We start from the raw sequence: 85681 nt of genomic DNA, 5'->3' as shown, positions 1-85681 counted from the left end.
TATCATATTGAAGTGTAATACGCAATTATTATTCGAACATATTTTCGTTTTTATTGTATACCGGTTACGGCATTACTATCAAAGGATGAGAATTATTATACTATTTGCATTGTGCAGATATGCACACTCCTGCGCTTTCATCTCGGTAATTGAATTGCCGAGGATTCCCGCTTATTGTCCTAAAAATATTGATACCTCCTTCTCTTCGCCACCAAAAAGATAACTGACACCGTCACGGACATATATTCCGCCACGATAATTGCACCCCAGATTCCGTTCAGGCCCAGGAGCAGCGGCAGAATGATAACCGATGCACTTTCAAACACAAGAGTACGCAAAAATGCTATCAGCGCCGAGGTCAGTCCATCTCCCAGCGCCGTAAAAAAGGCGGAACTGAAAATGGAGAAACCGCAGAATAAGAACGAAACCGCATAAATGGAATACGCATGTACCGTCATGTCCAGAAGCCCGGCATCATATCCTACGAAAATAGCTGCCAACGGTGCCGCCATCACCTCGGACAGCAGCAGCATGCTCAGAGACGCCGCCGCGATCAGAAGCACACTGCGCTTTAGCAGGTTATTTAACTCCTTTTTATTTCCTGCGCCGTAGTGATAGCTGATAACTGGAGCTACGCCGGTCGCATAACCGATGAAAATCGCAAGGAAAATAAAATCCACATACATGATGGTTCCGTAAGCTGCGACTCCGTTTTCTCCCGCGTAGCGCATCAGCTGCGCGTTATACAGCATGCCGACAATGGACATGGAAATACTGCTCATCAATTCCGATACACCGTTGGTGCAGGCACGTCTGAGCGCTCCTCCATCCCACTTTGGTCTGCGAAGGCGCAGGCTGCTGCTGTTCTTCCGCAGGAAATAAACCAGCGGTATCGTTCCGCCTATGATCTGTCCCATCGCAGTCGCCATCGCCGCTCCGGCAATTCCCCAATGGAACACTCCCATGAACAGAACATCTCCCGTCATATTGAGCACACCCGAAATGATCGTTACAATCAGCCCCAGCTTCGGCTTCTCCGCCGTCACGGAAAGGCTGCCAAACGCATACTGCAGCATTAAAAACGGAAGCGCCACCAGAATGATCCGTCCATACCGGATGCAGTCCGCCAGCATCTCTCCCTTCGCGCCAAGAAAGGCAGCGATCTGCGGTAAAAACAGAATACTGATACCCGCAATTACCAGACCAGAAACAAAGGTCGCAGCGATCAGAAGGGAAAAAATCTCCTGCGCCTTCTCACGCCTGCCCTCGCCCATAATCCGGGCGATCAGGGCACTTCCACCCGTGCCGAACATAAATCCCATGGCACCTACGACCATCAGAAACGGCATAATGAAATTGACCGCCGCAAACGGCGTTTTTCCTACAAAATTCGATACAAAATATCCATCTACCACTCCGTAAATGGAGGTAAAAATCATCATTAAAATAGATGGAATTGTAAACCGGATCAATCTCCCAAAACCGAAATGATCCGATAACTGAATCCTCTGTTCCATAACATTCTCCTGTCAAATTTTTAAGTAATTCTGCCATTATATCACGATTCGCATCTTCGATGCTTACCGCTGCTGACGCAGCTATCGTGATCGCCATTCGCCGTTCGCCATAAATCTGCAAGCAGCTTTCTGGCTCACTTGCGCTCATTATATCATAATTCTTCACATCACAGAACATCACCTGCACCTCTTCTCCCTTGAGCCAAATAAATATTATTCCTACGGTTGATTTTTTCGGAATTATTCTGTATAATGAAAATAAATTTACAATTTAACGCGTTAAACCTCAACGCATTAAATTCAAAAAAGCACAACTTTCACATTAGGGAGGAACTATGTTATGAGCGAATACAAAAAATTAAACATGCCTCAGTCGCTTCTGCTTCTGCTCCTGATCATCGGAGCGGTTGCAGTCTGCATCCGGCTGAAAACGGGCGGACCGATGATTGGACTATTTATGAGCTGGATCATCATCTATCTGTTTTGTAAGGTATTACGCATAAATTATGAGCATGTTGTAAACGGCGCTTACGACGCGATCCGGGTTGTCGTTCCTACCCTGTGCCTACTCATGGCAATTGGCGTCATGATCGGTACCTGGCTGCAAAGCGGCACGATTGCAACCATCATTGTCGGCGGTTTAAAACTGATCAACCCGACCTGGCTGCTGCCTCTGACCCTGATTTTCTGTGCCGTATTAAGCCTTGTGACCGGAACCTCCTACGGTTCCGTCGGCAGTGCCGGTGTTGCCATGATGGCAATCGGCAACGCGATGGGCATCCATCCTGGCATGGTGGCAGGTGCTGTCATCTGCGGCGCGATGTTCGGTGACAAATTAAGCCCGCTTTCCGACACAACCAACCTGGCTCCAGCGGTTGCTGGTTCTAAATTAAACGACCACGTGCGTTCCATGCTCTGGACCACGCTTCCGACCTTTGTCATCAGCCTGGTTCTCTTTGTAATTCTTGGCATCAGCCAGACTTCAGGGAACTATGAAACTGGAAATCTTCTGACATACATCGATGCCCTGCAAGGTGAGTTTAAACTTGGCTTCATCACTCTGCTGCCAGCCATCGCAATCATTATTCTGCTTTTATGCAAAGTAAACGCGGTTGTCTCCCTTGGTCTTTCCGCCATCTGCGCCGGAGCTGTCTCTTTCTTCTATCAGGGCGCAACTTTGCAGAGTATCATCCGTGTTGCTTACAACGGATACAGTACCAGCATTGAGGAAGGTATTTTACAGACCATCTTAAACCGCGGCGGTATGAGCAGCATGCTTCAGTATGTGGCAATCATCTGCTTTGCAGTTGGTATGGGCGGTATGCTGGATCGCCTCGGCGTTCTCGGCAATCTCTTAAACGCCATCGTAAATCACATCAACAGCGATGGCAGCCTGATTGCAGCAAGCCTTTTAGTCGGCTATGTAACCAGCTTAATCAGCTGTTCCCAGCCGATGTCCCACGTCCTGACTGGAAATATGATGAAACCGCTGTTCAAATCCAGAAAAATCGCACCGGAAATCCTTTCCCGTACCCTTGAGGACGCAGGTACTTTATCCGGTCCGATGATTCCGTGGCACGGTTACTGTGTATACATGTCTGGAACCCTCGGCGTTGCCTGGTCAGTATTCTTCCCATACCTGTTCTTACTGTACTTAACACCTTTGTTCAGTATTTTCTATGGATTTACGGGAATCTCCATCCGGCATACAGACGACGCTCAAAATTAAACCTTTCACTTGATGAAAACAAAATGATCGAAACATATATGCAGCCTTTGACACGGTGTTTACCTGTGCAAAGGCTGAACACATCTAATTTGCCCGAACTATTTTCATGATTTCGCGCAAAATATATTACATATGAATTTAGGAGATGAATATTTATGATGGAAACAAAGCTTGTACTTCTCGGAACCGGCACCCCGAACGCCTGCCCGAATGCCAGCGGTCCTTCTTCCGCAGTTGTCGTAGGCGACCGCGCTTATCTTGTAGATTTTGGTCCTGGCGTTGTCCGTCAGGCGGCGAAAGCATACCAACAGGGAATTGATGCCCTGCGCCCGGACCGGCTGATGATCGCATTCTGCACACATCTGCACACCGACCACACGGCCGGCTATCCGGATCTCATTTTTACCCCGTGGGTGCTGGAACGCCCGAAGCCGCTGAAAGTATTCGGTCCAAAAGGCATCCAGAACATGACCGAACATATTTTAAAAGCATATGAGACGGACATCGACTTCCGTATCCACGGCTTTGAAAAAGCCAACGAAAATGGCTACAAAGTCGAAACTACCGATATCCAGCCTGGTATCATTTATCAGGATGACCGCGTGACGGTTGAGGCATTTCCAGTCAGCCACGGTACGCTTGAAAGCTACGGATTTAAGTTTACAACGCCGGATAAGGTGATCGTGATCAGCGGTGACACGGCTCCGCTTGAGATCGTGGCGCAGAAAGCGGAAGGCTGCGATATTCTCCTCCATGAGGTCGAGTACACCGCCGGACTCTCCGCCAGAGAGCCAAAATGGCAGAAATACCACCAGGAAGTTCACACTCTCAGCGTTGATCTGGCAAAGATTGCCGCCAAAGCGCACCCGCGGCTTCTGGTTACCTACCACCGTATCTATCACATGGAAATCCAGGACAACACCCGCGATGTCGAGGCTGAGATGGCGCGCAGAAACACCGCCATTTTGCAGGAAATCCGTGATGCCGGATATGAAGGTGCCGTTGTAAATGGACAGGATTTAGATGTATTCTAAGAAAAATTTAAGGGGCTGTGAAATAAGTCCCTAAACAAAATGGGGATGTAAAAACTCAATCGAATTTTTTTACATCCCCATTTCGTTTTATCTTCTACGCCAGCATCATCCGGTCATTATCAAATGCCTTCTTCTTTTTCTCCGCATAACAGTCTAAAAGGTCATTCACCCCCATTTTCGCTCTCTCCTCACCGCCCAGATCCAGGATGATCCGCCCTTCATCGAGCATGATCGTCCGATTTCCGGTCGTGAGCGCCTGCGACAGATTGTGGGTGATCATCAGCGTCGTCAGGTGGTTTTCCGACACAATCGACCGCGTGATCTCCATGACCTTATCCGCCGTCGCCGGGTCAAGCGCCGCTGTGTGCTCATCCAGAAGAAGGAGCTTTGGCATGACAAGCGTACACATGAGAAGCGTCACAACCTGTCTCTGACCACCTGACAGAAGCCCTACCTTCGTCTTCATACGGTTTTCCAGATCCATATGGTACTTCTCAAGCTCTGTCCGGAATAGATCCTTTTCCTGTTTGCGGACCGCACTTCGAAATGGCTTCCGATCCTTCCGGGTATATGCCAGCGCCAGATTTTCCTCGATCGTCAGATGCGGCGCCGTTCCTTTCATCGGATCCTGGAACACGCGCCCGATCTGGCGCGCCCTGCGGTGCTCCGACAGAAAAGTGATATCCTGACCATCCAGGAAAATCTGTCCCTGATCCAGCCAGTAATTGCCGCAGATCGCATTAAAAAGCGTCGATTTTCCCGCTCCGTTGGAACCGATGATCGTCACGAACTCCCCATCATCCAGATGCAGGTCCAGTCCGTTCAAAGCGTGGTGCTCGCTCGCCGTACCAGCGGAAAATACTTTGGTTGCCTGTTTTACATCTAACATAGTACATCTCCATCTTTTATCCCTGTTTGTAACTGCTTTCCAGGTTATTGTTCACACATATCTCTTTCTCTCGTCCGCTTCATCTTTAAAAGCCCCATCTGATAACGGATCGCCGGAAGCGCCAGCGCCGCCGCTACGATGCACGCTGATACCAGTTTTAACGCATATGCCGGAAAAATCTGGCTCTTGGTTGCCGCTGCGATGATATAACGGTAGATGATCGAACCGAAAATCGAGGAAAAAAATCCGATTTCCAGACCTCTTTTTCCAACAATCACCTCGCCAATGATGACCGATGCTAGGCCTACGACCAGCATACCGGAACCGGAGTTTACATCTGCAAATCCCTGATACTGGGCAATCAGACCGCCGCTGACCGCTACCAGTGCATTGCTGAATGCCAGCGCCGTGATTTTCATCGCGTCTACATTGATGGAGGACGCGCTCACCATCGCCTCATTATCGCCAGTCGCCCGGATGCAGAGTCCCAGATGCGTCCGGAAGAAAAGAATCAACAGCACCAGGCAGACTGCTGCTGCCGCGATCGCAATCACGAGTCTTGCCGCCTCTTTTGAAAGTCCCAGGCTTTCTGCCGCTTTAAATACGGTCGGAACATTGATGAGGGAAATATTCGGGCTGCTTCCCATCACAATCAGGTTGATGGTGTAAAGCCCGCACATTGTGAGTATGCCAGCTAATACCGCATGAATCCCCATCTTCGTCTGGAGTACGCCTGTCACACAGCCAGCCAGCGCCCCGGCCACAGCTGCTGCCACAATCCCGGCAACCGGATGCCCCGCCAGCGTGCAGACTGCCGAGGCTGCCAGTCCCAGCGTAAAACTCCCCTCCGCCGTCAGATCCGGAATATTTAAAATGCGGAATGTGACGTATATTCCAAGCGCCAGTATTCCATATAAAAATCCCAACTGCAGGGATCCGATCACCAGTGTCATGTGTGCTTCCTCCTATTTTCAAGTTCGTTTGTAATTACTCCGCAAATTTCCACAATCAATGAATGTGTGTACCAGCCAGACTGCTATATATCTTACTCCGCATCCTTTACAAAGGTTGCCTCTTTCTGCACCTCATCCGAGAATGTGATTTCCAGTGCATCGGCTGTATCCTGATTGATTACCATATTGGAAGCCGGTACCACAACAGCTGCAATATCCTCCATCGCAGTTCCATTTAAGTATTCCAGTGCCATATCTGCGGTCTGTGCGCCGATCTCGGTATCGCTGATCGCAATCGTTGCAAATGCACCGGAATCAACCATAACAGCGGAGCTTCCATATACCGGAATCTTCGCATCTCTTGCCACTTCCGTTACCATCGGCATTGCACTCTGGATGACACTGTCATTCGGTACGAAAATCGCGTCAACCTCGCCCGCTAAAGACTGTGCCGCCTGCTGTACTTCAGATGAGTTCGTAACAACCGCCTCTTTATAAGAAAGTCCCTGATCGTCTAAATATTTTTTTGCATTCTCCACGGTGCTGACGGAATTGATCTCGCTTGTATTATACAACATTCCGTAGGTCTTACAATCTGGTGTCAGCTTATCGCTCAGTGCGAAAATATCCTCAACCGGAATCGCATTGGAAGTACCGGTTGCATTCTTATCCGGCTTTTCCATATCGGTAATGACACCCGCGCCGACCGGATTGGAAACAGCGATAAAGAATACCGGAATATCCGTCTCCAGGTTTACCATCGCCTGGGTCGCCGGAGTCGCAATCGTTGCAATCAGGTCAACACCGCTGTCTGCCATCTCCTGGCAGATGGTATTCAGCGCTGCCGCATCGCCCTGTGCATTTTTGTAAACAATATCGACTTTACCACCTGTATATTTTTCAGTCAGCTCCTCCGAGAAACCATCGCGCATATCTGCAAATGCACCGTTATCAATCATCTGGATCACTCCAACCTTGATATCGCCCTTTGCCTCGCTGGCTGCTGTCTCCGATGCATCTCCATTTTCAGAAGCCGCCTCAGAATCCGCCGCTGCTGTCGTCTCTGCCGCATTCGAGCCGCCACAGCCTGCCATCGTCAGTGCCATTGCCGCTGCCATCGCTGCTGCTGTGCCTCTTTTTGCCATCATTCCAAATCCATTCATTTTTTTCATAATACTCTCCCTTTCCGCCATCCTGGCTCTTGCTGATTTTGATTCCCAACGAAATATAAAATCCCCGGCGCAGACAAACTCCTGCGCCGGGGACGAATAAACAAACATCGTGGTGCCACCCCTGTTCTCAGACCTTCAAACTTTATATATAAAAAGCAGATATTCTCACACAATGGAAAATATCTGCCATCCAGTCTGACTCATTCTACGGTACGGAAAACATAGACGTGATTGATAATGCGAAATCAGATATGCTCTCGATACCCTCCCCTTTAACGCAGAGCTACGGCTGCAGCTACTCGAATCACTCTTTCACCTCGCATCTCCCAAATCCATTCCATACAGCCCTTCATACCGGTTTCCACCAAGCCCGGCTCTCTGTGATGTACCTCTGTATGTACTCGTTTTGTTCATTGACTTTGTAGTGTCGTATTTAATTTTTTCATAGTTTACCACTATGTTTTTAAGTTGTCAACCCTATTTTCGAATTTTTCTTTATCATCGGCAAAATCGGGTTACTGTTCACAGGTAGGCACTTTTGGAACCGAAAGTGCCGTAAGAAAACGTGGTGGCAGCAGGAATTTGCCGTATTTAAATGCGAAGCCACGGCAAATTCCGTTACTGGGCACGTATGCGTGAACAGTAACAAAATCGGCTGCCCGCGCGTTGCTGTACGGCACTTACAGTTTCAAACGTGCCAATTTGCGAGGATATATTAGAACAATACTTCTCCGATAATCTCCACCGCATCGCTGATGCAGTCCGGACAGGCACGCAGCACATTTCCCGTTTCCACACCCTTCAAATCCCTACAGACCACGCTCTGGTTCTTCTCAAGGAAACGCGCGATGCACTCTCTGGCATCCTTATAAGAAACCGCCTTCGAATTCGCCAACTCCAGATCCCCGATACTATCCTTCAGCCCCGCCAGCACAGCCGCCGCCGAAATGGCCCCACAGGTACCATTCATGCCGCCCATGCCAAGACCAAGCCCCTCCGTCACCTTAAACAGCGCCACCTTGTCCAAATCCACCTTATCCGCAAACGCACACGCCACCGACTGGGCACAATTATACCCCATTGCATGAAACTGAGCCGCCTGCTGCTGACGCGCTGAAATCTCCTCTTTTGTCATACTGATACCTCCTAAAATTTTCTTAATCTGCTAAATTTTTTATATTGTACTATTTATGCCAATTATAACATACATTCCCACTTTTTAAACACCCCAAAAAGCATACAACATACAGCGCCAGAAGCCAAATGCCCTCCGTTGCATTTGCAGGAGTCTTGGTAACTCTTGGCTCGCAGAGATTTGTGTTAGAGTTCAAAATACACCTGTCTGAGCGAAGCGAGTTTGTATTTTGGACTCTGCTTTTAACAAATCTATGCAAGCCTAGTGTTACCGGCTCCGAAACCGCAACGGAGGGCATTTGGCTTCTGGCGCGTCACCTTGCCATTTTTATGCATTTCTATATATTTCTATTTCATCAGCGTAACCATAACCGCCTTCTGGGCATGCAACCGGTTTTCTGCCTCTTCAAAGATCTCTGACGCATGTTCTTCAAAGATCTTCTCGGTAATCTCCTGTCCACGGTAAGCCGGCAGACAGTGCATTACCATCGCCCCCGGTTTTGCCGCAGCCATCAGCTCGTCATTGATCTGATATCCCTGGAATGCCTGCTGGCGGATCTTCTTCTCTTCTTCCTGACCCATGGAAGTCCATGTATCTGTGATGACAACGTCTGCATTTTCCACTGCCTTGATCGGATCATTTACCAGTGTAAATGCGTCATTGCCAGCTGCGAAATCCAGCACTTCTTTCGCCGGACGGTAATTATCCGGAGTTGCGATAGATACCTGCATATCCGATTTCAGACCGCCTACGATCAGGGAGTTCGCCATGTTGTTGCCGTCGCCGATGTAACACATCTTGAGCCCTTTCAGTACGCCGTATTTCTCACGGATCGTCATCAGATCAGCCAGTACCTGGCACGGATGGCAGAAATCAGTCAGACCGTTGATGATCGGGATAGAACCGTATTTTGCCAGATCCTCCACTTCTTTCTGCTCGTAGGTACGGATCATGATGCCGTCCAGATAACGGGAGAGTACGCGTGCGGTATCCTGTACCGGCTCACCGCGTCCGATCTGTAAGTCGCGGGAGGAAAGGAACAGTGCCTGTCCGCCGAGCTGGAACATACCTGTCTCAAACGAAACTCTGGTACGGGTGGATGACTTCTGGAAAATCAGACCGATGGATTTGCCCTCCAGAAGACGATGTGAAATGTGATGTTTCCGCTCATATTTTAACTGATCTGCCAGATCCAGAATCGAGGTAATCTCCTCCGGTGTGCAGTCCAACAGCTTTAATAAATGCTTCATGTCTAAAATACCTCCCTCATAGCAGCGATTGCCTCGTCCATCTCCTCTTTCGTGATGACAAGCGGCGGAAGCAGACGGATCGCCTCTGTACCGGCTGTCAGGACCAGGACGCCTTTCTCCATCAACTGACTGACCATCGCAGCTCTCTCGTCTTTGTCCACTACGATGCCTAACATCAGTCCCATGCCACGAACGGTTTTTACCTTCGGAGAACCGATCGCTAAAATCTCCTTTTTCAGGTACTCGCCCTTTTCCTGAACCGATTTCAGGAATTCCGGCTTATTTACGATATCTAATACGGTATTGGCAGCCGCACAGCAGAGCGGATTGCCGCCGAAGGTTGTACCGTGCGTACCGGCGCCCAGTACATCCTGGCATTTCTTATCCGCCATGACAGCACCGATCGGAACACCGCCGCCGAGCCCCTTTGCCATACTGATGATGTTCGGCTGAACGCCGTACTGCTCATAGCAGAACAGGCTTCCGGTACGTCCGATGCCCGTCTGAACCTCGTCAATCAGAAGCAGGATGTCCTTCTCCTTGCAGATCTCGGCAGTTGCCTGTACAAATTCCTTATCAAGCGGAAGGACGCCGCCCTCGCCCTGAATCATCTCCATCATGACAGCGCAGGTCGTACCATCGATCTTGCACTTCATGTCTTCGATATCATTGGCTGCCGCATAATCAAATCCTTCCGTAAATGGGAAGAAATACTGATGAAACTTGTCCTGTCCGGTTGCCTTTAATGTCGTCACGGTACGTCCGTGGAAAGACTGTTTCAGCGTAATAATCTTATTTCTTCCCTCGCCGTATTTGTCAAAGGAATACTTTCTTGCCAGCTTGATCATACCCTCGTTGGCCTCCGCACCGGAGTTTGCAAAAAAGATTTTTCCCATTCCGGCTGCATCGACCAACTTCTTTGCTGCCTGCACCATAGGCTCGGTGTAATACAGGTTGCAGGCATGCATCAGCTTATGTGCCTGCTCCGATACCGCAGTCGTCAGCGCCTCGTTGTCATGGCCAAGACTGTTGACACCGATGCCAGAGGTCAGATCAATGTATTTCTTTCCGTCCGTATCCCACAGCGTCGCGCCTTTTCCGTGATCCAGCGCAATCGGGAAACGTCCGTATGTGTGCATAATATAAGTTTCTTCGCCCTGTTTGATTTCTTCAAATGTCATAAAAATCCTCCATGCATCTTTCAAACTTTGTTTACGAGAACATGGTTCCTACACCGTCATCGCTCAAAAGCTCGACCAGAATCGAGTGCGGCACACGACCATCCTGGATATTGGCACGTTCTACACCCTGGCGCACTGCCTCAACGCAGCAATCTACCTTCGGAATCATGCCGCCGGAGATCACGCCCTCTTTGATGAGTGCCGGAACCTCGGAAACTTTCAGTCTCGGAATCAATGTCGAATCGTCTTTCGGATCGCGCATCAGACCGCATACATCCGTCAGAAGAATCAGTTTTTTCGCTTTCAGTGCCACCGCCAGCTTCTCCGCTGCCGTATCTGCATTGATGTTATAGTTTGTCTCCTCGTCCATGCCTGCTGCCACGGAGGAAACAACCGGGATAAAGCCCTCATTTAAAACATCGAGAACGACTTTCTCATTGACTTCTTTAATATCTCCCACATAGCCGTATTCCGTTCCATCCGGATCGACTAACTGGATCGCCTTGAAGAGTCCGCCGTCCATGCCGCCCAGACCAACGGCATGTCCGCCTGCTTTCTCAAACAGGGAAACAAGGTTTTTGTTAACCTTGCCGCAGAGAATCATCTGGACAATATCCATCGTCTCGCGGTCTGTGTAGCGCAGACCTTTGACAAATTTAGACTCTTTTCCGGTTTTTTTGAGCATCTCCGAAATCTCCGGACCGCCGCCGTGTACCAGCACGACCTTGATTCCTACCAGATTTAAAAGGACGATATCCTCGATCACCGCCTGCTTTAAATCTTCATTAATCATGGCGTTTCCGCCGTATTTTACAACGATAATTTTACCTGCATATTCCTGAATATAAGGCAGTGCCTCTACCAGGACTTCTGCGCTCATTTTTGATCCTGTTTTCATCACGTCCGATAATCTCCATTAATCTTCACATAATCATAGGTCAAATCGCATCCCCAGCAGGTAGCTCTTCCGCTGCCTTCCTGAAGTGTTACATTGATCTCCACTTCATCCTGGCTTAAGATTTTCTTTGCCAGATCTTCATCAAAATCAAGTCCTCTGCCGTCCTCACAGACCGCAATGCTGCCCTCTTTGGAAGCAAACTCGACTAACACTTTCTCCGTGTTAAACTCAGCTCCGGAATAGCCCATCGCGCAGAGAACGCGTCCCCAGTTCGCATCGGAACCGAACATTGCTGCTTTGGTCAGGGAAGAACCGGCGATGGATTTTGCCAGTACCTCGGCTGTCTCCTCGTCCTTCGCTCCCTTCACGGTACAGGTCATCAGCTTGCTTGCGCCCTCGCCGTCTGCCGCAATCTTACGAGCCAGATCCTGCATGACTGCCTGCAATGCCTCGCAGAATGCCTCGTATGCCGGACCTTCTGCAGTAATCTCCGCATTGCCAGCCATACCATTTGCCAGAACGGTACACATATCGTTGGTGGAGGTATCGCCGTCAACGGTCACACGGTTGAAGGTACGTTTTACATTGAATAACAGCGCCTTGCGGATCATCTCGCTACTGACTGCACAATCGGTTGTGATGAAGCACAGCATCGTTCCCATATTCGGGTGGATCATGCCGGAACCTTTGCAGATACCGCCGATGTGGCAGGTTGTTCCATCTATATCAAATTCAACAGCGATCGTCTTCACTTTTGTATCGGTCGTCATGATCGCTTCTGCAGCTACCAGGGAGTTGTCATATTTCATCTCCATCTCGCCTGCATGAGCCTCGATCGCCTCAACCGGAAGCGTCTGACCGATGACGCCGGTCGATGCTACGATTACATTTTCCTCCGAAACGCCCAGCGCACGAGCGCCTGCCTTTGCCTGTCTTCTTGCATTCTCCATGCCAAACGGAGCGCACGCGTTCGCATTTCCGGAATTGACAATAACCGCCTGTGCCTTTCCGTCGGCCAGATGTTCCTTTGTCAGTAAAATCGGCGATGCCTTGACGCGGTTGGTCGTATAAACCGCCGATGCGTTGCAGACACAGTCCGAAAGGATCATCGCCAGATCCTTTTTTGTATGAGATTTGCGGATTCCGCAGCGCATCGCACCCGCTTTAAATCCTTTTGCAGCACAAACGCCGCCTTCGATTATCTTCATATGACATTCCTCCTGTCATTTTTAATGTACTCTCGGAATCTTTCTGTGCTTGATTTTGTGAGATGTTTTTTTGTCAGTTGTGCCCAAATTTCTGAGGCGTACGCGGTGCGTACGTTGATGAAATTCGGGTGCGGCTGGCGGAAAATCAGCCACAAAAGCAAGTGCAGAAAGACTCCGAGAGTACATTTTTATATAACTTCGCGTCTATAGTCCCCCGCAGCTATTTTATGGTTTTATCTCTCAACCCCAAAATATCTAAAAAAACCATCTGCCATTCTTTTATTATAGCACCTTTCTATAATGCCAGTCCAGTTGTCTCCTCAAATCCAAGCATCAGGTTCATGTTCTGAACGGCCGCGCCTGAAGCACCCTTTCCAAGATTATCAAAGAGCGCCGTCACCATGGTCTGTTCCCCGTGACCATTGACAATCAGCTCCAGACTGTCTCGGCCTGCCATATCTGCCGCCGCGATCATACCGTCATATCCAAACGGATGTACCTTAATGAGTTTCTGTCCGTCATACCAGCCAGCCAGCTTCTCATAGATATCTTCCGCGGTCGGCCCGCCGTTTAAGAGGCGGTTCTGAAGCTGGATCGTGACTGCCATTCCTTTATAGTAGTCATCCACGATCGGACTAAAGACCGGCGGATAATCAAGTCCGCAGACCTTCTGCATCTCCGGTAAATGCTTATGTTTCAGCGTCAGACCATAAATACGGGGTGCGAAATAGCTCTGCGGCTTCTCCGGCGATTCATACTCGGCAATCATCTTTTTGCCGCCGCCGGAATAGCCGGTCAGGGAAAAGACTGTCATCGGATAATCCTTCGGGATGATTCCCTGCGCCACCAGCGGATAAACAGAAGTGATAAATCCAGTTGCATGGCAGCCTGGATTCGCCACCCGGCTGGACGTTTTGATCGCCTCGCGGTGCTCCTTTGAAAGTTCTGCCATGCCGTACGCCCATCCTTTGGCTGTCCGGTGCGCGGTAGATGCATCAATGATGCGCGCCCCAGAACCTTCCGCCAGTGCAACTGCCTCAACCGCTGCCGCATCCGGCAGGCACAGGAATACGATATCCGCCGCATGAATCAGCTTTCTTCGCTCTTCCGTGTCCTTGCGCTTTGCCTCATCGATCAGAAGCAGCTCGATGTCCTCTCTTTTTGCCAGACGATCGTAAATCTGCAGCCCGGTTGTTCCTTCTTTTCCGTCTATATAAATCTTCGGTTTCGCCATTGTTCGTCCCCCGTTTCCTGTCCTACTCCTGAACCTTGTGTTCGCTCACAAACTTCTCAATCACCGAAATCTGGCGGGTTACTTCTTCCGGAGCCGGTCCGCCGATTACCTTACGTCCACGTACACAGGTCTTCAAATCAATCGCTTCATATACATCATTTTCAAAGACATCGGAATGTGTCTTGTACTCTTCCAGTGTCAGATCGGCTAAGGACTTGTCCTCGCGTACACACTGGGCTACCAGCTGTCCGACGGTCTTGTATGCGTCACGGAACGGCATTCCCTTCTTGGTCAGGTAATCTGCACAGTCCGTTGCGTTGATGAAGCCTTTCAGAGCCGCTTTCTTCATATTGTCTTTCAGGATCTGCATCGTGGAGAACATTGGAGTCAGCACGCGCAGGCACTGTTTTACGGTGTCAATCGCATCAAAGACTGCCTCTTTGTCTTCCTGCATATCCTTGTTGTATGCCAGCGGAATACCCTTTAACATGGTAAGAAGGGTAAACAGATCGCCGTACACGCGACCGGTCTTGCCGCGGACCAGCTCGCAGACATCCGGATTCTTCTTCTGCGGCATGATGGAGGAACCGGTTGAAAATGCGTCATCCAGCTCTACAAACTTGAACTCCCAGGAACACCAGGAAATAATCTCCTCAGAGAAACGGGACAGATGCATCATCAGAATGGATAACGCTGCCGTCAGCTCTACGCAGTAATCACGGTCGGAAACACCGTCTAAGGAGTTGTTGGTCACTCTGGCAAATCCAAGCTGCTGGCGTACAAAATCACGGTCGATCGGATAAGTCGTGGAAGCCAGCGCGCCGGATCCGAGCGGCATATCATCCATGCCCTCTAAGCAGTTTTCCAGACGGATTACATCACGGCGCATCATATTGGCATATGCCATCATATAATGTCCAAATGTAACTGGCTGTGCACGCTGCAGATGTGTATAACCCGGCATAACAGTTTCCAGATTGTTCTTTGCGCTCTCGCAGAGTGCTTCCATGAAATCGAGAATTTCCTTTTTGATCGCCACGATCTCTTTCTTCACGTAAAGACGCATATCCAGTGCAACCTGATCATTTCTGGATCTCGCCGTGTGAAGACGTTTTCCGGCATCGCCGATGCGCTCGGTCAGAATCTGCTCTACATTCATATGAATATCCTCATAATCCTGTGAGAAATGAATCTTACCTGCCTCAATATCCGCTAAGATACCTTTCAGTCCTTCGATAATCTTGTCTGATTCTTCCTTCGCAATGATGCCCTGCTTGCCCAGCATAGCCGCATGGGCCATGGAGCCTGTGATATCTTCCTTATAAAGACGACAGTCAAAGGAAATCGATGAGTTAAAATCATTTACCTCCAGATCTGTCTCTTTTCCGAATCGTCCTGCCCATAACTTTGCCATAAGTGTAAACTCCTTTTTATTCTCTGATTTAGAACCAATGCGACCATTGGAACCGGCAGATACCGGAAAACCAATGGTCACCATCGGCTGCGGGCTTGTCGCCTGCAGATTATTTATTATTTTCCTAAATTATTCTACGCTCGGAAAATGCTCGCCGGTCTTTGCTGCCAGAACTTCGTCGTTCAGGGCGCGAACCTTGATCGGAAGTCCGAACAGGTTGATGAATCCAGCGGAATCTGCCTGGTTGTAGCAGTCATCCTCATCAAATGTAGCCATGCCTGCAGAATACAGGGTGTATGGAGATGTAACAGATGCCGGAATGATGTTGCCCTTGTAAAGTTTCAGTTTTACATCACCGGTTACGGTCTCCTGTGTGGAATCAACAAACGCGCTCATTGCTTTGCGCAGCGGTGTGTACCACTGACCATTGTATACTAACTCAGCGAACTTGAGAGCCAGCTGCTGTTTGTAGTGCTGTGTCTCTTTGTCCAGAGTGATTTCTTCCAGTTTCTCATGAGCCTTGTAAAGGATAGCTCCGCCAGGAGTCTCATATACACCACGGCTCTTCATGCCAACCAGACGGTTCTCTACAATATCCAGAAGTCCGCAGCCGTTCTCACCGCCTACCTTGTTCAGAACCTCGATTACCTTCTCTGCATCCATCTCCTCGCCGTTTACACTGGTCGGAACACCTTTCTCGAAGTGGATGGTTACATAAGCAGCTTTATCCGGTGCATTCTCCGGAGATACGCCTAACTCAAGGAATCCAGGTTTGTTGATCGGAGCCTCGTTTGCCGGATCCTCCAGATCCAGACCCTCATGGGACAGATGCCACAGGTTCTTATCCTTGGAGTAGTTGGTCTCTTTCGTAATCTTTAACGGAATGTTGTGAGCCTCTGCGTACTCGATCTCTTTTTCACGGGAATTCAGTTCCCAGAAACGCCACGGAGCGATAACATCCATCTGCGGAGCAAATGCCTTGATAGCCAGTTCGAAACGAACCTGATCGTTTCCTTTACCGGTACAGCCGTGGCAGATAGCGTCTGCGCCCTCTTTCTTCGCAATTTCAACGATTCTCTTAGCGATAATCGGACGAGCGAAGGAAGTACCTAACAGGTAATGCTCATAAGTAGCGCCAGCCTTCATGGTCGGGATGATGTACTCATCTACGAACTCTTTCTTCAGATCCTCGATGTACAGCTTGGAAGCACCTGTCTTTAATGCCTTCTCTTCCAGACCATCCAGCTCCGCACCCTGACCTACGTCAGCGGAAACTGCGATAACCTCACAGCCATAGTTTTCTTTCAGCCACGGGATTAAAACCGATGTGTCCAGACCGCCTGAATATGCAAGAACAATTTTATTATATTTCTTAGCCATTTTTCATTTCCTCCAATCATTTGCCTGCGTGACGCTTTTTTCTTTGTCTGCCCGGTCAAACAAGACCGGCAGATTTATATGCCTCACGTGAAATTACCCAGATTATACCTCCTTGATCCTAATTATGCAATACTTTTTTTGCATTTTTATGAATAATTTTTGTATAAAAACGTGTTTTATGCATTTTTCATGTGTTTTATGCATAAAAATAACATTTACGGACTTCATTTATATGCTATGCTACATGATAGGTATAAGTATTATAAATAAGTGGTACTGTGTGTGTACAGTAACATGGTACTGCCCTTCCTGCATTCTAAAATATGCATCTTGATTTAAAATGTCAAAATTGCTATTATAATGTAAGAATAAAATGAAAGCATTCGAAAGGATAAAAACCATGACGATCAATGAAAAAGCACTCGAACTTCATGAAAAATGGAACGGCAAGCTCGATACCGTCTCCAAAGTACAGGTAAAAACCAGAGAGGATCTGGCTCTGGCATACACACCGGGCGTTGCAGAACCATGTAAGGTAATTGCAGAAGATCCGGAAGCTGCATACCGCTACACCATCAAGTCCAACACTGTAGCCGTTGTCTCCGACGGAAGCGCCGTTCTGGGACTTGGCAATATCGGACCGTTAGCAGCTATGCCGGTTATGGAAGGAAAAGCCGTTCTGTTTAAAGAGTTCGGCGGCATCAATGCATTCCCGATCTGCCTCGACACACAGGACACCGAGGAGATCATCGAGACAGTTGTCCGCATTGCCCCGGCATTCGGCGGTATCAACCTGGAGGACATCTCCGCACCGCGCTGCTTTGAGATCGAGGAACGTTTAAAGAAACTGTTAAACATTCCGGTTTTCCACGATGATCAGCACGGAACCGCCATCGTCGTACTGGCAGGTATCATCAACGCCCTGAAAGTAACCGGCAAGAAGAAGGAAGACTGCCGAGTTGTTGTCAACGGCGCCGGAAGCGCAGGCGTTGCCATCACCAAACTGCTCTTAAACTACGGATTCCCGCATATCACCATGTGTGATAAGACCGGTATGCTCTGCAAGGGCATGGAAGGGCTTAACTGGATGCAGGAAAAGATGGTCGAAGTTACCAACTTAGAGCACAAGACGGGCACACTTGCCGATGCATTAAAAGGCGCTGACATCTTCGTAGGCGTGTCTGCTCCGGGCATCGTTTCCCAGGAGATGGTTGCTTCCATGAATAAGGATTCCATTCTCTTCGCAATGGCAAACCCGGTTCCGGAGATCATGCCGGATCTGGCAAAAGCTGCTGGTGCAAGAGTCGTAGGAACCGGACGTTCCGATTTCCCGAACCAGGTCAACAACGTTCTCATCTTCCCAGGCATCTTCCGCGGCGCTCTGGAAGGACGTGCAACCGCTATCACCGAAGAAATGAAACTGGCTGCTGCCAACGCAATTGCTGCTCTGGTTGATGACAGCGAATTGAGCGACGAGAACATTCTTCCGGCAGCATTTGATCCGCGTGTAGCTGACGCTGTTTCCAAGGCTGTGAAGGAACACATTAAGAAATAAACGTAACAATTCAAGCGATTCTCGCATTTACCGTAAGAACCGCACAAAATTTACACAGTTACGAAATAATAATAAAGGAGTTTTTCCATGCTGGCTGAACCGATGACACTTTACAAACTGATGAATCTCTATATGCTGCACCAGGTCAATTTTCCGCTGACCAACGCGCAGCTCTCCAATTTTTTCCTGGATCGTGAGTACACCACGTATTTCACACTCCAGCAGGCCTTGAACGAGCTTCTGGATGCAGGTCTGGTAAAAAAGGAGACGATGCGGAACAGCTCCCGCTATGAGATCACTAAGGAGGGCGAGGAAACGCTGGAATTTTTCGGCAAAAACATCTCTCCTGCCATCGTCAGCGACATGGATGAATACCTGAAACAGAACCGCTTCCGCATGCGAAACGAGGTAGGACTGATCTCCGATTTCTATAAATCGACCAATCAGGACTACATCGTTCACTGCGAGGTGCGGGAAGGAAAAGCCGTTCTTGTCAATCTCGATATCTCCGTTCCGGATAAGGAGCAGGCGGAAATCATGTGCAATCACTGGAAGGATCGAAGCCAAGAGATTTATGCTTATGTGATGAAATCTTTGATGAGTGAGCATGGGGTGGAGAAAAAATAAAGACGATAAAAAATCGCATACGAGACGAAAAAGAGAGTCCTCCGCGTGATTGCAAAATCACACGGAGGACTCTCTTTTTCTGTTTAGTTTCAAGCAAAAAACAAGGTCTGCGTCTGACATTTTATGCCTTTTTGCAAACCTTGTCTTTTCTTTCCATTTATATTACTTTTTCTAGATCTATAACAACACCATAAAAAGCTCTATTACTCTACCGTAACACTCTTCGCCAGGTTTCTAGGCTTATCTACATCCAGTCCCTTCGATACACTTACATAATATCCCAGCAGCTGCAGCGGCACAACCGCTAAGCTCGGTGTGAAGTGCTCGTCAGTCTTCGGTATATAGACTGCGAAATCGACGGTGTCTTCAATATTGTAGTTGCCTGCAGTTGTGAGTCCCATGAGGTAGGCGCCGCGGCATTTTACTTCTACCATGTTGCTGATCATCTTCTCATACAGGGCTTCCTGGGTCAGGATGCTGACTACGAGGATACCATCCTCAATCAGGCTGATGGTTCCGTGTTTTAATTCTCCGGCTGCATACGCTTCGGAATGGATGTAGCTGATCTCTTTTAATTTCAGGCTACCTTCCATGCTGACTGCGTAGTCGATGCCGCGGCCGATGAAGAACACGTCTTTTGCATTGGCATATTTCGCTGCGAACCACTGGATGCGTTCTTTGTCATCTTCGAGCAGCTTCGCGATCTGATCCGGCAGTTCCTGCAGGGCTGCAAGGAGTTCTTCATATTTTTCTTCTGTGATCGTACCGCGCACATGGGCAAACTGCACGCCCAGAAGATATCCGGCAACCAGCTGTGTGCTATATGCCTTGGTGGTCGCCACCGCAATCTCCGGACCTGCCAATGTGTAGAAAATATGATCTGCCTCACGCGCAATCGTGGAACCTACTACATTGACAATCGCCATCGTAGGAACGCCCTGGCTCTTTGCCAGACGCAGGGCTGCCAGGCTGTCGGCTGTCTCGCCCGACTGGCTGATGATGATAACCAGACTGTTCTCTTCCAGAATCGGGTTCCGGTAACGGAACTCGGAAGCCAGCTCGACGCGGACCGGAATACGCGCCAGATCTTCGATCACATACTGCGCTGCCACGCCTGCATGGTAAGCAGAACCACACGCTACGATATAAATACGCTTTAACGAACGAATGACATCATCGGAAAGTCCCGCCTCGGTCAGGTCAATATGACCATCGCGAATGACTGAATTTAATGTATCCCGAACCGCACGCGGCTGTTCATGGATCTCCTTAATCATGAAATGCTCATAACCTCCCTTTTCAGCAGCTTCTGCATCCCACTCAATCGTCACAAGTTCTTTCTGAATCTCTTCCTGATCAATATTATAGAAAGTAACCTCTCCCTTATGTAAGCGTCCCAATTCCTGATTGCCGATATAGTATACCTTGCGGGTATATGGAAGCAGGGGCGGAACATCCGACGCGATAAAGGATTCACCCTCGCCTACTCCGATGATCATCGGGTTATCCTGACGGGCTACAAAGATCTCCTCCGGATAATCCTTAAACATAACCGCCAGTGCATACGTGCCACGGATACGCATCATCGCACGCGCCATCGCATCGAGCGGTCCCTCGTTGTATTTCTTATAATAATGATCGATCAGCTTTACAGCCACCTCTGTATCAGTATCTGAATAAAACGTATATCCATTTTTAATCAGTTTTTCGCGAATTTCCTGATAGTTTTCGATAATACCATTGTGAACCGCTACCACGCTGCGGTCATCCGTGCAGTGCGGATGTGCATTGTTCTCAGACGGCTCCCCGTGTGTCGCCCAGCGGGTATGACCGATACCGCAGTTGCCCCGCATTGCGCGTCCATTGTCTGTTTTCTCTGCCAGCGCGCGCAGACGTCCCTTCGCCTTTACAACCTCCGGTACACGTTCTCCGTCTCTGACTGCCAGACCTGCTGAATCGTATCCACGATATTCAAGCTTCTCCAGACCCGCTAATAAGATCGGAGCCGCCTGCTGGTCTCCTGTATATCCTACGATACCACACATACAATTATTCCTCCTTTTTCCAACCAGGCGAGCCGCTGCCATCATACCGCCTCAGACACTCCCGCCTTCGTATCTCTATCTCAAGAATATGATAAATCTATTGATTCTTCAAAATAGAATCTTCTATAAAATATGTCGTTTATCCCTAAATAGCGCCTGACCGGCACCTTCGATATAGACTTTCTTCTCAGTCATGTACATATTCTGTCTCATTATACCAAAAAAGAATCTTCTTGTCAGCATTTGCTGTAATATTTTCGTCAGTCATCATATAAACACATCTCTTTTCAAAACCATCCGCCATAAGCAGTCACATATTTCTTCTGCATATCTACCTGTAAAATAACGATTGTCCACGACAACTATTTTTTATACAGGAGGTTTCATCATGAAAAACGAAACAATGTACTTTAACGATCTTCTTTCCATCTGGCTGGAAAAGCAGAAACAGGCGCGAGCCCTGTCTACCTATGTGAAATACCGGCATCTGGCAGACCGTTATATCTCCCCTTATTTTAGAGCCATCCAGCTTTCAGAGGTCGATCTGCCTATGCTTCAGACATTCCGCAATTCCCTTTTATCCCCGGATTCCCTGCATCCGCTTGGGAACGGAACTATCCGCTGTATTCTTCTGCTCGTCAACTCCATTCTGCGTCTTTCCTATGAAACCGGGCAGACAAACGGCATTCTCTATCTCCCGCCCCGTCTTCCAAAAAAGCGCCCTGAAGTACCTGTTTTTACCCTTCAGGAACAGGAACAGCTCGAACACTATCTAACTGCCCATACAGGAATCTCCGAAGCCGTCATCTATCTGGGACTCTATACAGGGCTGCGGGTTGGAGAACTCTGCGCCCTGCGTTGGGAAAATATTCATTTTTCCGATCGCTATCTCCATGTCCGACACACGGTACAGCGCCTGACGCGCCTTGACACAACCCATAAATCAGAACTCATTTTATCCGGTCCCAAAAGCATCTCCTCCAACCGTTTGGTTCCCCTGCCCGCTTTCCTTCTGCCGATCCTACAGCCATATTCTCATCCGGAACACCCGGATTATTTTCTGCTGTCACAATCTGCCAGCTCCCCGATGGATCCGCGAACCTTCCAGAATCACTACCAGCGCATTCTATCACAAGCCGGACTGCGCTATCTGAATTTTCATGCAATCCGGCACACGTTTGCCACCCGCTGTATCACAAATGGCATGGATCCCAAAACGCTCAGCGAAATTCTGGGACACTCCGATTTGAAAGTCACGCTTGAATACTATTTTCATTCCTCTCTGGAATTCAAGAAAGAACAGATCGACCGCCTTACTGCTCTTTTTCCGGCCGTCCATACTTCTCTTCCAGATATGCCACATAATATGACGGATTAAAATCTTCCCCCGTCATATCGCGCAGGATCTGACGGCTGTCCTTCAATTTGCCATACTGGTGAATATTTTTCCGCAGATATTCGCGGATTTCTCCCAGGTTTCCAGCCTCCAGTAGTTTTTCTACCGGCAATTCCTTCTTCATCTGGTGATAAATCTGCGCGCCAAAGGCATTTCCTAATGCATAGGACGGAAAATAGCCGATCGATCCCTGTGACCAGTGAATATCCTGCAGTACGCCCTCCCGATCCGTGGACGGGCGTACTCCCAGGTATTCTTCATACTTATCATTCCAGATCTGCGGCAGTTTCTCCACCTCCAGATCCTCCTCAATCAGCATTTTCTCAATTTCATATCGCACCAGCACATGCAGCGGATAAGAAAGCTCATCCGCTTCCGTCCGGATCAGCCCCCGAACGGTTCTATTAACCGCCGCCAGAAAATCCTCCAGACTCGTCTCCGTCAGCGGGCTTCCAAACATCTGCGCCACTTTTCCATAAATCGGTTTCCAGAATGCATGGCTGCGCCCCACGATATTTTCAAAGAAACGGGACTGGCATTCATGCATTCCCATCGAAGTTCCCTGCCCCACCAGCGTCTGTGTCAGGTCATCCCGGATGCCAAATTCATAGATAGCATGTCCCGTCTCATGCAGCACGGAAAAAATCGAAGAATCAATCCGTTTCTGATAATGCGTCGTGATCCGTACATCATGATTGTGCAGATTCGTCGTAAACGGATGGGCGCTGAGTGCCAGTACTCCCCGGTCAAAATCAAAGCCCTCATACTCTGCTAGGAAACGCGCCGCCTCTGCCTGCGCCGCCTCCGGATAATCTGCGGATAAAAAGGCGTCCGGAACCGTCTTCGAGCGATCTGCCGATTCTTTCAAAAGCGGCACGATTTTCCCTTTCATCAGCTCAAAAAATGGATCTAACATCTCCATATTAAAACCTTTTTCGTAGGTATCCAGCATCACATCGTAAAGCTTCTGTCCCGGCTTTGCCCGGTACGCCGCAAATTTCTTCTGATAGGAAATAATCTCCTTCAAAACAGGGGCAAATGAAGCAAAATCATTTTTCTCTCGCGCACGCGTCCAGATTCCCGTCGCACGCGCCGTAAGTTCTGCATACGCACGGTATTCCTCCGGCGGAATGCAGGAAAGCCGCTCCTGCTCCTCGGCTGCTTCCCGGAGAATTGCCGACTGCACCTCATCAAATACGCCCGCATTCTCTTTTTCTGCCTTCTGGCAGACATCCAGCAGCTCCTTAAAACGCATTGACGCCAGAATCTCCTGATACTGCTCCGAAAGTGAACCTATCACCCGCGCGGTATGCTCCGCTGCACCCTTCGGCGCCAGCGTCTCATCATCCCACTCAAACAAAACCATCGACGTCTGAAGCGCCATCGCCCGCTCCAAAAGAGACTGCAGCTCCTCAAACTGTTTTTTTACATTCTGATTCTTCTGTTCTGTCTGTGCCATTTTCCTGCCTCCTGTCTTTTTTTCGTAATTCTATCATCCAAATTCTGTGTATTTTTAGGTTCCGCTGCACATATGCCTGCATTCTTTTGTAATATGAGCCATTTCCATCTTCATCATACCAGATTTTCTTTCTTCTGTTTCTTATATCTTTCTTATGATTTTTTACAGTTCACACATTGTGCAAACTGTAACAGGATTTTCTCATGATGCCTTATGTGACTTTCCAATCTTGCATAATCATGCAAAACGCGGTATACTAAAACCAGTTTAAATCATATGCATAAAGCTGGTTCCCGGCACACGGATATACGCCACGAATCAACTTCCATGCACACACCAGGACAGGAGGGATTGCAGATGATCGAAGCAACGAGCTGCGGCGGTGTGGTTATATTTCGGGGAAAATTACTCGTTCTTTACAAAAACTACCGGAACAAATACGAAGGCTGGGTTCTTCCCAAAGGAACCGTAGAACCGGGCGAAGACTTCAAGCAGACCGCCCTCCGGGAGGTTCATGAGGAGACTGGCGTCGCCGCCTCCATCATCAAGTACATTGGCAAAAGCCAGTACACCTTCAACACCCCTCAGGATACCATCGAAAAGACCGTGCACTGGTATCTGATGATGGCGGACAGCTACTACAGCAAGCCGCAGCGCGAAGAATACTTCGTCGATTCCGGCTACTACAAATTTTACGAAGCCTACCACCTTCTGAAATTTTCCAACGAAAAACAGATCCTGGAAAAAGCCTACAATGAATATCTGGATCTGAAAAAGGCAAATTTGTGGGGGAATCGGAAATACTTTTAATCACAAGAACAAAGAGGCTGTTGCAAAATCATTACCAAAAATAGATGATTGAGCGGCAGCTTCCATTTCTCTGCCCGCTAATCTGGGTTAAAATTCGCGGTTTTCCTGTTAAAAAAGGCTTTTCGGTAATTTCCTATGAAACAAAAAAACACCCCGTCCGCTGCACAAAGCCAACGAACAGGGTATTAAAAAGGGGAGGATAAGTATTCAAAAATTTCTCTTTTGTGATACTAACAGTATGACCCGTTTCTGTTATTCTATACATCAATCTCCAAATTTTTATACGCCTTTTATCTGCTTCCGAGTATCCGGTTTTCATATTATTTATCATACATACCTTTTTCCCTTGCTTTCTTCCTCTCTTTCCGTTACAATAGATACGTTTTGAGTTGTACTTTTTAATTTATTTTTACCTCTATGAAAAATACAACTCCAGCAAATCATTTTATGTACATTTTTATATTGATTTGAAACTTTTTATATCATAAACCTTGTACTTACCTCACAAAAAGGAGATTTACCTTATGAACAAGAAAAACATCTTAGTCGGACAGTCCGGCGGACCGACCGCGGTTATCAACGGGAGCCTTTACGGTGTTATCTGCGAAGGTGCGCGCCACAGCGATGCGGTTGGCTGCGTCTACGGTATGATCAATGGAATCGAGGGCTTTCTCGCGGATTCTTATATGAACCTTTCAGAAACACTCTCCGATGACGATCTGGAACTTCTTCGCCTGACTCCGGCGGCGTATCTGGGTTCCTGCCGTTTTAAACTCCCTGAGAACCTCTCCGACAGCTTCTACCGCGTCCTCTTTGAAAAACTGGAGCGGCTGGACATCGGCTATTTCTTTTACATCGGCGGCAACGACTCGATGGACACCGTCAGCAAGCTTTCCCGCTATGCGGCGCAGATCAAAAGCCCGATCCGCTTTATCGGCATTCCCAAGACGATCGACAACGATCTCGTCCTGACCGATCACACGCCGGGATACGGCAGCGCTGCCCGCTATGTCGCTGCATCCGTCCGTGAAATTGCGCTGGACGCCTCTGTCTATCAGCAGAAATCGGTCACCATCGTTGAGATCATGGGACGCCATGCCGGATGGCTGACGGCTGCCTCTGCCTTAGCACGCAAGGAAGCCGGTGACAATCCGCTCTTAATCTATCTGCCGGAAGCTCCATTTGAGCTGGCACAATTTAATGACGACTTAAAGAAAGCGTTTGAAAAGACAGCGAATGTCATCGTCTGCGTCTCCGAGGGCATCCGCGACCACGGCGGTCGTTTTATCTGCGAATATTCAACCGAAGCCCAGGTCGACACCTTCGGTCACAAAATGTTAGCCGGATGCGGAAAAATTCTGGAAAATTATGTCCGCAACCAGTTCGGCGTCAAGGTGCGCTCGGTCGAGCTCAACGTCAACCAGCGCTGCTCCGGTCTCACCGTTTCCGCTACTGATCTGAATGAGGCCGAGATGGCAGGCCGTTTCGGTGTCCAGGCAGCTCTGGACGGCCATACTGGGCAGATGGTGGCATTTGAGCGTGAGACTGATACAGCTGCTTCTGAACCTGTTCATGCAGCTGCTGCCGTTTCAAACGCTGCAGACTTAGGCGCAGCATCCGCTTCATGCGTAAAACATCGTAACACTGTATATAAAATTCATCCAGTTCTCAAGGATGTCAATCTGATCTGCAATCAGGAAAAGAAAGTACCTGCTGAGTGGATCACGAAAAACGGTACCGATGTCAGCGATGATTTCCTGGCTTACTCGCAGCCGCTGATCCAAGGGGACGTTTCCCATATTATGGAAAACGGACTTCCAAAATATTTGTACCGCAAATAGTCCGTCACACAGTATAACTGCTTCATCCTTGAAATCCATACAAGCAACAGAAAAAGAGACGCTTCTTTCATTTTACGAATGCGTCTCTTTTCTACTTAATAATACATAATACCTGAATTTTTTCTAATTTACCCCAATCACACACTCTTATCATTTGGGGAGGAATCCTGACCGTGCCCTTTCAGCGCAGCCATCTTCTAAATCTAATCTTCCTCACAATCCCGAATTTCAACCCCATCATAAAAGAACATCAGAATCTCTTCATAATTCTTGCCTTCGCGCGCCATCTCCTGTGCGCCGTTCTGGCTCATGCCGACTCCGTGACCGTAGCCGCCGCCCCAGATGGTAAATGTGCGGATGTCTTTTTCCTCATCCCTGGCAGTTTCATCCACCGAGAAAAAGGCACTCGGTAGCGTACTCCATCCTGTCAGTTCGGTTCCGTCATTTTTCTTATAAACGAGTGATTCCGAGCCGAGGACACTCCGGATCTGACTCTGACCTTTCAGTGTCTTGGTTCCCTCGCTTCCGACGATCTGCACCGTCTGGGCGATGCCACCCGTACCGCGGGAAGTCACAAAAATACCCTGAATCTCGCCGATGGTATCTACCTTCTGCTGCAGCTTCTTATTCGTGATCGTTGTTTTCCAGCGGTACATCGGGAACGAGGAATCATAATTCTGCTCACCCTGTCCCTGGATAAACTTGAGAAATGTGTCGTTGTCCGTCAAATCCGGAATCTTCTTCTTTTCCGTCAAACCGATCCCTTTCAGATACGGAACCTCGTCTTTGCTGGCGCCCCAGATCGTTCCATCGGTAGAATATCCGCAGGAAGTTGAAAAATAATACGTTTCCGCCGGGGTATCGTTGTAATATACAATCTTCCCGTCCGTCTCCTTGACTGCCAGATTCGTCCGCTCACTGCTCTCTGTATTATTGTACACCTGATAGTTCGTGCTGTCATCAACGTGTGCGCCGTAACGGCTGTATGCATTCGCCTTGATCTGCCGGTAGGCATACGTCCGTGCGCAAACTGCCTGCGCCTTGAGCGCCTCCAGCTCATAATTAGATGGCATCTCGCTCGGCACTACGCGTGTCAGGTAATCTTCGACGTCCAGCTCATTGATCAGAAGCAGCCCATCCGACTCCTCACTCAACTCGAAGCTGCCGAAATACGACGGCGTTCCCTGCGCCCGCTTGGTACTCAGGATGCGGATCTCCTTCTGCGGGTCTTCCAGCGTGATCGTCATGCGCCCTTCTTTCAGACGGTCATCGCCAGGACTCACGGACAATTTCGTTCCCGGGCTCAAAGTCTCCTCTGATTCGCCCCAGGTCACATGCATCGTGCTGTCCGACTGGAGTACCACCTTCGTGTGAAACAAGGAGGAATAATCATCATTCATGATCAGCACGCGGATGTTCGTCGCTGAAAAATCATGATTTAAGAGTGCTGCGCAAACCTTTTTGCCAGCCACGACAAATTTTCCCAGATCATAGCCGACCAGCACATCCCGCTTTTTCTGCTCCTTGACGACTCCATATGTTTTATATACTTTAAAATCATCGTCCAGTTTCAGCGTTCCGTACCCGTCAATCTCGATCGTATCATCCTTGACCGAAAGTACCTTTCCTTCGATCATATCTTCCTTGAGCGACAGCTTGCGGATCTTGCCCTTATCCAGCTCGACATCCGCCAGCACGCCATCGGTACGATCCTTGAGCTTTTCTTCCTCTGGAAATGTCCGGACGATCGTGCCAATATACACATCCATCCCACCCGATTCTCCCGGAACGATCCAGACATTCTTATATGTAACTTTTTCAGACTGTACGCCGCACAGCGTGATGATCGAACCATCACGCTCATAGACCTCGATCTTCCGATCGATGCAGGCATCCAGCGACACGCCCTCAAAATTCATCGTTCCCTGATCCGTATATGCCGTCCATGCCGCTGCTTCCTTCACATTTTTCGGTGTTCCATAAAGCACCAGCTTCTGTTTTTTGACCGCGTTTTCCGAATCTGCCTTTTTTAAGAATGACTCATAAAACCGCCACCATTCTTCCTTCGGCATTGCCTTTTTATATTTATTTTTAGATACATTCAGGGCGCTCGAAAGCCCTTTTGAAACGCGATCTGCCGCATATGCCGCTTCGCCATAGGTCAGTGCGCCCATCGCGTAGCTTTTACTTATCTTCTCGTCTCCCGGCTCCAGATAGCCTTCCTCAATCATATAGTCAATATATTTGGCATACCATTCATCCTGATCCGGCGTTCCAAAATGGCTTCCGTGTTCTCCCTGCGACGCAACGATGTCGTCCCGGTCTGCAAATGATAACGCCATAGCTTTCGATGCCATGGCGCGTGAAATATCATTATCCGAGTGATCCAAAAATACAATTGCAAAGAGCAGGAGTGCCAGAAAAGCCGGAATCGCCACTGCCCAGTAAACCAGCTTTTTAGGTTTCAGAGACTGTACTGCCTTTCGCGATCTGCCTGTTTTCTTTTCCATATTTCTCCAGCCGCCTTTATTTTTTAACTGTCCTTTCTCATTCACAGTCACTTTTTATTTAACTCCATAAACGTTCCTGTTTTCTCATCAATGTGGTCTAACTTCCGGTATTCGTCTGTCTCCATCGGCAATTTCCGAAGCCGCAGCGACCGGTGCACCGCGCGGGAGATCAAGTCATAAATAACCGCAAATGCCGGTACTGCGATAATCATGCCGACGAAACCAAAGAGTCCGCCAAAGAAGAGAATCGAAAACAGTACCCAGAAACTCGAAAGTCCTGTCGAATTGCCCAGGATCTTCGGTCCCAGAATATTGCCGTCAAACTGCTGCAGAAGCAGAATCCAGATGAGGAAATACACACACTGGAGCGGACTGACTAAGAATACCAGGAACGCTGCAGGTATCGCACCGATGAACGGTCCAAAAAAAGGTATCACATTCGTCACACCGATAATGACGCTCAAAAGCATCGGGAACGGCATATTTAAGATCGTCACACCGATGAAACAGATAATACCGATAATGAGGGAATCCACCAGCTTGCCGATGATGAAGCCGCCGAACATCTGATTGATAAACCGGAGCTCCTCGATTACCAGATTCGCCTGTCTTAGATTCAGGCAACCATAAACAATCTTCTTTCCCTGTGCTGCCAGTGTATCTTTGATATTTAGCAGATACACCATGACGATCAGACCGATCAGCCAGTTTTTGATAAATTCCAGGACACCCAGCACGCTGCTGGAAAGGCCTGTCACGATCTGTCCAATCCGGTGCATATCAATGTTGGTAAACGATTTCTCCGCCCAGTTCTGAAAAACTGCCAGATTATTTTCAAAACTGCTCAGAACCATATTTTCGATCTCCGGATTATTTTTCAAAATACGCTGAATCCATTCATACACATTCTGCACATACAGCGGAAATGAATCCTGAATGCCGATCAAACTCTCGATCAGCTGCGGGATCATAAGCTGGAACATCCCTACCACAAGCACAATAACCAGCCCCAGACAGGCTGCCGTCGCAAGCATCCGGGCTGCACCACGAACGTATTTGGAATTCTTAGTGACAGAGCCAAGGGTCTTTTCCACGATCCCTGCTACCCAGTTATATGCCGGGGCGGTCAGATACGTCAGCACCGCACCGCAGAGAATCGGCGCGAGGATTTTCACAACCTTGCGGGTGCCCGCCGACACCACATCCCAGTGTTGGATGCTGAACCAGAGCAGTATGCAGACCGCAATCACCGAAACTGCCGTCATCCCCATATAAATGTATTCTTTGAAATCTCTTTTTTCCATACTTATGTTCTTATCCGTTCCTCTTTTCTGATTTTACAATGTGCTTCTGGAAAATGTTACATTTTCTTTACACACTTTCTTTTACAGAGAAAGCAGCGATTGCTCGCTGCTTTTATCCTTTGTAACCCCAAAATGCCGGCTCTTACCATATTGACGCCTAGCGCTGCTAGGTGGGCAACCTCACTTAGATTTCTGTCTTCCACTCGAGAGGAGGCCTGACATCCATCTAAAAATATCGGAATCCCGTTAGTCAAAATGTAGGTTCAAAAAAAGCAAGAGTTGTCGAGCATCCCAGGAATTACAAATATTCTCTTTTGATACGGCTATTATACCGCAAGTCGGATGTTTTTTCAAGTTCCATTTTCTGATAATGCGGTCAGGTTGTTACTGTTCAGGTTATCCATCTCTCTATCTCTTTTAAGAAGCTCTTTTTTGTCTTTTATACTTCTCCCCACTTCATCAGGAAATCTCCCAGCTCTTCCACCGTCTCAATCTGGTAGTCTGCCCCATTTTCCGTAAATTCTTCCCGGGAACCATATCCATACAGCACTGCCGCACATGGGAGCTGATTTTCATGCGCCCCGATAATATCGTGTTTCCGGTCGCCCACCATGATAACCTTCGATTCCTCCGGTGTTGTTCCCAGACGGTCCAGCGTGTAGGCAATCACATCGCCTTTGCGAACCCGGATCTCCTCCATATCCGCCCCGCCAACCAGGGTAAAGTAGGAAAGCAGATCAAAATGCTCCAGAATCTGAATAGCAAACGGTTCCGGCTTTGAAGTTGCCACCGCCAGCGTAAGACCGGCATCCTTTAAACGTGTCAGCATCTCCCGAATTCCCGGATAAACTTTATTTTCAAACATTCCCTGTTTCGTAAAATATTCGTGGAAATAGCCGATCGCTTCGCGCGCCTGCGCTTCGCTGAATCCGTAATATTCTTTAAAACTGTCCGACAGCGGCGGTCCGATGAACGGACACAGTTTATCCAGATCCGGCTCATCGATCCCGTACGCCTGCAGCGCATGCTGGACAGACTTTGTGATGCCTTCCTTCGGATCTGTAAGGGTTCCGTCGAGGTCAAATAGTATGATATGGTTCATATGGTTCGTTCTCCTTATTGTAGTCCGCGGTGCATTACTCCGCAGCACACCAGCTTGAAAAAACTACGTTTTCATTGCTTACGACCATTCTAATACATTTTACGCAAAAAAGAAAGACAACTTTTCTCCAGCCATCTTTCTTTTCTGCGTTTCAGTTACTGTTCACGCATACGTGCCCAGCAACGGAATTTGCCGTGGCTTCGCATTTAAATACGGCAAATTTCTGCTGCCACCACGTTTTCTTACGGCACTTTCGGTTCCAAAAGTGCCTACCCGTGAACAGTAACGTGTTTCACTCTTTATTTGTAAAATTCATGTCCACCATGCTGCATGACATAGGTCAGCTTGCCATCGAACCAGCGTACATTGGAGGAAGCAGAGATTCCGCGGTTCATGAAGTACAGGGCGCCGCCCGAGTAATCCTCGCCTTCCAGTGCACGGTTGACGCAGTCAATTGTCTGCTGCGTTACCTTACAGCTGTTGATCGTTCCATCCAGTACCGGTGAGAACTGGGATGGTTCGTACACAACGGCTTTAACGCTGTTCGGGAATTTCTTGTTTTTCACCCGGTTGATGATTACATTTGCAACCAGTATCTTTCCCCTGTCGTCGCACACACCCGCCTCCGCCTGCACAATTTTCTGCAGAACACTGTAATCTTCATCGCTGTAAGAGATGACTGCGCGTTCCCGGCGCTCCCGTTCTTCTGCTTCCTGCGCCGCCTGCTGGGTCTGCATTCGTACTTCTCGTTCGATTACCTCTACTTCCAGAGCTTCCTTCGCAAGTTCATCCTGAATCCCCTGCTCCAGTCTCTGTCCAAGTAGATGCTGACTTTCCTCGTTGGAGGCGAGAATCGTAAATTCTGATAAGCTCTCTGTCTCTGTCGTTTCTTCTGACTGCAGCATTTCTGTCAGTTCCACATCATCCGGATATTCCCGGTGTGCCGAGGCTGCATTTTTGCCAACGCCGCCAAAACTGACCGAATTAAATGCTATCACCGTCACAACCGCTGCCCCCGTCATCAATACGGCTGCGGTCCGGTACATCCTTTTTGTCACACGGACAAATAATGCCTTTATAAACTGATAAGCAGTCTGAAGAAATGTGTCAATGCTTGGCATACACTCTCCTCTTTCTATCAGTGCAGTCCTCCCAAAACCGGTCTGACTGCCATTTAACATCTGCGGCATCTTCTTTGGCTGTCTGATTTTTTCTGACAGCTAAGGACAGATCGTTACTGTTCACACACGTGTGCCCAGCAACGGGATTTTGCCGATGCTGCGCATTCCAAATCGGCAAAATCTGCTGCCAGAACTGTATCGTACGGAATTTTCAGTTCAGAAAATTCCTACCTGTGAACAGTTACGACAGATCCTCTCTGCCTGTGCCGCTTCCTTCAAGTGACGGGAGACATTATATGTGGTTTCCGGCTTCAAAGTCAACGTCTTTTTTACATTTTTGTGACAAATCACATTCTCATTTAACTTTTCCTTAATATTTATGTGAGCATTTTATAAACTTTTTTGCTTTTTCTTCCCAATTTTTATAAACTTTGGCTGGTATAAAATTTTCATTTTTTTACAATTCTGTTAAATTCTGCCCGTCAAAAAACAGGCGATTCGAGTCGCCTGTTTTTTATGTCAACTGTAATAGAACAATCATGGTATCTGTAAAGGTGTCAGACAAACTCCGATTATGTGAAACCAACACATATAATCCACTGTCCGGTGTCCGATCACTGCCACCCAAACTCTTTACCACTCTAGATCAGCGCTACAAACTGTGCATCCACATATTTTGCAAGTTCCTCCGGATTCAGAATGACCTGAACACCTCTCTGACCCGCGCTGATGCTGATTTTGTCGAAAATCTGCGCTGTTTCTTCTATATAAGTAGGGAACTTCTTTTTCATGCCGATCGGGGAACAACCACCTCGCATATAGCCGGTCAGCGGAAGAAGTTCCTTCATATGGATCATCTCCACTTTCTTGTCCTTGGAAGCCTTTGCCACCTTTTTCAGGTCCAGCTCCTCATCGACCGGGATACAGCAGACCAGATAGCCGTTCTTATCGCCCTTTAAAACGAGCGTTTTGAACATCGTGTCATGGTCCATCCCCATCATATCCGCCGCATGGCTGCCGGATAAGTCGTCCTCATCTACTTCATACTCGCCTGCTTCATAATCGATTCCAGCCGCGTCTAAAAGACGCATTACGTTTGTTTTTGTCATAAGCTAAATCCTTTCTGGAGACAAATTTAGTGCACTCCTCTTATTTCTGGTTGATATAGTTTACCAGTCCACCGGCTGTGATGATCTTCTGCATGAACTCCGGGAACGCCTGCCCCTGGAAGCTCTGGCCGGTGGTTTTATCGGTAATCACACCGCTGTCAAAATCAACCTCTACCTCATCACCAGCCGCGATTGCTTTTGCAGCCTCCGGGCACTCGATGATCGGCAGACCGATATTAATAGAGTTGCGGTAGAAAATACGTGCAAACGTCTCAGCAATAACACAGCTTACACCTGCACACTTGATTGCCAGTGGCGCATGCTCGCGGGAAGAACCGCAGCCAAAGTTCTTATTTGCTACGATGATATCACCCTTCTGTACTTTATTTACAAACTCTTTATCAATATCTTCCATACAATGTTTTGCCAGCTCGTTGCCATCCGGAGAGTTTAAGTATCTTGCCGGGATGATAACGTCTGTATCTACATTGTCTCCATATTTAAACACATGTCCATTTGCTTTCATTTCTATATCCTCCTGCGATTTATCCTGTTATTTTATTCCAATTCACGAAACGGCATCTGCGGTTGCAGGAAACCTTTCCCCGAACCGTAATATCCGTTTGTAACTGTTCAGCACCTTCACAGTCACCCGCAGATCTACTGAACAGTTACATCCGTTTTACTTATTCCTAAACTTTTATGCCTATTACAGTCCCAGTTCCGCCGGTCCGCTCACTTTTCCGGTAATGGCGCTGGCTGCTGCCACTGCCGGGCTTGCCAGATAAATTTCAGAATCCACGTGTCCCATACGTCCAACGAAGTTACGGTTGGTCGTGGATACACATCTCTCGCCTTCTGCCAAGATACCCATATAACCGCCCAGGCACGGACCGCAGGTCGGAGTGCTGACAACGGCACCAGCCTCGATGAAGGTCTCTAAAAGTCCCTCTTTCATGGACTGTAAATAGATCGCCTGTGTCGCCGGAATCACGATGCAGCGCAGACCTTTTTTCACTTTTCTGCCCTTTAAGATCTCAGCTGCGATACGCATATCCTCGATACGTCCGTTCGTACAGGAGCCAATGACAACCTGATCGATCGCAATGTCACCCACTTCATCGATCGTTCTCGTATTCTCCGGAAGGTGCGGGAAGGATACGGTCGGCTTTAACTCGGATAAATCTATGGTGTACTCTTCGTCATACTCTGCATCCGGATCTGCCTCATATACCTTGAAATCACGTTTAGAATGCTCTTTTAAGTACTCGATGGTCTTCTCATCAACCGGAAAGATACCGTTCTTGCCGCCTGCCTCGATCGCCATGTTGCAGATCGTGAAACGGTCATCCATGGAAAGGTTCTTGATGCCCTCGCCGACAAACTCCATGGAACGGTACAGCGCGCCATCTACGCCGATCATACCGATAATGTGAAGAATGACATCTTTACCACTGACCCATTTTGCCGGTTTGCCGATCAGGTTGAACTTGATCGCGGACGGTACCTTGAACCAAGCCTTACCGGTTACCATGCCAGCTGCCATATCGGTACTGCCGACACCTGTAGAGAATGCGCCAAGTGCGCCGTATGTACAGGTATGGGAATCCGCACCGATGACTGCATCTCCTGCTACAACCAGACCTTTTTCCGGAAGGAGTGCATGCTCGATTCCCATCTCTCCTACGTCAAAATAGTTGGTGATATCATGACGACAGGCAAATTCACGACAGCATTTGCAGTTTTCCGCCGACTTGATATCCTTATTCGGGATAAAATGATCCATAACCAGCGCAATTTTGTCATGATTGAATACCGTCTGGTTGTCCATCTTCTTCATCTCATTGACCGCTACCGGCGTTGTGATATCATTTCCAAGAACCAGATCCAGATCTGCTTCGATCAACTGTCCTGCTTTTACCTCTGCAAGACCCGCGTGCGCTGCCAGGATCTTCTGTGTCATTGTCATTCCCATGATTTATTTCCTCCTGCATATACATACTTGGTAACGGCTCCGATGCCCTTACTGTTATAGGAAAAAACTCTGTTCCAACGGTGCCGCTGCCATCTTTTGCTTTTTTATGTTTGTATTATAGCACCGGCTCTGTTATAATACAAATATATATTATTAATAGATACTATGAGTCGAAGTTATAGTGTCACTGTTCACGGGTAGGCACTTTTGGAACCGAAAGGGCCGTAAGAAAACGTGCCCAGTAACGTTATAGTGTCACCGATTTTTCCGATTGGAATACGAAGCATCCGCAAAATCCTGTCACATTTTGCACAACGTGTGAACTGTAGCTTTATAGATATAAAGGAGTATTATGGAACAACATTTAACCCAGTACCGTATTTTCTACGCCGTTGCACGCGCCGGCAATATTTCCCGCGCCGCCAAGGAACTTTTTATCAGTCAGCCCGCGATCAGCAAATCAATCAGCAAGCTGGAAGAAAGCCTCGGCATGGCACTTTTTATCCGCAATTCCCGCGGTGTCTCCCTGACCGCAGAGGGACAGGTCTTATTTCAGCATGTGGAAGCCGCCTTTGAAGCACTGGAGCGCGGTGAAAATGAGCTGAAACAGATCCAGAACCTCCACATCGGACAGCTCAAGATCGGCGTCAGCAACACGCTGTGCAAATATATTCTTCTTCCTTATTTAAAGGGATTTATCGCGCAGTACCCGCATGTCCGCATTTTGATTGAAAGTCAGGACACTGCACGCACAATCTCGATGCTGGAACAGCAGAAACTCGACATCGGTCTGATCGCCGAGCCGAAAAACCGCCGCAGCCTTTCGTTTCTCCCAGTCATGCGAATTGAGGACACCTTTGTCTGTACCCGGTCGTATCTGGAAAATCTGCGGATCCGCGAAGGTGCCGATGTTGATCCGTTCGAATCCGGGACAATCCTGCTGCTCGACCGCAGCAATATGACGCGCACCCACATTGATGCGTACTTTGCAGAGCACGGAATTGAACCAAAGCAGATTTTAGAGGCGACGACGATGGATCTTCTGATTGAATTTGCCAAAACGGGGCTCGGAATCGGATGTGTGATCCGCGAGTTTGTGCAGGAAGAATTAAAGGATGGTTCGCTGATCGAACTCCCGCTGGAAGAGCCAATCCGAAACCGGACGATTGGATTTGCTTATCATCCGTCGGCGATGACGCGGACGATGAATGATTTTGTGCAATTTTGTTCGGAATGATGAAATAATTGGCAACACGGACGCCATTTCCTATGAAACGAAAAAGTCCGGCGCATGGCGGTCAAGCTGCCATATGCCGGACTTTTTCTGTTTAGTTCCTATTTTTATCAATTTTCGTAACTGTTCAGTACCTTCACAGTCACGCGCAAAAATTCATTAAAAATTGCCTGCGGCAATGGAATTTTTGCCTGCTAGCCCATGTTTTCGTACGGTCAGCGCAGTAAATGCGCAGACCTACTGAGCAGTTACCGATTTTCTTTTAAAATATTCTTCACACATTTCCACACACATGGAAATATTTTCCCATCTACCAGCCAGACATACACTTTCGAACAAATTCCTATTAAAATGCAGCTCAGAACCAGATTCACCCCGATCGCCAACTTCTCTCCCGCCTCAGAATAAATGCTGTAAAACCAACAGGAAAAGCTGGCAATCACAAGCCAGTGTGTCAGGAAGATTCCCATGCTATACTCGCCGATCCACAGAATCATTTTTTTGAGGTTCTCCGGGAGCCAGGTCTCCAGACCGCCGAGCCAGAAGAGACGGAAGCCTAAAATCATCAGGAATGCAGCAACATGACCATAGAATTCCATGGTTCCGAGTCCGCCTGGAAATCCATGCGCTCCCAATGTGGTTCCGATCCAGAAAGATTTTCGAACGAACCAGATGCTGAAAATCCAGAGGGCAGCACCAAAGATGCCATATTTTCCTTCTCCATCTTTAAGCAGATTCTCTTTTCGCTCTCTTTCTTTCATGGACTTCTCAACTGCCCGCATCAGCAGACAGATCCCATTTCCCAGAAGCAGGCAGATATAAAAGCTATTCAATCCGATCAGCACTGCCGCGACACCTGCCAGAATCAGGATTTTCTGGCGAGTTCCTACTTCCCGGAGGGCGGATGAAAGTACAAGAGTCAGAATACTTCCCATGAAAGTGTAGGTCAGCATCCAGGATGGACCATAGTACGTTGAATCCGCCTTGAAGATTGTATCAAACCAGGCATAGCGGATCGCCTTCAGACCGCCTGGCAGATAGCTGTAAAAGTTGCTCAACCACTCATTTTCCAGACGCGGCGCAACCCGCACTGTGTAGAAGAGACCGCTCCGGTAAAATAGATATGCCAGCAGAAATGTGACCGTCAACGGGCAGGTCAGTTTCAGATAGCGGCGCAGGATCTCTAAGCTCCACGAAGTAAACCGCCCGGAATATACCTTATCGGCTATCAGCATTCCACTGATCATCAAAAAAAGACTAACCCCGAAAGTTCCATAGCGGAACAGGGGAAGCGGTCCTATTTCCATCAGCGCATTTACCTTATTGCTGCCCCAACTCCCGAATGTACCGAACCAGTGACTTCCAAAGACCGCCAGACAGGCGTATGCCTTGATTATATTTACGTCATCATAGCGTTTCATCCGCGTTTCCTTTCCCATTCATGTAAAAAAAATGTGCCCTGGCACATTCTCGCGCCGAGCGCGGTCGCTTGCGACAACCTGCATCTTCGCGTGGGTGCCCATCATTGGCACGTTAGTGCCTTTTTGTCTAATAGGGAATTCCAAGAAATTTCCTATTACACAAAAAACAGGACCGCTGCAAACCTGCAGCAGCCCTGTATAAGATTTCCTATATTCGAAAAATGATTAGTTGTTGATCAGCTTATCGTTCTCGTTGTTCCAGCTGTAAAGCTTACGGATCTCTGCGCCGACTTTCTCAGACGGATGCTCGGAAGCAAGCTTTCTCATCGCCTGGAAGTGTACCTGACGACCTGCCGGGGACATATCCAGTAAGAACTCTTTTGCAAAGGTACCGTCCTGGATATCGGACAGAATTTTCTTCATAGCTTTCTTTGTCTCAGCGGTAACGATCTTCGGTCCGGTTACATAATCACCGTACTCAGCTGTGTTGGAGATGGAGTATCTCATACCAGCGAAACCAGACTGATAAATCAGGTCTACGATCAGCTTCATCTCGTGGATACACTCGAAGTAAGCATTTCTCGGGTCATAACCAGCCTCACACAGAGTCTCGAAACCAGCCTGCATCAGAGCACAAACACCGCCGCAAAGAACTGCCTGCTCACCGAAGAGGTCTGTCTCAGTCTCGGTACGGAATGTAGTCTCCAGAAGGCCTGCTCTAGCGCCGCCGATGCCAAGACCATAAGCCAGTGCGCGGTCAAGTGCTTTGCCTGTGTAATCCTGCTCTACTGCTACCAGACACGGTGTACCCTTACCAGCCTGATACTCACTTCTTACAGTGTGACCCGGTGCCTTCGGAGCGATCATGGTTACATCGACATTCTTCGGCGGTTTGATGCATCCGAAGTGGATGTTAAAGCCATGAGCGAACATAAGCATGTTGCCCTCTTCCAGATTTGGCTCGATGTCTTTCTTGTACATATCTGCCTGAAGCTCATCGTTGATCAGGATCATGATGATATCAGCCTGTTTTGCAGCCTCTGCTGCGGTGTATACTTTAAATCCCTGTGCCTCTGCTTTTGCCCAAGACTTGCTGCCCTCGTAAAGACCGATGATAACATCGCATCCGGACTCTTTTAAGTTCAAGGCATGTGCATGACCCTGGCTGCCGTAACCGATAATAGCAATCTTCTGTCCTTCTAATAAGGATAAATTACAATCTTCCTGATAGTAAATCTTTGCTGCCATTTTTCATTTCCTCCTTGGATCTAACAAAAATAAAATAAATTTATTATAAAGCATAGACCGGCGCCTCTCTGTGCGTCTTTGGACCAAACTTTGTAAACCTCTTGAATGCCTTGTATCCAGTCTATCAATTGATGTACTACGGCAGATAGCGGATATCATCCGCGCCTCTGGAAAGACCTGTAAGACCCGTTCTGGCTAATTCCAGAATCTCATAATCTTCCAGAAGATTAATCAGCGCGTCCTGTTTGGACTGGTCGCCTGTCAGCATAACAGTGACAGAATCTTTTCCCACATCGACAATCGACGCACGGAAAATCTCGGAAATTGCATTGATCGCCATCCGCTGGTTTGCATTTGCTCTCACCTTGACGAGCATCAGCTCACGGTATACGGAATGACCTTCCCGCAGTTCCTTTATGTCGTGTACATCTTCCAGTTTTCCAAGCTGCTTCTGAATCTGCTCCAGAACCTGATGATCGCCCAGCGATACAACCGTCATACGGGAGTATCTCGGATCCGCGGTCACGCCAACTGTAAGGCTTTCGATATTATATCCGCGGCGGCTGAAAAGTCCAGCCACACGGCTTAAAACGCCGGCAGTATTATCTACCAGCAGTGATAACACAATTCTGCTCATGCAATCTTCCCACCTTGATCTTCTGTCTTGTTCGTATTGCCTTAATGATAGCAACCAATTCTCAGTTTGTCAACTAATTAAAAGGAATGCCTAGTATTCCCCAGAGCTATATCATTACTGTTCACGCATACGTGCCCAGTAACGGAATTTGCCGTGGCTCCGCATTTAAATACGGCAAATTCCTGCTGCCACCACGTTTTCTTACGGCACTTTCGGTTCCAAAAGTGCCTACCTGTGTACATTAACGATATATCAACACATCATTTCTGGTGTTCCTGCCACTTTTTCTCCCAGTCCGGACCGTATTTAAAATACATCTTCATCTCGGTTCCGACACTGATGAGGCGTGCATCGTCCGGGATCTCCTCTCGCGTATACCAGCCTGCCTCAGAAAGCTCATCCTCCTGCAGCCGGATCTTATCATCCCCATCCAGTTCTGCAAAAAATCCGATCATCTCCGTATCAGTAAACGCCCACGGCTGACTCTTGAAATAGCGGATATTTTTAACTTTCAGCCCGACTTCCTCCATCACTTCGCGGCGGACGGTCTCTTCAAATGTCTCCCCGATCTCGACAAATCCAGCGATCAGCGCATACCCACGGTAGGTACTGTGGTTGACGCGGTAGCGCGACATAAGAAGTTTGTTCCCGTTCGTGATCGCCACGATGACTGCCGGGGAAATCTTTGGATATTCCGTCTGACCGCAGACCGGGCAGACGAGCGCCCGCTCGTTCTTGCTGTCCTGCGTCTTTGCCCCGCAGCGTCCGCAAAACTGACGGCTCTGTCTCCAGCGCCACAGCTGCACCGCCGTGATCGCTGCAAATGCCTGGTGCATTGGCTCCATCGCACGGATGTCGGTTGACGTTTTCCATGCATAGCAAAGCTGCTCCGGCTCTTTTTCTGCCCCTTCCAGTGCACCAGAAGCCATCTTCCCAGCTTCCATATGATTTTTGTCTGAAACAGGCATCTGACCAACACCTTCTTTTAGCTTTGCCAGAATCTCTTCCGCTTCTTTCTCCGGCACACTGACCAGAAAATACGGCTTCTCATCAACCGAAAAGAGATAAACCGCCCGATCCATCAGTTCCGGAACTGCCGCCTCAATTTCCTCCCGGCGCGGGATAGTAAGCACATGTTCCTCCACGGTCTCACGCAGAAGAATCCGGCTTTTCTGGATGCAGAAGACGTAGTCCTGTGCTCCAGGTTTCTGAATGTGGTATGTATTGTCATAGCGATGTGGTGCGATATCCTGTATCATAACTTTATCTCTCTATCCTTTTATTCTCCAAAACTTGTGCAACCGTTATTTCCATACTGTGTAACGGCTGTCCTCGCAGACATTCTTTGTAATCTTTCTGCAAGTCTCTTCATTTTACTCTTTTTATTAAAAAAATACAATCCCTCGGCTCGCCCCAGACTTACAACCGTCCCACAAAATCCTCATATCCAAACGCCCGCACCACTTCCGCTGTCCCATCTTCATGCCGGTATACGATCGACGGAAGCGGCATTCCATTAAAGGTATTATTTTTGACCATCGTATAGAGCGCCATATCGCCAAACACCAGCCGTCCACCCTCTTTTAGCGGTGCATCAAACGAATAATCCCCGATGCAGTCCCCCGAAAGACAGGTTGGTCCGCCCAGGCGGAACGTATACGGCTTTTCGCCCGCTTCTCCCGCTCCGATAAGCGGCGGACGGTACGGCATTTCCAGCACATCCGGCATATGGCAGGCTGCCGAGGTATCCAGAATCGCAATCTGCATGCCGTTTTCCATCGTCTCCAGCACGGAAGTTACAAGAAATCCCGCGTTTAAGACAACTGCCTCGCCCGGTTCCAGGTATACTTCCACACCATATTTTTCGCGCAGCCCGCGCACCAGGCGGATCAGGCGTTCCCGGTCATAATCTTCTCTCGTAATGTGGTGTCCGCCGCCCAGGTTCAGCCATTTTACCTTTGAAAACCAGGCTCCAAACTTCTCCTCCGCTGCCCGCAGCGTCGTCTCCAGGTCATCTGAATTCTGCTCGCAGAGCGTATGCATATGAAATCCATTCAGATACGGAAGGATAGTTTCTTCAAAGTTCCCCGCCTCCGAAAGCATCGGAAGAGTCGTCCCCATGCGTGATCCCGGCGCACACGGATCATAGATCGCGTGACCCTCCTGCGTGGAACACTCCGGGTTCAGCCGGAGTCCCGCCTGTTTTCCGGCTTTTTTTACTTTTTCACCATATTTCAGCACCTGCCCCGGCGTATTAAAAACGATGTGGTCGGCATAATTTAAAATCTCATCAAACTCATCCAGGCGGTAGGCGGCAGAAAACACATGGGTCTCCCCACCAAACTCCGTTTTTCCAAGCCGCGCCTCATAAAGCCCGCTCGCCGCGGTTCCCGACAGATACTGACGAATCAGCGGGTAGACCGAATACATGGAAAATGCTTTCTGTGCCAGCAGAATCCGGCATCCAGCCCGCTCTGCCGTATCTTTCAAAATTTCCAGATTTTTCTTTAAAAGCGTCTCATCCACCACATAAAATGGCGTGCGGATCGCCGCCGTGTCCCGGAGAACCCCAGCCGCCTCCCGTTCCTGCATCTGTTTTCCTTCCTTTCCTTCTCGCTTCCATCTTCCCTGTCCATTCTCTTCCTGCGCCTAAAAAACGCAAAATAAAACCAGTTTCTTACATGGAGGTATTTTTATCTTAATCCACCAGTGCCGGATCCCAGGATTCCTTCCACGGAAGTCCCCATTTATTTAACGCATCCATAAATGGATCCGGATCAAATTCTTCAATATTATAAACGCCCGGTTTCTGCCAGGTTCCATTCATCACCAGCATCGCACCGATCATCGCCGGTACACCGGTTGTGTAGGAGATCGCCTGGGAACCAACCTCTTTGTAGCACTCCTGATGATCACAGATATTATATAAGTAATACTTCTTCTCTTTTCCATCCTTCTTACCCTGGAAAATGCATCCGATATTCGTTTTTCCAACAGTACGAGGACCAAGGGATGCCGGATCCGGAAGCACTGCCTTTAAGAACTGCAGCGGTACGATCTCTTTTCCTTCGTACATAATCGGCTCGATCGAAGTCATGCCGACGTTCTCCAGACACTTTAAATGGGTCAGGTAACTCTGACCGAAGGTCATGAAGAAGCGGATCCGCTTGATTCCCGGCATATTGAGCGCCAACGATTCGATCTCCTCATGGTGAAGCAGGTACATATCCTTCATGCCGACGCCGTCAAAATCATACTCTCTCTTGATCTCCATCGGTTTCGTCTCTACCCAGTGTCCATCTTCCCAGTAAGAACCGTTTGCCGACACCTCCCGGATATTGATCTCCGGGTTAAAATTGGTTGCAAACGGATAGCCGTGGTCGCCGCCGTTGCAGTCCAGAATGTCGATGTAGTTGATTTCGTCAAATTCATGTTTCAGCGCATATGCCGAAAACACACCGGTTACACCCGGATCAAAGCCGCTTCCCAGCAGTGCGGTAATGCCCGCCTCTTTAAATTTCTCACGGTATGCCCACTGCCATTTATACTCAAATTTTGCCGTGTCCTCCGGCTCATAGTTCGCAGTATCGATATAATGGGTCTTCGTCGCCAGGCAGGCATCCATGATCGTCAGATCCTGGTACGGAAGCGCCAGGTTCAGCACCACATCCGGGTTAAATTTCTCAATCAGGGCAATCAACTCGTCCACGTTGTTTGCATCCACCTGTGCGGTCTGGATCTTTGTCTTGGTGGTTCCCTCTAATTTTTCTTTCAGCGCATCGCATTTGGACTTCGTCCGGCTTGCAATGCAGATCTCCTCAAATGCCTCGCTGTTCTGGCAGCACTTGTGAATTGCTACGGAAGCTACGCCTCCACATCCGATAATTAACGCTTTTCCCATCTTTTTTTCCTCCTGTATTCTGAAATGTACTCTGTTTTTGTTCCATTTTATAATCCAAATTTCACATTTGCTTTTGTTCAAACACTTTTCAGTTCATGTCTCAAACACACACTTTTATTTGATGATACCAGGGTCAAAAGGTCAGAAGTTCGACGCAAGCTTGCTTGCAGGAGAATTTTTGACCTTGGGACCCGCCAAAAACATTTCTTACTTAATCTTTGGATTTCCCAACAGCGCCAGCAGCATCTCCCTTACAATCTTGCACGCCACCGCCGTCGATGCACCGGACGCATCCAGCGCCGGGGATAATTCATTCACATCACATCCAACAATCCAAGCTGCACTGCAGATCTGCGTGACTGCCCGTCGAAGTTCCTCAAAACTGATTCCGCCCGGTTCCGGCGTTCCTGTTCCCGGAAACACACTCGGATCCAGCACATCCAAATCCAGGGTAAAATACACCGGTTTTCCTTCCAGTTTCCGAAGAGTTTCCTGAAGGACTTCCATATCCACAATAAATGGATGCGTCGTCACGTGTTCTTTTCCCCAGCGCCATTCCTCCCGGTCGCCGGAGCGGATACCAAACTGCGTGATCCTGCCGTCTCCCAGGACTTCCCAGCAGCGGCGCAGCACACAGGCGTGCGAAAGTTTCGCACCCAGATAATCGTCCCGCAGATCGGCATGTGCATCAAAATGGATGATATGCAGATCCGGATATTTCTCTGCCAGCGCCTGCACCGGTGCCAGCGTCACCAGGTGCTCGCCGCCCAGCATAAATGGTATCTTGCCATCCCCGGCAACCTCCACCGCCCGTTCCCGCAGATCCTTTAACGCCAACGATGCGTCACCAAAGCAGAGCTCCTGATCGCCCGCGTCAAACACGGCGTAATCGGTCAGATCACGGTCCTGGTACGGCGAATACGATTCCAGCCCATAGGATTCCGAGCGGATCGCCCGTGAGCCGAACCGGGTGCCCGGGCGGTACGAAGTGGTTGAGTCAAACGGCGCGCCGTAGAGCACGATCCCCGCCTCCTCATAGCTGGCGTCACACGCCAGAAACGTCTCAATATTTGCCTTCAACATCTTCTAACATCTCCTCCACATATGCCGGCAGGTAAAATGCCCCTTTATGCAGGGTCGTCGTATAATACCGGCAGTCCAGCCCCCGCAGGTTCCATCTTGTCTCATCCAAATTCTTTAACGGATGGTATTTCTTCGACGCAAATCCAAACAGCCAGTGCCCGGACGGATAGGTCGGGATATGCGCCTGATAGACGCGGCTGATCGGAAACGACTCTACGATCCGCTTATGTGCCCGCTTGCACGCCTCCGCGTCCTCGGCATAAAACGGGCTTTCATGCTGATTGACCATGATGCCGTCCTCTTTTAACGCCTTATAGCAGTTCCCGTAAAATTCCCGGGTAAAAAGTCCCTCGCCCGGTCCAAACGGATCGGTCGAATCCACGATGATCAGATCGTATTCATTTTCCTTAAAGCGGACATATTTCAGCCCATCCTCATAGTGAATCGAGAGTCTCGGATCACCGAGACGGCACGCTGTCTTCGGCAGATATTTCCGGCAGACCTCCACCACCAGCGGGTCGATCTCCACCATATCGATGTGCTCGATCTCCGGATAGCGGGTCAGCTCCCGGATCACGCCTCCATCCCCGGCTCCAATCACCAGTACCTTTTTGACCAACGGATGCACTGCCATCGGCACATGCGTGATCATTTCGTGATAGATAAATTCATCCTTTTCCGTCAGCATCATATATCCATCCAAAGTCAGAAACCGCCCAAATTCCGGCGAATCAAAGACATCGATCCGCTGAAACTCGCTCTTTCCGCTGTAAAGCTGGCGATCCACCCGGATGGAAATTTTTACATTTGGCGTATGATTCTCTGAAAACCAGAAATTCATAATTTTCCCCTTTCTATCTACTGCTTATCTATTTCAGCACATTCAGGCGCTCAATCCCCGGATCCTCCGGTCCAGTCATTGAACATCCTTTTTCCAGCGCATACGCAATGTAGTCAATGATCTCTTCCGTAATCTGCTCGCCCGGCGTCAGAATCGGGATGCCCGGCGGATAGCACATGACAAACTCACTGCACACACGTCCGGCTGTCTCGCGGATCGGAAGAGATTCTTTTTCTCCGTAAAATGCCTCCTGCGGCGACATCGCCACAATCGGGTCAATATAGTCAAAATCCATCAGCGTCGATTTATCCCGGCTGAACCGGCGCTTGATCTCCGCCAGTGCGCTGACCAGGCGCTCTACCTCCCGCTGCCGGTCACCGATGGACAGATATGCCAGAATATTTCCCAGATCACCAAATTCCGCCTGGATATCGTACTCGTCCCGGAGAAGATCATAAACCTCGATCCCCGCCAGCCCGATATCGCGCGTGTGAATTGAAAGTTTGGTCACATCGAAATCATAAATGCTGTCGCCGTTTACCAGCTCCTTCGAATAGGCATAATAACCGCCAATCCGGTTGATTTCTGTTCTCGCATACTCCGCCAGCTCCACCACCTGCTTAAATGCCTCACGCCCGCGAAGCGCCAGGTTCCGTCTGGAGATATCGAGGCTGGAAAGGAGCAGGTAGGAACCACTCGTCGTCTGCGTCAGATTGATAATCTGGCGGACATACCCGGCGGACATACCCGGACCCGTCAGAAGAATCGAGCTCTGCGTCAGGCTTCCGCCTGATTTGTGCATCGAAACCGCCGCCATATCCGCCCCAGCTGCCATCGCGGAAACCGGCATATTTTCCCCGAAATAAAAATGGGTTCCATGCGCCTCATCAGCTAAACACAACATCCCATGCTCATGTGCCAGCTTTACAATCGAGCGCAGATCCGAACAGATGCCGTAATACGTCGGATTGTTCACAAACACCGCCTTAGCATCTGGATTTTCCTTGATCGCCCGGCGCACATCTTCCACACGCATTCCAAGAGGAATCCCCAGTCTCTTATCGCCAGCCGGATTCACATAGACCGGAACCGCGCCTCCAAGCACCATGGCGCCCATGACGCTGCGGTGGACATTTCGCGGCAATATAATCTTCTCGCCCCGCTTGACTGCCGTCAGCACCATGCTCTGGACCGCCGATGTCGTACCGCCGACCATCAGGAATGCGTGTGCCGCCCCGAATGCCTCAGCCGCCAGCTGCTCCGCATCCGCGATGACGGACACCGGATGGCAGAGGTTATCGAGCGGCTTCATGGAATTGACGTCCAGCCGCATGCAGGTCTCTCCTAAAAGTTTCGTCAGCTCCGGGTTGCCGCGCCCCCTCTTGTGCCCCGGCACATCAAACGGCACCACGCGCATCTTCTGAAATGCTTCCAGCGCCTCATAGATCGGCGCGCGCTCCTGGGTCAGCGCGTCATCTCTTCGACTGCCTCCCCCCGTTTCTTTCGGTCCTGAAGCTTCCTTTCTGCGCCGTGCACTCCGTCCGACGCCCGGCTCCAGATTTCTTCTCTCTTCTTCCATCTGCCGTCCCTCCTGAAAATCACTCATTCGTTTCTTCTATCGAATTTCCCTGGTTTTCGCGGTATTTTCCAGTCAAACTCTTCTCTTTCCTCTCAAAAAGCATTTCTTTTAAAACACATTTCTTCCGCTGAAAATTTCAATCATCTCCCGCCGCAGGCTCTCCATAATACTGAGCCTGGTGGTCGGCGGAAGTTCATAGACATCTGTCTTAAACAGATAATTCTGCAGATCGATCTCTTTCAGCATCATCTTGGTATGGAACAGATTCGCCTCGTACACATTGATATCGACCACATCGTAGCGCCGCAGCGTTTCCTTGGAGATATAATCCTGAATCGAGCGGATCTCACGATCCATAAACAGCTTTTTTCCGTCCACATCCCGCGTGAACCCGCGCACCCGGTAGTCCATCGTGATGATGTCCGAATCAAACGAACCGATCAGGTAATCGAGAGTCGAAAGCGGCGTGATCTCCCCGCAGGTCGCCACGTCGATATCCACCCGGAAGGTCGCCAGACAGGTCTCCGGATGGTATTCCGGATAGGTATGGACGGTCACATGGCTCTTGTCCAGATGCGCCACCTGCGTCTCCCCCTGCACCGGCACCATAGAGTCTTCCGCAATCAGAAGCGTGACCGAAGCCCCCTGCGGATCGTAGTCCTGCTGGGAAATACTCAATACCCGCGCCCCGATCATATCTGTCAGCGACGTTAGAATCCGGGTAAGACGTTCCGAATTGTACTGCTGATCAATGTAGGCAATATAATCCTTCTGCTCCCTCGGTGTCTTGGCATAACAGACATCATAGATATTAAAGCTAAGCGCCTTTGTAAGGTTATTAAAGCCGTATAATTTTAATTTTTCGCTGTGATCCATATCTTCCTTCTCCTGAAATATAACTGGTGTTGATCAAAAAAGCGGATGATGTGTCTCCACATCATCCGCAAAACGTTCTTTTTCTGCTTCACTCTATTTTTACAAATCTGCCGTATAGCTACGAAATCTTCCCTTGTCTCTATTTACCGCATATACTGCAAAACCTTTTTATCCACAGAAATCTCACATTCAGAGTCTATATAGCAAATATCTACTTTTACCACTCTTATTGACCGTTTTACAAGTTGATGTGCATGAGCACTGGTTGTAAAGTAACCAACTTATAAAATTGAGCTTTTAACTCAATCAATAGGGCAGTTCGCACTGCCAATCGGCATTTGACCCGGCTGTCCGTATGGCCATTCCCTGTTTCACAGGTGGTCAGATATATTTGCATGGATGACTCTTAAAATGTTAAGATTTTCCATATCAGAGGTATCATACAGCAATTTTGGCAAAATGTCAAGAATGATTTTTATTTGGGTTGACATTTAAAAATTTTTACTTTTCTAACGGTACTTCTGTCCTCTTCCCACAAACCACAAACATCGCCACGCCCGCCGCAAAGATAAACAGTGAGATAAACTGTGAAGTTGATAGGGATCCGACCGATCCCCGGTTCAAATCCCCCCGGAAGAATTCCAGCACGAAGCGTCCCAGACTGTAGCAGATCAGATACAGGGATACCACCTGCCCCTGTTTTTTGCACTTTTTCGCCGCATAAAGAAGCAGCAGGCAGTGCAGAAAATCCAGACCGCTTGAGATGAGCTGGGTCGGAACCAGGGGAATGTTGTTCGGAGCAAAGTCCGAATCGTGGAACACGATCGCAAAATGGCTGTGGGTCGGCATACCGTAGCAGCAGCCAGCCAGAAAACAGCCGATCCGTCCAAAGCCCTGCGCGAGCGCAACCGACGGCATGACCAGATCTGCGTACTGGAAAAAGGAAATATGCTTGATCCGGCTCAGCACATAGCCGCCCAGCACGCCGCCGATGATGCCGCCATACACAACAAATCCATCGCTGATATCTAACAATTTCTTCGGGTTTGCCAGAATTTCGTCAAAGATTGTGACATAGTACAGAAGTTTTGCACCTAAAATTCCACATACAACACCGCAGATCGCGATCGAGAGGATCATATCGACATCCATCCCCCGCTTGTTTGCCCGGTACTCTGCCAGGTAATACGCAGCGATAATGCCGATGCCAATCATCAGACCGTAGCCGTGGATCGTGATGCTGCCGATTGTGAATAAGTCATTTTTCATGAAAGGTTTATCCTCCTATTTAGTTTACGTTCCCTGATGCTTTTCGATTATAGCATTATTTATATAAAAAAACAAATGTTAATAGATAGCAGAAAAACAGATGTAAAACAGGCTTTTTTCTTCCCATTCTACATCTGTTTCACTGTACTTATTTTATAATTGAGAATACAATCAAGCTAATCAAGCCAGTATCCGGACTCCTTACGCCTCTTCCCGCTCTTCCTCCGGCAGCAGGTTCGTCATGCTCTTTAAGCTGATCGCCAGTGTCGAGCTGTTGTGCAGCAGCGCCGACATAGACGGTGTGATGATACCAGCCACCCCCAAGAGAATCAGACCTAGGTTGAAGCTGATGACGAAACGGTAGTTTCCATGGACACGTTTCATCAGATCCATGCTCAGATGACGCAGAAGCACGACTTCATCCAGGGAATCTTTCTTGATCGTGATATCCGCGATCTCTCTGGCAATCTCCGCGCCCTCGCTGACTGCGATGCCCGCGTCTGCCGCTGACAGGGCCGGTGAATCGTTGATGCCGTCACCGATCATGATAACTTTGTGGCCTTTCGCCTTCTCCTCCTCAACAAAGCACGCCTTATCCTCCGGAAGTACCTCGGAGAAATAATCATCCACGCCGACCCTCTTCGCGATCGCCGCTGCGGTCCGCTCGCTGTCGCCGGTCATCATGACAATGCGCTTAAATCCAGCCTCTTTTAACTGGCGGATGACAGACGGTGCTTCCTCACGCAGCGGATCCTCGATGCAGATAACGGCTGCAAGCTGTCCGCCGATTGCCATGTAAAGATGGGAACAATTTTCCGGAAGGTTCTCAAACTTCTCTTTTCCATCCTCCGGCAGTGTGCACTTCTCATCCTCAAATACGAAATGGTGGCTTCCAATCACGACGCGTTCTTCGCCCACATAGGTAGCGATACCGTGCGCTACGATGTAATCCACTCTCGAGTGCATCTCCTCATGTACCAGATGACGTTTTTTCGCTTCCTGTACGACCGCGTTTGCCATCGAATGCGGGAAATGTTCTTCCAGGCAGGCTGCGATACGAAGCAGTTCTTCCTTCTCCATGCCGTTGAAAGATACTACATCGGATACAACCGGTTTTGCCTTGGTCAGGGTTCCGGTCTTGTCAAATACGATCGTCTCCGCCTCGGCAACAGCCTCCAGAAACTTGCCGCCCTTGACCGTAATGTGATGCTGGCTTGCCTCACGCATCGCAGACAGGACTGCAAGCGGCATTGCCAGTTTCAGTGCACAGGAGAAATCAACCATCAGGATCGACAGTGCTTTCGTCGCATTGCGGGTCAGCAGATAGGTAAGCGCGGTACCGCCCAGACTCCACGGAACGAGTGCATCTGCCAGGTTCGACGCCTTGCCTTCAACGGATGATTTGAGCTTCTCCGAATCCTCGATCATCTGTACGATACGCTCATAACGGGTGGAACCGGCGGATTTTTCTACCTTGAAGGTAATCTCTCCCTCTTCCAGCGCGGTTCCTGCGTAAACATAGCTGCCCGGCTCTTTTCTGACCGGCTGGGATTCGCCGGTCATCGAAGCCTGGTTTACCATCGCCTCGCCGCTTACTACGACACCATCCAGTGGAATCACTGTACCCATATGGACGGTCAGCTCGTCGCCCGCGGTAACATCCGAAAGCGGTACAAGGACTTCGGTCCCGTCCACTTTTTTCCAGACCTTCTCCACGTTCAAGGACATGCTCCGCGCCAGATCCCCAACGGATTTCTTATGTGTCCACTCCTCCAGAAGCTCACCGACGCCGAGCAGGAACATAACGGAGCCAGCCGTATTGAAATCGCGGCGCAGAAGGGAAACACTGATCGCCGTCGCATCCAGCACCTCCACATGCAGCTTGCGCTTAAATACGAGGCAGTGGATACCTTTCACGATATAACGGATCGCCTGCACGGACGTGTATACCGCACGGACCGGCGCCGGGAGAAATGTCTTCGTCGCAAAGCGGGTCAGTACCTTCTGAATCAGCTTTTCTTTGTACTCCTGATTCAGGGCGCGTCCGCTGCTTTTAACTGCCATCTCCTGTTTTTCGGTAATCTGACCATCAAACGCCGCTACCTGTACGAGTACCGCCTCCCGATCCTCCTTATAATAGATAACCGCATCTGCTGTCCGCTCATACACCTTAGCCGCCGTCACGCCGTCCAGACCAAGCAGATACTGTTCCAGAACATCCGCTTCGCGCACGGTATGGAATTTCCGGGCAAGGCTGATACGGATTCTTCCTTTGATTTCATGCTTTATAATGAATTTCATGATTCATCTTCCTCCGGTTATAGAAGAGCTGCCGCGAGACAGCATCCCATGCTATCTTGCGGCAGCCCCCCTGTTATTTAGATTCATGTATTCTTGGAGTTGCTATTACTGCTCTGCCTTCTCAGCCTCCGGTGCGGCCTCGGTTGCCTCAGCAGTCTCGTTGAAATCCTCATCCTCACCAAAGCTCTCATAGCCGCGAGCCTCGTTGATCTGCTTTGCCTCAGCCAGGATGTCCTCAGCGTTCTCCTGAATATTGGTAGCGGTGGTCATCACACAATCACGTGCACGAAGTCCGGCTGCTACGCAGTTTACGTAAAATTTCTTTGCATCCTCGCTGCCAAGAATCTTAACACCTGCTGTTCCGAACAAAACGCCGCCTGCAAATAAACCTAATTTTTTTAATTTGAAAATGTCCATCATGATTACTCCTCCTCTGATATTATCTAAATTATATTCACATATGATTTTTGAAAACTATTTATTCCATTTCAAATGCGAATATAGCTGCGTTTAATGACTCATTTCTGAGGTACAAGTAGATGGTAACAGCTTACCCCCATGATAGTCAAACCTAACTTTCCTTATTGAGATTTTTTATCAACTGGCATCCGAAGTTATACTTGACAGCTCATCCTCATTCCGCAGAGAATACTGGCGGCAACGGTTTAAAACGCCGATTTCTTCCAGCACTGCAATCATCCGGTACACCGTTGCCTTGCCGATCCCCGGGTCGCGCTTGGATGCCTCGTAGTAGATCTCCTTACAACTGCTCCATCTTCCCTCCAGGATCACATCCAACATGATCTTTCTTTGATCGGTCATCCGTTTCCCCCGTCTCTTCAGTTCGCTGATAATCTGCTCTCTCTGCTGCATCGTATCATCTCTCTTTCCATATCTTCTAAATTATTTTTCCGCACATCTGCCGTTTCCGTCCACAACCCGGCTTTTTATTAGCGCAGACTAACTGTTCGTTTAAAATATATAGCATACTCTGCTTGCCACTCTTTTTGCAAGTACTAAATTCCGCTTTTGCCTCTGGCTCAGCCTCATTAAGTCCTTAGATACGACTCGCACTAAGTGCTCATATTATATTGTGTTTCATCAAAAACAAAACATAATTAGCATGAACAAACTCAGGTTAGAATGCCGCAACTCAAGTTAGATGTCTCTAACCTTAATTTAAAGACTACCTCTTTTTTTCTCATCTGTCAATGAATTTTCGAAAATATATTTGATTTTCTTCTCTGATAATGGTAAGGTACTCACAGAATAATCAATTCAGACAGGAAAGGAAGGATTTTTCGATGAGCTTCAAAGAAATAAAGCCAGAAGAATTAAATTTTAACCCGTTTACCCGCATCGGTTCCGACTGGATGCTTTTAACCGCCGGCACCGAGGATAAATTCAACACCATGACTGCCAGCTGGGGCGGCGCAGGCGTATTCTGGGGCAAACCGGCTGTTACCTGCTATATCCGTCCCCAGCGCTACACCAAAGAATTTATAGACAAAGAAGAACTCTTCTCCGTCAGCTTTTTAAAAGACGGACACCGCGATGCCCTCAAACTCTGCGGCTCCGTATCCGGCCGTGACCACGACAAAATCAAGGAAGCCGGCCTGACCCCGGTCTTCATCGACGGCGTACCGGCATTTGAAGAAGCTGACACCATCCTCATCTGCCGCAAAATGTACCGCACATCCATGAATCCGGCAGATTTTATCGATAAGGACGCTGACAGCAAGTTCTATCCGGAGAAGGACTATCATGATATGTATATTGCGGAGATTGTGAAAGCGGTTGTGGCTGAATAAGCAGAGCCGCTCCATTTAAAATTTAAATCCCACAGGAAACGCTGATTTGCAGCATTTTCTGTGGGAATCCTTTGAATGATCCTTTTGGGTCTATTTGTTTATATTGTGTCTTTATTTATTCCTTTATTTTGCCAATTCCAGCATCCGCGCCAGCGGACCAACCGCCCTCTGCCGCATCGCCTCATCCATCTCCACTTCCTCTTCCGGATTTTCCAGCGCCCGCAGTACGCTGTCCAGATGAATCTTCTTCATATTCGGGCAAAACTGACGGTGACCTACGGAGAAAAACTTCTTCTCCGGGTTCTTCTGCAGCAGTTCATAGAACACGCCCATCTCGGTGCAGATCAGGAAGACTTTCTCATCCGAATTCGTCGCATAATCAATAATCTGGGAGGTACTTCCGACAAAATCTGCCAGCTCCAGCACATCGCCGGTACACTCCGGATGCGCCAGCACAACTGCCTCCGGATGCAGCTCTTTTGCTTTCTTTACATCTTCCGCATGAATACTCTTATGTACATGGCAGAAACCGTCATTGAAAATAAAATGTTTCTCCGGCACTTTTTTTGCGATAAAACGTCCCAGATTCTCATCCGGAATAAAGAAAATATCCTTGTTCGGCAGTTTTTTCACGATTTTGAGTGCATTCGATGAGGTAACACAGACATCCGATTCTGCCTTGATCTCCGCCATCGAGTTCACATAACAGACAACGGCTACATCCGGATACTCTTTGCGTACTTCGCGGATCTTCTCCACCTCAACCATGTGAGCCATCGGACAGTCCGCGCTCCGGTCTGCCATGATAACCGTCTTCTCCGGGCTTAAAATCTTCGCACTCTCGCCCATAAATGACACGCCACAGAAAATGATCGTCTTCTGCGGCACCGTCGTCGCCAGCTCCGCCAGATAATACGAATCGCCCACATAATCGGCAATCTCCTGCACTTCTCCATCTACGTAATAATGTGCCAGAATCACGGCATCCTTCTCTTTTTTTAATGTCTCGATCCGCTGCTTTATCTCCTGATCCATCTCTTTTCCCTCTCCTTTTTTCACCGCTCTGTTCACGCTTCCGAATCCCCATCGATTGACAGAAACCATACCATTTTTCCGACAGCTGCGGTTCATTTTCTTCTTTACTATGTATCCGACATCTTTGCCACGCCATATTTCTCTGTCCATATAGCTTCCACACGGTAAACTTCTGTGATTATACCTCTAAGAGAAAAGCTGTGTCAATGAAATTTTGACACTTTTTATTACATCTGTCTTGTCATATAGCAATTCATCTACATACAGACTGAACGTCTGCTTTTCCGGCGCTTCAACCAGAGCAGCCAATATGCATTTATGCAATTTTTTTGTTTCACAAATGTATTTTACTGTGCAACAAAAAGTCAAACCAAAAATCGGACGGTTTTTCGCTGTGTTTTTCACTGTTCAAACCGTCCGATCTACATGACATATTTATAATTTTATCGCTTTATGCACATCCGCCCTTATTGCTGAAACAGCACCAGTCTCGATACCTTTCCTTCCGCGTCCGCCCAGATCGCGCATTTCTTTCCCGATTCCAGATCGTCTGCGGTCACGATGTTCCGGGTTAAATACGGCAGAATATGTGTCTCAGCGCTGATAGTATAAGTCACGCCATCCTCTGCTTTCACATAGACGGTATCATCATTCTCGGCACTCTTTTTCACCGACTCGATCTCTGTGTAAACCGGCACGGCGCTCACATCGGTTACATGGACGAAGAAGAGCTGTCCGTTCGTGATAGGCGGCTCGCTCATCGTCATCGCCTCCCCGATGTAGGCATATACAACGGTTCCCGTCTCCGCCTCGGTCATATCGACCGGATTGCCTGTCTCTGCGTCAAAAATCGGCGTTTCCGGTGAAAATGTGATCACCATCTCGCCGGCACTGCTGATTCCCGACTGATTGTCAATCGTGACGGAATCACTGGTAACCTCCGAAACCGGACCATAAACACAAATAAATTCGGATGAAACCTTCTTTCCTGTACCGGATGCCGGACCGGACGGGGCGTTTTTCTCGATAACCGTATTACTCTCGCTGGTTTCCGCTGCAGTAGTCTCCCCAGCTGCCTTCGTATCTTCGACAGCCGTCTTATTCTCCTCATCGCCCGCTTTTGCACTGGAAGCGCACCCAAGCGCACCTACCGACAGTGCTGCACAAATCCCCGCAATATATAACGATTTTTTTTTCATAATTTGAATCTCCTTCCGACTGTTCTTATGCCTGCTCCCTATCTGTTCCCAGGGACTTCTCTGAAATTTTTCAAAACTTCCCAGGCACTTTTTAGTTTCTAAAACCAGTGAAATATTTTTCTTTATACTCTGTATTCAGCTCTTCTATCTGGTTTTCTCTGTTCTAACAGTCTACCCTATTTCATTCAAAAGTAAAAGTGCTTTTTTCTTACGGATTTCTGATATTTTATTACTGTTCACGCATACGTGCCCAGTAACGGAATTTGCCGTGGCTTCGCATTTAAATACGGCAATTCCTGCTGCCACCACGTTTTCTTACGGCACTTTCGGTTCCAAAAGTGCCTACCCGTAAACAGTAACGATATTTTCCTTTGCCGGTCAGGAGGTCCATACAAAGCTTCAGCAACTGTGCTGCCATGTAACATTTCACTCCACTTCCTCTTCTATCAGCTCCACACGGCAGATCTGTGGAAAATTTACCGCGATCTCCCCGCCTATATTTTCAAGTCCAGGCTGATTTCCACTCCTTATTTCCGCCAACCACAAAACTTGCCGGTAATAGTCGATTTTCTTCAATCGTCCTGCTGCCGTTCGGTAAGCGCCGCCATCCTTGTGCACGTCCGGTTGGAACCAGGTCACAGAAAGCCGAACCGTCTCGCCACGCATCAGCTGCTCCTCCGCTTCCACAAGCGTCTGATTGATCATCTCACGCACGCTGTCATCCAGATCGATCTCCCGCTCGGTCAGACGCGCCTCCTCCTCTACCGCCTCCTCATAGCCATTCAGTGCGGCAAACGAGGCAAACTGCGCCGCCCGGTCCTCCACCGGCATCCGTGCATGGCGCAAGGGAAATGGGTAAGAATGACCGAGGATATCGCCGTAGCGGCGCTGGGCGTCACTTTCCTGCCCTTTTTGGGTTTGGCTTCGTCCACCTTTTAAGTTTTCAAATTCATTCACTCTATATTGATCTTCCATCTACGCCTGATGCCCCCCGATCTGCCCGTTCCGCTCCTTGGCGGTCGCGCCTTCCTCAAAGTTCATCCCGCGCAGCACCGCATTTTTTCCATATTTTTTCTTGATCGTCAGAAGCGCTTCCTGCATCCGGCGCTCCCGCTCGCGTTTTTTCTGTTCTTCCTTCTCTTTTGCTTCCTTCTTTGCGTAATCGGTAAACAAATCAAGCTGTTCAAATGTTTCCTTCTGTTCACGCTCTTTCGCCATTTTCTCATTTACCACATGGCATGCCGAGAGCGACATCCGGCGGATGAGAAGTGCCGGGTTGACAATCTTATCATACAGAGCCGCCATCGCCTCCAGAAGCTCGCTTGAGGACGAAGTCGCACGCGGCAGATTCCACGTTCCATGTGCATGCTTCGGCACACGCCGCCCGTAGCGATCGGTTGTCACCGGTCCCTTGTATACTTTCCGTATCTCCGGGCGGGTCAGGTTTTCGATGTCATATCCGACCGTTAGAACGAGCTGATCGGTCACTAGCCGTTTTTCCACCAGCTCCAGCGAGATCCCGTCAATCATCTCCTGAACCACGATCCGCGCCTTGTCCGCCGTGTACGGACAGTGAAGCACCTGTCCGCAGCCCAGGCTGCTGCTCTGCGGCTTGTACGCCCGTATCTGTGCGATCGTGCACGACTCATAGCCCCACGCATGGTCAATCAGAAGCTCGGCGTTGATGCCGAACATCTGGTACAGCAGTTCCTCGCTGTAAAACTCGCCCGGTTTTCCCAGTGAACAACGCGCAATATCGCCCATTGTCCGAAGTCCCGCCTGCCAGAGTTTCTTCTGATAGCCCGGTCCAACCCGCCAGAAATCAGTCAGCGGCTCATGCGTCCACAAAAGCTCCCGATAACTCTGCTCATCCAGCTCGGCAATCCGCACGCCGTCCTTGTCCGCTTCCACGTGCTTCGCCACAATATCCATCGCCACCTTGCACAGATACAGGTTCGTCCCAATCCCCGCCGTCGCCGTGATGCCTGTTTCCTTTAACACCGTGCGGATGATGCGCTTTGCCAGCTCGCGCGGCGAAACCTTGTAAATTCCCAGATATTCCGTAACATCCATGAATACCTCGTCGATCGAATACACATGGATGTCCTCCGGTGCCACATACCGGAGATAAATCTGGTAGATCTGCGTGCTCCATTTCATATAGTGCGCCATTCTCGGCGGCGCAACCAGATAGCTGACCGCCAGCGACGGATCCGCCTTTAATTCATCATTTCTCCACGATTTATCCCGGAACTGGCGTCCCGGCGCCCGTCTGCGGCGTTCCTCATTGACTTCCCTAATCCGCTGAATCACCTCAAATAACCTGGGACGCCCCGGCACACCATAGGATTTCAGCGGCGGCGATACCGCCAGACAGATCGTTTTCTCCGTCCGCGATGGATTCGCCACGACCAGATTCGTCGTCAACGGATCCAGACCTCGCTCGACGCACTCGACCGATGCGTAGAACGATTTTAAATCAATGGCAATGTACGCGCGCCTGGAAACTGTTTTCTGCATGGCAGGATCCTCCCTTCTCTATGAATTTAAAATTTGAGCGCCACTGGTAAAAAATCATCTCACAAAATCAAGCACAGAAAGATTCCGAGCGTACACATGAAAATCCAGTTAAAAACTCACTAAGTGCTTCTATTATAGCATAACCATCAGCTTCACGAAATACTCAAATCCAAACATGTGTTTTGCAGCAGCAATAAAAAATGTGCCTTGGCACATCCGGGCGTCTCGCGCGGTCGCTTGCGACATGTTTCTGCTTCGCGCGAGTGTGCATCCTCGCGGAGCGTTTTTGTTTCATAGGATGTAATTTCCTATGAAACAAAAAAACCTCCGGTTCATTCGAATGAGAATCACATTTCTCATCCAAACAAACCGGAGGTTTTCTATCTCACCAAGTTTACCTCTTGGATTTATTTACCATTTATTTCTGGCATTATAACTGCGGACCAGCCTTTACCAGAGCCTTGCCAGCTTCGTTGCCTTCGTATTTAGCGAAGTTCTTGATGAAGCGGCTTGCCAGGTCTTTTGCTTTCTCTTCCCACTCAGCCTCGTTTGCATAGGTATCACGGGTATCCAGGATAGCCGGATCTACGCCCGGAAGCTCGGTCGGTACTTCGAAGTTGAAGTACGGGATCTTCTTGGTCGGAGCCTTCTGGATATCTCCGTTTAAGATAGCATCGATGATACCACGGGTATCTTTGATGGAGATACGTTTGCCGGTTCCGTTCCAGCCTGTATTTACGAGGTAAGCTTTTGCTCCGCTCTTCTCCATTCTCTTAACCAGTTCTTCTGCATATTTGGTCGGATGCAGCTCCAGGAAAGCCTGTCCGAAGCAAGCAGAGAAGGTCGGGGTCGGCTCGGTGATGCCGCGCTCGGTACCAGCCAGTTTTGCTGTAAATCCGGATAAGAAGTAGTACTGTGTCTGCTCCGGTGTCAGGATAGATACCGGCGGAAGTACTCCGAATGCGTCTGCAGACAGGAAGATAACGTTCTTAGCTGCCGGTGCAGAGGATACCGGACGTACAATATTCTGAATATGATCGATCGGGTAGGATACACGGGTGTTCTCGGTTACGCTCTTATCAGCGAAATCGATCTTGCCGTTCTCATCCAGGGTAACGTTCTCAAGCAGCGCATCACGTCTGATAGCGTTGTAGATATCCGGCTCAGACTCTTTATCCAGGTTGATAACCTTCGCATAGCAGCCGCCCTCGAAGTTGAATACACCGTTGTCATCCCAGCCGTGCTCGTCATCACCGATGAGAAGACGTTTCGGGTCGGTAGAAAGGGTAGTCTTGCCAGTTCCGGAAAGTCCGAAGAAGATAGCGGTGTTCTCGCCATTTAAGTCGGTGTTAGCGGAGCAGTGCATAGCAGCGATGCCCTTTAACGGAAGGTAGTAGTTCATCATGGAGAACATACCTTTCTTCATCTCTCCACCGTACCAGGTGTTGATGATAACCTGCTCGCGGCTTGTGATATTGAAGACAACAGCTGTCTCAGAGTTTAATCCAAGCTCTTTGTAGTTCTCAACTTTAGCCTTGGAAGCATTGTATACTACGAAGTCCGGTTCGAAATCAGCCAGTTCTTCGTCGGTCGGAACGATGAACATATTCTTTACGAAATGAGCCTGCCAAGCAACCTCCACAATAAAACGGATCGCCATACGGGTGTCTTTATTTGCGCCGCAGAAAGCATCTACTACAAACAGTCTCTTGTTGGAGAGCTCTTTTAAAGCGATATCCTTTACTGCGCTCCAGGTCTCTTTGGATGCTACATGGTTGTCGTTCTTATACTCGTCTGAAGTCCACCATACTGTGTCCTTAGAGTTCTCATCCATAACGATGAATTTGTCTTTCGGGGAACGTCCGGTATAAATACCTGTCATAACGTTTACTGCACCAAGCTCGCTGACCTGACCTTTTTCATAGCCCTCCAGCTCCGGTTTGGTTTCTTCTTCAAACAGCATCTCATAAGAAGGGTTGTAAACAATCTCCGTTGTTCCTGTGATTCCGTACTTGCTTAAATCGATCTTAGCCATCTTAATACCCCTTTCCTGTTATCCGGCGGCTCCCGTCTGTGTGAAATTGTCAGCTTCGCTGACCAGAATCATGCGCCAAGTCTCACGGACGTTCGACTTAAATTTTGTCTGACATTTCTCACCGAACCGGGGATTTCAGTGTCCCCCACTGTACATGTGTATAGTTTGCAACCGCTTTACCTTTTCACGGTTCTTATATTTTGTACAATGCGAAAACTCGCCTTTTCTTCTCTTTATCTATTTTTACCAAAAGAGATTACTTCATCATTCTAATGCATTCATGGTAAAAAATCAAGCGAAATCGCGAAATGATTGATATTTTTTTATCAATTTCATTATTTCAAATATATCTGTCACTCACAGCGTCTAAATCGTTTAAGTTTTAAAATCACACGTACCACACCGCTTCATTCGTCGCTGAAATGGCATCCGTACCCGCCTCAAAGGCCGCCATCACATCTTTTTTGTCAGACAGCAGTCCCCCGGCGATCAGCGGAATATCGGTGTACTCGCGCATGATCTTAAGAATCTTCGGCATCACCCCCGGCATGATCTCGACTGCATCCGGTCGGAACATTTCGATCTGTTTTTTCAATGTATCGAGTGCGATCGAATCCACAACAAAGGTTCTCTGGATCGCATAAAGTCCCATCTCCTTCGCGCGCTCCACCAGTGTATTTTTTGTGCTGATAATACCGTCCGCCCGCGTATTGTGGGCGATAAAATCGACCGCCACCCTCTTGGTGCTCAGTCCCTGGATCATATCCACGTGGACGATCGCCACCTTCCCGGCGTCCTTGATGCGCGCTACAATCTGATCAATATCACAGATCGTGCCAAACAGCACAAATACTACCTTACATTCAGATTTAAGACTTTTTTCCAGCCCTTCCCAGCTCTTAATCGCTGCGATTATCGGAGATTCCTCCAGTAATTCAAGCATTGTCATTCTATGCTTCCTCTTCTCTCATAGTCTTGAGTATTTCTCCCATCTCTTTCAGCCCTGTGAAAATCGCATCCGGCACGACATCCGCCTTCGGTACATCCTCCAGCTTCGTCTCGCCGGTCAGCACCAGGATTCCGTGTGCCCCATTTACCACGCCGGTTTTCACATCCGTGTAGATCCGGTCGCCGACAAACGACATTGCCTCGCGCTTTGCCCCGGTCATCTCCAGAACCATATCCACGGTCTCCTTGAATGGTTTTCCGACATACTTCGGCTCCTTTCCGGTCGATAAGGAGATTGCCGCGCACATTGCGCCGCAGTCCGGGATAAAACCATCCTTCGTCGGGCAGTTGATATCCAGATGCGTTGCCAGGAACACAGCGCCGTTGCGGATATACGTGCAGGCACGCTCCAGCTTCTCATAGGTCAATGTCATATCAAAGCCAATCACGACCACATCCGGCATCTCCCCTGTCAGAAGAATGCCATTTTCACGGAAATTCTCCTCCAGATCCGGCGTTCCCACCAGATAGACTTTCTTTTCAGGATAATACTCTTTCAGATACTGAATCATCACATCCCCGGATGTAATGATCTGATTCCTTTTAATATAACACCCCATTTTTGCCAGTTTGTCAATATATGTTTTCGGAGATTTCGACGAATTATTCGTAAAAAATACATATCTCTTCCCTGCTTTCTTCACTTCCTCCAGGAAATCCAACGCCCCGTCGAGCACATCCGTATCCAGATAAAACGTCCCGTCCATATCGAGGACAAACAGTTCTGTCTCCTTTAAAATTTCACGTTTTTCCATGCCTCTCTCCTTGTAATTTATCTCTGTAAATATGTACCTGTAAAAAAGATTTTCTTCAAAACAACTTTATCCAATCCTGCCCAAATATGCAAGCAGGTTTTTCATATATTTCAATTTCAAAAATGGGAAGCTGCACAAACTTTTTCTATGAGTCTGTACAACCTCCCATCTCTCATCATGTACTCTATGTCGGGGCTGTCGGTGTCGCCTTCACGGTGTTACTGTTCACACACGTGTGCCCAGCAACGGGATTTTGCCGATGCTGCGCATTCCAAATCGGCAAAATCTGCTGCCAAAACTGTATCGTACGGAATTTTCAGTTCAGAAAATTCCTACCTGTGAACAGTTACTTCACGGTTCCTTACGCCCGCTCTACATTCTTGCTCGCCACAACTGCAATCCCAGTTCCAGCGCAGTCATCAATGATCACATCCCCGATATGCACCGGAGCAGCCACCTTCACGGCGCGGATCTCCTTCATGCAATCAAAGATTTTGCCCTTCGGGATATCCGAAGCCGTCTTGACCGCTGTTCTCTCGATCGTGCCGCCCTCGACGCGTACCGTTGAGGTAACGATTCTCGTCGGATTGGTTACCTCTTTCTTTGCATACGCCTCGCCGCGCGGGCATGTATTTCCTTCTACCTTGATCTCGTCATTTCCCATCGTCACAGTGAGCTGACAGCCCAGCGGACATCCGATACAGGTCAGTTCTCTTACTTCCATCACTCATCCACCTCCGTGCAAATGGTTATTTCTTTCAGATCCGGATATTTCTCCAGACTTTCCTTCGTCAGGATTACCTGCTCCATCTCACCCGGTGCCAGCACGCGTTTTTTGCGGCTGCTCACACGCTCTCCGTCAAAATAAACGGAAATGCTGCGGTTTTTATAAACATCTGCCACACGGAAACGAACCGTCAGCTTGTCTGCCATCGCCTCGGTATCGATCGACTGCGGTACCGTGTAGCGGACGCCATTTTCTGCCTTGAGTGTCACGCTGTGACCTTTCTTCGTCTCGCCGGATTTCACATATTTCGCTGCGTTCTGTCCTGCCAGCGCTGCCTCCTCGGATACATAGTCAACCAGATCATGTACATGAAGCACGTTGCCGCAGGCAAATACACCCTCGATGCCTGTTTCCAGACGGTCATTGACCATTGGGCCGGAGGTAACCGGGTTCATCGCCACGCCCATATTTCTCGTCAGCTCATTCTCCGGAATCAGACCACAGGATAACAGAAGCGTATCACAGTCATAGTGCTCTTCGGTACCCGGAATCGGTTTGCGGTCCGGTCCGACCTGTGCCAGCGTAATGCCTTTCACGCGCTCTTTTCCCTCGATATTCACAACCGTATGGCTTAACTTCAACGGAATATCAAAGTCATTTAAGCACTGTACGATATTTCTCTTCAGACCGCCCGAATACGGCATCAGCTCCGCTACAACCTTAACCTTTGCGCCCTCCAGTGTCATACGTCTCGCCATGATCAGTCCGATATCGCCGGAACCGAGGATGACAACCTCTTTACCGACCATATGTCCCTCGATGTTCATGAGACGCTGTGCCGTACCAGCAGTGTAGATACCTGCCGGACGATACCCCGGAATGTTCAGGGCGCCTCTCGGACGTTCGCGGCATCCCATCGCCAGGATAATCGCTTTTGCCTTGATGAGCTCCAGTCCCTCGCTGCGGCTTACGACTGTGATCTCTTTGTCTTTATTGATATCCAGTACCATGCTGTTTAAGCGGTACGGAATTTCCAGCTTTTTCACTTCTTCCTCATAACGTGCCGCATACTCCGGTCCGGTCAGTTCTTCTTTAAAGGTATGAAGACCAAAACCATTGTGGATACACTGATTTAAGATACCGCCCAGCACGCTGTCGCGCTCCAGAATCAGAATATCCTCTGCGCCGCTTTTCTTTGCCGCTGCTGCCGCTGCCAGTCCAGCCGGACCTCCGCCGATAATTACAATGTCATGCTGAATCATGGTTATGCCTCCTCACCTTTTATCATTTCGGAACCTTTGCGGTTTTTGCAGATCTCTGTGATCGGGATTCCCGTCTCACGGGAGAGAATTTCCATCGCTCTCGGAGTGCAGAAGCCTGCCTGACACCGTCCCATACCCTGACGGACGCGCCGTTTGATGCCATCCATCGAGCGTGCGCCGAGTGTACGGGTGATCGCATCCACGATCTCCCCCTCGCTGATTGTCTCGCAGCGGCAGACGATTGCGCCGTATGCCGGGTTCTTGCGGATCAGTTCTGCGCGTTCTTCCGTATTTAAACGTGCTGCTTTCACGATGCCCTTGCGGATCGGATTGAAATTCGGATTCTTGCCAAATCCAGCTTTTTCCTCGATCATCCCAGCCAGATATTCACCGATCGCCGGTGCGCAGGAAAGTCCCGGAGACTCGATTCCGGCTGCATCAAAGAAGCCCGGTGCGTCCTCCGCCTCACCGATGATGAAATCATCGCCGTCCTCATGGGCACGCAGGCCGGAGAAGGAAGTGATGACCTGACGGAACGGAATGTTGTTGACACTCTTGGCTGCCTTCTCACATGCCTCTGCCAGTCCCTCGGCGGTCGTGTAGGTTCCGTCCTTATCTTCCTGATCCACCGCGGTCGGTCCGACTAAGAGATTTCCGTGAATCGTCGGGCTGACGAGGATTCCCTTGCCATACTTGCCCGGAAGCTGGAAGACAGTCGCTGATACGTGGTTGCCTGCCTCTTTATCGAGCAGGCAGTACTCGCCGCGGCGCGGCACAATGTGAAGCTTCTTTTCCGAAACCATGTTGTGGATCTCGTCAGAATACACGCCGGCTGCGTTCACGACATATTTTGTCTCGAAGACACCGTTGTTGGTTATCACACGGTATCCTTCTGTCGTTTTTTCAACTTTTTCTGCTTTTGTGTTGAATACAAATTCAACGCCGTTATCACAGGCATTCTCTGCCAGCGCGATCGTCAGACCAAATGGACATACGATGCCGCCAGTCGGTGCATAGAGCGCTGCCACAACCTCCCCGCTGACGTTCGGCTCCATCTTGCGGACCTCATCGCCGGTCAGAATGGAAATATCCGGCACACCGTTTGCCACGCCTCTCTCATAGAGTGCCTGCAGCGCCGGGAGGTCCTCCTGCGCGAAGCAGAGTACCAGGGAGGAATTCCGCTTGAAATCAAAATCGAGTTCTTTGGATAAATCTCCCATCATGGCGTTGCCTTTTACATTGAGCTTTGCTTTTAAAGAACCTGTCTTTGCGTCATAGCCCGCATGGACGATAGCACTGTTTGCCTTCGATGTGCCGGAGCAGACATCCTCTTCTTTTTCCAGAAGCACGGTGCGGCACTCATATTTCGAAAGCGCTCTGGCGATGCTGCTGCCGATGACGCCACCTCCGATAATCACTACGTCGTATGTATTTCCGTTCATACTGTGATCCTCCATTATTTATACTAAATGTTTTCTTGTTCTCGTTTCAACTATCCTGTTTGTTTAGACAATTCATCCTATTTCTGCTGCATTTCGTGCGTAAGCCCATCTGAACCCTTTAGCTGCTACAGCTCCTCTGCAAACCGGATCTCCTCCATCGCCTGAATATCGCTCAGAAGTGTTTTTCGAAGCGACTTGTCCTGCACTTCCACCGACATCGTCGCGGACGGACCCTCGCCCTTTAACTTATTCTTGGCAATATCAAAAGACACGATTTTCACATCCTTGGAACGCATGGTATCCATGAACGCCCCAACACACCGGCTGCTGGTAAATTCCAGATAGAAATCGAACACCTTTGCATGCTCATGAATCATTGTATCCACACGTGTCAGGAGCTTCAAGGTAACCGCAATCAGAATCAGACCGTAAACCGCACCGTCCACAAATCCGATACCGGCTGCCAGTCCTTCACAGGCGCAGACCCAGAGACACGCCGCTGTAGTCAATCCACGCACCTGATTGCGCCCGGTTACCATGATCGTGCCGACTCCTAAAAATCCGATGCCGCTGATAACCTGTGCGCCCATCCGCGCCATGTCCGCTTTCGCGGACGGAAATGTCCGGAACATATATTCACTCGTCAGCATGACAAGCGCTGAACCCAGGCAGACCAGCACATGCGTCTTGATGCCCGCACCGCGCCTTTTCAAACCACGGTCAATTCCAATGAACATTCCCACTGCCAGCGAAAACAGCAGACGAATCCAGATGCCGACCGCTGTCCAGGTCGCCGCTGTCTCCACAATCCATTTCCAAACTGCCATTTTTTCTCCCTCTGCAAGCCCGTAAAGCTTCTAGAACACAGCTCTTTTTCGCTCCACAAGACTCTTCCATGACCGATACCGGTATCTTTTATGGAACAAAAAAGAGCAGAAAGCATCCGTATTTCTACGTTTGCCTTTCTGCTCTTAATCTCACAGGCTTTATTATATCCAATTTATTAACGTTTTGTCAATCTGTTTCTATGCTGCGCCGTACAGAAGATCCGGTACACATGTAATTAAGAACGGGCAGAAGGTCAGAAGCAGAAGAACAACCAGAAGGGACACGATAAATGGCCATACTTCCTTCAGGAACTCACTGATCGGACATCCCGTGATACCACAGGTCGTGAACATCATCGAACCGAACGGAGGTGTAATACCACCGATCATGATGTTAACGATCGCTACCAGTCCAAAGTGGTAATCATTGATTCCAAGCTGTCTTGCAACCGGAAGCAGCAGAGGTGTAATAATCATCAGCGCCGCGCCGCCTTCCAGGAACATACCCATAATCAGAAGAATTACGTTGCATGCCATAAGGAACAGCCACTTGTTGGTTGTCAGGCTTAACATACCAGTTGCCACGACTCTCGGCAGGTTAATCCAGGTCATGTAGTAACCGAATACATTCGCTGCAACCATGATCAGGACAACGCTGGAAGTACCGGCGATACTGTCAAGCAGGATCGGAACCAGATGCTCTTTCAGGGATAGTTTCTTGTAAACGAAACGTCCGATAATAATACAGTAAAGAACGGCTACCGCACCGCCCTCAGACGGGGTAAACATGCCAAAACGCATTCCCAGGATGATACCAAATGGGAAGAACAGACCCCAGAAAGAGGTAATACCCTGTTTCACGATCTCTTTCAGAGACGGGAATTTTTCACGGGTGGTCGGGTAGTTTCTCTTATGTGCAATAATCGAAACAACGATCATCATCGAGATTGCCATCAGAATACCCGGAATATAACCAGCCGCAAACGTACGACCCAGGGAAATCTGTGCAATCAGTGTAAAAACGATCAGGTTTACTCCCGGCGGAATAACCGGTGTAGCAGCCGAGGAAGCCGCTGTGATCGCTGCGGAGAACGCCTTGGAGTAACCTCTCTTCTCCATCTCCGGAACCAGCATCTTGGACTGCATCGCACAATCTGCGTTGGCCGAACCGGAGCATCCGCCCATCAGCATACTAAGTACTACGTTTACCTGTGCCAGACCGCCTTTCATATGACCGGTCAGCACTTCCGCGAAATCCATCATCTTGTCACTGATGCCGCCGTAGTTCATGACGGAACCAGCCATAACGAAAAATGGAATCGCTAACATCGAGAACGACTGTGTAGAGGTCATAACCTTCTGTAAGATCAGCCAGTTTTTACTGGTTGTATCAATAAATGTAAAATAAAAGAAGGTTGAACCAAACAGTGCATATACAATCGGCATTCCCAGGAAATAGAGAATAAATACCATAAAAATCGGAACGAGTTCAATTAATTCGAGTCCCATCAGTTATTTCCCCCTTTCCCTTTAAATACCTTGATAATATCCTTAACCAAAAAGTAAATACAGAAAATCAGTGAAAGCCCAAATCCGATCGGAACCGCGCCGGAAATATACCAGCTCGGAACACGCAGCGTATTCGTCAGCTTATCCATCGTGTTCATCACATACTGGACGCTTGTTCTGGTCAGCATAATCAGAGTAACAAGCTCCAGAAGATCCATAATAACCTTAACAACTTTTCTTATCTTCTCCGGAAGAATGTTGATCAGGATGTCTACGCCCAGATGTGCGTGCTTACGGTACGCATATGCGCTTCCAATAAAGACGGTCCAGACGAAGAGCCCCGTAGCGACCTCTTCCGACCAATACAACGGTCTTTTCAGGAAATAGCGCATAAGGACGTTTGCGTTTACAACGATTGTACAGAGTGTCAGTGTCACGCAGGTAATAATTGCATCCAGGTTTACCAGCACCGACCCCAGTGTGATTTTTTTCTTTTCCATAGTCTATCCTCATGCATTCATAATGGCAGTCAGTTTTGCATAACCGACGACTGTTCTGTCATACAGCCATCTTTCCAGCAGTTGTAACTGTTCAGTACCTTCACAGTCACGCGCAAAAATCCATTAAAAATTGCCTACGGCAATGGGGTTTTTGCCTGCTGGTCCATGTTTTCGTACGGTCAGCGCAGTAAATGCGCAGACCTACTGAACAGTTACCAGCAGTTTCATATTTCCGGCACTATACGTTTGTCGGAAGTCTGCCCGGACCTCAGACAATCTTCTTTGTTCTGACAGCCCGGGCAGATATACTTTCTTCTCCGCAGCGGTTCTGATAACCGTTACGTTTTACCATTTCATAATTGCTTTAAAATACTGTATTTGTTCGGAACAATCTACGTTATTCGTTCTTTGCACGGTAGTCATTCAGGAAATCAACCAGTTTCTGATGAAGTTCCGGATCTGCGCCGTACTCGTCTACGATCCAGTCATAAACTGGAGCACAAGCCTCTGTGAATGCGTCAATATCTACATCGTTCCACTCAACGCCTTTGTCTTTCAGGAACTCGATCATGGAAGCTTCGTCGTTCTCAGCATTTTCCTGCTCCCACTTACCAGCTTCTACACAGCACTCATCCAGGATGTTTCTCCATTTTTCCGGGATGGACTGATATACGTCCTCAGCCATGAATAACCAACGGGTTGCGATGAAGTGGTTCGTGTTTGCAACTTTCTTGGTGTACTCATAAGCACCTGTATCCTTCAGGGTGGAGATGGAACCTTCGAAACCATCAACAACACCACTGGACATAGCAGATAAGCACTCCGTAAAGCTCATTGCAGACGGGGTAGCACCCAGACAGGTAATCGTCTTAACAAACAGCGGAGACTCGGTCGAACGCATGATCAGACCATTTAAGTCAGCCGGTTTCTCAACTACCTTGTTCGTACATACGCTTCTGAATCCGAACGAATAATGTGTATCCAGAACGTGGATGTTGTGCTCGCTTGCCAGTTTTGCATTCAGATCTTTTACAATATCAGAATCCATCACTGCATTATACTCTGCATTGTTCTTGTAAAGCATCGGTCCAACTAATACGTTGTAATCGCCGATGTAATCAGCAAAGTAGGACGGCTCCTCCAGACCCATCCAGACAGCGCCGTTGTGTGCCTGTGCTACAGACTCCGCATAGCAGTCAAGCTGGTTCTGTCCGTAATACTCCAGAGTGATATGACCATCGGTCTTCTCTTTTACTAGGTCTGCCAGATATTCGCTGGCTTTGTAGTTCCACTCTGCCGGCTGGAATACGTTGGAAAACTTGATGGTGATGTAGTAATCATCTGCAGATGCCTCGTCACCTGCTGCCGTTCCTGCGTCTGCTGCCTTTGTGTCAGTCTTTGCGCCGCTACCGCCGCAGGCCGCCAGGCTCATCGCCATCGTCGCTGCCAGTACTACTGATAATACTTTTCTCATACGTTTTCTCTCCTTTTTCTTAACCTCCCCCAGTCATCTTTCTGACCGGTTCATCAACAGTTTCTACTACTTTCTAAATAAATTACCATTTCAGCATTTAGGCAAAAAAATAGCACCATTTTTAAAAAACAGTCTTTTCCAGCTGTTTCTAACCATGGCGCATCTCTTCGTCTCTGCTTTTGGTTCTTTATTCATCTTTTACCTAATTTTAACACTTATTTTACGATTAGGCAAGCTATTTTGTCGAAATTATATAATTTTTTCTCGATTTTAGTCGATTTTTGTGTGATATTTTTGTAACAATCTTGTTTATTTTTTATCAACATTACAGATTTAACAGATCCAGTTGCGGAAACAGGGAAGAAACAGTATACTACTTCTTAAGATATTTTCTATGCTTCTATATACTGTTTTTATATAGGTGATGATTGATTTTTTATATGAAAGGGCTTACCATGATTTACTATAAGATAGAAATGCACCACAACGAAAAAACCTTCGAATCCCTGTCCCGGATGCAGTACGATCTCTTCTGCGCTTCCAACCGGATCACGCGGACAATTTTAAGCATCCTGTTCATCGCCGGAGGTATCATCAATCTAAGCGAGTGGTGGGGCATCCTCTTAGCCGCCTACGGCTGCTATCTGACGACCAGCACCTACAGCTCCGCCAACCACACCGCCCACAAGCTCGCCGAACAGATCAAAAAAAGCGGCATGCCGTTCCCGGCGTCTCGCTATGAATTCCGTGAAAATCATCTGGAAGTCTATTCTCTTCCGAAAAACACCCGCGAAAGCACACTGGCTTACAATGAATTTGAAAAGCTGGGTGAGGACCGCGATTATTTCTATCTGTTCCGCGATTCCTACGGCGGGTATATGGTGCCGAAAAAGGGGATTGACGCAAGCGCGGGGTCCCGTTCAAATTCGGATGAGAGCCAAAATTTGAAAGCAATTGGCGCGTTTCGGGATTTTTTGGAAAATAAGAGTGGGAAACGGATTTACAGGAAGACGATTCCGCTGGTTCGGGTGATGCAGGCGTTGAAGAAGAAAAGATAGGTCGATAGATATAAACTATAAAATAGTTCAACAACTCTAAAAAGCCACGATTTGAACTCTTTGATTCAGATCGTGGCTTTCTCAAAAAACTGCTGTTCTATTCTGTTTTTCTGCCAAAAATCTTCTGCAGTTCCTAGAATCAGCCTTACCGCGTGGTGCTCAAACGTTTTTGCAACACTTGTGGCTAAAAAATATCAATGCAGTTATTTTCTTCTATCTCTGCGCCACCTTATGCGGATTCAGAATATTCTTCGGATCAAACACTTTCTTGATTCCGTTCATCAGATCCAGGTTCTTCTCCGGCAGGGATTCTCTTAAATACGGCTTTTTCGCATATCCGATGCCGTGCTCGCCGGACACCTGACCTTCGAGTTCATGGGCCTTCTGATAGATCTTCTCCATTGCAGCAGACATCCGTTTTTCCCACTCTTCATCACTCAAATCGTCTTTCAGGATGTAGGCGTGCAGATTTCCGTCGCCCGCATGACCGAAGCTCTTGATGCGGATATCAATCTCATTGTGGAGATCGTGCAGATACGTCACCATCTCATTGACGCGGCTTCTCGGAACAACCATATCGACCTCATCCATGTAAGTCGTGGATCCCTTGATTGCCTCCAGGAAAGCACCTCTGGCTTTCCAGATGGATTCCTCACGCTCCTGGGTATCGGAAATCAGCACGTCCAGTGCGCCCTGTTCCAGGCAGAGTTTGGCCACCTTGTCATACGCTTCTTCGATCTCCTTGGTGGAATTACCATCAAATTTCAAAAGCAGATACGCATCCGACTGTTTATCCGGGAACGCTTTTCCTAAATACTCCTCGGCGTCTTCAATCACTTCCCGCTGCATGAACTCGATCGCGGTCGGGATCGTCTTAGATTTGATGATAACCGGGACGGTGTCGATCGCCTGTTTCAGGGTCGGGAACGGGATCAGAAGGCTGATGACACGCTTCGGAAGTGGCAGAAGCTTTAAGATCGCCTTGGTAATAAAGCCAAGCGTTCCCTCGGAACCAATAATCAGATCTTTCAAGTCATAGCCTGAACTATTCTTTACGACTTTGCCTCCAAACTGAGTGATCGTGCCATCCGGCAGAACCACTTCCAGCCCCATGACATAGTCTCTCGTCACACCGTATTTGACCGCACGCATACCGCCCGCATTCGTGCTGATGTTGCCGCCGATGGTCGCTGATTTCTCACCCGGATCCGGCGGGTAGAAGAAATCGTGATCTTCTACATAGGCGGACAATTCCATCAAAAGGACGCCCGGTTCCACCGTGACCGTCAGGTTTTCCTCATCCAATTCGAGAATCTGGTTCATCAGGGTGGTATCGATCATGATGCCATGTTCCATCGGAACCGAAGAACCAACCAGACCCGTTCCGGCGCCCCTCGGTGTCACCGGAATCGTATTTTCGTATGCATATTTCATGATCGCCGCGATCTCTTCGGCTGATTTTGCCTTTACCACCACATCCGGATAACTGCTGGTGCCGCTCAGCTCATCGTGGCTGTACTCTTCGTTGATATTTTCACCTACGAGGACACGCTCGTCATCCTGAATTGTGTTTTTTATATATAAAATATCATCTTTATCTATTTTCTTGTAATTTCCCATGATATCCTGCTCTCCTTCCTGTGAATCTTTATCTTCCCATCTCAATCTTCTCAATCAGTCTCGGGAGAATCTCATAGAGATCACCAGTCAGGCAGTAATGTGCCGTCTTGAAAATCGGCGCTTTCGGATCTTTATTGATCGCGACGATCGTCTCCGCGTGATTCATGCCGGCAGTAAACTGGACCGCACCGGACACGCCGCAGGTGATGATGAGTTTTGGGCGGACCGTACGGCCACTCAGACCGATCTGGCACTTGGCATCCAGCCATCCGGCTTCCACCATCGGACGGGTGCAGGCAAGCTGACCTCCCAGCAGATCTGCCAGTTTTTCCAGCATTTTCAAATCTTCCGGCTTCTTCACGCCTCGTCCGGCTACCACCAGGACGTCAGCATTTTCGATAAAGGTTTCCTTCGGCTTTTCTACGATATCCAGAACCCTCACGTGGGAAAGCAGTTTTTCCTTCTCAATTGTACAGACCACAATCTCACCGCTCTCTTTCTCGGCACGCTCCGGTGCGTTCATGATCTTATAGCGCACGGTCGCCATCTGCGGACGGTGGTTCGGGGTCTTGATGTGCGCCATGATATTGCCGCCAAAAGCCGGTCGGATCTGGGATAAATCAGTATTTTCATCCATTTCCAGGATCGTACAATCCGCGGTCAGACCTGTCTTCATACGGGCAGCCACACGCGGCGCCAGCTGTCTGCCGACCGTGGTCGCACCGACGAGAATAGACGATGGTTTTACTGTCTGGATGAAGTTTTCAAAAACTGCCGTGTACGGCTCGATCTGGAAACGTGCCAGTTCCGGTGCATCATAGACGAATACTTTATCTACATTATAATGAAGCAGTTCGTGTGCAGCCGCTTCGATTTCATTTCCCATAAACAGGGCGTAAACCGGATGTCCCGTTACCTTGGAAAGTTCTCTCGCTTTTCCAAGAAGCTCCAATGTAACCGGATGCACCTTTCCATCCACGTGATCTACGTAAACGGCAATGCCCTTCCATGCACTCTTATCGACGCTCGGTTTTACCGCGTCTTCTACATATTCAACCGCGCCCTTCGGACCTTTTCTCACGCAGAGACGGCACATTTTACAGGCGGCGCTGATCGTCACCTTTCCGTCTTTTTCTTCCATCGCCCCGAACGGACAGAGCTTGATAAGTTCCTGATTATCCGGGATTTTGTCCTGATGTATGATTAACTCAGCCATGATTCCACCTCCTACACGAATTTCATATCCACGATCTTCTGATACAGCCGGTCCGCCAGCTCTTCGCCGCTTCCGTCCCACATTTCCTTTTTGTCATTGACAGCCGGTGGGAAAATGCGCTGAACCTGCGTCGGGGAACCATTGAGTCCATAGTGCATCGCGTCTTTATCATCCATATCCGCCAAGGAAAGAATCCGGATTTCACGGTCTTTCGTGTTCATTTTCCGGACATACGAAGGAAGTCTTGGCTGGAAAATATCCTTGTCAACGGCTAAGAGACACGGGAACTGCACTTTCGCCACCTCGACCTCTTCCGGCAGATCCATGCTGACGGTGATGCCGTCCTCATCAATCTGATTGATCTTGACAACATCTGCCACGCTCGGGATATTCAGCCACTCGGAGATCTCCGGACCAACCTGCGCGGTGTCGCCGTCCGTTGTCTGTTTGCCGCAGAGGATCAGGTCAAAATCGCCGCAGCTCTTGATGCCCTGCGCAAGTGTATAGCTGGTCGCCAGTACATCCGCACCGCCAAATTTGCGATCCGATAAAAGCGTTCCGCCGTCCGCGCCCATCGCAAATGCCTCGCGGATCACCTGCTGCGCCTGCGGCGGTCCCATGGAAATGACGTGAACACTTCCGCCCACTTCTTCCCTGATCCGGAACGCCGTCTCCAGCGCGTACAGATCGTATGGGTTCATCTTCGAAGCCGCGCCGTCTCGTTTCAGCACGCCGGTAACCGGATCGACTTCTACTTTATTGCTTTCCGGTACCTGTTTGATACAGACAAGAATCTTCATTCTGTTTCCTCCTTCATATGGATGCTTTGTAAAAATCTTTAAATGATGGATGTAAAGAATTTTTAATCCGCATATTGGTTCTACCAATTTATTGAAAAGAAAAAGAATTTTGGTAGAACCAATTTTCTTTATTCGTTAGTATAGTAGGCTGCGTTCTAGTTGTCAACGATTGTTTATCTTTTCACATAGAATGTGTTTTTTCATGTTTTTCCAAAATTTCATCTATCATCCGGAAATGCCGGTCCAGTGCATCCTTCCCCGCTGCATTATCTTTGTTCCGCAGCGCTTCCGCAATCTGCCGGTGACAGAGATTCAGTGCTTCTTTCGCCTCTTTTGTTCGCAGAATTTCCGCGCGCATATTCCGGATGAAGGTATCGATCACGCCGGAACACGCCTCTAAAATATTGAGCAGCAGCACATTTCCCGACGCCAGCGCCAGTGTAAAATGGATCTGTTTGTCAATCCGGGCGTTTTCCTGCTCGTCCATGCTCCGGTCAAGACGCTTTACCAGTTCTTCCAGCGCGTCCATCTGGCTCTCCGACGCATGTTCAACCGCCAGAGCAAACGCCTGCTGTTCCAGCGCATAGCGGATCTGGCTGATCTGCTGATAATTAATCTGGGACATAGCAAACATCATCCCCATCGTCTCCGCAATGCTTTTCTGAAATTCACAAGTGATGTAATTCCCCGAGCCCTGCTGGGAGGAAATCACTCCCGTCATATCCATGATCCGCAGCGCTTCCCGGACGGAATTGCGGCTGACTTCCAGCATCTGCGCAATCTCCCGCTCCGGAGGAAGCTTCTCCCCCGGACGCAGCTCGCCCGCCATGATGCGGTTCTTGAAATATTCGATGACGCCTTTGTAGGCTTTTTCCTGTTTTTCCATAGACGCTGCATTCCTTTCACTTTGTCTTTATCATATTTCAAGTCGAACGTCCGTGAGACTTGGCGCGTGATTCTGGTCAGCGAAGCTGACATATTCCTATCAGAATCACAGCGCATCCTCGCGGAGCGTTTATCTCAGTCGGAGACCCAACTCCCACTGAGACAAATTTGCTATTACTCACCACCTGAAGAGGTGGGAGTCTTCTCGACTGAGATAAAAATCCGGATTGAACCGAAAAGATTCTTTTTACAGAAAACTCTCCAGCCTCGTCTCCTGCCAGCTTATAATCTCCTGCTCCAATTTACAGTTGTGCTCCAACATATACCGCAATATCCCCGCATATCTGCTGCCCTGTTTTATCATCGCTTCCGCCTTCGACCGATCGGGTGCTTCCAATGGCTTTGTATACGTCTGAAACCGCTGCAATTCCCGCACGCCCATCGCGCACAGCTGAAACGGCAGTCCCGTCTTTCGGATCAGATGTCCCGCGATCGCCAGGCCGTCTGGATCAAGATCTCCAAAATGATACCAGGAAAGTCCCGGATTTTCTCTGGCGATCCGCTGCAAAAGCGCCTGTTTCGTGCGGGTATGGTAACCACTCAGAAACAGGTAAAATATATGTTCCCGCTCCAGCCGGTGAAACGAGGTCAGATTTTCCACCGTCATCAGCGCTGCATCCCGGATGTGGATGCTTTTTGCCTTCTGGAATGTCTCAAAAGGGATCGACATCGGCAGATCGTGATAAATCCGAAGTTCGCGTCCATCTTCAAGGCAGATCCGCGCATCCCCTTTCAGATAGATATACGCCGGATTGGAATAAATGTAAAATTCCTCCAGAAGCGCCGTCTGACGCTCCCGTTCTTCTTCCAGCTCCGCAAGCGGTTCATCATACCGTCCTGTGTGCTCCAAAATCCCACACACCTTTTTCCGATATATCTTTTCCCACTGTTTACTGTCATGCAGAACTGCCTCTGACATTTCCCGCTCCAGCGTAGTTCTCTGCTTTTCCTGATTTTCTTTTAAAAATTGCACCAGATTCCAGATAGCTTCTGCCTCGGTTATCTCTTTTTCTACTTTCTTTTCATCCAGCTTTTTCGCACGGCTGTTTTTCAGTGTCTGAAGCTTTTCTTTTCCATATGCTTCCAATAAATCGCACTGGCAGAAGCGATGGTAAACTTCTTCCAACTGTTTTTTTAGAATATTCTTTTCCGTCCGGTTCAGGCAGGTATAGTAATCTTTCCAGCGTTCCGGGACGGCACAGATCTGACGGAGAATACCAGTATTCGGAGGAACTACATGAATAAGTCCCCCCGATTCCATCTGACGGATCAGTCGTTCAAATTCTTTTTCCTGGAAAAGCTGTTCCGGCGGGAGAAAATCTTCGTTGTAGCCCTTGAAAATATCGGATGGTTTGACCGAAAACACTTGTTTTACCTTATTTTCACCGACATAGGTGACGCTTTTTTCGTATTGATCCAGCAATTTACTTAAAAGCTGTTCTTTCCACTCTTTCCGATCCGCCATTTTTTCTCCTCTTTCCCTATGCCTGCTTCACCAATCCTTCTACCGCATTCGTATACCGTCCTGTCACGATGAGGCTGACGGTTGAATCGATGAACTGACCGATACTGTTGATCTTCTCCGGCGGAGCTGCATAAAATACCTGGAAGTGATTTTCTTCGAAATAACGGACCATCTGCTCGATCCGCTCTCTCGACAGCGCCGAGAATGCCTCGTCGATGAATGCCAGACGGGCGCAGCAGGTGTTTGCCGGATAGCACTGCAAAAGACTCGCCGCCAGAATGATGAAATACGGGGTCTGCTTCTCTCCGTTGCTGGCGGAACCCTGTTTTTTCGATAACTCTGCCGTGATCTCGGTCTGCCCCTGACGGCTGCTGATCTCCATATCGTAAGAAAAATATCTCCTGTAATCCGTGTATTCCCACTCATCTTCTTCCGCCAGAATGATACTCATAAACTCCTGAATATCATTCTCCATCTCCTCGTCGTCGCGCGCCGAATTCATATAGACCTGCGGGGAACTCATATATTTTTCCAGACGCTTGCAGATGCGGAAGAAGAGAGCGCGGTCTGGCTTTTCTTTCATCACGAACTTGTAGGTATCGTTGCCAAACGGCATACGGCGCAGTTCGCGGTTGATCGCGTCCATCTCACGTTTTGCCTCGCGGACATTCTCGTCAATCTCCGCCACGAAATCGTTCATAAACGCGCTCTCCAGCCGTCCTGCCTGCTCCTGCAGCCTCTGCTGGGCTTCCTCCACCTTGACGTGCGCCAGGTTCCGGTATTCTTCCCGGTACCACGGGATGTAGCCGATGCCGCGCTTTCCGACGTCGATTCCCGCCAGACGACAATATGCAAGCTGTGCATCCTCCAGCTGACGTTCCCGCTCTGCCAGCATATTTTTGCTCTTGTCAATGGAAAGCTGTGTCGTCACGCGGATCGTGCCGCGCTTCTCGCTCTCGCGGTTATATTCCTCCAGCATCGCCTCTTTGAGTTCCATGTTGACAAGGCATTTTTCCTCATATGCCTTCTGGCATAAATAGATCTCCGTGCTGATACGGCTCAGTGTTCCTTCGCAGGTCTTTAAATCATTCTTACAGCCGCCGAGCTCACTCTGGTTCTGATTCACACTCTCATTTGCCTCGCGTGCCAGCCGTCCCGCCGTCTCCAGCTCTTTCAGCACTGCGGTAAAGTCCGGATTTGCCTCTATCTCCTCGCGGTCCTTTACCAGGCTGTCCCTGCGCTTTTTGCAGTCCTTCAGCCCATATGCCGCGCCGAAATCGTAGTGTCCGCCGTCCCAGTCGATCTCCTTGATCGCATCGCGGCACTTGATGACCTGTGAAAGCATTTCTTTATCCGCCTGCTGAACCACCTGTAATTCTTCCAGTTCCTTTCTGGACTGTTCCAGCTGGCAGCGGATCGCGTCTGCGCCGAGACACAGCTCGGTCCGTCTCATATCCATCATCGCAACCGCATAGCTCTTCGCCAGCATGCCATCCCGCATGAGTCCGCCCTTCGGGTATTCATGCAGCTCTTCCAGATTTTCACAGAGATGAATGCCGTTTAACAGATAATTGGCGTAACGTCTCGCATAGACGTTCGGGATCCGCAGAATCTCCGCCGCGGAACCTTCCACCGCCTCTGTTTCCGGAAGCTTATCCGTGATCACGACATTTCCATCATAGATCCGCTCTTTCTGTAAAATCTGCATCGCCTTATGGCAGTGCGCGCCGTCCACGATGATATAGAAACGCTTTCTTCCCAGAAATGTCTCAACCGCCTTTCTCCACTCCGGAGCGGTCACCTCCTGGACCAATTCGGCAAAAATGTGGACCTCGGTCTGGATACCCTGTTTTTCCAACCCTCTCTGAATCTTATTCCGGGCATTTTCCACCTCCGCCGGGAACACAAGGATATTCGATTCCAGACGGCGGATCTTCTCCTGCAGCGCCCCTATCTCTTTTTCGCGCTCTTTACACTGATCCTGCAGGTGGATCTTATTTTCCTCATAGATGCCGTCCTGACGGTGCACCTTCTCGCGGAATGCGTCAAACGCCTCCCGCTTCTTCGCCGTCTCCCCATCCGCCTGTTCCAGTGTCTCCAGATAGGTGTTTTCCGAGGATAAGGACGGAAGATCTGCTTCCAGAAGCTTGATAAGCGCGCTTATCTTCTTCTTCAATTTCAAAATCTGCGCCAGCTTGTCCTCCCAGTTCTTTTTCTCACGATCCGCTTCCTCGATCTGGCGTTTCAGGGAATCCAGGCTTTCCTGCATTCCCTTGACCATATCGTTATTTTCTGCAATTCGCAGGCGTTCCTGTGCGGCTTCCTGCTGTCTTGCGAGCTCTCCCGCCCGCTCGGTCAGGCGCCCGTACTGGTCTTTTAAAGCCTGATAACGGTTTTTCGTCTGCTTTTCTTCCTCTTCCTTCTCCCGGAGCGCCTGGTACGAAAGCATCAGCTCCCGGATGCGGAGTACCCGCTTTTTCTTCTCGTATTCATCACTCTGGCGAAGCACCTCTTCGAGCTGGATTTTGCCCTGTCTGAGACTCTCATAGAGTTCCCGCAGGCGCTCAAACTGGCGCTTCTGCTCGCGCAGTTCCTCCAGCGACTGGACTTTTCCCGGTTCCAGGACACAGTCCTGAATAAACTGATCGATATTATTTTCCGGGTTAAATGCCATCATTTTCAGAAGCTTTGTCCGGTATTTGGCTGCGTCCACGCGGAGTCCCAGCGCCCGGAGTACCGCCTCCGTGCCGCGGTCCCGTCCCATAAAAGAGGAAAGCTTCATCGCCTCGCCATTCACTGTCAGCTCATTTTTCGGCGTGATGCGGAGTGCATTTCCCTCAATCCGTGTAAAATCGATATCGTCAATCGCCGCCCCTGGACAGATAAACCAGCTGCTGACCGGCTTTCCAGACTCACTTGGAGACTCAATGCATACTCCGACCGTGAGCGGCACTCCCAGCGTCGGATCGGAAAATTCCATCGCAATATAGCTGACAACGCTGCCATTTCTCAAATAACGCGCCTCACCATTACTGCGCGTGTCGCCGCGCACATAGCCAAGCACCGTCCGGTCTCGGTCCTTCGCCGCCTTGTTAAACTGCGTGTTGCCCGTCAGGAGATAGGTCATCGCATCAAGCACCGTCGATTTTCCGCTTCCGTTGACACCGGTCACCAGGGTCGAACCTTCCAGCTCGATACAGACATTCTGGAAACGCGACCACTGGACCATCAAAAGTTTTTTCGCCGATTTCCTATTCATGATCGTCTGATTCTTCATCGCCGTCTTCCTCCTCTTTTGTCAGCTCCGTTTCCCATTCGTCCTCACGGCTCCACTTTTCCTGCATCCGCCGGTTGACATTTTCCACAAATTTGCCAAACTCCTGTGGTTCCAGCACAAACTGCATCGACGGATAAAGACAGATCCGGCAGTCCTCCTCGCCGAGCTTTCCAATCACCTGCAGAAGCTGATATTTGGTAAACAGCGTCAGAATCGATGCAAAACTGCTCTTGTCAATCTGATCCCGAATGCCGTATTTTTCCATCTCATAGCGCAGATCGGTCACCGAAATCTCAATATTTTTCGAAAGACTTCCAGAACGCACCCGGTCCGCATAGAGAGTCCAGAGGCAGCATAAAACCACACTCTCCATCTTTTTGAGTGTCACATGGTTGATCTGCAGTTTTCCATTCTCGCCGAGATCCCGGCAGTTCTGCAGCATAATCACGCCATTTTCCCGGTCAATTACAATATCGTATCCGATATATCCCAGGTACGCTGAAAATGGTTCCGAACGCTTGGAGACAAAATAGTACGCTTTTTTGCTGTCCTCGTCACGGTCGCGCACGATAAAGGTCTGCTTCAGAAGACGCCTGACACTTTTCTGAAACATGTCCTTCTCAGAGGATGTATATTCATTCCATATTTCTTCAAATCCCATGTTTTATTTCTCCTTCCGGCGTTCGATTTTAAAGCGCCGCAGAAGCATCTGCTGCGTTTCCAGATAACCATCCTCCGCCTGTATCTCATACCCATTTTCTGAACCATAGGCAACCGCCGAGAGCGCGCTTAAAAGATCCCGCTTGCTCTTCATCGGAACCTCCTCGCTGGATATCTCCGTCCGATCTCCTAAAAGCGCCTCCAGATAATTCTTCATCTTATCCTTCGAATACGGGTTCTCTGCCTCCCTCTCCTGTGCCTCCCTCGCACGGTCGATGTCCTCCTGTGTCATTTCTTCCAGCTTTGCATAGGTTGCCTCGCGGATCATCTGCTCCCGTCGCGGATAGCGGATCGAGTCGGTATCGATAAACTCATTATTTTCCAGCAAAAACAACCCGTTCATCGACTCCGGCAGTTCTTCCTTCCAACCGAGTGTGTTCATCTCCGCCGCAATCACGCGGATCGTCTGCTCGACATGCCCGCGCACATCGCTGTCCCGGTTTTGAAGAAATCTCGCGCGTCCAATCGCAATCTGTAAATAGATATTAATTTTATGCTTGATATCCCGCATGATCTCGTCGTAATCGACTGAGAAAAACTGCAGAATCGTCTGGATCATATCCAGCACCTTATTCTCCGCCTCAATGTGTTCCAGTTCTTCTTCCTTCGCGCATCCCGCCACCAGGCCCTCAAACAGCTCCTGCCGGTTCTGCATCGCTTCCAGCTTTGACCGGATAAAGGAACGGTACATATGAATATTCTGCTGTTTCGTCAGACGCGCGTACTCGCGGATAAAATCGCCCTCACAGTATTCGAGGACGTTCTCGGTCAGACTTTCCAGGCTTTCCTCGCGCACCATCCGCTCGATGATTTTTTTGATAAAGGTCGCCAGGCGCTTGAGCGCACCGGAGAGCTGTTTCGCGTTGCGGTAGACCGAGCGCAACGCATTGACATAGATATCCGGTTCCCACTGGTCGGGATTCTGCAAAATATTATAAATATTGAAAATATAACTTGAAAATTCTTCCCACTCCGGCTTCATCATCTTCTGGAGAAATTCTGCCAGAAAGACGCCCTGCTCCGTCATCATGATATGCTTCTCATACGTCGCATCGTCCGTATCCTCCTCCAGCCATCCGACCTCTTTCGAGCAGAATTTGCGGATCACGGAATTGGCAAGCTGGTTGTAATTCCGGTCGGTTGTCATCTCATCGTCCAAATAATCAATGTGATTTTCCAGAAGATAGATGGCAAGCGCATCCCGGATGCGGCTGCGGGCAATGCGGTAGGTGATCTCCCGGTCATACTCATGATAAATGAGCAGAAGGCAGTCCGAATAAATGCGGTTGCTGCTACCGCTTGCCAGGCAGTTGAAAAAGCCGATTGGGAGAGCGTCAAAAAGGTTTTTATTTATACTCACGGTGTATTCCTTCCATATATTTATCTGTATTTATGTTTCTGATTTTCCTGAATATTTCAATATCTGAAAACACCTAACTACCAGCTCTTCCAAAAAACGAAAAGCCGGCAGTCTCAGTCGTTTCTTCTTAATAATTATATACTCTATACCGGGAAAATGGCAAGGCTGGGACTGTTTGGACTTTGATTCCGGTTATTTCAAAGAGACGTTTCTTCCTTTATTTAACGTACTCACAAACTGCATCACACATTTCGTCAGCTTCGCAATGCTTTCACTTTCCTCCGCCCCCGGCTTCATACCCATTCCTATTTCCCGGATGCAGGTCGGGGAAACCGGAACGCAGTAGACATCTTCAGTATTTCCGCGGATCATCAGTTCAGACATCATTGAAATGCCCAGCCCTTTTCCCACCATGCGGATCACCGTCTCATCATCCACATAGACAGACTGCTCCTTTGCCCTGACTCCCTCTTTTGCAAATGCGGCGTGTACATCGATGTCAAACCGCCCGTAAGGCATCAGGAAATCTTTTCCTTCAAATTCACGCAGCGGAAATTCTTTGCGCCCATTTAAGGGATACTGCTTTGGCAGAATCGCATACAAAAGTTCATGATACAGCGGAATCCACTCGCATTTCGGTTCTTTCTGTCTGCTCGCAAAAATGACATCCGTCTTTCCGCTCTGTAATAATTCAAATGGTTCCAGCGCATGATCGACCATGCGGAGATCAACGTCCACCTTCGGGCAGAGGCGGCGGAACCGGTATAAAATCTCCGGCATCCAGTACATCGCGATGCTCGCATATGCCGCCACACGGATCGACTCCTCCTGCTGTTCCCGCACCGCCTGAATCTTATTTTCCAGGGTGGCATTTGCCTGCAAAAACTGGCGGATATCCGGCAACAGGTTTTCTCCCGCCTCCGTCAGCGCGATGCCGCTGTAACTGCGGCGGATCAACGGAAATCCAATCTCCCGCTCCAGGCTGTCCACCAGATGGGTCAGCCCCGACTGCGTGTAGCCGACTACCTCGGATGCTTTCGAAAAACTTCCAAGATCTACCGCCGTCATCAATATTTCCAGTTTTTTGGCATCCATGCCGCACCTCCTTTTAGAATATTACATTTTGTCATATTTCTATTATAAACTAGATTTTCACAAACCACAAGGAAGGCTTTATAATGATGATTACAAAAAAGTTTTCAATTGTTACTGTTCACGGGTAGGCACTTTTGGAACCGAAAGTGCCGTAAGAAAACGTGGTGGCAGCAGGAATTTGCCGTATTTAAATGCGAAGCCACGGCAAATTCCGTTACTGGACACGTATGCGTGAACAGTAACTTTCAATTCTCATGTAAAAGGAGTGAATATCTATGACGCAGACCTGTCTTTCCCATAAGCAGCGGCTTTTAGTTGCCGGAACTTTATTCGGCATGTTCTTCGGCGCCGGAAATCTGATTTTTCCGGTGCACCTCGGTCAGCTTGCCGGACGCCAGTTTCTCCCGGCAACGATTGGATTTATTCTGACTGCCGTCGGCATTCCGATCCTGGGCGTTGCCGCAATCGGAAACACCCATTCGGAGGGACTTCAGGATCTGTCCCGCCGCATCGGACGCAGATATAGCTATTTCTTTACTTGTCTGCTCTACCTGACAATCGGACCGTTTTTCGCTATTCCGCGGTGCGCTACGACCTCCTTTACCGCCGGAGTCAGACCTCTTTTAGGAACACAGCTTTCCGAGCAGACTATGCTGCTTTTGTTTTCGCTGATCTTCTTTGGGCTGGTGTTTGTATTTTCCATTCGTCCAGGCAGCATCACGCTCTGGATCGGAAAAATCATCAATCCGCTGTTTCTTCTGTTTCTAGGTGTTCTGATTGTGACTGCCCTGCTTCATCCGAGCATCGCGGTTTCAGGGGCAGTTCCCGATGCCTCTTATCAGAATGGAGCTTTCTTTTCCGCGCTCTCCCAGGGCTATGAAACCATGGATGCGATTGCCGGGCTCGCATTCGGGATCGTGGTTGTTTCGGTTATCCGCCAGATGGGCGTTCAGGAAGATTCAGCCATTGCAAAAGAAGTTCTGCATTCCGGTATGCTGGCCGGGCTTCTGATGGCATTTATCTATCTGCTTACCATCCTGATTGGAGTACAGTCACTGGGACAGTTCGAACTTTCAGAAAACGGCGGCATTGCCCTCTCCCAGATTGCAGACTACTACCTTGGACGGATGGGCACCTGGATCCTCGCCATCGCGATCACATTTGCCTGCCTCAAGACCTCCATCGGGCTTGTAACGAGCTGTGCGGAAACCTTTGTGAAACTGTTTCCCCATGCCCTTTCCTACCGTGCATGGGCGGTCGTTTTTACCCTTTTTTCACTCATTGTGTCAAATGTAGGACTGTCCGCTATCATCACTTACTCGGTTCCTGTTTTGATGCTGATTTACCCGCCAGCCATCACGCTGATTCTCCTCGCGCTGCTTGGAAATGCATTCCAGCATAACAAAAAAGTCTATGTCTGCGTTACCATTTGTTCCTGGGCAGCTTCCATCTTTGACTTTTTAGCAGCTCTGCCAGACGAAATGCAGTCTGCCCTACATCTGGAACCCGTCATCGCATTTGCCAGACATACGCTTCCGCTGTTTGATTTGAACCTCGGATGGATTCTGCCGTCGCTTGTCGGGCTTTGTATTGGACTTCTCTGGAGACAGAAAGAAAAATCAGCAGACCGCTCACACCTTCCTGTATTCCCCATATCTTAATAGTATGAACGAACCGCAGGAGGCAACCATGAAACGAACTAAATTTGCAGCTGCCCTGGCTGTGCTCACTCTGCTTACCACCCTGACCGGGTGTGGACAGGCGAAGGAGGCGGACGGGGCGC

At 48.9% G+C, this 85681-nt stretch carries 70 protein-coding genes, 1 other RNA gene and 1 other annotated feature (1 of these 72 only partly in view); of the genes, 12 read left to right on the top strand and 59 right to left on the bottom strand.

Going from position 1 to position 85681, the window contains the following annotated elements; translation table 11 throughout:
* Window positions 1-179: 179 nt before the first annotated feature.
* Complete coding sequence (locus DWV73_RS08920) at window positions 180-1517, bottom strand: MATE family efflux transporter (RefSeq protein ID WP_117796466.1); 1338 nt, start codon at window positions 1515-1517, stop codon at window positions 180-182.
* 340 nt (window positions 1518-1857) lie between these two features.
* On the opposite strand from DWV73_RS08920, the gene nhaC reads away from it, so the two are divergent.
* Window positions 1858-3246 carry a Na+/H+ antiporter NhaC gene (gene nhaC / locus DWV73_RS08915; protein WP_117796465.1) on the top strand — a complete coding sequence of 463 codons (1389 nt, stop codon included), beginning with the start codon at window positions 1858-1860 and terminating at the stop codon, window positions 3244-3246.
* Window positions 3247-3401: 155 nt separating this feature from the next.
* The gene (locus DWV73_RS08910; protein ID WP_022358555.1) at window positions 3402-4280 is read left to right on the top strand and encodes an MBL fold metallo-hydrolase; all 879 of its coding nucleotides are present in this window, start codon (window positions 3402-3404) and stop codon (window positions 4278-4280) included.
* 94 nt (window positions 4281-4374) lie between these two features.
* Here the strand turns inward: DWV73_RS08910 and DWV73_RS08905 are convergent, their stop codons facing one another.
* The 11 genes from DWV73_RS08905 to DWV73_RS08855 all read right to left on the bottom strand — a co-directional run bounded on the left by DWV73_RS08905 (window position 4375) and on the right by DWV73_RS08855 (window position 16994).
* The gene (locus DWV73_RS08905; protein WP_117796464.1) at window positions 4375-5169 is read right to left on the bottom strand and encodes an ATP-binding cassette domain-containing protein; all 795 of its coding nucleotides are present in this window, start codon (window positions 5167-5169) and stop codon (window positions 4375-4377) included.
* 44 nt (window positions 5170-5213) lie between these two features.
* Window positions 5214-6122, bottom strand: a complete 909-nt coding sequence (locus DWV73_RS08900; RefSeq protein WP_117796463.1) for an ABC transporter permease — start codon at window positions 6120-6122, stop codon at window positions 5214-5216.
* A gap of 92 nt (window positions 6123-6214) precedes the next feature.
* Entirely contained in the window at window positions 6215-7294 is a 1080-nt protein-coding gene (locus DWV73_RS08895; protein WP_242995778.1) for an ABC transporter substrate-binding protein, read from the bottom strand.
* 85 nt (window positions 7295-7379) lie between these two features.
* Window positions 7380-7717: a binding site (T-box leader), on the bottom strand.
* A 292-nt stretch (window positions 7718-8009) separates the two neighbouring features.
* A complete protein-coding gene (locus DWV73_RS08890; RefSeq protein ID WP_117796462.1) occupies window positions 8010-8429 on the bottom strand; it encodes a C-GCAxxG-C-C family protein in 420 nt (139 codons plus the stop codon).
* A gap of 347 nt (window positions 8430-8776) precedes the next feature.
* Entirely contained in the window at window positions 8777-9679 is a 903-nt protein-coding gene (gene argF / locus DWV73_RS08885) for an ornithine carbamoyltransferase (protein WP_022358782.1), read from the bottom strand.
* 2 nt (window positions 9680-9681) lie between these two features.
* Window positions 9682-10860, bottom strand: a complete 1179-nt coding sequence (locus tag DWV73_RS08880) for an aspartate aminotransferase family protein (protein WP_117796461.1) — start codon at window positions 10858-10860, stop codon at window positions 9682-9684.
* Between the two features lie 31 nt (window positions 10861-10891).
* Window positions 10892-11740: an acetylglutamate kinase gene (gene argB, locus DWV73_RS08875; RefSeq protein ID WP_233430166.1), complete on the bottom strand. Its 849-nt coding sequence runs from the start codon at window positions 11738-11740 to the stop codon at window positions 10892-10894.
* A gap of 17 nt (window positions 11741-11757) precedes the next feature.
* The gene (gene argJ / locus DWV73_RS08870; RefSeq protein ID WP_117796460.1) at window positions 11758-12966 is read right to left on the bottom strand and encodes a bifunctional ornithine acetyltransferase/N-acetylglutamate synthase; all 1209 of its coding nucleotides are present in this window, start codon (window positions 12964-12966) and stop codon (window positions 11758-11760) included.
* A gap of 295 nt (window positions 12967-13261) precedes the next feature.
* Entirely contained in the window at window positions 13262-14200 is a 939-nt protein-coding gene (gene argC, locus DWV73_RS08865; protein WP_117796459.1) for an N-acetyl-gamma-glutamyl-phosphate reductase, read from the bottom strand.
* Between the two features lie 22 nt (window positions 14201-14222).
* On the bottom strand, window positions 14223-15614 hold the full coding sequence (gene argH / locus DWV73_RS08860; protein WP_022358445.1) for an argininosuccinate lyase: 1392 nt from the start codon (window positions 15612-15614) through the stop codon (window positions 14223-14225).
* Window positions 15615-15743: 129 nt separating this feature from the next.
* Complete coding sequence (locus DWV73_RS08855) at window positions 15744-16994, bottom strand: argininosuccinate synthase (protein WP_117796458.1); 1251 nt, start codon at window positions 16992-16994, stop codon at window positions 15744-15746.
* 400 nt (window positions 16995-17394) lie between these two features.
* Here DWV73_RS08855 and DWV73_RS08850 point away from each other — a divergent pair, with 400 nt between their 5' ends.
* The gene (locus DWV73_RS08850; RefSeq protein ID WP_117796457.1) at window positions 17395-18549 is read left to right on the top strand and encodes an NADP-dependent malic enzyme; all 1155 of its coding nucleotides are present in this window, start codon (window positions 17395-17397) and stop codon (window positions 18547-18549) included.
* Between the two features lie 87 nt (window positions 18550-18636).
* Window positions 18637-19176: a DUF4364 family protein gene (locus DWV73_RS08845; RefSeq protein WP_107000108.1), complete on the top strand. Its 540-nt coding sequence runs from the start codon at window positions 18637-18639 to the stop codon at window positions 19174-19176.
* 203 nt (window positions 19177-19379) lie between these two features.
* On the opposite strand, the gene glmS is transcribed toward DWV73_RS08845, so the two are convergent.
* On the bottom strand, window positions 19380-21221 hold the full coding sequence (gene glmS, locus DWV73_RS08840) for a glutamine--fructose-6-phosphate transaminase (isomerizing) (RefSeq protein WP_107000109.1): 1842 nt from the start codon (window positions 21219-21221) through the stop codon (window positions 19380-19382).
* A gap of 388 nt (window positions 21222-21609) precedes the next feature.
* Here glmS and DWV73_RS08835 point away from each other — a divergent pair, with 388 nt between their 5' ends.
* Entirely contained in the window at window positions 21610-22599 is a 990-nt protein-coding gene (locus DWV73_RS08835; protein WP_117796456.1) for a site-specific integrase, read from the top strand.
* On the opposite strand, the gene DWV73_RS08830 is transcribed toward DWV73_RS08835, so the two are convergent.
* On the bottom strand, window positions 22535-24076 hold the full coding sequence (locus DWV73_RS08830) for a carboxypeptidase M32 (RefSeq protein ID WP_117796455.1): 1542 nt from the start codon (window positions 24074-24076) through the stop codon (window positions 22535-22537). The genes DWV73_RS08835 and DWV73_RS08830 overlap by 65 nt on opposite strands.
* Before the next feature lie 357 nt (window positions 24077-24433).
* Here DWV73_RS08830 and DWV73_RS08825 point away from each other — a divergent pair, with 357 nt between their 5' ends.
* Window positions 24434-24886, top strand: a complete 453-nt coding sequence (locus DWV73_RS08825; RefSeq protein ID WP_022358438.1) for an NUDIX hydrolase — start codon at window positions 24434-24436, stop codon at window positions 24884-24886.
* A 524-nt stretch (window positions 24887-25410) separates the two neighbouring features.
* A complete protein-coding gene (locus DWV73_RS08820; protein WP_117796454.1) occupies window positions 25411-26727 on the top strand; it encodes a 6-phosphofructokinase in 1317 nt (438 codons plus the stop codon).
* A gap of 203 nt (window positions 26728-26930) precedes the next feature.
* Here the strand turns inward: DWV73_RS08820 and DWV73_RS08815 are convergent, their stop codons facing one another.
* The 8 genes from DWV73_RS08815 to leuC form a co-directional block, all read right to left on the bottom strand.
* Window positions 26931-29237 (bottom strand): SpoIID/LytB domain-containing protein, encoded by a 2307-nt coding sequence (locus tag DWV73_RS08815; protein WP_242995777.1) that lies wholly within the window; start codon window positions 29235-29237, stop codon window positions 26931-26933.
* 47 nt (window positions 29238-29284) lie between these two features.
* On the bottom strand, window positions 29285-30541 hold the full coding sequence (locus DWV73_RS08810) for an AI-2E family transporter (protein ID WP_107000114.1): 1257 nt from the start codon (window positions 30539-30541) through the stop codon (window positions 29285-29287).
* A 120-nt stretch (window positions 30542-30661) separates the two neighbouring features.
* Window positions 30662-30842, bottom strand: a non-coding RNA gene (gene ssrS, locus DWV73_RS08805) — 6S RNA.
* Between the two features lie 138 nt (window positions 30843-30980).
* Window positions 30981-31643: an HAD family hydrolase gene (locus DWV73_RS08800; RefSeq protein ID WP_117796453.1), complete on the bottom strand. Its 663-nt coding sequence runs from the start codon at window positions 31641-31643 to the stop codon at window positions 30981-30983.
* A 299-nt stretch (window positions 31644-31942) separates the two neighbouring features.
* On the bottom strand, window positions 31943-32764 hold the full coding sequence (locus DWV73_RS08795; protein WP_022359395.1) for a cell wall hydrolase: 822 nt from the start codon (window positions 32762-32764) through the stop codon (window positions 31943-31945).
* 641 nt (window positions 32765-33405) lie between these two features.
* Window positions 33406-33873, bottom strand: a complete 468-nt coding sequence (gene ybaK / locus DWV73_RS08790; RefSeq protein ID WP_117796452.1) for a Cys-tRNA(Pro) deacylase — start codon at window positions 33871-33873, stop codon at window positions 33406-33408.
* A gap of 40 nt (window positions 33874-33913) precedes the next feature.
* Window positions 33914-34399 carry a 3-isopropylmalate dehydratase small subunit gene (gene leuD, locus DWV73_RS08785; protein WP_022359393.1) on the bottom strand — a complete coding sequence of 162 codons (486 nt, stop codon included), beginning with the start codon at window positions 34397-34399 and terminating at the stop codon, window positions 33914-33916.
* 183 nt (window positions 34400-34582) lie between these two features.
* On the bottom strand, window positions 34583-35848 hold the full coding sequence (gene leuC, locus DWV73_RS08780; protein WP_022359392.1) for a 3-isopropylmalate dehydratase large subunit: 1266 nt from the start codon (window positions 35846-35848) through the stop codon (window positions 34583-34585).
* Between the two features lie 352 nt (window positions 35849-36200).
* On the opposite strand from leuC, the gene DWV73_RS08775 reads away from it, so the two are divergent.
* On the top strand, window positions 36201-37085 hold the full coding sequence (locus tag DWV73_RS08775) for a LysR family transcriptional regulator (RefSeq protein ID WP_117796451.1): 885 nt from the start codon (window positions 36201-36203) through the stop codon (window positions 37083-37085).
* 245 nt (window positions 37086-37330) lie between these two features.
* Here the strand turns inward: DWV73_RS08775 and DWV73_RS08770 are convergent, their stop codons facing one another.
* From DWV73_RS08770 to DWV73_RS08705, 14 genes are all read right to left on the bottom strand, one after another.
* The gene (locus tag DWV73_RS08770) at window positions 37331-38521 is read right to left on the bottom strand and encodes an acyltransferase family protein (RefSeq protein ID WP_117796450.1); all 1191 of its coding nucleotides are present in this window, start codon (window positions 38519-38521) and stop codon (window positions 37331-37333) included.
* Window positions 38522-38728: 207 nt separating this feature from the next.
* Window positions 38729-39751, bottom strand: coding sequence for a ketol-acid reductoisomerase (gene ilvC / locus DWV73_RS08765; RefSeq protein ID WP_117796449.1), 1023 nt, complete (start codon window positions 39749-39751; stop codon window positions 38729-38731).
* Window positions 39752-39887: 136 nt separating this feature from the next.
* Window positions 39888-40388, bottom strand: coding sequence for an acetolactate synthase small subunit (gene ilvN / locus DWV73_RS08760; protein ID WP_022360536.1), 501 nt, complete (start codon window positions 40386-40388; stop codon window positions 39888-39890).
* Between the two features lie 260 nt (window positions 40389-40648).
* Window positions 40649-41647, bottom strand: a complete 999-nt coding sequence (gene nudC, locus DWV73_RS08755; RefSeq protein WP_117796448.1) for an NAD(+) diphosphatase — start codon at window positions 41645-41647, stop codon at window positions 40649-40651.
* Between the two features lie 160 nt (window positions 41648-41807).
* On the bottom strand, window positions 41808-42980 hold the full coding sequence (nspC, locus tag DWV73_RS08750; protein ID WP_117796447.1) for a carboxynorspermidine decarboxylase: 1173 nt from the start codon (window positions 42978-42980) through the stop codon (window positions 41808-41810).
* Between the two features lie 106 nt (window positions 42981-43086).
* A complete protein-coding gene (locus tag DWV73_RS08745) occupies window positions 43087-44289 on the bottom strand; it encodes a saccharopine dehydrogenase family protein (protein WP_022360539.1) in 1203 nt (400 codons plus the stop codon).
* Window positions 44290-44496: 207 nt separating this feature from the next.
* Window positions 44497-45372: an agmatinase gene (speB, locus tag DWV73_RS08740; protein ID WP_117796446.1), complete on the bottom strand. Its 876-nt coding sequence runs from the start codon at window positions 45370-45372 to the stop codon at window positions 44497-44499.
* On the bottom strand, window positions 45353-46213 hold the full coding sequence (gene speE, locus DWV73_RS08735) for a polyamine aminopropyltransferase (protein WP_117796445.1): 861 nt from the start codon (window positions 46211-46213) through the stop codon (window positions 45353-45355). The genes speB and speE overlap by 20 nt, the downstream gene beginning before the upstream one ends.
* 28 nt (window positions 46214-46241) lie before the next feature.
* Window positions 46242-47819 carry an aminotransferase class I/II-fold pyridoxal phosphate-dependent enzyme gene (locus DWV73_RS08730; protein WP_270224102.1) on the bottom strand — a complete coding sequence of 526 codons (1578 nt, stop codon included), beginning with the start codon at window positions 47817-47819 and terminating at the stop codon, window positions 46242-46244.
* Window positions 47820-47900: 81 nt separating this feature from the next.
* Entirely contained in the window at window positions 47901-48668 is a 768-nt protein-coding gene (gene speD, locus DWV73_RS08725; RefSeq protein WP_117796443.1) for an adenosylmethionine decarboxylase, read from the bottom strand.
* A 501-nt stretch (window positions 48669-49169) separates the two neighbouring features.
* Complete coding sequence (locus tag DWV73_RS08720; protein WP_117796442.1) at window positions 49170-49937, bottom strand: prolipoprotein diacylglyceryl transferase; 768 nt, start codon at window positions 49935-49937, stop codon at window positions 49170-49172.
* 201 nt (window positions 49938-50138) lie between these two features.
* Window positions 50139-52238 (bottom strand): heavy metal translocating P-type ATPase, encoded by a 2100-nt coding sequence (locus DWV73_RS08715; protein ID WP_117796441.1) that lies wholly within the window; start codon window positions 52236-52238, stop codon window positions 50139-50141.
* 105 nt (window positions 52239-52343) lie between these two features.
* Window positions 52344-52658, bottom strand: coding sequence for a DUF6110 family protein (locus DWV73_RS08710; RefSeq protein ID WP_022359851.1), 315 nt, complete (start codon window positions 52656-52658; stop codon window positions 52344-52346).
* A 177-nt stretch (window positions 52659-52835) separates the two neighbouring features.
* Complete coding sequence (locus DWV73_RS08705; protein WP_107000128.1) at window positions 52836-53111, bottom strand: transcriptional repressor; 276 nt, start codon at window positions 53109-53111, stop codon at window positions 52836-52838.
* Between the two features lie 431 nt (window positions 53112-53542).
* Between DWV73_RS08705 and DWV73_RS08700 the strand changes: the two genes are divergently transcribed.
* Entirely contained in the window at window positions 53543-54049 is a 507-nt protein-coding gene (locus tag DWV73_RS08700) for a flavin reductase (protein ID WP_107000129.1), read from the top strand.
* 123 nt (window positions 54050-54172) lie between these two features.
* Here DWV73_RS08700 and nadA read toward each other — a convergent pair whose 3' ends face one another.
* From nadA to dctP, 14 genes are all read right to left on the bottom strand, one after another.
* Window positions 54173-55084 carry a quinolinate synthase NadA gene (gene nadA / locus DWV73_RS08695; RefSeq protein ID WP_117796479.1) on the bottom strand — a complete coding sequence of 304 codons (912 nt, stop codon included), beginning with the start codon at window positions 55082-55084 and terminating at the stop codon, window positions 54173-54175.
* 467 nt (window positions 55085-55551) lie between these two features.
* On the bottom strand, window positions 55552-56283 hold the full coding sequence (locus DWV73_RS08690) for a hypothetical protein (RefSeq protein WP_117796440.1): 732 nt from the start codon (window positions 56281-56283) through the stop codon (window positions 55552-55554).
* Window positions 56284-56709: 426 nt separating this feature from the next.
* Entirely contained in the window at window positions 56710-57258 is a 549-nt protein-coding gene (locus DWV73_RS08680; RefSeq protein ID WP_117796438.1) for a hypothetical protein, read from the bottom strand.
* Window positions 57259-58803: a DNA methylase gene (locus DWV73_RS08675; RefSeq protein WP_117796437.1), complete on the bottom strand. Its 1545-nt coding sequence runs from the start codon at window positions 58801-58803 to the stop codon at window positions 57259-57261.
* Between the two features lie 430 nt (window positions 58804-59233).
* Entirely contained in the window at window positions 59234-60838 is a 1605-nt protein-coding gene (gene pckA / locus DWV73_RS08670) for a phosphoenolpyruvate carboxykinase (ATP) (RefSeq protein ID WP_107000134.1), read from the bottom strand.
* Between the two features lie 388 nt (window positions 60839-61226).
* Window positions 61227-61787, bottom strand: coding sequence for a glycerol-3-phosphate responsive antiterminator (locus tag DWV73_RS08665; RefSeq protein ID WP_107000135.1), 561 nt, complete (start codon window positions 61785-61787; stop codon window positions 61227-61229).
* A 1-nt stretch (window position 61788) separates the two neighbouring features.
* The gene (locus DWV73_RS08660) at window positions 61789-62601 is read right to left on the bottom strand and encodes an HAD-IIA family hydrolase (RefSeq protein WP_117796436.1); all 813 of its coding nucleotides are present in this window, start codon (window positions 62599-62601) and stop codon (window positions 61789-61791) included.
* A gap of 361 nt (window positions 62602-62962) precedes the next feature.
* On the bottom strand, window positions 62963-63325 hold the full coding sequence (locus tag DWV73_RS08655) for a DUF1667 domain-containing protein (protein ID WP_117796435.1): 363 nt from the start codon (window positions 63323-63325) through the stop codon (window positions 62963-62965).
* Window positions 63325-64590, bottom strand: a complete 1266-nt coding sequence (locus DWV73_RS08650; RefSeq protein ID WP_022359839.1) for an FAD-dependent oxidoreductase — start codon at window positions 64588-64590, stop codon at window positions 63325-63327. The genes DWV73_RS08655 and DWV73_RS08650 overlap by 1 nt, the downstream gene beginning before the upstream one ends.
* A 2-nt stretch (window positions 64591-64592) precedes the next feature.
* Window positions 64593-66032, bottom strand: coding sequence for an NAD(P)/FAD-dependent oxidoreductase (locus DWV73_RS08645; protein ID WP_117796434.1), 1440 nt, complete (start codon window positions 66030-66032; stop codon window positions 64593-64595).
* A gap of 125 nt (window positions 66033-66157) precedes the next feature.
* Window positions 66158-66859, bottom strand: a complete 702-nt coding sequence (locus tag DWV73_RS08640; RefSeq protein ID WP_117796433.1) for an MgtC/SapB family protein — start codon at window positions 66857-66859, stop codon at window positions 66158-66160.
* Window positions 66860-67057: 198 nt separating this feature from the next.
* Window positions 67058-68368: a TRAP transporter large permease gene (locus DWV73_RS08635; RefSeq protein ID WP_181357154.1), complete on the bottom strand. Its 1311-nt coding sequence runs from the start codon at window positions 68366-68368 to the stop codon at window positions 67058-67060.
* Window positions 68368-68868, bottom strand: a complete 501-nt coding sequence (locus tag DWV73_RS08630) for a TRAP transporter small permease (protein WP_107000140.1) — start codon at window positions 68866-68868, stop codon at window positions 68368-68370. Before DWV73_RS08630 ends, DWV73_RS08635 begins: the two co-directional genes overlap by 1 nt.
* 397 nt (window positions 68869-69265) lie before the next feature.
* Window positions 69266-70342 (bottom strand): TRAP transporter substrate-binding protein DctP, encoded by a 1077-nt coding sequence (dctP, locus tag DWV73_RS08625; protein WP_107000141.1) that lies wholly within the window; start codon window positions 70340-70342, stop codon window positions 69266-69268.
* Window positions 70343-70797: 455 nt separating this feature from the next.
* Here dctP and DWV73_RS08620 point away from each other — a divergent pair, with 455 nt between their 5' ends.
* Window positions 70798-71400 (top strand): YcxB family protein, encoded by a 603-nt coding sequence (locus DWV73_RS08620; protein ID WP_181986237.1) that lies wholly within the window; start codon window positions 70798-70800, stop codon window positions 71398-71400.
* Between the two features lie 213 nt (window positions 71401-71613).
* Here DWV73_RS08620 and DWV73_RS08615 read toward each other — a convergent pair whose 3' ends face one another.
* The 9 genes from DWV73_RS08615 to DWV73_RS08575 all read right to left on the bottom strand — a co-directional run bounded on the left by DWV73_RS08615 (window position 71614) and on the right by DWV73_RS08575 (window position 83898).
* Entirely contained in the window at window positions 71614-73020 is a 1407-nt protein-coding gene (locus DWV73_RS08615) for an FAD-linked oxidase C-terminal domain-containing protein (RefSeq protein WP_117796431.1), read from the bottom strand.
* A gap of 28 nt (window positions 73021-73048) precedes the next feature.
* Window positions 73049-74236: an electron transfer flavoprotein subunit alpha/FixB family protein gene (locus DWV73_RS08610; RefSeq protein WP_107000144.1), complete on the bottom strand. Its 1188-nt coding sequence runs from the start codon at window positions 74234-74236 to the stop codon at window positions 73049-73051.
* Window positions 74237-74247: 11 nt separating this feature from the next.
* The gene (locus DWV73_RS08605; protein WP_022359830.1) at window positions 74248-75036 is read right to left on the bottom strand and encodes an electron transfer flavoprotein subunit beta/FixA family protein; all 789 of its coding nucleotides are present in this window, start codon (window positions 75034-75036) and stop codon (window positions 74248-74250) included.
* Between the two features lie 181 nt (window positions 75037-75217).
* A complete protein-coding gene (locus tag DWV73_RS08600) occupies window positions 75218-75922 on the bottom strand; it encodes an FCD domain-containing protein (RefSeq protein ID WP_107000145.1) in 705 nt (234 codons plus the stop codon).
* 246 nt (window positions 75923-76168) lie between these two features.
* Entirely contained in the window at window positions 76169-77446 is a 1278-nt protein-coding gene (locus DWV73_RS08595) for a Wadjet anti-phage system protein JetD domain-containing protein (RefSeq protein WP_117796430.1), read from the bottom strand.
* 16 nt (window positions 77447-77462) lie between these two features.
* Window positions 77463-80723, bottom strand: a complete 3261-nt coding sequence (locus DWV73_RS08590; RefSeq protein ID WP_117796429.1) for an SbcC/MukB-like Walker B domain-containing protein — start codon at window positions 80721-80723, stop codon at window positions 77463-77465.
* Window positions 80698-81384 carry a DUF4194 domain-containing protein gene (locus tag DWV73_RS08585; protein ID WP_117796428.1) on the bottom strand — a complete coding sequence of 229 codons (687 nt, stop codon included), beginning with the start codon at window positions 81382-81384 and terminating at the stop codon, window positions 80698-80700. Before DWV73_RS08585 ends, DWV73_RS08590 begins: the two co-directional genes overlap by 26 nt.
* Before the next feature lie 3 nt (window positions 81385-81387).
* A complete protein-coding gene (locus DWV73_RS08580) occupies window positions 81388-82803 on the bottom strand; it encodes a Wadjet anti-phage system protein JetA family protein (RefSeq protein ID WP_117796427.1) in 1416 nt (471 codons plus the stop codon).
* Between the two features lie 192 nt (window positions 82804-82995).
* Window positions 82996-83898, bottom strand: a complete 903-nt coding sequence (locus DWV73_RS08575) for a LysR family transcriptional regulator (protein WP_107000149.1) — start codon at window positions 83896-83898, stop codon at window positions 82996-82998.
* 275 nt (window positions 83899-84173) lie between these two features.
* Between DWV73_RS08575 and brnQ the strand changes: the two genes are divergently transcribed.
* Complete coding sequence (gene brnQ / locus DWV73_RS08570; RefSeq protein WP_117796426.1) at window positions 84174-85559, top strand: branched-chain amino acid transport system II carrier protein; 1386 nt, start codon at window positions 84174-84176, stop codon at window positions 85557-85559.
* A 28-nt stretch (window positions 85560-85587) separates the two neighbouring features.
* Window positions 85588-85681 carry the beginning of an ABC transporter substrate-binding protein gene (locus DWV73_RS08565; RefSeq protein ID WP_117796425.1) on the top strand. The gene runs 923 nt beyond the window's last position, so 94 of the gene's 1017 nt are visible here — the first part of the coding sequence; it begins with the start codon at window positions 85588-85590; its stop codon lies beyond the right edge, outside the window.

The sequence above is a fragment of the Clostridium sp. AF12-41 genome (assembly GCF_003461685.1).
Classification (GTDB): Bacteria; Bacillota; Clostridia; order Lachnospirales; family Lachnospiraceae; genus Otoolea; species Otoolea fessa.
This window is presented reverse-complemented; position numbering and strand designations above follow the sequence as displayed.

Coding starts and splice junctions, on each gene's coding strand:
- DWV73_RS08920 (WP_117796466.1), bottom strand. CDS start 1,517: ATGGAACAGAGGATTCAGTTATCGGATCATTTCGGTTTTGGGAGATTG.
- DWV73_RS08575 (WP_107000149.1), bottom strand. CDS start 83,898: ATGGATGCCAAAAAACTGGAAATATTGATGACGGCGGTAGATCTTGGA.
- nspC (WP_117796447.1), bottom strand. CDS start 42,980: ATGCAGGAACGGGAGGCGGCTGGGGTTCTCCGGGACACGGCGGCGATC.
- dctP (WP_107000141.1), bottom strand. CDS start 70,342: ATGAGAAAAGTATTATCAGTAGTACTGGCAGCGACGATGGCGATGAGC.
- DWV73_RS08810 (WP_107000114.1), bottom strand. CDS start 30,541: ATGGAAAAAAGAGATTTCAAAGAATACATTTATATGGGGATGACGGCA.
- speD (WP_117796443.1), bottom strand. CDS start 48,668: ATGGATCACAGCGAAAAATTAAAATTATACGGCTTTAATAACCTTACA.
- leuD (WP_022359393.1), bottom strand. CDS start 34,399: ATGAAAGCAAATGGACATGTGTTTAAATATGGAGACAATGTAGATACA.
- glmS (WP_107000109.1), bottom strand. CDS start 21,221: ATGTGTGGTATCGTAGGATATACAGGAGACCAGCAGGCGGCTCCGATC.
- argH (WP_022358445.1), bottom strand. CDS start 15,614: ATGGCAAAGTTATGGGCAGGACGATTCGGAAAAGAGACAGATCTGGAG.
- DWV73_RS08665 (WP_107000135.1), bottom strand. CDS start 61,787: ATGACAATGCTTGAATTACTGGAGGAATCTCCGATAATCGCAGCGATT.
- DWV73_RS08835 (WP_117796456.1), top strand. CDS start 21,610: ATGAAAAACGAAACAATGTACTTTAACGATCTTCTTTCCATCTGGCTG.
- DWV73_RS08830 (WP_117796455.1), bottom strand. CDS start 24,076: ATGGCACAGACAGAACAGAAGAATCAGAATGTAAAAAAACAGTTTGAG.
- nudC (WP_117796448.1), bottom strand. CDS start 41,647: ATGATACAGGATATCGCACCACATCGCTATGACAATACATACCACATT.
- argJ (WP_117796460.1), bottom strand. CDS start 12,966: ATGAAGATAATCGAAGGCGGCGTTTGTGCTGCAAAAGGATTTAAAGCG.
- nadA (WP_117796479.1), bottom strand. CDS start 55,084: ATGGATCAGGAGATAAAGCAGCGGATCGAGACATTAAAAAAAGAGAAG.
- DWV73_RS08820 (WP_117796454.1), top strand. CDS start 25,411: ATGAACAAGAAAAACATCTTAGTCGGACAGTCCGGCGGACCGACCGCG.
- DWV73_RS08595 (WP_117796430.1), bottom strand. CDS start 77,446: ATGGCGGATCGGAAAGAGTGGAAAGAACAGCTTTTAAGTAAATTGCTG.
- DWV73_RS08910 (WP_022358555.1), top strand. CDS start 3,402: ATGATGGAAACAAAGCTTGTACTTCTCGGAACCGGCACCCCGAACGCC.
- DWV73_RS08650 (WP_022359839.1), bottom strand. CDS start 64,590: ATGATTCAGCATGACATTGTAATTATCGGCGGAGGTCCGGCTGGACTG.
- DWV73_RS08640 (WP_117796433.1), bottom strand. CDS start 66,859: ATGGCAGTTTGGAAATGGATTGTGGAGACAGCGGCGACCTGGACAGCG.
- DWV73_RS08905 (WP_117796464.1), bottom strand. CDS start 5,169: ATGTTAGATGTAAAACAGGCAACCAAAGTATTTTCCGCTGGTACGGCG.
- DWV73_RS08880 (WP_117796461.1), bottom strand. CDS start 10,860: ATGACATTTGAAGAAATCAAACAGGGCGAAGAAACTTATATTATGCAC.
- leuC (WP_022359392.1), bottom strand. CDS start 35,848: ATGGGAATGACAATGACACAGAAGATCCTGGCAGCGCACGCGGGTCTT.
- DWV73_RS08620 (WP_181986237.1), top strand. CDS start 70,798: ATGATTTACTATAAGATAGAAATGCACCACAACGAAAAAACCTTCGAA.
- DWV73_RS08720 (WP_117796442.1), bottom strand. CDS start 49,937: ATGAAAAATGACTTATTCACAATCGGCAGCATCACGATCCACGGCTAC.
- DWV73_RS08845 (WP_107000108.1), top strand. CDS start 18,637: ATGCTGGCTGAACCGATGACACTTTACAAACTGATGAATCTCTATATG.
- argB (WP_233430166.1), bottom strand. CDS start 11,740: ATGAGCGCAGAAGTCCTGGTAGAGGCACTGCCTTATATTCAGGAATAT.
- DWV73_RS08605 (WP_022359830.1), bottom strand. CDS start 75,036: ATGAAGATTCTTGTCTGTATCAAACAGGTACCGGAAAGCAATAAAGTA.
- DWV73_RS08775 (WP_117796451.1), top strand. CDS start 36,201: ATGGAACAACATTTAACCCAGTACCGTATTTTCTACGCCGTTGCACGC.
- DWV73_RS08705 (WP_107000128.1), bottom strand. CDS start 53,111: ATGCAGCAGAGAGAGCAGATTATCAGCGAACTGAAGAGACGGGGGAAA.
- ybaK (WP_117796452.1), bottom strand. CDS start 33,873: ATGACAAAAACAAACGTAATGCGTCTTTTAGACGCGGCTGGAATCGAT.
- DWV73_RS08850 (WP_117796457.1), top strand. CDS start 17,395: ATGACGATCAATGAAAAAGCACTCGAACTTCATGAAAAATGGAACGGC.
- brnQ (WP_117796426.1), top strand. CDS start 84,174: ATGACGCAGACCTGTCTTTCCCATAAGCAGCGGCTTTTAGTTGCCGGA.
- DWV73_RS08590 (WP_117796429.1), bottom strand. CDS start 80,723: ATGAAGAATCAGACGATCATGAATAGGAAATCGGCGAAAAAACTTTTG.
- DWV73_RS08745 (WP_022360539.1), bottom strand. CDS start 44,289: ATGGGAAAAGCGTTAATTATCGGATGTGGAGGCGTAGCTTCCGTAGCA.
- DWV73_RS08660 (WP_117796436.1), bottom strand. CDS start 62,601: ATGGAAAAACGTGAAATTTTAAAGGAGACAGAACTGTTTGTCCTCGAT.
- DWV73_RS08655 (WP_117796435.1), bottom strand. CDS start 63,325: ATGGAAGTAAGAGAACTGACCTGTATCGGATGTCCGCTGGGCTGTCAG.
- DWV73_RS08700 (WP_107000129.1), top strand. CDS start 53,543: ATGAGCTTCAAAGAAATAAAGCCAGAAGAATTAAATTTTAACCCGTTT.
- ilvC (WP_117796449.1), bottom strand. CDS start 39,751: ATGGCAGCAAAGATTTACTATCAGGAAGATTGTAATTTATCCTTATTA.
- DWV73_RS08635 (WP_181357154.1), bottom strand. CDS start 68,368: ATGGGACTCGAATTAATTGAACTCGTTCCGATTTTTATGGTATTTATT.
- DWV73_RS08680 (WP_117796438.1), bottom strand. CDS start 57,258: ATGGAAGATCAATATAGAGTGAATGAATTTGAAAACTTAAAAGGTGGA.
- DWV73_RS08600 (WP_107000145.1), bottom strand. CDS start 75,922: ATGGAAAAACAGGAAAAAGCCTACAAAGGCGTCATCGAATATTTCAAG.
- DWV73_RS08630 (WP_107000140.1), bottom strand. CDS start 68,868: ATGGAAAAGAAAAAAATCACACTGGGGTCGGTGCTGGTAAACCTGGAT.
- DWV73_RS08710 (WP_022359851.1), bottom strand. CDS start 52,658: ATGATGGACATTTTCAAATTAAAAAAATTAGGTTTATTTGCAGGCGGC.
- DWV73_RS08585 (WP_117796428.1), bottom strand. CDS start 81,384: ATGGGATTTGAAGAAATATGGAATGAATATACATCCTCTGAGAAGGAC.
- nhaC (WP_117796465.1), top strand. CDS start 1,858: ATGAGCGAATACAAAAAATTAAACATGCCTCAGTCGCTTCTGCTTCTG.
- speB (WP_117796446.1), bottom strand. CDS start 45,372: ATGTTGAAGGCAAATATTGAGACGTTTCTGGCGTGTGACGCCAGCTAT.
- DWV73_RS08855 (WP_117796458.1), bottom strand. CDS start 16,994: ATGGCTAAGAAATATAATAAAATTGTTCTTGCATATTCAGGCGGTCTG.
- argF (WP_022358782.1), bottom strand. CDS start 9,679: ATGAAGCATTTATTAAAGCTGTTGGACTGCACACCGGAGGAGATTACC.
- argC (WP_117796459.1), bottom strand. CDS start 14,200: ATGGCGAAACCGAAGATTTATATAGACGGAAAAGAAGGAACAACCGGG.
- DWV73_RS08895 (WP_242995778.1), bottom strand. CDS start 7,294: ATGAAAAAAATGAATGGATTTGGAATGATGGCAAAAAGAGGCACAGCA.
- DWV73_RS08800 (WP_117796453.1), bottom strand. CDS start 31,643: ATGAACCATATCATACTATTTGACCTCGACGGAACCCTTACAGATCCG.
- DWV73_RS08770 (WP_117796450.1), bottom strand. CDS start 38,521: ATGGGAAAGGAAACGCGGATGAAACGCTATGATGACGTAAATATAATC.
- DWV73_RS08795 (WP_022359395.1), bottom strand. CDS start 32,764: ATGCCAAGCATTGACACATTTCTTCAGACTGCTTATCAGTTTATAAAG.
- DWV73_RS08730 (WP_270224102.1), bottom strand. CDS start 47,819: ATGAGTGATTTTCAGGAGGGACGGCAGATGGAAGAAGAGAGAAGAAAT.
- DWV73_RS08825 (WP_022358438.1), top strand. CDS start 24,434: ATGATCGAAGCAACGAGCTGCGGCGGTGTGGTTATATTTCGGGGAAAA.
- DWV73_RS08815 (WP_242995777.1), bottom strand. CDS start 29,237: ATGGAAAAGAAAACAGGCAGATCGCGAAAGGCAGTACAGTCTCTGAAA.
- DWV73_RS08690 (WP_117796440.1), bottom strand. CDS start 56,283: ATGAAAAAAAAATCGTTATATATTGCGGGGATTTGTGCAGCACTGTCG.
- DWV73_RS08900 (WP_117796463.1), bottom strand. CDS start 6,122: ATGACACTGGTGATCGGATCCCTGCAGTTGGGATTTTTATATGGAATA.
- pckA (WP_107000134.1), bottom strand. CDS start 60,838: ATGGCTAAGATCGATTTAAGCAAGTACGGAATCACAGGAACAACGGAG.
- DWV73_RS08610 (WP_107000144.1), bottom strand. CDS start 74,236: ATGGCTGAGTTAATCATACATCAGGACAAAATCCCGGATAATCAGGAA.
- DWV73_RS08645 (WP_117796434.1), bottom strand. CDS start 66,032: ATGAACGGAAATACATACGACGTAGTGATTATCGGAGGTGGCGTCATC.
- DWV73_RS08675 (WP_117796437.1), bottom strand. CDS start 58,803: ATGCAGAAAACAGTTTCCAGGCGCGCGTACATTGCCATTGATTTAAAA.
- DWV73_RS08615 (WP_117796431.1), bottom strand. CDS start 73,020: ATGGGAAATTACAAGAAAATAGATAAAGATGATATTTTATATATAAAA.
- DWV73_RS08890 (WP_117796462.1), bottom strand. CDS start 8,429: ATGACAAAAGAGGAGATTTCAGCGCGTCAGCAGCAGGCGGCTCAGTTT.
- ilvN (WP_022360536.1), bottom strand. CDS start 40,388: ATGAGCAGAATTGTGTTATCACTGCTGGTAGATAATACTGCCGGCGTT.
- DWV73_RS08715 (WP_117796441.1), bottom strand. CDS start 52,238: ATGAAATTCATTATAAAGCATGAAATCAAAGGAAGAATCCGTATCAGC.
- speE (WP_117796445.1), bottom strand. CDS start 46,213: ATGAATTTCTGGTTTTCAGAGAATCATACGCCAAATGTAAAAATTTCC.